The 95454-nt window shown below is 70.0% G+C and carries 93 protein-coding genes, 1 tRNA gene and 1 pseudogene (1 of these 95 only partly in view); 34 read left to right on the plus strand and 61 right to left on the minus strand.

What is annotated here, in order from left to right:
- On the minus strand, positions 1-40 hold the 5' portion of the coding sequence (locus tag ACXIZN_RS20525; protein ID WP_457956281.1) for a neutral zinc metallopeptidase. 893 nt of this gene lie to the left of the window's left edge; the window shows 40 of its 933 coding nt (coding positions 1-40); it begins with the start codon at positions 38-40; its stop codon lies beyond the left edge, outside the window.
- Between the two features lie 85 nt (positions 41-125).
- Here ACXIZN_RS20525 and ACXIZN_RS20530 point away from each other — a divergent pair, with 85 nt between their 5' ends.
- Complete coding sequence (locus ACXIZN_RS20530; protein ID WP_457956282.1) at positions 126-2132, plus strand: prolyl oligopeptidase family serine peptidase; 2007 nt, start codon at positions 126-128, stop codon at positions 2130-2132.
- A gap of 46 nt (positions 2133-2178) precedes the next feature.
- On the opposite strand, the gene ACXIZN_RS20535 is transcribed toward ACXIZN_RS20530, so the two are convergent.
- Together ACXIZN_RS20535 and ACXIZN_RS20540 are read right to left on the minus strand one after the other, a co-directional pair.
- Complete coding sequence (locus ACXIZN_RS20535; protein WP_126734905.1) at positions 2179-2493, minus strand: DMT family transporter; 315 nt, start codon at positions 2491-2493, stop codon at positions 2179-2181.
- A complete protein-coding gene (locus tag ACXIZN_RS20540) occupies positions 2493-3140 on the minus strand; it encodes an FMN-dependent NADH-azoreductase (RefSeq protein ID WP_457956284.1) in 648 nt (215 codons plus the stop codon). The genes ACXIZN_RS20535 and ACXIZN_RS20540 overlap by 1 nt, the downstream gene beginning before the upstream one ends.
- A gap of 93 nt (positions 3141-3233) precedes the next feature.
- On the opposite strand from ACXIZN_RS20540, the gene ACXIZN_RS20545 reads away from it, so the two are divergent.
- On the plus strand, positions 3234-3818 hold the full coding sequence (locus tag ACXIZN_RS20545; RefSeq protein ID WP_457956285.1) for a TetR/AcrR family transcriptional regulator: 585 nt from the start codon (positions 3234-3236) through the stop codon (positions 3816-3818).
- On the opposite strand, the gene ACXIZN_RS20550 is transcribed toward ACXIZN_RS20545, so the two are convergent.
- Positions 3819-4217: an SRPBCC family protein gene (locus ACXIZN_RS20550; protein ID WP_457956286.1), complete on the minus strand. Its 399-nt coding sequence runs from the start codon at positions 4215-4217 to the stop codon at positions 3819-3821. It lies immediately after the preceding gene.
- A 56-nt stretch (positions 4218-4273) separates the two neighbouring features.
- Here ACXIZN_RS20550 and ACXIZN_RS20555 point away from each other — a divergent pair, with 56 nt between their 5' ends.
- Positions 4274-4873, plus strand: coding sequence for a CGNR zinc finger domain-containing protein (locus ACXIZN_RS20555; RefSeq protein WP_126734909.1), 600 nt, complete (start codon positions 4274-4276; stop codon positions 4871-4873).
- A gap of 18 nt (positions 4874-4891) precedes the next feature.
- The gene (locus ACXIZN_RS20560) at positions 4892-5941 is read left to right on the plus strand and encodes a DUF2293 domain-containing protein (protein WP_457956287.1); all 1050 of its coding nucleotides are present in this window, start codon (positions 4892-4894) and stop codon (positions 5939-5941) included.
- Between the two features lie 26 nt (positions 5942-5967).
- Here the strand turns inward: ACXIZN_RS20560 and ACXIZN_RS20565 are convergent, their stop codons facing one another.
- Positions 5968-6504 (minus strand): hypothetical protein, encoded by a 537-nt coding sequence (locus tag ACXIZN_RS20565; RefSeq protein ID WP_457956289.1) that lies wholly within the window; start codon positions 6502-6504, stop codon positions 5968-5970.
- Positions 6501-7574, minus strand: coding sequence for an ImmA/IrrE family metallo-endopeptidase (locus ACXIZN_RS20570; RefSeq protein WP_457956291.1), 1074 nt, complete (start codon positions 7572-7574; stop codon positions 6501-6503). The genes ACXIZN_RS20565 and ACXIZN_RS20570 overlap by 4 nt, the downstream gene beginning before the upstream one ends.
- Positions 7575-7696: 122 nt before the next feature.
- Between ACXIZN_RS20570 and ACXIZN_RS20575 the strand changes: the two genes are divergently transcribed.
- Complete coding sequence (locus ACXIZN_RS20575; RefSeq protein ID WP_457956292.1) at positions 7697-8053, plus strand: DoxX family protein; 357 nt, start codon at positions 7697-7699, stop codon at positions 8051-8053.
- Here the strand turns inward: ACXIZN_RS20575 and ACXIZN_RS20580 are convergent.
- The 4 genes from ACXIZN_RS20580 to ACXIZN_RS20595 all read right to left on the minus strand — a co-directional run bounded on the left by ACXIZN_RS20580 (position 8041) and on the right by ACXIZN_RS20595 (position 12904).
- Positions 8041-8691 carry a hypothetical protein gene (locus ACXIZN_RS20580; protein ID WP_457956294.1) on the minus strand — a complete coding sequence of 217 codons (651 nt, stop codon included), beginning with the start codon at positions 8689-8691 and terminating at the stop codon, positions 8041-8043. The genes ACXIZN_RS20575 and ACXIZN_RS20580 overlap by 13 nt on opposite strands.
- An 80-nt stretch (positions 8692-8771) precedes the next feature.
- A complete protein-coding gene (locus ACXIZN_RS20585; protein ID WP_457956295.1) occupies positions 8772-11588 on the minus strand; it encodes a vitamin B12-dependent ribonucleotide reductase in 2817 nt (938 codons plus the stop codon).
- 34 nt (positions 11589-11622) lie between these two features.
- Positions 11623-12111, minus strand: coding sequence for a transcriptional regulator NrdR (gene nrdR, locus ACXIZN_RS20590; RefSeq protein ID WP_034311932.1), 489 nt, complete (start codon positions 12109-12111; stop codon positions 11623-11625).
- A gap of 298 nt (positions 12112-12409) precedes the next feature.
- On the minus strand, positions 12410-12904 hold the full coding sequence (locus tag ACXIZN_RS20595) for a LysM peptidoglycan-binding domain-containing protein (RefSeq protein ID WP_457956297.1): 495 nt from the start codon (positions 12902-12904) through the stop codon (positions 12410-12412).
- A 317-nt stretch (positions 12905-13221) separates the two neighbouring features.
- Between ACXIZN_RS20595 and lexA the strand changes: the two genes are divergently transcribed.
- Positions 13222-13938 (plus strand): transcriptional repressor LexA, encoded by a 717-nt coding sequence (gene lexA, locus ACXIZN_RS20600; protein ID WP_457956298.1) that lies wholly within the window; start codon positions 13222-13224, stop codon positions 13936-13938.
- A 76-nt stretch (positions 13939-14014) separates the two neighbouring features.
- Here lexA and ACXIZN_RS20605 read toward each other — a convergent pair whose 3' ends face one another.
- The 3 genes from ACXIZN_RS20605 to ACXIZN_RS20615 all read right to left on the minus strand — a co-directional run bounded on the left by ACXIZN_RS20605 (position 14015) and on the right by ACXIZN_RS20615 (position 17191).
- The gene (locus ACXIZN_RS20605) at positions 14015-15028 is read right to left on the minus strand and encodes a hypothetical protein (protein WP_457956300.1); all 1014 of its coding nucleotides are present in this window, start codon (positions 15026-15028) and stop codon (positions 14015-14017) included.
- A gap of 191 nt (positions 15029-15219) precedes the next feature.
- A complete protein-coding gene (gene hflX / locus ACXIZN_RS20610) occupies positions 15220-16650 on the minus strand; it encodes a GTPase HflX (RefSeq protein ID WP_126734917.1) in 1431 nt (476 codons plus the stop codon).
- A gap of 43 nt (positions 16651-16693) precedes the next feature.
- Positions 16694-17191 (minus strand): ArsR/SmtB family transcription factor, encoded by a 498-nt coding sequence (locus ACXIZN_RS20615; RefSeq protein WP_457956301.1) that lies wholly within the window; start codon positions 17189-17191, stop codon positions 16694-16696.
- Between the two features lie 61 nt (positions 17192-17252).
- Here ACXIZN_RS20615 and ACXIZN_RS20620 point away from each other — a divergent pair, with 61 nt between their 5' ends.
- Positions 17253-18497 (plus strand): MFS transporter, encoded by a 1245-nt coding sequence (locus ACXIZN_RS20620; protein WP_457956303.1) that lies wholly within the window; start codon positions 17253-17255, stop codon positions 18495-18497.
- Here the strand turns inward: ACXIZN_RS20620 and dapF are convergent.
- From dapF to ACXIZN_RS20635, 3 genes are read right to left on the minus strand one after another with little or no spacing between them, the layout of a single operon-like run.
- Positions 18494-19318, minus strand: a complete 825-nt coding sequence (gene dapF, locus ACXIZN_RS20625) for a diaminopimelate epimerase (protein ID WP_457956304.1) — start codon at positions 19316-19318, stop codon at positions 18494-18496. The two genes, ACXIZN_RS20620 and dapF, sit on opposite strands and share 4 nt — an antisense overlap.
- A gap of 10 nt (positions 19319-19328) precedes the next feature.
- Entirely contained in the window at positions 19329-20231 is a 903-nt protein-coding gene (gene miaA / locus ACXIZN_RS20630; protein WP_457956306.1) for a tRNA (adenosine(37)-N6)-dimethylallyltransferase MiaA, read from the minus strand.
- On the minus strand, positions 20228-20917 hold the full coding sequence (locus ACXIZN_RS20635; RefSeq protein ID WP_457956308.1) for a class III extradiol dioxygenase subunit B-like domain-containing protein: 690 nt from the start codon (positions 20915-20917) through the stop codon (positions 20228-20230). The genes miaA and ACXIZN_RS20635 overlap by 4 nt, the downstream gene beginning before the upstream one ends.
- Positions 20918-21151: 234 nt before the next feature.
- Between ACXIZN_RS20635 and ACXIZN_RS20640 the strand changes: the two genes are divergently transcribed.
- The 3 genes from ACXIZN_RS20640 to ACXIZN_RS20650 all read left to right on the plus strand — a co-directional run bounded on the left by ACXIZN_RS20640 (position 21152) and on the right by ACXIZN_RS20650 (position 23413).
- Positions 21152-22465, plus strand: a complete 1314-nt coding sequence (locus ACXIZN_RS20640) for a DUF349 domain-containing protein (RefSeq protein WP_457956309.1) — start codon at positions 21152-21154, stop codon at positions 22463-22465.
- A gap of 12 nt (positions 22466-22477) precedes the next feature.
- Positions 22478-22621: a putative Ig domain-containing protein gene (locus ACXIZN_RS20645; RefSeq protein ID WP_457956310.1), complete on the plus strand. Its 144-nt coding sequence runs from the start codon at positions 22478-22480 to the stop codon at positions 22619-22621.
- Between the two features lie 339 nt (positions 22622-22960).
- Complete coding sequence (locus ACXIZN_RS20650) at positions 22961-23413, plus strand: hypothetical protein (RefSeq protein WP_457956311.1); 453 nt, start codon at positions 22961-22963, stop codon at positions 23411-23413.
- Here ACXIZN_RS20650 and ACXIZN_RS20655 read toward each other — a convergent pair.
- Together ACXIZN_RS20655 and miaB are read right to left on the minus strand one after the other, a co-directional pair.
- Positions 23410-23871 (minus strand): Rv2732c family membrane protein, encoded by a 462-nt coding sequence (locus ACXIZN_RS20655; RefSeq protein WP_192745566.1) that lies wholly within the window; start codon positions 23869-23871, stop codon positions 23410-23412. The two genes, ACXIZN_RS20650 and ACXIZN_RS20655, sit on opposite strands and share 4 nt — an antisense overlap.
- Positions 23868-25349, minus strand: a complete 1482-nt coding sequence (miaB, locus tag ACXIZN_RS20660) for a tRNA (N6-isopentenyl adenosine(37)-C2)-methylthiotransferase MiaB (RefSeq protein ID WP_457956312.1) — start codon at positions 25347-25349, stop codon at positions 23868-23870. The genes ACXIZN_RS20655 and miaB overlap by 4 nt, the downstream gene beginning before the upstream one ends.
- A gap of 49 nt (positions 25350-25398) precedes the next feature.
- Between miaB and ACXIZN_RS20665 the strand changes: the two genes are divergently transcribed.
- Positions 25399-26310: a TAXI family TRAP transporter solute-binding subunit gene (locus tag ACXIZN_RS20665; protein ID WP_457956314.1), complete on the plus strand. Its 912-nt coding sequence runs from the start codon at positions 25399-25401 to the stop codon at positions 26308-26310.
- Here ACXIZN_RS20665 and ACXIZN_RS20670 read toward each other — a convergent pair.
- Complete coding sequence (locus tag ACXIZN_RS20670) at positions 26296-27693, minus strand: sensor histidine kinase (protein WP_457956316.1); 1398 nt, start codon at positions 27691-27693, stop codon at positions 26296-26298. The two genes, ACXIZN_RS20665 and ACXIZN_RS20670, sit on opposite strands and share 15 nt — an antisense overlap.
- Positions 27694-27697: 4 nt before the next feature.
- A complete protein-coding gene (locus tag ACXIZN_RS20675) occupies positions 27698-28387 on the minus strand; it encodes a response regulator transcription factor (protein ID WP_457960564.1) in 690 nt (229 codons plus the stop codon).
- Positions 28388-28784: 397 nt separating this feature from the next.
- Here ACXIZN_RS20675 and ACXIZN_RS20680 point away from each other — a divergent pair, with 397 nt between their 5' ends.
- From ACXIZN_RS20680 to ACXIZN_RS20700, 5 genes are all read left to right on the plus strand, one after another.
- Positions 28785-29513: an amino acid ABC transporter ATP-binding protein gene (locus ACXIZN_RS20680; protein ID WP_173426348.1), complete on the plus strand. Its 729-nt coding sequence runs from the start codon at positions 28785-28787 to the stop codon at positions 29511-29513.
- A 79-nt stretch (positions 29514-29592) separates the two neighbouring features.
- Positions 29593-30426 (plus strand): glutamate ABC transporter substrate-binding protein, encoded by an 834-nt coding sequence (locus ACXIZN_RS20685; protein WP_126734987.1) that lies wholly within the window; start codon positions 29593-29595, stop codon positions 30424-30426.
- A gap of 84 nt (positions 30427-30510) precedes the next feature.
- Positions 30511-31206, plus strand: coding sequence for an amino acid ABC transporter permease (locus ACXIZN_RS20690; protein WP_206743472.1), 696 nt, complete (start codon positions 30511-30513; stop codon positions 31204-31206).
- Positions 31203-32108: an amino acid ABC transporter permease gene (locus tag ACXIZN_RS20695; protein ID WP_457956317.1), complete on the plus strand. Its 906-nt coding sequence runs from the start codon at positions 31203-31205 to the stop codon at positions 32106-32108. The genes ACXIZN_RS20690 and ACXIZN_RS20695 overlap by 4 nt, the downstream gene beginning before the upstream one ends.
- 121 nt (positions 32109-32229) lie before the next feature.
- Positions 32230-32673 carry a class I SAM-dependent methyltransferase gene (locus ACXIZN_RS20700; RefSeq protein ID WP_457956318.1) on the plus strand — a complete coding sequence of 148 codons (444 nt, stop codon included), beginning with the start codon at positions 32230-32232 and terminating at the stop codon, positions 32671-32673.
- 148 nt (positions 32674-32821) lie between these two features.
- On the opposite strand, the gene ACXIZN_RS20705 is transcribed toward ACXIZN_RS20700, so the two are convergent.
- The 5 genes from ACXIZN_RS20705 to ACXIZN_RS20725 form a co-directional block, all read right to left on the minus strand.
- Positions 32822-32893: transfer RNA gene (locus tag ACXIZN_RS20705), tRNA-Glu, on the minus strand.
- Between the two features lie 326 nt (positions 32894-33219).
- Positions 33220-33972 carry a succinate dehydrogenase/fumarate reductase iron-sulfur subunit gene (locus tag ACXIZN_RS20710; RefSeq protein WP_005164720.1) on the minus strand — a complete coding sequence of 251 codons (753 nt, stop codon included), beginning with the start codon at positions 33970-33972 and terminating at the stop codon, positions 33220-33222.
- Complete coding sequence (locus ACXIZN_RS20715; protein WP_457956319.1) at positions 33969-35885, minus strand: fumarate reductase/succinate dehydrogenase flavoprotein subunit; 1917 nt, start codon at positions 35883-35885, stop codon at positions 33969-33971. The genes ACXIZN_RS20710 and ACXIZN_RS20715 overlap by 4 nt, the downstream gene beginning before the upstream one ends.
- 51 nt (positions 35886-35936) lie before the next feature.
- The gene (locus ACXIZN_RS20720) at positions 35937-36767 is read right to left on the minus strand and encodes a hypothetical protein (RefSeq protein ID WP_457956320.1); all 831 of its coding nucleotides are present in this window, start codon (positions 36765-36767) and stop codon (positions 35937-35939) included.
- Complete coding sequence (locus ACXIZN_RS20725) at positions 36764-37051, minus strand: hypothetical protein (protein ID WP_016332714.1); 288 nt, start codon at positions 37049-37051, stop codon at positions 36764-36766. The genes ACXIZN_RS20720 and ACXIZN_RS20725 overlap by 4 nt, the downstream gene beginning before the upstream one ends.
- Positions 37052-37315: 264 nt before the next feature.
- On the opposite strand from ACXIZN_RS20725, the gene edd reads away from it, so the two are divergent.
- Together edd and eda are read left to right on the plus strand one after the other, a co-directional pair.
- Positions 37316-39205, plus strand: a complete 1890-nt coding sequence (gene edd, locus ACXIZN_RS20730) for a phosphogluconate dehydratase (protein WP_457956322.1) — start codon at positions 37316-37318, stop codon at positions 39203-39205.
- Positions 39202-39822 (plus strand): bifunctional 4-hydroxy-2-oxoglutarate aldolase/2-dehydro-3-deoxy-phosphogluconate aldolase, encoded by a 621-nt coding sequence (gene eda, locus ACXIZN_RS20735; RefSeq protein WP_457956323.1) that lies wholly within the window; start codon positions 39202-39204, stop codon positions 39820-39822. Before edd ends, eda begins: the two co-directional genes overlap by 4 nt.
- 45 nt (positions 39823-39867) lie before the next feature.
- Here the strand turns inward: eda and ACXIZN_RS20740 are convergent, their stop codons facing one another.
- The 7 genes from ACXIZN_RS20740 to ACXIZN_RS20770 all read right to left on the minus strand — a co-directional run bounded on the left by ACXIZN_RS20740 (position 39868) and on the right by ACXIZN_RS20770 (position 45997).
- Positions 39868-40305 (minus strand): N-acetyltransferase family protein, encoded by a 438-nt coding sequence (locus tag ACXIZN_RS20740; RefSeq protein WP_457956324.1) that lies wholly within the window; start codon positions 40303-40305, stop codon positions 39868-39870.
- 88 nt (positions 40306-40393) lie between these two features.
- A complete protein-coding gene (locus ACXIZN_RS20745) occupies positions 40394-40834 on the minus strand; it encodes an iron chaperone (RefSeq protein ID WP_457956325.1) in 441 nt (146 codons plus the stop codon).
- Between the two features lie 50 nt (positions 40835-40884).
- A complete protein-coding gene (locus ACXIZN_RS20750) occupies positions 40885-41508 on the minus strand; it encodes a glyoxalase (RefSeq protein ID WP_457956326.1) in 624 nt (207 codons plus the stop codon).
- A gap of 312 nt (positions 41509-41820) precedes the next feature.
- Positions 41821-42348, minus strand: a complete 528-nt coding sequence (locus ACXIZN_RS20755; RefSeq protein WP_340688761.1) for a regulatory protein RecX — start codon at positions 42346-42348, stop codon at positions 41821-41823.
- 197 nt (positions 42349-42545) lie between these two features.
- A complete protein-coding gene (gene recA / locus ACXIZN_RS20760; RefSeq protein WP_005164741.1) occupies positions 42546-43586 on the minus strand; it encodes a recombinase RecA in 1041 nt (346 codons plus the stop codon).
- Between the two features lie 206 nt (positions 43587-43792).
- On the minus strand, positions 43793-43987 hold the full coding sequence (locus ACXIZN_RS20765) for a DUF3046 domain-containing protein (RefSeq protein ID WP_192745580.1): 195 nt from the start codon (positions 43985-43987) through the stop codon (positions 43793-43795).
- 96 nt (positions 43988-44083) lie between these two features.
- A complete protein-coding gene (locus ACXIZN_RS20770; RefSeq protein WP_457956328.1) occupies positions 44084-45997 on the minus strand; it encodes an Hsp70 family protein in 1914 nt (637 codons plus the stop codon).
- 171 nt (positions 45998-46168) lie between these two features.
- On the opposite strand from ACXIZN_RS20770, the gene ACXIZN_RS20775 reads away from it, so the two are divergent.
- Positions 46169-50791, plus strand: coding sequence for an ATP-dependent helicase (locus ACXIZN_RS20775; RefSeq protein ID WP_457960567.1), 4623 nt, complete (start codon positions 46169-46171; stop codon positions 50789-50791).
- A 37-nt stretch (positions 50792-50828) separates the two neighbouring features.
- Positions 50829-51329 (plus strand): peptide deformylase, encoded by a 501-nt coding sequence (gene def / locus ACXIZN_RS20780; RefSeq protein ID WP_037343240.1) that lies wholly within the window; start codon positions 50829-50831, stop codon positions 51327-51329.
- 64 nt (positions 51330-51393) lie between these two features.
- Here def and ACXIZN_RS20785 read toward each other — a convergent pair whose 3' ends face one another.
- From ACXIZN_RS20785 to ACXIZN_RS20800, 4 genes are all read right to left on the minus strand, one after another.
- Positions 51394-52479, minus strand: a complete 1086-nt coding sequence (locus tag ACXIZN_RS20785; RefSeq protein ID WP_257488056.1) for a GNAT family N-acetyltransferase — start codon at positions 52477-52479, stop codon at positions 51394-51396.
- Positions 52480-52573: 94 nt separating this feature from the next.
- A complete protein-coding gene (locus tag ACXIZN_RS20790; RefSeq protein WP_457956330.1) occupies positions 52574-53242 on the minus strand; it encodes a VOC family protein in 669 nt (222 codons plus the stop codon).
- Between the two features lie 102 nt (positions 53243-53344).
- Positions 53345-54109: a maleylpyruvate isomerase family mycothiol-dependent enzyme gene (locus tag ACXIZN_RS20795; protein WP_126734944.1), complete on the minus strand. Its 765-nt coding sequence runs from the start codon at positions 54107-54109 to the stop codon at positions 53345-53347.
- Between the two features lie 195 nt (positions 54110-54304).
- The gene (locus ACXIZN_RS20800) at positions 54305-54787 is read right to left on the minus strand and encodes an SAV_6107 family HEPN domain-containing protein (protein WP_126734945.1); all 483 of its coding nucleotides are present in this window, start codon (positions 54785-54787) and stop codon (positions 54305-54307) included.
- Between the two features lie 221 nt (positions 54788-55008).
- On the opposite strand from ACXIZN_RS20800, the gene ACXIZN_RS20805 reads away from it, so the two are divergent.
- Together ACXIZN_RS20805 and ACXIZN_RS20810 are read left to right on the plus strand one after the other, a co-directional pair.
- Positions 55009-55530, plus strand: coding sequence for a YbaK/EbsC family protein (locus tag ACXIZN_RS20805; RefSeq protein ID WP_457956331.1), 522 nt, complete (start codon positions 55009-55011; stop codon positions 55528-55530).
- A complete protein-coding gene (locus ACXIZN_RS20810) occupies positions 55527-56090 on the plus strand; it encodes a GNAT family N-acetyltransferase (protein WP_016332697.1) in 564 nt (187 codons plus the stop codon). Before ACXIZN_RS20805 ends, ACXIZN_RS20810 begins: the two co-directional genes overlap by 4 nt.
- A gap of 156 nt (positions 56091-56246) precedes the next feature.
- Here ACXIZN_RS20810 and ACXIZN_RS20815 read toward each other — a convergent pair whose 3' ends face one another.
- The 3 genes from ACXIZN_RS20815 to ACXIZN_RS20825 form a co-directional block, all read right to left on the minus strand.
- Complete coding sequence (locus ACXIZN_RS20815) at positions 56247-57128, minus strand: DMT family transporter (RefSeq protein WP_457956333.1); 882 nt, start codon at positions 57126-57128, stop codon at positions 56247-56249.
- A 240-nt stretch (positions 57129-57368) separates the two neighbouring features.
- Positions 57369-59054, minus strand: coding sequence for a DUF885 domain-containing protein (locus ACXIZN_RS20820; RefSeq protein WP_457956335.1), 1686 nt, complete (start codon positions 59052-59054; stop codon positions 57369-57371).
- A 42-nt stretch (positions 59055-59096) separates the two neighbouring features.
- On the minus strand, positions 59097-59981 hold the full coding sequence (locus tag ACXIZN_RS20825) for a methylenetetrahydrofolate reductase (RefSeq protein WP_457956337.1): 885 nt from the start codon (positions 59979-59981) through the stop codon (positions 59097-59099).
- Positions 59982-60117: 136 nt separating this feature from the next.
- Between ACXIZN_RS20825 and merB the strand changes: the two genes are divergently transcribed.
- Positions 60118-60795, plus strand: a complete 678-nt coding sequence (gene merB / locus ACXIZN_RS20830) for an organomercurial lyase (RefSeq protein WP_457956338.1) — start codon at positions 60118-60120, stop codon at positions 60793-60795.
- Positions 60796-60929: 134 nt separating this feature from the next.
- Here merB and ACXIZN_RS20835 read toward each other — a convergent pair whose 3' ends face one another.
- Positions 60930-61235 (minus strand): AzlD domain-containing protein, encoded by a 306-nt coding sequence (locus ACXIZN_RS20835; protein WP_457956340.1) that lies wholly within the window; start codon positions 61233-61235, stop codon positions 60930-60932.
- Complete coding sequence (locus tag ACXIZN_RS20840; RefSeq protein WP_457956342.1) at positions 61232-61909, minus strand: AzlC family ABC transporter permease; 678 nt, start codon at positions 61907-61909, stop codon at positions 61232-61234. Before ACXIZN_RS20840 ends, ACXIZN_RS20835 begins: the two co-directional genes overlap by 4 nt.
- Positions 61910-61956: 47 nt before the next feature.
- Here ACXIZN_RS20840 and ACXIZN_RS20845 point away from each other — a divergent pair, with 47 nt between their 5' ends.
- From ACXIZN_RS20845 to ACXIZN_RS20865, 5 genes are all read left to right on the plus strand, one after another.
- Entirely contained in the window at positions 61957-62505 is a 549-nt protein-coding gene (locus ACXIZN_RS20845) for a CGNR zinc finger domain-containing protein (RefSeq protein WP_457956343.1), read from the plus strand.
- Positions 62506-62627: 122 nt separating this feature from the next.
- The gene (locus tag ACXIZN_RS20850; protein WP_457956344.1) at positions 62628-63719 is read left to right on the plus strand and encodes a polyprenyl synthetase family protein; all 1092 of its coding nucleotides are present in this window, start codon (positions 62628-62630) and stop codon (positions 63717-63719) included.
- Positions 63719-65194, plus strand: coding sequence for a phytoene desaturase family protein (gene crtI, locus ACXIZN_RS20855; RefSeq protein WP_457956346.1), 1476 nt, complete (start codon positions 63719-63721; stop codon positions 65192-65194). Before ACXIZN_RS20850 ends, crtI begins: the two co-directional genes overlap by 1 nt.
- On the plus strand, positions 65191-66120 hold the full coding sequence (locus ACXIZN_RS20860; RefSeq protein WP_457956347.1) for a phytoene/squalene synthase family protein: 930 nt from the start codon (positions 65191-65193) through the stop codon (positions 66118-66120). Before crtI ends, ACXIZN_RS20860 begins: the two co-directional genes overlap by 4 nt.
- Complete coding sequence (locus tag ACXIZN_RS20865; protein ID WP_457956348.1) at positions 66117-66905, plus strand: LLM class F420-dependent oxidoreductase; 789 nt, start codon at positions 66117-66119, stop codon at positions 66903-66905. The genes ACXIZN_RS20860 and ACXIZN_RS20865 overlap by 4 nt, the downstream gene beginning before the upstream one ends.
- 264 nt (positions 66906-67169) lie before the next feature.
- Here the strand turns inward: ACXIZN_RS20865 and ACXIZN_RS20870 are convergent, their stop codons facing one another.
- The gene (locus ACXIZN_RS20870; protein ID WP_457956350.1) at positions 67170-67721 is read right to left on the minus strand and encodes a CGNR zinc finger domain-containing protein; all 552 of its coding nucleotides are present in this window, start codon (positions 67719-67721) and stop codon (positions 67170-67172) included.
- A 22-nt stretch (positions 67722-67743) separates the two neighbouring features.
- Here ACXIZN_RS20870 and ACXIZN_RS20875 point away from each other — a divergent pair, with 22 nt between their 5' ends.
- Positions 67744-68910, plus strand: coding sequence for an MFS transporter (locus ACXIZN_RS20875; protein WP_457956352.1), 1167 nt, complete (start codon positions 67744-67746; stop codon positions 68908-68910).
- Here ACXIZN_RS20875 and ACXIZN_RS20880 read toward each other — a convergent pair.
- Complete coding sequence (locus ACXIZN_RS20880) at positions 68879-69247, minus strand: Rv2175c family DNA-binding protein (protein WP_126734959.1); 369 nt, start codon at positions 69245-69247, stop codon at positions 68879-68881. The two genes, ACXIZN_RS20875 and ACXIZN_RS20880, sit on opposite strands and share 32 nt — an antisense overlap.
- 184 nt (positions 69248-69431) lie before the next feature.
- On the opposite strand from ACXIZN_RS20880, the pseudogene ACXIZN_RS20885 reads away from it, so the two are divergent.
- Together ACXIZN_RS20885 and ACXIZN_RS20890 are read left to right on the plus strand one after the other, a co-directional pair.
- Positions 69432-71629 (plus strand): annotated as a pseudogene (locus ACXIZN_RS20885) (PASTA domain-containing protein).
- Between the two features lie 124 nt (positions 71630-71753).
- Positions 71754-72524, plus strand: coding sequence for a hypothetical protein (locus ACXIZN_RS20890; protein ID WP_457956354.1), 771 nt, complete (start codon positions 71754-71756; stop codon positions 72522-72524).
- 116 nt (positions 72525-72640) lie between these two features.
- Here the strand turns inward: ACXIZN_RS20890 and ACXIZN_RS20895 are convergent, their stop codons facing one another.
- Positions 72641-73474 carry an NAD(P)H-binding protein gene (locus ACXIZN_RS20895; protein WP_457956356.1) on the minus strand — a complete coding sequence of 278 codons (834 nt, stop codon included), beginning with the start codon at positions 73472-73474 and terminating at the stop codon, positions 72641-72643.
- Between the two features lie 95 nt (positions 73475-73569).
- Here ACXIZN_RS20895 and ACXIZN_RS20900 point away from each other — a divergent pair, with 95 nt between their 5' ends.
- Entirely contained in the window at positions 73570-74319 is a 750-nt protein-coding gene (locus ACXIZN_RS20900; RefSeq protein WP_457956357.1) for a TetR/AcrR family transcriptional regulator, read from the plus strand.
- A gap of 119 nt (positions 74320-74438) precedes the next feature.
- Here ACXIZN_RS20900 and ACXIZN_RS20905 read toward each other — a convergent pair whose 3' ends face one another.
- The 17 genes from ACXIZN_RS20905 to ACXIZN_RS20985 all read right to left on the minus strand — a co-directional run bounded on the left by ACXIZN_RS20905 (position 74439) and on the right by ACXIZN_RS20985 (position 92787).
- Entirely contained in the window at positions 74439-75257 is an 819-nt protein-coding gene (locus ACXIZN_RS20905) for an FtsQ-type POTRA domain-containing protein (RefSeq protein ID WP_457956358.1), read from the minus strand.
- 2 nt (positions 75258-75259) lie between these two features.
- Complete coding sequence (gene murC, locus ACXIZN_RS20910; protein WP_457956360.1) at positions 75260-76669, minus strand: UDP-N-acetylmuramate--L-alanine ligase; 1410 nt, start codon at positions 76667-76669, stop codon at positions 75260-75262.
- 86 nt (positions 76670-76755) lie between these two features.
- Positions 76756-77883 (minus strand): undecaprenyldiphospho-muramoylpentapeptide beta-N-acetylglucosaminyltransferase, encoded by a 1128-nt coding sequence (murG, locus tag ACXIZN_RS20915; protein ID WP_192745606.1) that lies wholly within the window; start codon positions 77881-77883, stop codon positions 76756-76758.
- Positions 77880-79358, minus strand: coding sequence for a putative lipid II flippase FtsW (ftsW, locus tag ACXIZN_RS20920; protein ID WP_457956361.1), 1479 nt, complete (start codon positions 79356-79358; stop codon positions 77880-77882). Before ftsW ends, murG begins: the two co-directional genes overlap by 4 nt.
- Positions 79345-80748 carry a UDP-N-acetylmuramoyl-L-alanine--D-glutamate ligase gene (gene murD, locus ACXIZN_RS20925; protein WP_457956362.1) on the minus strand — a complete coding sequence of 468 codons (1404 nt, stop codon included), beginning with the start codon at positions 80746-80748 and terminating at the stop codon, positions 79345-79347. Before murD ends, ftsW begins: the two co-directional genes overlap by 14 nt.
- A gap of 3 nt (positions 80749-80751) precedes the next feature.
- Positions 80752-81837 (minus strand): phospho-N-acetylmuramoyl-pentapeptide-transferase, encoded by a 1086-nt coding sequence (gene mraY, locus ACXIZN_RS20930; protein ID WP_016332673.1) that lies wholly within the window; start codon positions 81835-81837, stop codon positions 80752-80754.
- On the minus strand, positions 81834-83366 hold the full coding sequence (locus tag ACXIZN_RS20935) for a UDP-N-acetylmuramoyl-tripeptide--D-alanyl-D-alanine ligase (protein WP_457956364.1): 1533 nt from the start codon (positions 83364-83366) through the stop codon (positions 81834-81836). The genes mraY and ACXIZN_RS20935 overlap by 4 nt, the downstream gene beginning before the upstream one ends.
- Positions 83363-84868, minus strand: coding sequence for a UDP-N-acetylmuramoyl-L-alanyl-D-glutamate--2,6-diaminopimelate ligase (locus ACXIZN_RS20940; RefSeq protein ID WP_457960568.1), 1506 nt, complete (start codon positions 84866-84868; stop codon positions 83363-83365). Before ACXIZN_RS20940 ends, ACXIZN_RS20935 begins: the two co-directional genes overlap by 4 nt.
- Before the next feature lie 494 nt (positions 84869-85362).
- On the minus strand, positions 85363-87291 hold the full coding sequence (locus ACXIZN_RS20945; protein WP_457956366.1) for a peptidoglycan D,D-transpeptidase FtsI family protein: 1929 nt from the start codon (positions 87289-87291) through the stop codon (positions 85363-85365).
- Entirely contained in the window at positions 87291-88001 is a 711-nt protein-coding gene (locus ACXIZN_RS20950; protein ID WP_457956368.1) for a hypothetical protein, read from the minus strand. Before ACXIZN_RS20950 ends, ACXIZN_RS20945 begins: the two co-directional genes overlap by 1 nt.
- Positions 87998-88957 carry a 16S rRNA (cytosine(1402)-N(4))-methyltransferase RsmH gene (gene rsmH, locus ACXIZN_RS20955; RefSeq protein ID WP_034312074.1) on the minus strand — a complete coding sequence of 320 codons (960 nt, stop codon included), beginning with the start codon at positions 88955-88957 and terminating at the stop codon, positions 87998-88000. The genes ACXIZN_RS20950 and rsmH overlap by 4 nt, the downstream gene beginning before the upstream one ends.
- A gap of 204 nt (positions 88958-89161) precedes the next feature.
- The gene (mraZ, locus tag ACXIZN_RS20960) at positions 89162-89593 is read right to left on the minus strand and encodes a division/cell wall cluster transcriptional repressor MraZ (RefSeq protein WP_005156436.1); all 432 of its coding nucleotides are present in this window, start codon (positions 89591-89593) and stop codon (positions 89162-89164) included.
- A 765-nt stretch (positions 89594-90358) separates the two neighbouring features.
- Positions 90359-90529 (minus strand): YbaB/EbfC family nucleoid-associated protein, encoded by a 171-nt coding sequence (locus ACXIZN_RS20965; RefSeq protein ID WP_457956369.1) that lies wholly within the window; start codon positions 90527-90529, stop codon positions 90359-90361.
- Positions 90530-90563: 34 nt separating this feature from the next.
- The gene (locus tag ACXIZN_RS20970) at positions 90564-91316 is read right to left on the minus strand and encodes an ESX secretion-associated protein EspG (RefSeq protein WP_457956371.1); all 753 of its coding nucleotides are present in this window, start codon (positions 91314-91316) and stop codon (positions 90564-90566) included.
- Positions 91313-91891 (minus strand): PPE domain-containing protein, encoded by a 579-nt coding sequence (locus ACXIZN_RS20975; protein ID WP_457956373.1) that lies wholly within the window; start codon positions 91889-91891, stop codon positions 91313-91315. Before ACXIZN_RS20975 ends, ACXIZN_RS20970 begins: the two co-directional genes overlap by 4 nt.
- A gap of 10 nt (positions 91892-91901) precedes the next feature.
- The gene (locus ACXIZN_RS20980; RefSeq protein WP_457956375.1) at positions 91902-92429 is read right to left on the minus strand and encodes a DUF3558 domain-containing protein; all 528 of its coding nucleotides are present in this window, start codon (positions 92427-92429) and stop codon (positions 91902-91904) included.
- Between the two features lie 4 nt (positions 92430-92433).
- Positions 92434-92787, minus strand: a complete 354-nt coding sequence (locus tag ACXIZN_RS20985) for a hypothetical protein (RefSeq protein ID WP_126734978.1) — start codon at positions 92785-92787, stop codon at positions 92434-92436.
- 272 nt (positions 92788-93059) lie between these two features.
- Here ACXIZN_RS20985 and ACXIZN_RS20990 point away from each other — a divergent pair, with 272 nt between their 5' ends.
- Both ACXIZN_RS20990 and ACXIZN_RS20995 read left to right on the plus strand, forming a co-directional pair.
- On the plus strand, positions 93060-94139 hold the full coding sequence (locus tag ACXIZN_RS20990) for an AAA family ATPase (protein ID WP_192745615.1): 1080 nt from the start codon (positions 93060-93062) through the stop codon (positions 94137-94139).
- 18 nt (positions 94140-94157) lie between these two features.
- A complete protein-coding gene (locus ACXIZN_RS20995) occupies positions 94158-95432 on the plus strand; it encodes a DUF58 domain-containing protein (RefSeq protein ID WP_192745616.1) in 1275 nt (424 codons plus the stop codon).
- The last annotated feature ends 22 nt before the right edge of the window (positions 95433-95454 follow it).

Consider the following 95454-nt stretch of genomic DNA (forward strand, 5'->3'; position numbering starts at 1 on the left):
AAGGCGTGAACGGTCTGGGTACCTCGTCGGTGCCGGTCATGGTGTCCCCCAAACGTGCGAGTCCACAGCATACGGAATGCCACACCTGGTGGCGCCGGGATACGGCGCCCGGCGAGACTGTGGGTATGAGCGACGAGGACCCGTACCTGTGGCTGGAAGACGTGACCGGCGAGAAGGCGCTGGACTGGGTGCGAGCCCGCAACGCGGAGGCGCTGGCGGAGCTGGCGGGTGGCGAGCGGTTCACCGGGATCCGTGACGAGGTCCGCGAGGTCCTCGACGCCGACGACCGCATCCCGTACATCCGGCGCCGCGGCGAATACCTGTACAACTTCTGGCAGGACTCGGCCAACCCCCGCGGCCTGTGGCGCCGCACCACCCTGGAGCAGTACCGGCTCGACACGCCGGAGTGGGAACTCCTCCTCGATGTCGACGCCTTGGCCGAGGCCGAGGGCGAGAACTGGGTGTGGCAGGGCGCGGCCGTCCTCCGTCCGGGTTACGACCGCGCGCTGGTCGAACTGTCGCGGGGCGGCGCCGACGCGACCGTCGTCCGTGAGTTCGATCTCGGCGAGCGCCGGTTCGTCGAAGACGGCTTCTTCGTGCCCGAGGCCAAGACCAGGATCGGCTGGATCGACCGCGACCGCGTCTACGTCGGCACCGATTTCGGCCCGGGGACGCTGACCGATTCGGGCTATCCGAGGCTGGCGAAGGAATGGCGTCGCGGCACCCCGCTCGAAGAGGCGACGGTGGTCTTCGAGGGCAAGGCGGACGACGTCTCGGTGTCCGCCCACCACGACCCGACCGAAGGCTGGGAGCGTGACTTCGTCTACCGGTCGATCGACTTCTACCGCACGGAAAGGTATGTCCGGACGGCCGCCGGGCTCGACCGCATCGAGGTCCCCGAAGACGCGCAGACGTCCTCCCATCGCGAGTGGCTGCTGATCCGGCTTCGCTCGGACTGGACCGTCGAAGGTACGACGTACCCCTCCGGCGCTCTCCTCGCCTCCGGGTTCGACGCGTTCATGGCGGGCGAGCGCACTTTCACGACCCTGTTCACGCCGGACGCGCACACGTCCCTGGAGTACTGGGTGTGGACGCACAACCACCTGCTGCTCTCGACCCTGTCCGACGTCCGGACCGAACTGCGTGTGCTCACGCCGTCCGAGGGCTGGGCCTCGCGGCCGCTCGCCGGTGCCCCGGAACTGGGCACCGCGCAGATCATCGGCACCGACCCCGACGTCAGCGACGAGTACCTGCTCGACTCCAGCGGCTACACCCAGCCGTCGACGCTGAGCTACGGGCACGTCGGGGGCGAGGTCGAGGTCCTCAAGCGCGCTCCCGCTTTCTTCGACAGCGAAGGAATGACGGTCTCGCAGTACTTCGCGACGTCCGAAGACGGCACGAAGATCCCGTACTTCGTCGTCCGCCCCTCCGGCTCCGAAGGCGGGCCGACGCTGCTGACCGGCTACGGCGGCTTCGAGGTCTCGCTGACTCCCGGCTACAGCGGCATCATCGGCCGCGGCTGGCTCTCGCGCGGTGGCACCTACGTCGTCGCGAACATCCGCGGCGGCGGCGAGTACGGGCCGGACTGGCACACCTCGGTGACGAAAGCCAAGCGGTACAAGGTCTACGAGGACTTCTCCGCTGTCGCGGCCGACCTCGTCGAGCGCGGCATCAGCGAGCCCGCGCGCCTCGGCATCCAGGGCGGCAGCAACGGCGGACTGCTGATGGGGGTCATGCTGACGCGCTATCCGCATCTGTTCGGCGCGATCGTGAGCCAGGTGCCGCTGCTGGACATGAAGCGGTATCACAAGCTCCTCGCGGGCGCGTCGTGGATGGCCGAATACGGCGACCCCGACGACCCGGCGGAATGGGACTTCATCGGGAAGTACTCGCCGTACCAGAACGTCCGCGGTGACGGCGAATACCCGCCGGTCCTGTTCGTCACCTCCACCAGGGACGACCGGGTGCATCCCGCGCACGCCCGCAAGATGGTCGCGCGGATGCTGGAGCAGGGACACGACGTGCGGTACCACGAGAATATCGAGGGCGGCCACGGCGCGGCGGCCGACAACGAGCAGCTGGCGCACAAATGGGCGCTGATGCTCGAATTCCTGTGGGAGAAGCTCGCCTGACCCACCGGGAAGGGGACTTTCCGGCGGGAAAGTCCCCTTCCCGAGGTCACTCCGCGACCTTCGCCAGCACGACCCCGCCGACGATCAGCGCCATCGCGGCGAACCGGCCGAAGCTGAGCGGATCCTTGTGGATCACGATGCCGAACACGATCGCGCCCACCGCGCCGATACCGGTGAAGACGGCGTACGCGGTACCGACCGGGAGCGAGTCCATCGCCTTCGAAAGCAGGTAGACCGCGGCGACGCCGAGCACGAAGCACAGCACGGTCGGCCAGAACCGGGTGAAGTTCTCCGTCGGCTTGATGCTCTGCGACCAGGCGACCTCGACGGCTCCCGCCAGCAGCAGGATTCCCCAGCCCATCAGACTTCCCTTCCGGCCTTTTCGGCGCCGAGGAGCGCCTGCTCCCGCGACGCGATCCGCTCGGGATCCCGCGGGCTCAGCCCCGGGTCGACCAGGGCGTTCGTCAGTTCGGAGTTCAGGAACGTGACGTCCCGGACGTCGTAGTGCCCGGCGAAGAAGTCGCGCAGGTAGCGCTCGTGGTGGTCGAACGGCTCGCGCGGCGTGCCGGGCAGGTAGGTACCGCCGCGCGCTCCCGCGACCACGAAAGCCTTGCCCGCCAAGGACATCTTCGGGAACGTGACCTGGTCGATCCACAGCTTGAGCGTCGCGGGGATCGAGAAGTTGTACATCGGCGCGCCGATCAGCACGACGTCGGCGGCGAGCAGTTCGGCCAGCAGCGGCTCGATGTCCGCCCAGGCCTCGCGCTGCTCCGGCGTCTTCACCACCGAGGCGTAGCCGGCCGGGTCGGTGATCCCGGCCTGGAGGAGGGCGTCGCAGATCTCGGTCCAGGCCTGGCCGATCGGCGGCACCGGATCGGCGGCCACGTCGCGGTAGGTGTAGCCGGCGCCCGGGTTCGCGGCACGCCAGACCTCAGCGAAACGAGCACTCAGCTCGCGGGAGAACGACGCGCTGCGGGCACTGGAGTCGAGGTGGAGAAGGTGGTTCATCGGGGCCTCCCGGACCAGGAAGTGGACACGGCGTCCACTTGCTTCGCCGGGTACAAGTGGACGCCGCGTCCGGATATTCCCTAGGCTGCGGACATGCCAGAAGATCTCCTCGCGACCGGCCAGGGACGGGAACGCTCCGACGCCGCCCGCAACCGAGCGAAGATCCTGAAGGCCGCCGAAGAGCTCTTCGCGGCGCGCCCGGCCGCGGACGTCACCATGGAGGACATCGCCAAAGCCGCCGGGGTCGGCCGGGCGACGCTGTACCGCCGCTACCCGGACCGCTCGGCGATCGCCGTCGCCCTGCTGGACGAGCACGAGCGGGAATTACAGGAGCGGCTGCTCACCGGCCCTCCCCCGCTGGGACCCGGCGCGCCGCCCGCCGAGCGGCTGGCCGCGTTCTACGCGGCGATGATCGGACTGCTCGCCCGGCACGCGCATCTCGTCCTCGGCACCGAGGTCGGGCATTCGCGGTTCACCAGCGGGCCGTACCGGCTGTGGCGCACCCACGTCCGCCATCTCGCCGAGCAGGCGGAAGCCAGGGATCCGGACGCGCTCGCCGACATCCTGCTGGCACCGCTCGCCGCGGACGTCTTTCTCCACCAAACGGGCGAACTCGGCCTGAGCGCCGAACGGATCATCGACACCCTGACCGAGCTCGCCCGGCGAACGCTCTCCTGATCAGCCGGCGAGACCGTCGACGACCAGCTTCATCACGGCCTGCCAGTGCTCACGCTGCGCGGCGCGCTCTTCCGGGCCGGCGAGCCGTTCCTGCTGGAAGACCACGACCGTCTTGCCCGGCCCGGCCGGACGGAGCCCCACCTGGACCGTGCTCTCGTGATCCCAGTCCTTCGGACGCCAGGTGAGACGGATCTTCTCCTGCTCGCGGTAGCCGCGGACCTCGCCGACGGTGCCGTCGGCCGTCTCGTACGGCGAGCCCTTCTCCGGCTCCAGCCGCACGTCACCCAGCCAGGTCGCGAGGCCCGGTCCCGAGAGGTACTCCCACACCTGTTCCAGCGGATACGCCACCGTCTTGGACACGCCGATCTCCCAGCCCGCGTCCTTCGTCTTGCCGATCATCACGCCCTCCGCTGTAACCGTCTTACCTGGTTTCTGAAACCGACTATAGTGGTTACATGACTCCGGGAACAAGACTGCTCGTCAACGCCCAGGGTGAGCGGTACCGGTTCGATCCGGGCAGCCTCAGCCTCGAACTGATGCTGACCGGCGGCCCCGGCCCGTACGAGCGTTACGAAATCGCGCATACGCCGTCCGACCTCGCCGAGTGGTTCACCGGCTCCCGGCTGGCGCTGACCGCTCCCCTGACCGACGTCCGGATCCGGCCCGCCGAACTCGCGGCGCTCAAGGAACTCCGGGGCGCCCTCTACCGCGTCGCACCCGCCCTCGCCCGCGGCGAAACGCCGTCGGAGGACGACCTCGCCCTGCTGAACGGCGGGACCGCGGAGACCCCGAGGCCGCTCGTCGACCCGAGGACACGGCAGCTCGCCTGGGCGCCGCCCGTCACCGGGAAACAACTCCTCGGCGCCGTCGCCCGCGACGCCATCGGCCTCGTGGCGGGCGAGCGGTCGGGCCGTGTCCGCGAATGTTCCGCCGACGACTGCCACCTGCTGTTCTTCGACACCTCCCGCTCGGGCAACCGCCGCTGGTGCTCGATGGAGCGCTGCGGCAACCGCGCCAAGATCCGGGCGTACCGCGCGCGGACCGAGACCGCCTGATCGCTACGATTCCCGGCGATGCAAGGTGAGGCGAAACTGGAACAGCGCGTCGTGGAGACGGCGGAAAAGCTGCTGTCCAAACGGAAATCGGTGACCGCACTCGACGTCCTGAGCGGCATCGGCTGGCTGCCGGAGAAAGTCCTCGAAAGCTGGCAGCAGGGCCGGATCCCCGACCTGTCCACCGCCTTGCCGGTGAGCGCCGAGAAACTGGACTTCGCCCTCGGCACGCTTCACCGGTGGACGCGGGAAAAGGCCCTCGAAAGCTCGGAGATCGAGCATGTCGGCGCGACCCGCGACCGGGCGGTCCTCCGGGTGACTTCGGGTGAACTGGCCGGTCTCGAACCGCTGTTCCGGACGCAGTGGCTCATGCCGGGACTGTCCGAAGCCAAGCGCGCGCAAGTCCTTGCCCGGCAACGGAAAGCGCCGGACCTCGTCGTCTCCGTGGCCTTGAAGGACTGGACGTGCGCCGACTGCGGTGACACCGGCGATCTGCTGTTCATGGAGAACGAGAAGCCGCACTGCCTCGACTGCGCCGACCTCGGTCATCTGGTCTTCCTGCCCGCCGGCGACACCGCCCTGACCCGCCGGGCGAAGAAGGCGAGCAGGCTCTCCGCCGTGGTCGTCCGCTTCAACCGGTCACGGAAACGCAGTGAGCGGCAAGGACTCCTCGTCGAGGAAGCGGCGCTGCGCGGCGCCGAGGAACAATGCCTCGCCGACGAAGACGTCCGCGAACGGCGCCGCGGCCGGGACCGCGAACGCCGCGCCCACGAGGACGTCGAGTTCACCGCCCGGTTCCACGCCGCGATCACGGAGATGTTCCCGGGCTGCCCGCCGGAGCGGGCACGCGCCATCGCCGAACACGCGGGCGTGCGCGGCAGCGGCCGGGTGGGCCGGTCGGCCGCCGGACGGGAACTGGCCGAACGAGCGGTGTTCCTCGCCGTCGTCGCGTCGATCCGGCATCTGGACACCGAGTACGACGACCTCCTCATGGCGGGCGTGGAACGGCAGGCCGCCCGCGACCGCATCCGTCCCGCCATCGACGCGGTGCTCGACCGCTGGCGTTCCTGACCGCTGTCACATTCCGGGCGCGGGCATCACAACAATCCCTGACCACGGGCCCACTCGCCGAACTCGGCGCCGGTGCAAGGTAGCCGCATGCCTGTGTCCCGAACGGAGTCGATGAGGTTCCCAGCGGCGACCTCGGTCAACTTCCCATCCTGGCAGGCCCGCGCCAGAAGCCAGATCGTTCCGTGAACGTCCGGGCCGTACCGCCTGGCCACCCGGATCGCGGCCTGGTCATCGGTTATCGCCGTACAGTCCTCCAGCTCCGCGACCGCGAAAACGCTTGCCTCTCCCCGATCCCGCTCGCCCGCGCCGATCCTTTCCGCCCACTTCACGAAACATTCGAGTTCGCGGATCGTGTCGAGCCGGTGCACCTTGATCCATTCGAGGGCCAAAGCATCCTGCAGGGCGGGATGAGCCGCCGAGCCAAGGCGCAGTTCCTCGATGACCACATAGGTAGTACGACATTCATCGGAGATCAGCAAGTCCCGAAGGACGTCCAGCCGATCGGCACGCGCGAAGTGGTTCAAGCACATCGCGTCGAGAACCAGCGGACGAGAAGCGGTCACGAGCCGCTACCGGTTTCGACCTCCGGCAGATCCTCGATCTTGACCTCGCCGTGCATGAGCTCGACAGCTCTCGCAGGCGTGACGAAGTGCTGCCGCAACGCCTCCATTACCGCGTGGGCGTAGCTGGGAGGAACCCGTACCCCCTCAAGGTCGGGCTGCGGAACCCATCCGACGGCATCCCGGAGCTCCGCCCTCGTCGGCGCGTCGGAGAACCACTGCGTCACTCGATCTCCGTCGAGCAGACCGACGTGGCCGGCCTGGCGCACGGTAAGCGACCACGAAGTGCGGAAGACCGCGGACAGCTTGATCAGCTCACCACGCAGATCGCTCTTCGGTACTTGCTCCAGCACTTCGCACGGAAGCAGGAACTCCGCCGCGAACGCGTCGATGACGCGTTCCCTGTCTTCACGAGAAGTCGATACGCCGAGATCGGTCGAGTACTCGTCCCCCAGCACCAAGTGCCCCAGCTCATGGGCGGCGGTGGTCCGCCGTCTGCCCGGATCGGCCAGCCTGCTGACCACGGAAACGCCGAAATCCCCGTCCATCAGCGACGCTCCGTCGCCGGGGAGGTCCGACACCAGGACGTACTGCCCCGCTCGCTCACATTCCGCCATCAGTGTCCGGATCGGCTCTAGCCCCAGACCATGCCTGTTCCTGAGCCACAACGCGGCCTCACGTGCCCCCTGTGAATCTGTGACGGTTCTGTCGTACACCGCCGCCTTGCCCGGCTTGAGGAGGCCGAGGGCGATGACCTGACGAAGATCATCCAGCCAAGCCATCAACTTGGCTTCCAACCGGTAGGAATCCCTGGAGAGAGGACTATCCGTGTCATCGACAAGGCTGGTCCGCCTCGACAGCACGGCCGGCTGCTCGCGAAGGAAGTGCCCCATGGGCACCTTCAGCGCGGCAGCCAGCTTCGCCAGCTCGAGTGCGTCGATCTGCCGTCCCCCGGACTCGATCTTGGCGATCTTCGTGCGCTCCAAACCGACAGCGCTCGCCAAACCGGCTTGCGACATGCCCGCGGCCAACCGGCTCTCCCGGACGCGCTCGCCCACATCAGTCCATTCCACCTGACCAGTGTGGTGCGATTTTCGCACATTCGTCAAGTCGGAGGCCTGCCACCTGCGAAACCGTCTTGAACCGATTGTCCTGACCGCTGTCACATTCCAGGCCCGGGCCTCGTCCAGGAAGCATGTTCACCGCATACCTCATCGTGGCCATCGCGACGATCGCGATCAACGCCGGGATCGCCGCCGCCGATTTCGCGCGTGTCCCGTTCGTCCTCAAGAACTCCGCCGAGGTCGACGTCCCGCAATCGTGGATCCCGCCGCTGGCCTCACTGAAGGCCGCGGGCGCGGCCGGGCTGCTGCTCGGCCTGCTCGGGGTGCCGTACATCGGGACCGCGGCGGCCGCCGGGCTCGTGCTGTTCTACCTCGGCGCCGTCATCACTCACGTGCGCGCCCGCGTCCTCTACAACATCGCCTTCCCCGGCGGATTCCTCGCGCTGGCGGTGGCGACCTTCGTGCTCGATCTCGCTCAGGCCAGGTAGGGACCGAAGTGCCCGGCTACGACGTCCGCGATCGCCTCGGCGTCTCGTGAGCCGTCGATCTCCAGCACCCGGATGCCGAGATCCTTCGCGGTACGGACGGCGTCGTCGGCGACGAGCCGGTCCCGCTCGATCCGGTTGCGCTGCGCGCGTTCGGGGTCGCTGAGCCGGTGCGCCACCGAGCCGGCCCTGGGCAGCACGCGGAGCTGGTGCTCACGGAAATCGCCGGTGGGCACCAGCACGATCATCCGCCGTGGTGAATTTAGGAGAGGCGCGACCAATTCCGGGCGCAGCCCCCAGCCTTCGGCGAGGATCGGGCGCCCGGAGGCCAGCGCGCGCAGATCGTCCAGCGCCCATTCGAACCGCAGCGGGAAACCGGCGATCGTTTCGGCGGCCATCCGTTCGGGAGTGGTGTCCACCCAGACGGTCTCCGGGTCGGGATCCGCGGCGGGCAGTCCATTACGGACGCGGTGAGCGATGCGGCGATCTTGGTGAGCGCGGGCATCGTGGAAGTCGTAGTGGTAGACGGTGATGCCGTGGCGGCGCGCCAGCAGCCGGGACACGGTGGACTTTCCCGCCCACTGGCCGCCGCAGATCCAGAGCGCCTGCCTGAGCGTGCCGAACGGGTCGAGAATGGTCACGCGATCGCCTCCAGTGTCAGGAAAGGGCCGTTCAGGACACGTATCGTCCTGAACGACCCTTTCATGACATTCGCTGTGCGCTAGCTGCAGCCGGAGGTGGCGCCGCACCCTTCACATGCGTAGCACGATCCGGCGGGCCGCATCTTGGTGCCGCATGTCATGCAGAGCGGCGCGTCGGAGGCGGTGCCGAGGTTCAGTTCGACCAGTTCCGCCGTCGAGTGCGCCACCTTGGCGGGCTCCGCGGCGGAAGAGTCCACAGTGGACCGAAGGGCGTCGAGGTCGACGTTCTCCGGTTCGGCGGCGGGCGCCGTGCCGTAGTTCGCCTCGACCTGCGCCGAACGCTCGTCGGCGGTGAAGATGCCGAGCTGCGAACGCTTTTCGTAGGGCAGGTAGTCCAGCGCCAGCCTGCGGAACAGGTAGTCCATGACGCTGGTGGCGATGCGGATGTCGGGGTCGTCGGTCATGCCGGCGGGCTCGAAGCGCAGGTTCGAGAACTTCGAAACGTAGAACTCCAGCGGGATCCCGTGCTGCAGGCCGACGGAGATCGACATCGAGAACGCGTCCATCACGCCCGAGAGGGTCGATCCCTGCTTGCCGAGCTTCACGAAGATCTCGCCGAGGCCGTCGTCCGGGTACGAACCGGCGTGCAGGTAGCCCTCGGCACCACCGACGGTGAACGACACCGTCTGGCTCGGGCGCTTCTTCGGCAGGCGCTTGCGGACCGGCCGGTACTCGACGACCTTCTCGGCCTCGGGCTCGGCCTTCTCCTTCTTTCCGGTGGACAGCGGCTGGCCGACCTTGCAGTTGTCGCGGTAGATCGCGAGTGCCTTGAGGCCGTACTTCCAGCCCTGGAAGTAGATCTCCTCGACCTCTTCGACGGTCGCCGACTCCGGCATGTTGACCGTCTTGGAGATCGCGCCGGACAGGAACGGCTGCACCGCGGCCATCATCCGGACGTGGCCCATCGGCGCGATGGACCGCTCCCCCACCGCGCAGTCGAACACCTCGTAGTGCTCCTGGCGCAGGCCGGGAGCGTCGACGACGTGGCCGTGCTGGGCGATGTACTCGACGATCGCCTCGATCTGCTCGCCCTGGTAGCCGAGCGCGGCCAGGGCGCGCGGGACGGTCTGGTTGACGATCTGCATCGAGCCGCCGCCGACCAGCTTCTTGAACTTGACCAGAGAGAAGTCCGGCTCGATACCGGTCGTGTCGCAGTCCATCATGAAGCCGATGGTGCCGGTGGGAGCGAGCACCGACGCCTGCGCGTTCCGCCAGCCGCTGGTTTCGCCCAGTTCGATGCCGCGCTTCCATTCCTGGGTGGCGAGCGCGCGGACCGCGGCGTCGTTGGAGTGGTAGGTCCGCACCAGTTCGTTGGCGGCGGCGTGCTTGCGCATGACCCGCTGGTGCGCCTCGGCGTTGCGCGCGTAGCCCTCGTACGGCCCGACGACCGCGGCGAGTTCGGCGGAACGCCGGTACGAGACGCCGGTCATCAGCGAGGTGATCGCGGCGGCGAGCGCGCGGCCGCCGTCGGAGTCGTACGCGTGCCCGAGCGCCATCAGCAGGGCGCCGAGGTTCGCGTAGCCGATGCCCAGCTGGCGGAACTTACGGGTGGTGTCGCCGATCGCCTCGGTCGGGAAGTCGGCGAAGCAGATCGAGATGTCCATCGCGGTGATGACCAGCTCGACGGCCTTCGCGAACAGCGGCGCGTCGAAACCGCCGTCCTCGGTGGCGAACTTGAGCAGGTTCAGCGAGGCGAGGTTGCAGCTGGAGTTGTCCAGGTGCATGTACTCCGAGCACGGGTTGGACGCGGTGATCCGGCCCGATTCGGGGCAGGTGTGCCAATCGTTGATCGTGTCGTCGTACTGCAGGCCGGGGTCGGCGCATTCCCAGGCGGCTTGCGCGATCGTGCGGAACAGCTTCTTGGCGTCCACCCGGTCGATGACCTCGCCTGTCGTCCGGGACCGCAGGCCGAAATCGCCCTCGGTCTCGACGGCCTGCATGAACTCGTCGGAGACGCGGACCGAGTTGTTCGCGTTCTGGTACTGGACGGAGGCGATGTCCGAGCCGGAGAGGTCCATGTCGAACCCGGCGTCGCGGAGGACCTTGATCTTCTCCTCTTCGCGGGCCTTGGTCTGCACGAACTCCTCGACGTCCGGGTGGTCGACGTCGAGCACGACCATCTTCGCCGCGCGCCGCGTGGCGCCACCGGACTTGATGGTCCCTGCGGAGGCGTCGGCACCACGCATGAACGAGACCGGACCGGACGCGGTGCCGCCGGAGGACAGCAACTCACGCGAGGAACGGATCCTGGAGAGGTTCAGGCCGGCGCCGGAGCCGCCCTTGAAGATCAGGCCCTCTTCGCGGTACCAGTTGAGGATCGACTCCATGGTGTCGTCGACCGAAAGGATGAAGCACGCCGAGACCTGCTGCTTCGACGACGTGCCGACGTTGAACCACACCGGCGAGTTGAAGCTGAACACCTGGTGCAGCAGCATCCAGGTCAGCTCGTGTTCGAAGACCTCGGCGTCGGCGGGGCTCGCGAAGTAGCCGTGTTCGCGGCCGGCGTTCACGTAGGAGTGGACGACACGGTCGATCAGCTGCTTGAGGCTCTGCTCGCGCTGCGGTGTCCCGACGGCGCCGCGGAAGTACTTGCTGGTGACGATGTTCGTCGCGTTGACCGACCAGAAGCCGGGGAACTCGACACCGCGCTGCTCGAAGTTGACCGTCCCATCGCGCCAGTTCGTCATCACGACGTCCCGGTTCTCCCAGGTGACCTGGTCGTACGGGTGGACGCCCTCGGTGGTGAAGACACGCCGCACGGTCAGCCCGCCGGCCTGCTTCTTCTTCCCGCTCGTCCGCGTTGTGGCCGGGTTGCCTGTTCCCACGGTCTCGGTCATGGGTCTTTCCCTCACTCCCACGCGGGAGGCGGCATCAGCCGTCTTTCGCGTCTTGATCGCTCTCGTCCGGTGTGGCAGCCATGGCCTCACGAAGGTCCGAGATCTCCTTCTCGAAGTCCTCGACCGAGGAGAAGGAGCGGTAGACACTGGCGAACCGGAGATAGGCGACGCCGTCGAGTTCGCGCAGGGGGCCCAGGATCGCCAGGCCGACCTCGTGACTCGGGATCTCCGCCAGCCCCGCCGACCGGATCGACTCCTCGACCCGCTGCGCGAGCTGCTGCAGCGCGTCGTCGTCGACCGGCCTGCCCTGACAGGCGCGGCGCACCCCCCGGACCACCTTGTCCCGGCTGAACTGCTCGGTGACCCCGGATCGTTTGACGACGGCGAGCACCATCGTCTCCGAAGTGGTGAAGCGCCGGCCGCAAGCGGCGCACGAGCGCCTCCGCCGGATCGCCTGACCCTCATCCACCTCTCGGGAGTCGACGACCCGAGAGTCCGCATGCCGGCAGAACGGGCACCTCATCCGCCGATCACCTTCCCCTCCGCGCCGGCCGGTCCCGAATGGACGCCCGTTCCCGCCGCCACGCAACGGCGAAAGATCGACATGTGGATCGATCTGTGGACATCCGGTGGGTGAACACCGGCCAGCTGTGGACAACTGGTACCGAGTCTACCCCAAGCTATGGACCAACTACAGCCATGTAACTACTACATATAGCGGTGGAGACTAGGGTGAGGTCCGGGCGCGCGCAAGCGCGACGGCCGGGTCCGTCAGACACGAATGAGGAGCTCACCCACGAGGGGTGAGAACGGCACGAGGATCACCTCCCGCCTTCCGCCACCTCGGCCGCGACCGGCACCGTGAGCGGCAATCCGGGGACGAGAACGGCGTCTTCCAGGGAGTTGAGCTCCTTGATCTTGGCGACGACCGCGCCGGTGTCACTTCCTGGCGCGAAACGCGCCGCCAGCTCCGTCAGGGTGTCCCCCGCGGAAACGGACACCGTCGTGGTCCGTTCGGGCACCGCGGCGCCGGGAACCCCGGCCAAGAACAGACCCAATCCGGTGACGACTCCGGCGACGAGCAGGGCCATCGTGGCGAGCGACGGCCACCTGAGCGGGAGCCGTCGCGGCGCCGGGCACGCCGGGGAGGCGGTGGCGACACCGGGACGGCGGCCCGCCACGACCCGCGCCCTGGTCGGCGGGCGCAAGGGCTCGGCACGCCCGCCCCGCATCACCCGCACGGACCGGGTCACCCCTGCCGGAACGGACCTGGGGGAACTGGGCCGCACCAGTCCTCGATCGGCCAGAATCGACATCGGAACCTCCTCGCAACTCCTGCTGCGCTCGCGCCGGGCCGGGACCCGGCGATCAAGATCGAACAGGCGTTCTATCGAACGCCCGTGCGAATGTGTACCACCTCCCACCGACAAAAATCGAGCGACACGGCGTGTCCATCGAACAGATGTTTGAAATCGTCGTCCCGGCGGGCTAACGTCGTTGACCAGGGCGTCTGCTGCGCGGACGCCGCCGGTGCCGTGGGCGTGAAGATCGTCCGCCACCGGCGAAGACACGCGAAGTCGGTCCGGGCGACCGGACGTACTGGGAGGCGACGCAGAGATGAAGGAGCGATACGGTGGCTAAGGAGAGCAAGGCGGGGAACGCGCCTAGGCGCTCGGGCAAGGTGCGCGCCTTGCCCGAGGTCTACGAGGTGGACGAGACCCTGACCGTGCGGCAGCAGCAGGTGCTCGACGTGATCAAACTGTGGGTGAGCCGGTTCGGCTACCCGCCGAGTGTGCGTGAGATCGGCGAGGCGGTCGGGCTGACCTCCACTTCGTCGGTGTCGCACCAGTTGCAGGCCCTGCAGCGCAAGGGTTATCTGCGACGCGACCCCAACCGCCCGCGTGCGGTGGGAGTGCTCGCCACGACGGACGACAACCCGATGGGCATCGACGTCGAGCAGCCCCAGTCCGCCGCGAAGGCCGCGTACGTGCCGCTCGTCGGCCGGATCGCCGCCGGTGGGCCGGTGCTGGCGGAGCAGGCGATCGAAGACGTCTTCCCGCTGCCGCGGGAGATCGTCGGCGAGGGTGAGCTCTTCCTGCTGAGCGTCACCGGTGACTCGATGGTCGACGCCGCCATCACCGATGGCGACTGGGTCGTCGTGCGCCAGCAGCCCACGGCTGATCCGGGCGAGATCGTGGCGGCGATGATCGACGGCGAGGCGACGGTCAAGACGTTCAAGCGCAAGGACGGCCACATCTGGCTGATGCCGCACAACGAGGCGTACGACCCCATCCCGGGTGACGACGCCACGATCCTCGGCAAGGTCGTCGCCGTTCTTCGCAGGCTGTAGTCCAGAGCCGGAGCACGCCGGGATCCCGGGTCATCCGACCCGGGTCAGACTCGGCAGCTTCGGCAGCCCCACTCGGTCAGGCGCGCCGCTTGCGCAGCCTGCCGACCAGCAGAAGGCCGCCGATCACGACGACCGCGGCGATCCCGGCCTGCACGTACGGGAAGCCGGACCCCTGGCCAGAGCCACCGGCCGCGGAGGTCCCGCCCGACGTGCTGCCCTCGGATTTCGCCGCGTCCACGGCGAGCGCGGCCGCGCCCTTCACCGCACGGATCTGCTCCCCGACGCCCTCCCCGCCGGACAGCAGCGTCCCGTCCGGATCGAAGGCGATCGCCTCGCCCTGCTTCTCGTTCGGCAAGGGCACGCGCACGGGTTCGCGCTGCAGCGCGCTCTTCAGGTCTCCGTCGGTGACGGCGTAGAGGTAGGCGTCGGTGTAGGTACGCAACGCGACCACCGAGCCGTCGGCCATCGAAGCCGCGCCGGTCACCGTCATCGATCCGATCGACCCGACGGGTCCGCCCGGCGTCGAGGTCTCCTTGATCTGCAACGACCCCACGCTCTCCAGCGGGGTCGGGCCGGGGCTGGCGAGCGGTCCCGTCGGCCGGTACACCTTCGCGTCGCCGAAGACGTCCTTGGTGATCAGGTACGGCGTGCCGGAGCGGTCCATGATCAGCGCTTCGACGTCGTGCTGCCCGTCGGGATAGGTGAGCCGGTGCAGCGTGGCCTTGCCCTGGGGGGTCAGCGAGATCAGCGCGACCGTGTCCCGCTTCTTGCGGTTGTCGCCGGTGTCGGAAAGCCAGAAGGTGCCGTCGGCGGTGCGGGCCAGGTCTTCGGGATCGTAAGGGTCCGTCGCGGCCGAGATGACCTTCTGGACCTTGCAGTCGCGACCGAGGACGAAGATCTGCGTCTTGGTGCCGCCGTCGTTGAGGGCGTACAGGTGATCACCGTCGGAGACCAGTCCGGACAGTTCACCGAGCCGGGATTCGCTGTTCTTGCACACCGGCTGCGGCGCCGGGACCTCCTGCGCCATGGCGGGAGCAGTCCCGCCGATGAACGCCGCCAGCACGGCCGCGGCCGCGACAATCCCCCGCACATCCACCTCCGAACCGTGGAACCCCTGAAGCCCCACACTACGGAGACGTCCGGGACGGCGCGCAGTTCGGTGCGGACGCCGAGATGGGGCGGAATGTCGTGAAGGCCACTTTCAGCGCCGAGCAGGCACTAGGTAAGTGAAGGCCCCCTTCACTGCGTCCAACGCAATGAAGGGGGCCTTCACTTACTTGCTTACAGAGCCGAGTTCGTCTGGAAGTCGCTCAGCGCCGCGGCCAGTTCGGGCCTGCCGCGGACGACCAGGCGCGTACCGGTCTCGACGTGCTCTTCCTCCAGCACCTCGCCATCGGCGTGGGCACGGGAGACGAGTTCGCCTCGCGAGTACGGGATCAGCACCTCGACCACGACCTCCGGCCTCGGCAGCCGCTCCGCGATCACCTCGGCCAGCTCCGTGATCCCGGTGCCGGTCCGCGCCGACACCTGCACCGAACCGGCCAGCTGGTGCCGCAACCGGGCCAGTGACACCTCGTCGGCGGCGTCGGCCTTGTTGATCACCAGCAGCTCCGGCGGGAGCGGCTCGGAACGGCGCTTCGTGATCTCGGCGAGCACTTCGCGCACCGCGTTGACCTGCTCTTCCGGCGTCGGGTCGGAACCGTCGACGACGTGCACGAGCAGGTCGGCGCTCGCCGCCTCCTCCAGCGTCGAGCGGAACGCGTCCACCAGCTGGTGGGGCAGGTGCCGGACGAAACCGACGGTGTCGGTCAGCGTGTAGGTGCGGCCGTCCGGGGTCTGCGCCCGCCGGGTCGTCGGGTCCAGCGTGGCGAACAGCGCGTCCTCCACCAGCACCCCGGCGCCGGTCAGCGCGTTGAGCAGGCTCGACTTGCCGGCGTTCGTGTAGCCGACGATCGCGACGCTCGGCACCTCGTTGGCCACCCGGCGACCGCGTTTGGTCTCGCGGATGGTGTCCATCGCGGCGATCTCGCGGCGCAGTTTCGACACGCGCTTGTTGATCCGCCGCCGGTCGGTTTCGAGCTTCGTCTCACCCGGACCGCGCAGACCCACACCACCGTTGGCGCCACCCGCGCGGCCACCGGCCTGCCGGGACAGTGCCGCACCCCACCCGCGGAGGCGCGGGATCAGGTACTGCAGCTGGGCCAGCTCGACCTGCGCCTTGCCCTCCTTGGAGCGGGCGTGCTGCGCGAAGATGTCGAGGATCAGGGCGGTGCGGTCGATGACCTTCACCTTGACCTTCTCCTCCAGCTGGCGCAGCTGGCCGGGCGAAAGCTCCCCGTCGCAGATCACCGTGTCGGCACCGGTGGCCGCCACGATCTGGCGAAGTTCCTTGACCTTGCCCGAGCCGATGTAGGTGGCGGGATCCGGGCGGATCCGCCGCTGCACCAGGCCTTCCAGCACCTCGGAGCCGGCCGTTTCGGCCAGCCGGGCGAGTTCGGCGAGCGAGGCTTCGGACTGGAGGGCGCTGCCCTCGGTCCACACACCGACCAGAACGACGCGCTCCAGGCGCAGCTGCCGGTATTCGACCTCGGTGACATCCGCGAGTTCGGTGGACAGGCCCGCTACCCGGCGGAGCGAGGCGCGGTCCTCGAGCTCCAGTTCGCCGGTCGATGGGTCCATGTCGTTCAGATCGTTGTGTGTCAGTTCCGTCATCGTGCCTCCATGGTCCCACGTTTCGGCGGCGGGACCGAATTCATTACCTGCTGGGATACTTCGACAGGTAGATGGCCGTGCGTTTCGCGTCCGGGTCGGCCGGCCGGGAGATGAAGTCGTCGACGAGCTCCATCAGCCGTGTTTCGAACTCGGTGATCTGCTCGTCCGGTACCTGGACGACCAGGCGCGTCTGCTGCACCTCGTCGAATCCCACGTCGGCGATCTCGGCCAGGTAGGCCTCGAAGATCGCCTGATCGATCCCCCTGTCGCGGGAATCAAGATGCCAGGACAACCCGGTCGAGCGATACGGAATTTCTTTCGCGCCGCGCGTGCCGCGTCTCGGCGGGAGCGCTTCGAGGAACCCGGTGTCGACGAGCTTGCGCACGTGGTGCAGCGTCGTCGCGGGGTCCCGATCGAGCCGTTCGGCGAGTTCCTTGTTGGTCAGCGCCTCCGAGTACGTCAACCGGATGATGCGCAGCCTTATTCCGGAGGCCATGGCGGCGATCTCGGCCTCGGTGGCGGCACGGCGTGGAGTGGGCACGGGGACAGCCTAGAGCCGAAAGTGATTGACAGTTTCCAATCACTCACGCCAAGGTGGCGTCGTGCGCAGAGATTCCCTCTTCTTCCATGCGGACTTCCGGCGGCTCTGGGCGGGCGACACGGCCAGCCAGCTGGGCGCTTTCGCCGGGCACACCGTGATTCCCCTGCTCGCGGCCACCGTGCTGGCCGCGACGCCGTTCGAGATGGGGCTGCTGACCGCCGCCGAGACGATCGCGTTCTTGATCATCGGGCTGCCGGCCGGGGTGTGGGTGGACCGCATGCGGCGGCGGGCGCTGATGCTGCGGGCCGACTTCGTCCGTGCCGCGCTGCTGCTCACCATTCCACTCGCGTGGTGGGCAGGCGTGCTTTCGCTGACGCAGCTGATCGTGGTCGCCACGCTCGTCGGGGTCGCGACGGTGTTCTTCGACGTCGCCTACCAGTCCTATCTGCCGTCGCTGGTCGGCCGGGAACACCTGCTCGAAGGCAACGCGAAACTCCAGGCCAGCCAGTCGGTCGCGTTCCTGACCGGGCCGGGGGTCGGCGGCGGGCTCGTGCAGCTGGCGGGCGCGGCCAACGCCGTGCTGATGACCGGGGTGGGCTTCCTGACCTCCGCGCTGTGCCTGCTGCGGATCCGCACCGTCGAAGAAGTTCCCGAGCAGCATGAAGACGCGAAGCTGCTCCCCCAGATCGTCGAGGGACTGCGGTTCGTCTTCACCGACGCGGCTCTCCGCTCGATCGTCGCCTGCACCGCGACCGCGAACCTGTTCAACGGTGCCTTCACCGCGGTCGAAATCCTGTTCCTGAACCGGGAACTCGGCCTGTCACCGGCGGTCGTCGGCGTCGTGCTGGCGACCGGTGGCGTGGGCGGGATCATCGGGGCGATCCTGGCCGGGCGCATCACCCGGCGGATCGGGCAGGCCCGCTCGATCTGGTTCGTCCCCTTGCTGACCTGGCCGTTCCAGCTGCTGCTCCCGCTCGCCGCGCCGGGCTGGCGGATCGTGCTGTTCCCCGCGGCGCTGGCGATCGCGGGGTTCGGGATCATCGTCTACAACGTCGCGCAGGTGTCCTACCGGCAGGCCGTCTGCCCGGACCGGCTGCTCGGCCGCATGAACGCCAGCGTGCGCTTCGTGGTGTGGGGCATGCTCCCGCTGGGCGGACTGGTCGGCGGTGTGCTGGGTGAGGCGATCGGGATCCGGGGGACGCTGTGGTTCGTCGCGGTCGGCGAGGCGGCCGCGGTGCTGTGGGTGGTCTTCTCGCCGATCCGGAAGCTTCGTGACCTGCCGCGCGAACCGATCGCGGTGGGCTAGACGAGCCCTGCCCACCAGGTTTCGTCGAGTTCCCCGCGAGCGACGATCTCCGCCGGTCCGGTCAGCGTGGACCCGCCGCGGCGGACCTCGACCACCACGCGGCCGCCGGGGATGTCGACGGTCGCCTCACCGGTGTCGGTTCCGGCGAGGTGCAGCGCGGCGGCGACCGCGGCGACCGTGCCGGTGCCGCAGGACCGCGTCTCGCCGACACCGCGTTCGTGGACGCGCATCTTGAGCGCGTCGTCGCCCAGCAGATTGATGAACTCGAGGTTCACGCCTTCCGGGAACACGTCGGAGTCGAAGTCGGGCTGGTCGCGCAGGTCCAGCACGTCGACGTCGTCCTCGACGACCGACACCAGGTGGGGATTGCCGACGTTCACCGCGACGCCGGAGAACGGCTGCCCCGCGACCATCGTGACCGAAGTACCGGTGATCGTCGCCGGCCCCATCTGCACGGTCACCGATCCGTCCGCGTGCATCCGCACCGGCCGGTCGCCGGCGCGGGTGCCGATGACGAAGCCGCGCTCGGACACGAGACCGGAATCGACCAGGTGGCGGACGAAGACCCGGACACCGTTGCCGCACATCTCCGCGATGGACCCGTCGGCGTTGCGGTAGTCCATGAACCATTCGCCGCCGGATTCGACACCCAGTGCGGCCGACCGCACGATCCGGAGCACGCCGTCGGCGCCGAGACCACGCTGGCGGTCGCACAGCGCCGCCACCCGCGCTTCGGTCAGCTCGAGGCGGCCGTCGGGGTCGGGAAGCAGCACGAAATCGTTCTGTGTGCCGTGTCCCTTAAGGAATTCGATGCCGCCCATGGGCCCAAGATTACTGGGCCGTCGCTTCGAGGACGCGCTCGGCCAGCCGCTCCGAACCGCCGTCGAACCACTGGATCCGCTTGTCCCGCCGGAACCAGGAACGTTGCCTCCGCACGAACCTCCGGGTGGCCTGCGCGGTGGCCTCGGACGCGGCCTGGAAGTCGCCGTCGCCGTCGATGGCGGCGATCACCTGCTGGTAGCCCAGCGCCCTCGATGCGGTGAGCCCGTCGCGGAGCCCTTGGCCCAGCAACGTCCGGACCTCGTCGACGAGTCCTGCTTCGAACATGAGCTCCACGCGGCGATCGACGCGGGCGTCGAGCTCGGCAGGCTCGCGGTCGATGCCGATCAGGACCGTGTCGTAGCGCGCGGGCCCCGGTTTCGGCAGGTTCGCCGAGAACGGTTCGCCGGTGATCTGGATGACCTCCAGCGCGCGCACGATCCGGCGGCTGTTGGTCGGCAGGATGGCCGTGGCGGCCACGGGGTCGAGTTCCGTGAGCCGGGCGTGCATCGCGGCGACGCCGATTTCGTCGGCCTCGGCGGTCAACCGGGCGCGCACCTCCGGATCGGTGCCCGGGAACTTGAGGTCGTCGAGCACGGCTTGGACGTAGAGGCCCGACCCGCCGGTGAGGATCGGCACGCGTCCGGCGTCGAGGAGTTCTTCGATGCGCTGACGTGCGTCGCGCTGATACGCGGCGACGGACGCCGTCTCGGTGACGTCGAGGACGTCCAGCAGGTGATGCGGCACGCCCCGCCGTTCTTCGGGGGTCGCCTTGGCCGTCCCGATGTCCATCCCGCGGTACAGCTGCAACGCGTCCGCGTTGACCACCTCGCCCCCGAGGGTGAGGGCCAGTTCGACCGCCAGCGCGGTCTTCCCGGTCGCCGTGGGCCCGACGACCGCGACCGGCCGGATCACGCGTGCTCCCAGACCGCGACGTGGTAGCCGACGCCGAACGGCGCGGCGGAGTAGAGGACCTCGGCGGTCCAGTCCCCGTCCGCCGCGAGCCCGGCGAGAACCTGCCAGGGCGCGCGGCCGCCCGCCCCGAGTTCGGCCGCCAGGGCCGGGTCGAGCGCGGACAGCGCGCCCGTGTCGGCCTTGGCCAGCGCGTCACGGATCCCGGCGTCGAAATCCCCCGCGCGCTCGTCCTCGCCGCCGGGGGAACGCGGGCCGTGCCGGCTCGAACCGTCGCCGAGGACGAGCACCGCGGCGTGCTCCCCCAGCCTGCGGGCGAACTGTTCGCACTGGTCGGAGGGGGCGGCGGGGTCGACGAGGTGGACTCGGACGGACGACGCGCCGCAATGCTCACGAAGCCAGCCGGCGACGAGCGCGGGCAACGGCAGCTCGGTCTCGGGTGCCATCACCCGGCTGAGTGAGACTCCGAGGTCGACGCCGAAACCGCGGAAAGACCCGCTAGCGTGCTCCGGCACCTCGGGCGCCCCCGCGGCCGCGCCGACGACGACCCAATCCGGCGAAACGGCCGTCAGGCGCCTCGCGGCGGTGAGGCAGGCTTCGCGCAGCTCGGCGCACTCGTCCGCGGCTCCGGCGGCGAGTTCGGGGATGAGCAGCGGGGGTTGCGGGAGCAGGGCGACACGGCGGATCACGGCCGCCGACGTTACCTTCCCCGCCAACGAGGACCCGCAACCGACCGACACCGGGGGTCCACCGGAAGTAGGATCACTGCCCTCTGGTGGTTCATCCGGTTCCACGGTGGACGCTGAGCTGCTTGAATGCCGCAAGGGGTTGAAGCCCCGAAGCAAGACGGCAACGCATTACCCGGCCCCGCCGCTAGGCGGGGCGCCCGCGCCAGCGGGCGTACAGGCGATAAGGAGCCTGCGATGGCCCAGGAGAACACGTCCACCGGTACCCCGGCACCGCACCCGGTACCGCACGCGCTCGGTGGCGGGCACCCCGCACCCCCCGTGCCGCCCGCCGAGCCCAGCCCGTCCGCTTGGGGCAGGGTCGACGAAGAAGGAACGGTCTACGTCACCACACCCGACGGCGAGCGCGCGGTCGGTGTCTGGCAGGCCGGGAGCCCGGACGAGGGCCTGCTCCATTACGCGCGCCGCTTCGACGACCTGCGCACCGAGGTCGAGCTGCTGGAGACGCGGCTGGAGTCCGGCGCGGGCGATCCGAAGCACGCACTGGCGACGGCCACGCAGCTGCGTGACGGCCTGGCCGAAGCCGCCGTCGTCGGCGACATCGCCGCGCTGAGCGGCCGCATCGAGCAGGTCATCTCCCACGCCGAGAAGGCGCTGGCCGCGGCCAAGCAGGAGCGCGAGGAGGCCCGCGCGGCCGCCGTCGTCCGCAAGCAGGCCCTCGCCGACGAGGCCGAGAAGCTCGCCGCCGAATCGACCCAGTGGAAGGCCGCCGGCGACCGGCTGCGCGCCATCCTGGACGAGTGGAAGACCGTCAAGGGGGTCGACCGCAAGACCGACGACGAGCTGTGGAAGCGGTTCTCCAAGGCCCGTGAGGCGTTCAACCGGCGGCGCGGCTCGCACTTCGCCGAGCTCGACAAGCAGCGCGCGGGCGCCAAGCAACGCAAGGAAGAGCTGATCGCCGAGGCCGAAGCGCTCTCGGAGTCCGAGGACTGGGGCGAGACGGCGGGTCGCTACAAGGACCTGATGACCGAGTGGAAGGCCGCCGGCCGCGCCCCCAAGGACAGCGACGAGGCGCTGTGGCAGCGGTTCCGCGCGGCGCAGGACAAGTTCTTCGCCCGGCGGTCCGCGGTGTTCTCCGAGCGGGACGCCGAATTCGCGACCAACGCGCAGCAGAAGGAAGAGCTGCTCGTCGAAGCCGAGAAGATCGACCCCGCCGCGAACCTCGAGGCGGCGAAGCAGCACATGCGGCGCATCCAGGACCAGTGGGATGAGATCGGCAAGGTCCCGCGCGAGCGCATCCGCGAACTGGACGGGCGGCTGAAGGCCGTGCAGGACGCGATCAAGGCGGCCGAGGACAGCAAGTGGCGCCGGACCGACCCGGAGGCGCAGGCCAGGGCGGCGCAGTTCCGCGAGCGGGTCGAGCAGTTCGAGTCGCAGGCGGCGAAGGCCCGTGCGGCGGGCGACGAGCGGCGCGCGAAGAAGGCGGACGAGCAGGCCGCGCAGTGGCGTGAGTGGCTCGAGGCGGCGGAAGCGGCCATCGCGGACCGGTAGGTCTCAAAGCGCGTGAAGGCCCCCTTCCCTCGGCTGAGCCGAGGGAAGGGGGCCNTGGTCGCGCCCTTCCAACGGGGCACGTACCCGGTGACCGTCACCGCGACGGACTCGGCGGGTAAGACCGCCACGGCGACCTACACCCTCACCGTCCAGTAAGCAAAGCGCGTGAAGGCCCCCTTCCCTCGGCTGAGCCGAGGGAAGGGGGCCTTCACGCGCTTGGCGAGAGGGTTCAGGTGATCGCGGGCGGTCGGCTTCGCACCTGCTACGGAGGTCGCGAAGGCCACTTTCGAGACGTCTGATGTCCCGAAAGTGGCTTTCGCGACCCGGGTGCCGGACTGGTCGGCGGCGTGTTGCGAACGCCACTTTCGCAACGTTGAAGGTTGCGAAAGTGGCTTTCGCAACACTGGCGCGCGGGTCACTCCACTGTGGAGGGACGCGTCGCACGTTCGCGCGTATTCGAGCGCTCTCCGCGCTCAACCGTGGTCGACTTCGATCATGAACCAGACACTGATTCCCCCAGTACGCCGGGCGTTCGCCGCCCTGGCGATCAGTTGTGCTCTGGTGGCCGGGCTCGCCCCGGCCGCGGCGGCGACCGGTTCCCCGGCACCGCTCCCGGCCTCCTCCGAAGCCGGAAAGAAGAAGGTCAAGCTCGACGCCTCGCTCAGCAAGAAGCAGGTCAAGGTCAACGAGAAGGTCACCCTCAAGGGGACCCTGCAGGCACAGGAAGGCACCGACGGCACGGACAGCCTCGAAGCGATCATCGTGCAGCAGCTTCAGGGCAGTGTCTGGGTGAACATCGCCGACACGACCTGCCGGCCCAACTCGACGTTCTCCCTGAAGCTGAGCTTCTCTTTCAGCGCGGTGGTCACGCTGAGGGCTTATCACCCGGAAACGACGCTCTACGCGAGCGCGTACACGTCCAGCAACCTCACCTTGCGGGTCGGCTAGCTTCGCGAGAACGCGGCCCGCATCCAGTAGATGGCCAGCGCGACGGTGGCGATCCAGGCGACGATCAGCCCGAAGCCCGGACCGCCACCGACCGCGCCGGTCGCGTTCGAGGACTGCTGGGACCAGATCGCGAGCATCCCGTCGACGGAGGCGAACCAGCCGCCCGCGGCGCAGACCCAGGCCAGCCACCAGCGCCGGGTCACCAGCGTGACGGCGGAGACGAACACCCCGACCCCGGTGGAGGTCGCGGCGAACAACTGCGGGATCCCGCCGCCCCTGCCGAGCAGCACCTCCCAGCCGGCGTGCTCGCCGACCCAGGGCAGCAGCTGGGCGACCAGCAGCACGAACACCAGCACGGCGATGGTGAACCCGCGCCTGCCCAGTTCGATCGTCTTGGCCGCGCGTTCGCCGACCTCGTCGATCTCGGCGGCGAGTTCGTCGATCTTCGGTTCGGTCACAGTGCACACCCGCTCACCGGTTCCGGCGTGACGGCCGGGGCACCGAAGCCCGGCAGGCCCAGCGTCACGCCGTTGGTCTTCGGCCGCAGCCCGGCCTCGGAGTTGTCGCCCGCCTTGGTGCGGCGATGCGACAGCAGGTCGCCGTCGGCGACGAGATGGTGCGGAGCGCCGTAGGTCACCACGGTCTCGACGACGTCGCCGGGCCGCACCGAACGGTCCACGAGCGGTCCGGTCGGCGTGAAGTGGACGAGCCTGCCGTCCCGGGCGCGGCCGCTCATGCGCTGGGTCTCGGTGTCCTTACGGCCTTCGCCGGAGGCCACCAGCAGCTCGACGCGCCGTCCGACGATCTTCTTGTTCTCGTCCCAGGAGATGTCGTTCTGCAGCTTCACGAGCCGTTCGTAGCGCTCCTGCACGACCTCCTTCGGCAGCTGCCCGTCCATCTCGGCGGCGGGCGTGCCCGGCCGGATCGAGTACTGGAAGGTGAACGCGCTGGAGAACCGCGCCTGCGCGACGACGTCGAGCGTCGCCTGGAAGTCTTCCTCGGTCTCGCCGGGGAAACCGACGATGATGTCGGTGGTGATCGCGGCGTCGGGCATCGACTCGCGCACGCGGTCGAGGATCTTGAGGTACCGCGCGGAACGGTAGGACCGCTTCATCTCGCGCAGCACCCGGTCCGAACCGGACTGCAGCGGCATGTGCAGCTGGTGGCACACGTTCGGCGTCTCGGCCATGGCGTCGATGACGTCCTCGGTGAACGCCGCCGGATGCGGCGAGGTGAACCGGACGCGTTCCAGCCCGTCCACCGAACCGCAGGCGCGCAGCAGCTTCCCGAACGCGAGCCGGTCGCCGAATTCGACGCCGTAGGAGTTCACGTTCTGGCCCAGGAGGGTCACTTCCAGCACGCCTTCGGCGACGAGCGCCTCGACCTCGGCGAGGATCTCGCCGGGGCGGCGGTCGCGTTCCTTGCCGCGCAGCGCCGGGACGATGCAGAAGGTGCAGGTGTTGTTGCAGCCGACCGAAATCGACACCCAGCCCGCGTACGCCGAATCGCGCTTCGCCGGGAGCGTCGAAGGGAAGGTCTCGAGCGATTCGAGGATCTCGACCTCGGCCTCGGCGTTGTGCCGCGCGCGCTCCAGCAGCGTCGGCAGCGAACCGATGTTGTGCGTGCCGAAGACGACGTCGACCCAGGGCGCGCGCTTGACGATCTCGCCGCGGTCCTTCTGGGCGAGGCAGCCGCCGACGGCGATCTGCATGTCCGGCTTCGCCGTCTTCTGCGGGCGCAGATGGCCGAGGGTGCCGTACAGCTTGTTGTCCGCGTTCTCCCGCACCGCGCAGGTGTTGAACACGATCAGGTCGGGTGTGGCCTCGCCGTCACCCGGAACGTAGCCGGCGTCCTCGAGCTGCCCGGCAAGACGTTCGGAGTCATGCACGTTCATCTGGCAGCCGAAGGTGCGGATCTGGTAAGTGCGCGCGCTCATCTCGCCTTCGAGGGTACGCGGGCGGGGTTACATGGCACGATCGACCCTCATGAGGAGACCAGGGGTGCTCGCGGTGGTGCTCGCCGTGGTCTGCGCCCTGGTCACCGGGTGCGGGCCCGATCTCTCCGGGACGAAGGTGCGGATCGCGGCGGGGCTCAACGGCGGCGTCTACGACAAACTGGCCGAGGCGCTGGCCGACGCGTGGGCCGCGCAGCTGGACACCGAGCGGCCGGTGATCCAGGAGACCCAGGGCTCGCCCGACAACGTCGGACGGGTGCGGGCGGGGAAGGCCGACGTCGCGTTCGTGGCGGCCGACGTGGCCGCCGACGACACCGCCGGGCTGGCCGCGCTGGCCCGGGTGCACGACGACTATCTGCACGTCATCGTCCGCGCCGACTCGTCGATCAGGTCGTTCGCGCAGCTGCGCGGGCACAAGGTCGCGATCGGTTCGCCGGATTCGGGTGTCGAGTTCCTGTCGAAGCAGCTGCTGAAGGCGTCGGGGCTGACCGGCGCGATCGACCGGCGCAATCTCGGCCTCCCCGAGGCGCTGCCCGCGCTGGAGAACCGGCAGATCGACGCCGTCATCTGGTCGGGTGGCCTGCCGACGCCGTCGATCACCGAGAAGGTGCACACGGTCGGCCTGCGGCTGCTCGACATCACCGATCTCGCCGACGCGCTGCGCGCCACCAGCCCGGTGTACCGGACGGCGACGATCCCGGTGACGGCCTACAACCTGCCGTCGCCGGTGACCACGCTCGTGCTGCCGAACTTCCTGGTGGTGCCGGCGTCGATGCGCGACGACGTCGCCGAGGCGCTCGTGCGCGGGCTGTTCGACGCGCGGGACCAGCTGGTCAAGGCGGCGGGCGCGGCGTTGTCGATCGACATCCACCCCGCGATCGAGACCTCTCCCCTGCCGCTGCATCCAGGCGCGTTGCGCTACTTCAGATCACTCAAGGATTAGCGGCAGGGTCACGGTCACCTGGAGGCCGCCGCCTTCGGGTGAACCGAGCCGCAGCGAACCGTCCGATCGGGCCAGGATCTCGGTGACGATCGCCAGGCCGAGGCCGGATCCGGGCACGTTCTGATGCGCGGTGCTGCGCCAGAACCGGTCCGCCGCGCGGTCCAGCTCGTCTTCGCGCAGGCCGGGGCCGTGGTCGCGGACGGCGATGTCGACCTTCCCGTCCGCGGTGGTGACGTCCACCCGCACCTCGGTGCCCGGCTCGGTGAACTTGAGCGCGTTGTCCAGCAGCGCGTCGAGGACCACTTCGAGGCCGCGGGCCGGGGTGAGCACCCGCAGCCCGCCGCCCAGCCCGGTCGCCACCAGCGTGATGTCGCGTGCCGCGCCGACCACCGTCCAGTCGGCGACCCGGGCGCCCACCACCTCGTCGAGGCCGACCGGCACCAGTTCGCCGCCGGAGGCCTCGGCGCGGGCCAGCGACAGGAGTTCGTCGAGGATCTGGTTGAGCCGTCGCGCGTCGACGACGGCGGCTTCGAGGTCGGCCGCGGCGAGGTCGTCGTCGACGTGGCCGTCGAGGTTGCCGAGCCGGATCTTCAACGCGGTCAACGGGTTCCGCAGCTGATGGGAGGCGTCGGCGACGAACGCGCGCTGCGCCGACAGTGCCTCGTCGACGCTGGCGGCCATCCGGTCGAAGGACCGTTCGAGCTGCCGCAGTTCCGGCGGCCCGCCGGTCTCCCCCACCCGTTTGACCTCGCGGCCGCTGACCACGGAGGCGACCAGTTCGCCGGTGGCGTCGTCGAGCCGCCGGACCGGCCGCAGGATCCAGCGCACCACCGGCACCGCGACCAGCAGCGCGAGCCCGAACGCCAGCACCGCGCCCGCCGCGATGAGCACCCACCACCACAGCAGTTCGGTGCGGGCCTTGCCGGTCGAGGAGACGGTGATGACCGCGCCCCGCACCTCGCCGTCGATCAGGATCGGCTCGGCCAGCACCAGCGGCTCGGTGTTCCACGGCATCAGCAGCGGTCCGGGTTCCGAGCGCCGCCCGGCCAGCGCCTGCTGCAGATGGGAGGCGATGACGGGGTCCTTGAGCTCGATCCCCACCTCGCCGGGCCCGCCGGCCACGGCCTCGCCGTCCTGGTCGACGATCGCCACCGGCACGTCGTAGACCTCGGTGTAGCGATGGAGCTCGTCCACGATCAGGTCCGGCCGGTTCTCCACCAGCGGCCGCTGGGCCAGCGACGCGAACCGGGAGGTGTCGGTGAGGCGGTCGAGGAAGAGGTCGAGCTGCACACTGGCCGCCACGCTGAGCGCGAGCGGGATGCCGAGGCCGAACACGAGCGCCGCGACCAGCGTCAGCACGATCGCCTGGAGGCGGACGCGCACCGGCTCAGCCCTCTTCGGCCGGACCGTAGGCGCCGCCGAGGCGGTACCCGACGCCACGAACGGTCTCGATCAGCGCGGGCCTGCCCAGTTTGGTCCGCAGGGTGGCGACGTGGACGTCGAGCGACCGGCTCTCCGCCGGGCCGCGGTGTCCCCAGACCTCGTTCAGCACGTGATCACGGGCGCAGACCGCGCCGCGGGCGGTGACCACCAGCGCTAGCACCTGGAATTCCTTGCGGGACAACGAAATCGGCTGTCCGTCGACCTGCACCTCATGGCGCCCGATATCGACCGAGACGTCACCCGCCCGAATGACGCCCGGCGGTTCGGGCGCGGCGGGCCGCTCCCCGCGGCGACGGCGCACGGCCTCGACGCGGGCGACCAGTTCGTCGACGTCGTAGGGCTTGACCAGGTAGTCGTCGGCGCCGGACCGCAGCCCCTGGATCCGGTCGTCGACCTCGCCCCGCGCCGAAACGACGATCACCGCGACGTCGCTGACCGCCCGGATCCGGCGGCACAGCACGATCCCGTCGATGTCGGGGAGCCCGAGGTCGAGCAGCACAACGTCGACCTCGTGCACCAGATCGAGCACCCCGGCGCCGGAGGCCAGGCGTTTGATCGTCAGGCCGCGCCGGGTCAGCGCGGGCGTCAGGGCACCCGCGACCCGGTCGTCGTCCTCCACCAGCAGTACCCGCACCCGTGTTTTCCCTTTCACGCCGTCACCGCCACCGCGACGACTTGAAGAACGACTCTATGGGGTGAGTCACGTCTCGCGCTGCCCGTACCGCTGGGCCGGATGGACCTGTGAGGGACCCACTGCACCCGGTAATGGTCACGATGCGTCACAGATCTCGTGTGACCCCGGTTACGAGACACCCCCGCTTTGTCTAGGCTGATCAGCGCCGGACGGAGGTGGACCGGGGCCGTCCGGTGGCTTGAGAACGATACGGACTTGAAACCCTAAGTATTGGTCAAGCCGTCTTTACAAGCGGTCCGACGGGAGTAGGTTTCCGCCATCGCGTGGTGCCTGACCCCGCAGTCCCCTGCAAACGAACGCTCCTGGAGGCCAGATGACCGCGGAGGTGGCGGCGCCGATGATCAAGGCGGCCGCCGTGAACAAGTACTTCGGCGACCTGCACGTGCTCAAGGAGATCAACCTCGAGGTGCCGCGCGGGCAGGTCGTGGTCGTGCTCGGGCCGTCCGGGTCTGGCAAGTCGACGCTGTGCCGGGCGATCAACCGGCTGGAACCCATCAACTCCGGTGAGATCGCGGTGGACGGCGTTCCGCTGCCCGCCGAAGGGAAGGCGCTGGCCGCGCTGCGCGCCGACGTCGGCATGGTCTTCCAGTCGTTCAACCTGTTCGCGCACAAGACGATCGTCGAGAACGTCATGCTCGCGCCGATGAAGGTCCGCAAGGTCAACTCGGCCGAGGCTCGCAAGACCGCGATGGACCTGCTCGAACGTGTCGGTATCGCCAACCAGGCCGACAAGTACCCGGCGCAGCTCTCCGGCGGGCAGCAGCAGCGTGTGGCGATCGCCCGCGCGCTGGCCATGCGCCCCAAGGTGATGCTGTTCGACGAGCCGACCTCGGCGCTGGACCCGGAGATGGTCCAGGAGGTCCTCGACGTGATGACCACGCTCGCCAAGGACGGGATGACGATGCTCGTCGTCACCCACGAGATGGGCTTCGCGCGGCGCGCGGCGAACAGGGTGGTGTTCATGTCCGACGGCGAGATCGTCGAAGACTCCACCCCGGACGAGTTCTTCACCAAGCCGAAGACGGATCGTGCCAAGGACTTCCTCGGCAAGATCCTGACCCACTGAGGTCTTCCCCGCCGGCCGGTATGGCTGGACAAGATTCGGAAGGAAACTGAGAACAATGCGGTTGAACCGAGTTCTGCGAATGAGCGCGGCCGTCGTGGCGGCCGGTCTCGCCCTCTCCGCCTGTGGTGGCGGCGGGTCTGACGCCGGCAGCGGCTCCAGCGGCGCCAAGAACGTGGTGGCGAAGGCCAAGAACGACAAGAAGCTCGTCATCGGCATCAAGTTCGACCAGCCCGGTCTCGGCCAGAAGCAGGCCGACGGCACCTACGCCGGTTTCGACGTCGACGTGGCGAAGTACATCGCCAAGGAGCTCGGCGTCGAAGAGTCGGGGATCACCTGGAAGGAAGCGCAGTCCGCGCAGCGCGAGGACCTGATCAAGAAGGGTGAGGTCGACTTCATCGTCGCCACCTACTCGATCACCGACAAGCGCAAGAACGAGGTCTCCTTCGCGGGTCCGTACTTCATCGCCCACCAGGACCTCCTGGTGCGTGCCGACTCCACCGACATCACCGGCCCGGAGTCGCTGACCGGCAACAAGAAGCTCTGCTCGGTCAAGGGTTCCACCCCGGCGCAGAACGTCAAGGAGAAGTACGCCAAGGAGGTTCAGCTCGAAGAGCGCGGTAAGTACACCGACTGCGTCACCTCGCTGCTGAACAAGACCGTCGACGCGATGACCACCGACGACGTCATCCTGGGCGGCTACGCCGCGCAGCAGCCCGGCAAGCTGAAGCTGGTCGGCAAGGGCTTCACCGACGAGAAGTACGGTGTCGGCCTGAAGAAGGACGACAACGAGAGCATCACCGCGATCAACAACGCGATCAAGAAGATGCAGCAGGACGGCGCGTGGAAGGCCGCTCTGGAGAAGAACGTCGGCCCGTCGGGCTACAAGATCCCCGAGCCCCCGGCCATCTCCTGACACCCGGCTCGCTGAGCCGCTGAACTGAAGGAATCGAACGGTGCGCCGTGTACCGCGGCGCACCGTTCCCATACCGAGGCTGGGTTGAGCACCTTGTTCGATTTCCTCGACAATCCCAATTACGACTTGCTCGGCGCCTTCTGGATGACGATCAAGCTCACCTTCTTCTCCGCGATCGGTTCCCTGATCTGGGGCACCATCCTGGTGGGGATGCGGGTGAGCCCGGTTCCGATCATGCGGGCGTTCGGCACCGCCTACGTCAACATCTTCCGGAACACCCCGCTGACGGTGATCATCGTCTTCACGTCGCTGGGATTGTCCTCCACGCTGGGGCTCAACCTGGCCTCGTCGGAATCGACGACGTCGTTGGAGGACAACGCCTTCCGGCTCGCGATCCTCGGCTTCGTCGCCTACACCGCGACGTTCGTCTGTGAATCGCTGCGGTCGGGTATCAACACCGTCCCGGTCGGCCAGGCGGAAGCGGCCCGCGCGCTGGGACTCGGCTTCGTCCAGGTGCTGACCCTGATCGTGCTGCCGCAGGCATTCCGGTCGGTGATCGCGCCGCTGGCGAACGTCATGATCGCGCTGTTGAAGAACACCACGGTCGCGTCGATCATCGGTGTCGCCGAAGCGTCGCTGCTGATGTCGGACATGATCGAGAACGAGTCCGACTCGCTGCTCCTGGTCTTCCTGGTCTTCGCCGTCGGGTTCGTCGTCCTGGTCCTCCCCCTCGGCCTGCTGCTGGGCTGGGTCGCCAAGAAGGTCGAGGTCAAGCGATGAGCGCGCAGACCGTCCTCTACGACATTCCCGGGCCGAAGGCTCGGGCGCGGAACTGGCTCTACAGCGTACTTTTCGTGCTCGTCCTGGCGCTGGTGATCTACTACATCTACGTGGGCTTCGACGAGAAGAACCAATGGGCTGGGGCGCTGTGGGACCCCTTCCTCAAGGGCTCGACCTGGAGCGAGTTCATCGTGCCCGGTCTGCTCAACACCCTGAAGGCCGCGGCACTGTCGATCGTGATCGCGTTGCCGATCGGTGCGCTGCTGGGCATCGGCCGGTTGTCGGACCACAAGTGGATCCGGGTCCCGGTCGGCGCGGTCGTCGAATTCTTCCGGGCGATCCCGGTGCTGCTGCTGATGGTCTTCGCCGCGGCGTTCTACGCGTTCTACACCGACATCGACGCGGAGATCCGCCCGCTGTTCGCGGCGGTGACGGGTCTGGTGCTCTACAACGGCTCGGTCATGGCCGAGGTGTTCCGTGCGGGCATCCTTTCGCTGCCCAAGGGCCAAGGTGAGGCCGCGTCCGCGCTGGGCATGCGCAAGACCCAGATCATGATGACCGTCCTGCTGCCGCAGGCGGTCACCCTGATGCTGCCCGCGCTGGTAAGCCAGCTGGTCGTCATCCTGAAGGACACCGCGCTGGCCGGTCAGCTGACCATCGGCTTCAACGAGCTGATCCGCAGTACCGGACCGCTCACCGGTCTCTACGGCAACACGATCCCGACGCTGATCGTCGTCGCGATCATCTTCATCGTGCTGAACCTGCTCCTGAGCTGGTTCGCGTCGTGGCTGGAGAACAAGCTGGCGCGGCGGAAGAAGGCGCCCAAGGGCGCCAAGCCGGTGCACTCCGCACCGTCCAGCGTGGTCATGCAGCGCGACGACGCGAGCGGTGGCGCACTGTAGCTCCGTAAGTACACGAAGGCCCCCTTCCTTGCCCCCAGGTACAGGAAGGGGGCCTTCGTCTACTTCGGGATAGGCCTCTTGGTCCTGTCGGGACAGCGGTCGCTCGGCTAGCGTCGGCCCTATGGCGGACCAGGCCGCGACGCTGCTCGAAGCGCTGCCGGACCTGGCGGGCAGGTCGGTCCTGGTCGTCGGGTGCGGCGATGGCCGCTATCCCCGCTTGCTCCGCGGCGAGGGCGCTCGCCGCGTGGTCGGCGTCGACGAGGACCAGACATTGATCGCGGTCGCGCAACGCGAAGAGGAACGCGACCCCGTCGGGGTTTCGTACGAGGTCCACCAGCTCGCCCGGCTGCCGGTGATGGGCAACTTCGACATCGTCCTGGCTTTCCTGGACTCTCCCGCTCATCTCGGTCGCGTCGCCGCGAGCCTGATGACGGGCGGTCTACTGGTGGCCGTCGCCACGAACGGGCTCAATCTGGAAGAAGGCCTGCGGGACAGCGGTTTCCAGGACCTCGTCCTGCGCCGCCACGAAAGCGGCGACGTGCACACTGCCCGCAAAGTGGGCTGAGTCGCGCACCCTGGTGTCGAGCCAGGCTGGCCGGGGCTATGAAACCCGGCCGGTCGCCGGACCGTGCGCGTCTGGCGGTATGGGACAACACGGACCCCACACCGCCGCACCGGTACGACGGAACAGGTTTCCCCGCCGTGCCGGGGCGTAGCGCGTGTGGGAGTCGAACCCACGTCACCGGGGTGAAAACCCGGTATCCCTTCCGCTGGACCAACGCGCCTTGGCCTGGAACACAGTCCGGCGCGCGCCGCGCACCGGACTGCTTCGTTCCAGAAATCAGGGTTCACCAAAAGAAAAGCCGCCCGGTCCGGTTTCCCGAAGGGCGGCTCCACGTGTGCGACGTCCTGCTAGGACATCGGCCGGGAGCCGTGGTTCTCTTCCATGCCAAGGAACATGGCGTAACAACGTCGCGTCATGTGTCCTCCTTGGTCGGTGTGCGGTAAGTGTGCGGCAGGCGAGTGAGTGGGGGCAACCGATTAAGAGCCGTGAAGGCCTCCTTCCCTACTCTCAGGGTAGGGAAGGAGGCCTTCACGGACTTCCTCGTGACTACTTGTCCCGCCGGAAAAGCTTGTTCCCCAGCCAGACGATGGGGTCGTACTTCCGGTCGGCGACGCGTTCCTTCATCGGGATGAGCGCGTTGTCGGTGATGTGGATGCCCTCCGGGCACACGTCCGAACAGCACTTGGTGATGTTGCAGTACCCGAGCCCGTGCTCCTCCTGCGCCTCGTCACGCCGGTCGGCGACGTCGAGGGGGTGCATTTCGAGTTCGGCGATCCGCATCAGGTACCGGGGGCCGGCGAAGGCCTCCTTGTTCTCCTCGTGGTCACGCACCACGTGGCAGGTGTTCTGGCACAGGAAGCACTCGATGCACTTGCGGAACTCCTGCGAGCGCTCGACGTCCACCTGCTGCATCCGGTACTCCCCCGGCTTCAGCTCCGGGGGCGGCGTGAACGACGGGATCTCGCGGGCCTTGGTGTAGTTGAACGACACGTCGGTCACCAGGTCGCGGATCACCGGGAACGTCCGCATCGGGGTCACCGTGATGACCTCGTCCTCGGTGAAGGTCGACATCCGAGTCATGCACAGCAGCCGCGGCTTGCCGTTGATCTCCGCCGAGCAGGATCCGCATTTGCCCGCCTTGCAGTTCCACCGCACCGCCAGATCCGAGGCCTGGGTCGCCTGCAGCCGGTGGATGATGTCGAGGACGACCTCGCCCTCGTTGACCTCGACGCTGTAGTCCTGCAGCTCACCCGAATCGGCGTCACCGCGCCAGACCCGGAAACTCGCCTTGTAGCTCATGCCGGACTCCCGGGGTGCGAGGCCAGTTCTTCGTCGGTGTAGTACTTCCCCAGCTCGGACAGTTCGAACAGCTCCAGCAGGTCCTGCCGCAGCGGGGTCTGTGCCTTGACCTCGATCCCGATCTCCGGCACCACCGGGTTGTCGCCCGGCGTGGCCGAGCAGACCAGGAGTTTGTTGCGCCACTGGGCGTCCATGCCCGGGTGGTCGTCGCGGGTGTGCCCGCCCCGGCTCTCGGTCCGCATCAGCGCGGCCCTCGCGACGCATTCGCTGACCATCAGCATGTTCCGCAGGTCGACGGCGAGATGCCAGCCGGGGTTGAACTGCCGGTGCCCTTCGACGGTGACCCGCTTGATCCGCTCGCGCAGTTCCCCGAGCTTCTCCAGCGCCCGCTCGATCTCCTCCGCCTTGCGGATGATGCCGACCAGATCGTTCATCGACTGCTGCAGCTCGGTGTGCAGGCTGTACGGGTTCTCCTCGACGCCGTCACCCGGCGGGTCGAACGGCGCGAGCGCCATCGCCGCGGCGGCGTCCACATCGGACTGACTGACCTTGGGACGATCCTTCAGCTCCGACACGTACGACGCGGCGCCGAGGCCCGCACGACGGCCGAAGACCAGCAGATCCGACAGCGAGTTGCCGCCGAGCCGGTTCGAGCCGTGCATCCCGCCCGAGCACTCGCCCGCGGCGAACAGCCCGGGCACGCTCGACGACGCGGTGTCCGGGTCGACCTCGATCCCGCCCATCACGTAATGACAGGTGGGGCCGACCTCCATCGGCTCCTTCGTGATGTCGACGTCGGCGAGTTCCTTGAACTGGTGGTACATCGACGGCAGCCGTTTGCGGATCTCCTCCGCGGGCAGCCTGCTGGCGATGTCGAGGAAGACCCCGCCGTGCGGCGATCCCCGGCCGGCCTTGACCTCGGAGTTGATCGCGCGAGCCACCTCGTCCCGCGGCAGGAGATCCGGGGTGCGCCGGTTGTTGTCGGCGTCGGTGTACCAGCGGTCGGCTTCTTCCTCGCTGTCCGCGTACTGCCCCTTGAAGACCTCGGGGACGTACTCGAACATGAACCGCTTGTCCTCGGTGTTCTTGAGGACCCCGCCGTCACCGCGGACGCCTTCGGTGACCAGGATCCCCTTCACACTCGGCGGCCACACCATGCCTGTCGGGTGGAACTGGACGAACTCCATGTTGATGAGCTTCGCCCCGGCCCGCAGCGCCAGCGCGTGGCCGTCACCGGTGTACTCCCACGAGTTCGAGGTGACCTTGAACGACTTCCCGATGCCGCCGGTGGCGAGCACCACCGCCGGCGACTCGAACAGGATGAACCGGCCGCTCTCCCGCCAGTACCCGAAAGCACCGGAGATCCGGCCGTCTTCGGTCAGCAGCTCGGTGATCGTGCATTCGGCGAAGACCTTGATCCTCGCCTCGTAGTCACCGGTCTCCTTGAAGTCCTCCTGTTGCAGCGAAACGATTTTCTGCTGCATCGTGCGGATCAGTTCGAGCCCGGTGCGGTCGCCGACGTGCGCCAGTCGCGGGTACGTGTGCCCGCCGAAGTTCCGCTGGCTGATCCGGCCGTCGGCGGTGCGGTCGAACAGCGCGCCGTAGGTCTCCAGTTCCCAGACCCGGTCCGGCGCCTCCCTGGCGTGGAGTTCGGCCATCCGCCAGTTGTTGAGGAACTTCCCGCCGCGCATGGTGTCGCGGAAGTGCACCTGCCAGTTGTCGTTCGAGTTCGCGTTGCCCATCGACGCCGCGCAGCCGCCCTCGGCCATCACCGTATGCGCCTTGCCGAAGAGCGATTTGCACACCACCGCGACGCTGAAGCCGCGTTCACGGGCTTCGATGACCGCGCGGAGACCGGCACCGCCGGCACCGATCACCACCACGTCGTAGTTGAGCCGTTCGACCTCGGTCATGAAAAGAGCCACCTCGAAGCTTGTCGCCGGGGACGGGAGATTCCCGCGCCGCTAGTTGATGAACCGCAGATCCGAAATCGCGCCGCTCGCCACGAGCATCACGTAGAGGTCGGTCAGCACGAGCGTGCCGAGCGTCGTCCACGCCAGCGCCATGTGACGGGTGTTGAGCTTCGTCACCTGGGTCCAGATCCAGTAGCGCACCGGATGTTTGGAGAAGTGCTTGAGCCTGCCGCCGGTCACGTGACGGCACGAGTGGCAGGACAACGTGTACGCCCACAACAGGATCACGTTGCCGAGCAACACGATGTTGCCGAGCCCGAAGCCGAATCCGCCGGTCTTGCCGTGGAACGCGGTGATCGCGTCGTAGGTGTTGACCAGCGAGACGACCACGGCCACGTAGAAGAAGTAGCGGTGGGCGTTCTGGATGATCAGCGGCAGCCGCGTCTCACCGGTGTACTTCGCGTGCGGTTCGGCGACCGCGCAGGCGGGCGGCGAGAACCAGACGGCCCGGTAGTAGGCCTTGCGGTAGTAGTAGCAGGTCAGCCGGAAGCCCAGCAGGAACGGCAGGACCAGGAAGCCGAGCGGGATGAACCCCGGCAGTTCGCCGAACCAGGCGCCGAAATGCCGGGAGCCTTCGACGCAGGATTCCGAGACGCAGGGCGAATAGAACGGCGTCAGGTAGTGGTACTCGGGCACCCAGTAGGCGGTGCGCACGAAGGACCTGATCGTCGCGTAGATGATGAAGGCGGAGAGGCCGAGGACGGTCAGCAGCGGGGACAGCCACCACCGGTCGGTGCGCAGCGTTTTTTCGGCGATCCGGGCCCGCGACGGTGCGCGGACCCCCGTACCCCGTCCGGCCTCGTTGCCGGCGGGGGCGCTCACCGCTGGTCGCGCTTGTAGCCGCCGACGCCTTCGTCATCGGCGCCTTGCCACAGCGCCGGGTCGTAGGGCGTATCGGGAACTTGGACCCGGTCGGCGGCCTTCGCCTGGGCGGGCACCGCGTTCGGGGTCGTGTCGAGGTCGGTCGCGTCGATGTCGAGGCGCTCGACGTCGTTCGCCAGGCGCCGTACCGCCGAGGCGTCGCCGTATCGGGACCGCAGCGCGCCGACGCACTGCCTCAACTGACCGATGGCTCGCCGAAGCTCGGCGATCTCTGTGGTGGACATCGGTACCTCCCGATGGTCGGTTCGGTTGGCCGCTTGAGCCTTCGAAGGCCAGCGATTCCTCGCCGTCTCGACTCTGCCGCGCGTTGTGCAATGTGACAAGTAGCACAGTGGAACCTAGTGACGTGACGGAGGTCACGCGAGTCGATCTTCTGTATCGATTTTGATTCGGGCTTTCCCCTGGGTTACTGTGGCCACTGTCACGACCCAGCGACGTCAGCGTTGCCGTCCCGCGGACCACCACGATCAGTGATCCGGAGCCGGACAATGAGCACCGCCCCGAACGTCCACCCCATCATCGCCGAAGTCACCGAACGCATCGCCGCCCGCAGCGCCGAAACCCGCGCCGCGCATCTCGAGCGCGTCGCCGCCGCCCACGAGGAAGGGCCGGTGCGGCGCGGTCTCGACTGCAGCAACCTCGCCCACGGTTTCGCCGCGATGGAAGGTGTCGACAAAGCGGCACTGCGCGCCGCGCGGGCACCGGGCGTCGCGATCGTCTCGTCCTACAACGACATGCTTTCGGCGCACCAGCCGATGCAGGAGTACCCCGCGATGCTGAAAAGCTCGGTCCGCCAGGCGGGCGGGGTGGCGCAGTTCGCCGGTGGAGTGCCCGCGATGTGCGACGGCGTCACCCAGGGCCGTCCGGGGATGGAGCTGTCGCTGTTCAGCCGCGAGGTGATCGCGATGTCGACCGCGATCGCGCTGTCCCACGACATGTTCGACGCGGCCCTGCTGCTCGGCGTCTGCGACAAGATCGTGCCCGGCCTGCTGATCGGCGCGCTGTCCTTCGGGCATCTCCCGGCGATCCTGGTGCCCGCCGGGCCGATGAACTCGGGCCTGCCGAACAAGGAGAAGGCGCGCGTGCGCCAGCTCTACGCCGAGGGCAAGGCGACGCGCGAAGACCTGCTGGACGCCGAAGCGGCTTCGTACCACTCGGCGGGCACGTGCACCTTCTACGGCACCGCCAACTCGAACCAGATGGTCGTCGAGGTGATGGGCCTGCACCTGCCGGGCGCCAGCTTCGTGCAGCCGAACTCGACGCTGCGGAAGGCGCTCACCGAAGAGGCCGGACGCCGCGTCGTGAAGCTTTCGCGGGGCGAGGAGTACACGCCGGTCTCGCGCGTGATCGACGAGAAGGCCGTCGTCAACGGTGTCATCGCGCTGCTCGCCACGGGCGGTTCGACCAACCACACGATGCACCTCGTCGCGATCGCCGCCGCCGCGGGTATCCAGCTGACCTGGGACGACTTCTCCGACCTGTCGTCGGTGATCCCCCTGCTGGCCCGCGTGTACCCGAACGGCAGCGCGGACATCAACCACTTCCACGCCGCCGGGGGCATCCAGTTCCTGGTCGGCACGCTGCTCGACGCGGGCCTGCTGCACGAGGACGTCCAGACCGTCGCCGGGCCGGGGCTGCACCGCTACCGGCAAGAGCCGATCCTCTCCGAAGGCGAGCTGGTCTGGCGCGACGTCCCGACGCGCAGCCTCGACGAGGACGTGCTGCGTCCCGTGTGGCGGCCGTTCGCCTCCGACGGCGGGCTGCGGATGGTCGCGGGCAACCTCGGCCGCGCGGTGATCAAGGTGTCCGCGGTGGCGCCGGAGCACCGGATCGTGCAAGCGCCGGCGCGGGTGTTCACCGACCAGAAGTCCTTCAAGGACGCTTTCGAGGCGGGCGAGCTGGACCGCGACGTCGTCGTGGTCATCCGGCAGCAGGGCCCTCAGGCCAACGGGATGCCGGAGCTGCACGGGCTCACCCCGGCGCTCGGGGTGCTGATGGACCGCGGGCACCAGGTGGCGTTGCTCACCGACGGCCGCATGTCGGGCGCGTCCGGCAAGATCCCGGCGGCGATCCAGGTGACCCCGGAAGCCGCCGTGGGAGGCCCGATCGCGCGGATCGCCGACGGCGACGTCGTCCGCCTCGACGCCAGGGCCGGGACGCTCGACGTCCTCGTGGGTGACGAAGAACTCGCCCGCCGTGAACTGGTGGACTCCCCGCCTTCGGAGGCATCCTGGACCGGCACCGGCCGGGAGCTGTTCGCGGCGCTGCGCCGCGCGGTCGGCCCCGCCGATCAGGGCGCGAGCGTGTTCGGACCGCTCACGCCGGAACACTTCGGCGCTCCGGCGCACACGTTGACCCCTGTGGAGGTAACCCAGTGACCACCGGCGCCGACCTGCTCGGCCTGTCCCCCGTGATGCCCGTCGTCGTGCTCGACGACGCCGGCGACGCCGTGCCCACCGCGCGGGCCCTGCTCGCGGGCGGGATCGGCGTGATCGAGCTGACCCTGCGCACCCCGGCGGCGCTCGCCTCGATCGAGCGGATCGCCGCGGAGGTCCCGGAGATCGTCATCGGCGCCGGGACGGTCACCGCCCCCGAGCACGCCAAGCAGGCCGCCGACGCCGGCGCGAAGTTCCTGGTGACCCCGGGCTGCACGGACGCCGTGCTGGACGCCGCGTTCGACACCGGCCTGCCGTTCCTGCCGGGCGCGAGCACGGTCTCGGAGGCGATGCGGCTGGCCGAACGCGGGCTGACCGCGCTGAAGTTCTTCCCCGCCGAGGCCAGCGGCGGCGTGGCGTACCTGAAGTCGATCGGCGGGCCGCTGCCCGGGCTGAAGTTCTGCCCGACCGGCGGGATCACCGTGAAGACCGCGCCGGACTATCTCGCACTGTCCAATGTGGGCTGTATCGGCGGATCGTGGCTGACGCCGAAGGATGCCTTGGCGGCCAAGGACTTCGGAAAGATCGAAGCCTTCGCAGCGGAGGCTTCGAAACTCTGATCCGTGTCGTGAAGGCCACCTTCGCGAAGGTGGCCTTCACTGCTTTCAGAGCGGGAGCTGGTACTGGATGAAACCGCGGTTGACCGCGACCTGGTCGTATAGGCGGCGCGCGGTGGCGTTGGATTCCTTGGTGTGCCAGTAAACCCTGCCGCAGTCGCGGGCACGCGCCCAGTCCGCGACGGCCTCGATCAGCGCCCGCGCGACACCCTTGCCCCGGGCTTCCGGCGCGGTGAACAGATCTTGCAGGTAACAGACGTCGGTGAGCGCGGATGTACTGGGATGCACCAGGAAATGCGTGATCCCGACGAGCTCGCCGCCCAGGTGGGCCCCGAGCGCGTGCATCCGCTCCCCTGTCCGGAATTCGCGCCAGGCTCGGTCGTAGACCTCCTGGGGCGCGACACGTTCGTAGAAGGCGATGTACGCGCGGAACAAGTGTTCCCAGGCTTCGCGGTCTTCGGGCTTCAATGGCTCGATGGTGATCATGTGGGCCTCCCAGTGATCACCCGAGCCTAGGGTTTCGCCGCTGTCTCGCGAGTGGCCAATCACGCGGTAAAGCAGGCTGCCACTCTCGTCAGCTGACGGCTTGCTTCACCAGGGTGGCGATGCGCTGCTCCACCTCCGGGGTGACGCCGGTCAGCGCGAAGGCCGTCGCCCACATCGCGCCGTCGTCCAGCCGAGCGGCCTCGTTGAAACCGAGCGTCGCGTACCTCGTCTTGAACTTGGCCGCCGCCTGGAAGAAGCAGACGATCTTGCCGTCCAGCGCGTAGGCGGGCTGGCCGTACCAGAGTTTCGGCGCGAGCATCGGGGCGTTCGCCTTCACGACGGTGTGGACCAGCTCGGCCAGCACCCGGTCCTCATCGGGCATCTCGGCGATCTTCGCGACCACGTCCTGCTCGGCCGCCGCCGCTTTGTCAGCGGCGGAACCGCGGCGGGCCGCCTTCTTCATGTCCTGGGCGTGCTCCTTCATCGCGGCCTTCTCTTCGGCCGTGAATCCTTCGTACGTGGTGCTCATGGCGGTTTCTCCTTGGTAAGCGGCGAGCGGGGGCATCCGGTAGTGGCACATCAGGACTGGGCGGCGAGAGCCGAGGTCTCCCAGGCGAACCCGTCGAGATCGGTGAACGGGGCGGCGCCGCAGATCGCGATGCGGTGTGAGCCGGTGCCCTCCGGGGACACGCCGGCGTCCTTGGCCAGGGCCTTGCGCTTGTACAGCGCCAGCTTCACGGGGCTCGAGCCGGATTCGAACTCGACGTACACGCGGCCGAAGCTCTTGCCCACGGTGAGGCCGTGCTCGACGTAGAACTTCTTGCTCGCGGTCACGTCGGCGACACCCAGCAGCAACACGATGGCGTCGAACTCGCGGACGGCCGGCGCGGTGTTCTTCTTCGCCGAGGTGGCGATCTTCCAGATCGCGCCGTCCGGAGCCCGCACGGTTCCGCCGTAACCCCACATCGACTTCGTGGCGGGCTTGATCACGGTCGCCCCGGCGGCGACGGCGGCGTCGATGAGCGCGTCGGCGTTGGCGGGCTGGGAAACCGTGAGGGAGAGGGTGTAGCCGCGGAAGCCGGTGGACGGCTCCTGCGAAGCCCGCAGCCGCAGCTCGGAGCCGAGCCCGAAGGCGGTGGTGTAGAAGCGTTCGGCGGCCTCGGTGTCGGCCACTTCGAGGGTGATGGCGTCGATGAAGTTCATGCCGGTAACGCTATTTCCGGGCGGGCTTCCGGCGCTTCTCGATTCCTGATCGGTCACATCGGCGCTGGTCAGCGGCTTGCCTGAGGGCGATCTGGGCCGTGCGGGGTTCCCAATGTGAGGTCGCGAAAGCCACTTTCGGGACCTCTGATGTCCCGAAAGTGGCTTTCGCGACACGAACACCGACGGAGCCGCGAGCGCGGACCGCCCACCCACCAGACACGTTTGCCTTACCTCTCAACAACTCGAAAGCCACTCACGACCNGCGCGGGCATGTGTGCCCGCGCGGCCGGTGAGCGGCTCTGGTGATGGAGCTCAGTCGAGGGTGGCGTCGTCCAGCAGCGCCGACTCGGCGCCGAACTCGCGGAGTTCGTCGCGGATCACGGTGTAGGCCAGCCCCTGGGGATAGCCCTTGCGGGCGAGGAAGCCCAGCAGGCGGCGGATCGCCGTCTGCTCGTCGACGTTGCCCAAGGAGCGCATGCGCTTCCGTACCAGCTCTCGGGCGCGCTGCTCCTCTGCCTCTCGGTCCACCTCTTCGGCGGCCTGGACGGCGATATCCCCATCGATTCCTTTGCGTTTGAGTTCGGCTACGAGGGCGTTCCGTGCCAGGCCCATGTTGGCATGGCGGGAACGCACCCACATCTCGGCGAACTCGGCGTCGTTGATGAGCCCTGCCTTGTCCAGCTTACCGAGCAGGGTCTCCGTCGTCTCCTCGTCGAAGCCCTTGCGCTTGAGGGCCTGACGCAGTTCCTCCGTGGAACGCGGGCGCGCGGCCAGGAGATCGAAGCAGATCTCCTTGGCCTTCTTCCTCCGCTCGTCCGGCGGCAGCTCCGCCGGATCCACTTTGGGCGCACGCATTCAGCTATCACTCCAGTCGAAACGATCGATCGGTGACTTCACCCCTGAAGCAATCCCACGCGGGGGTCCAGGGGGCTTGCCCCTGGCGGGGGTCTGGGGGTTCGACCCCAGGAGGTATGGCGAAGGGATCCGGCGAGCGCTCTCCGCGAGCACACCTCACCCGATCCCGTGGGCCGCGGAACTCAGAAGTCGACCGGCGCGGGGGCGGCTTCGGCGTCGACGGCGGCACCGATGCCGAGCTTCTCCTTGATGCGCTTCTCGATCTCGTTGGCGATGTCCGGGTTGTCCAGCAGGAACTTCCGGGCGTTCTCCTTGCCCTGGCCCAGCTGGTCGCCCTCGTAGGTGTACCAGGCGCCGGACTTGCGCAGGATGCCCTGGTCGACACCCATGTCGATCAACGAACCTTCGCGGGAGACACCCTTGCCGTAAAGGATGTCGAACTCGGCCTGCTTGAAGGGCGGCGCGACCTTGTTCTTGACGACCTTGACGCGGGTGCGGTTGCCGACGGGCTCGCCACCGTCCTTCAGCGTCTCGATGCGGCGGACGTCCAGGCGGACCGAGGCGTAGAACTTCAGCGCCTTACCACCGGTCGTGGTCTCCGGGGAGCCGAACATGACGCCGATCTTCTCGCGCAGCTGGTTGATGAAGATCGCGGTGGTGCCGGAGTTGTTCATCGCACCGGTCATCTTCCGCAGCGCCTGGCTCATCAGCCGGGCCTGGAGGCCGACGTGGTTGTCGCCCATCTCGCCCTCGATCTCGGCGCGCGGCACGAGCGCGGCGACCGAGTCGATGACCAGGATGTCGAGCGCGCCGGAGCGGATCAGCATGTCCGCGATCTCGAGCGCCTGCTCACCGGTGTCCGGCTGGGAGACCAGGAGCGCGTCGGTGTCGACGCCGAGCTTCTTGGCGTACTCCGGGTCCAGCGCGTGCTCCGCGTCGATGAACGCGGCGATGCCGCCGTTCTTCTGCGCGTTGGCGACCGCGTGGAGCGCGACGGTGGTCTTACCGGAGGACTCCGGACCGTAGATCTCGATGACCCGGCCGCGGGGAAGGCCACCGATCCCGAGCGCGACGTCGAGTGCGATGGCGCCGGTGGGGATCACCTCGATCGGCGCGCGGCCCTCTTCGCCGAGGCGCATGACCGAGCCCTTGCCGTACTGCTTGTCGATCTGGGCGAGGGCCAGTTCGAGCGCCTTGTCCTTGTCGGGTGCTGCTGGTGCCATGGAGTCCACCTCGTTGGTTGAGCCGGGTAGGGCTTGTTCAGTTCTGAGCTGTCGGGTCCGACGCTACGGGCGACCACCGACAATTCCAGGCCTCGCGCCCAAGCTGTGGATCGCTGACCCCGTTGTGGACAACACCCTAGACGAACGTGTGTTCGAGGCCGCGACCGACACGCCGTCTCGCTAGGGTTCTTGCCTTTTCGCCGAGGTCAGCGCCTCTCGGGTGGGATCTCGAAGGCTTCGCAGACCGCCCGCCAGACGTCCTTGGCCGAGGTTCCCGCGTCGAGGGCCTGTTCGACAGTCCGGCCCCCGAGTTCGCCGAAGACGTGATCCCTGGAGAGGGTTTCCGCACGTCCGGGACCGAATTCGTCGGCCATCAGCCGCCGGAAGACCGTGATACGCATCGGGAGAAGTCTAGCCCGGCACCCCGGCGGAAACGCGTGAAGGCCCCCTTCCCTCGGCTGAGCCGAGGGAAGGGGGCCTTCACGCGAAAACAGCGGCTATTCGCCCGGCTGGACGCTCTTTTCGAAGTAGTCGGCCAGTTCGCCCGGCGTCGGGTTCTGGCCCTCGGCCGGGACCTGATAGATGAAGCCGACCAGCGGCCGGTCGGTCACGGTGAACACCAGCACGGCGGCGTTCCGCCCGGCGGCCGAGGAGTACTGGCCCTCCAGGGCGTTGCCTGCCCACTTGGCCTCGGTGCGATCCCCACCGGCCGATTTGAGCAGTCCGTCGGTGTAGGCCTTGAGCTTGTCCGCGGAGTCGCTCTGCAGATAGGTCACCTGGGTACCGGCGCGGCCCGGGGCGGAGCAGGTCGACGTCACGCCGAGGTCCTCCGCCGGTTTCGCCGGCCCGTTGCCCATGCCGGGTTTGCAGTCGCCGGTGTCGGCGATCTTCCCCGCGAGCTGGCGCAGGCAGCCGGTGAGGCCCTTGTCGTCGGCCGCGCCGGGCACCTTGCATTCGTCGGCCGTGTAGGTCGTCACCGAAGAGGACGTCAGGAAGAACGTGAGCCCGGCGGCGAGCAGCACGACGACGGCCACGATGGCACCGATGACCAGCGGTTTCTTCTTGCTCGCAGGTGCCTTTTCACCGGCGGTCTGGCCGGCCAGCGAGTACGTCGGGAAATTCGTCGGCGCGGGCTGCTGCACCTGCTGCGGACCGCTGTTCGGGTAACCCGTCTGGGGGAAACCGCCGGATTGGCCGGGGCCGCCGCCCGAGTACCCCGGGATCGACGCGACCTGCTGCTGCGGCGGCGCGTACGGGCCCGAAGCACCCGGCCCGACCTGATGCGCGCCGGTTCCCGCGGCGACCTGCCCTTCGACGCCTTGGGTGCGCGAGCTGATGCCGTCGGAGGCGACGTGCTGGGCGCCGAGCGCGACCGCGGTCTCGGGCTGGTCCAGGCTGCCGGGGACGACGCCGAGCTTCTCCGCGATCAGGCTGCCGACCAGCGGGAGACGGCTCGAACCGCCGACGAGGTAGATGCCGGCGAGCCGGTCCGGGGTCATGCCTGCCGAGCGGACCACCCGCGACATCAGCTCGACACTGCGCAGCATCGACGGCCGCACCAGCGCTTCGAGTTCCCCACGCGTGACGAGGACGTCCTCGAACGGCTCCGGCATCGGGACCTCGGTCTGCGGGTGCCGCGAGAGGGCCTCCTTCGCCGCCTTCACGTCCTCCTGCAGCGCGCGCCGCGTACGGCGGTCCGGAGTGGACTCGGGCCGCAGGACCCGCTGCCAGCGCTGGGGATCCTTGTGCGAGACCTCGCGGCCGACGTGCACCAGGAGCGCCTGGTCGACGTCGAGACCGCCGAGGTCGGGAAGGCCGTCTTCGGCGACGACGGTGAAGCCGCCGTTCGGGGTCGCGCCGACGATCGCGACGTCGAAGGTGCCGGCGCCGAGGTCGTACACCGCGAGCGCCTGACCGGGCGCGAGCGTCTTGCCGGGGAACGACGCGAAGTGCGCGGCCGCGGCGACCGGCTCGGGGACGAGCACCAGGTTCCCGCCCATCCCGGCGAGCCGGGCGGCGGACAGCAGCACGTTGCGGCGGGTCGGGCCCCACTGCGCCGGGTGGGTGAGCCGGACCTCGTCGGGCAGATCCCCGCCGAGCTGGCGGGTGGTCTCGTCGAGGACGCGGCGCAGGATCGCGGCCAGCACCTCGCTGACCGGGATGACGTCGGTGCCCAGCAGGAGCGTCTGCTCGTCGATGCGGCGTTTGGGGTTGGGCTCGAAGCGGGTCGGGTCGAGCCGGGCGCGGCGTTCGGCGTCGCGGCCGACCATGATCGTGCCGTCCTCGGTGGCGAACACCGCGGACGGCATGTTGGCCGAACCGTCGACTTCGACCACGCGCGGAGGCCTCCCGTGCGCCGAAAGGACGGCCACGGTGTTGGACGTCCCGAGGTCCACCGACAGGATCCGCACAGCTCATACCCCTTCACAGACGAACGGCGACCGCCCCAGCACTGATCCGGCCGCGCTGGCGGTGATGCTCCCATGAGCGAGGTCACCGCACGTGCGGAACCCGCCGAACTCGTCCCCGAGCGGGTGCCTCGTCACAGCCTCGGAGCGAAACTGTCGGTGGTCCGGCGCAGTATGGAGGGCGTGGCACACGTACTCGACCTCTTCTCCCCCGCGACCAGGGACTGGTTCACCGGGGCCTTCGCCGCGCCCACCCGCGCGCAGGAGGGCGCGTGGCGTGCCGCGCACGCGAAGGAACACGCGCTGGTCGTGGCCCCCACGGGCTCCGGTAAGACGCTCTCGGCGTTCCTCTGGGCGCTGGACAGGCTGTCGGTCGAGCCGCCGCCGTCCGAGCCGAGGAAACGCTGCCGTGTCCTCTACGTCTCCCCGCTGAAGGCGCTGGCGGTCGACGTCCAGCGCAACCTGCGGGCACCGCTGGCGGGTATCTCGCAGGCGTCGCGGCGGCTCGGGCTGCCGGTGCCGGACATCGGCGTCGGCATGCGCACGGGCGACACCACCGCGGCCGAGCGGCGCTCGTTCGGCAAGACCCCGCCGGACGTGCTGGTCACCACGCCGGAGTCGCTGTTCCTGATCCTCACCTCCTCCGCCCGCGATTCGCTGCGCGGCGTGGAGACGGTGATCATCGACGAGGTGCACGCGGTCGCGGGCGGCAAACGCGGCGCGCATCTGGCCCTGTCGCTGGAGCGGCTCGACGCGCTTCTCGAAAAGCCCGCGCAGCGGATCGGGCTGTCGGCCACGGTCCGGCCGATCGACGAGGTGGCCTCCTTCCTGGCGGGCGGCAGGCCGGTGACCATCGTCCAGCCGAAGCTGGCGAAGACGATCGAGGTCCGCGTCGAGGTCCCGGTCGAGGACATGTCCGATCTCGACGGTCCGCAGGGGCCGAAGCAGAACGAAGACCTCGACGCGGGCCTCGCACGGCTCCCCGGGTCGCTGGAGGACATCGACGGCGCGCCCCGGCGGCCGTCGATCTGGCCCGCGGTGGAGGAGCGCGTCCTCGAACTGATCCAGGCGCATCGGTCGACGATCGTGTTCGCCAACTCGCGGCGGCTCACCGAGCGGATGACCGCGCGGCTCAACGAACTCGTCGCGGAGCAGGCCGAGCTGGAGCCGGATCAGCGGTTTCCGGCCGAGGCGATCGGCCAGTCCGGGCTCACCACCGGGGCGGCGCCGGTGATCGCGCGGGCGCACCACGGCTCGATGTCGCGCGAGCAGCGCACCCATGTGGAAGAGGAGCTCAAGTCCGGGCGGCTGGCGTGTGTCGTGGCGACGTCCTCCTTGGAGCTGGGCATCGACATGGGCGCCGTCGACCTCGTCGTGCAGATCGAGGCACCGCCGACGGTCGCATCGGGACTGCAGCGGGTCGGCCGGGCCGGGCACCAGGTCGGCGCGGTGTCGAGCGGGGTGATGTTCCCGAAGTTCCGGGGCGACCTCGTCTCCTGCGCGGTGGTCGCGGAGCGGATGGCGTCCGGGGCGATCGAGGCGGTGCGGTACCCGCGGAACCCGCTGGACGTGCTGGCGCAGCAGGTCGTGGCGATGGTGGCGCTGGAATCCTGGACGGTCGACGAGCTGGCCGCCCTCGCCCGCCGGGCGGCGCCGTTCGCGTCCCTTCCGGACGACGCGTTGCTGGCCGTGCTCGACATGCTCGCCGGCCGGTACCCCAGCGAGGAGTTCGGCGAGCTGCGCGCCCGGATCACCTGGGACAGGGTCACCGGTGAACTGCACGGCCGTCCGGGGTCGCAGCGGCTGGCGGTGACCTCCGGCGGCACGATCCCCGACCGCGGCCTGTTCACCGTGATGACGCCGGGTTCCGACGGCAAACCCGGGTCGCGCGTCGGCGAGCTGGACGAGGAGATGGTCTACGAGTCCCGCGTCGGGGACACGATCCTGCTCGGCACCTCCTCCTGGCGGGTCACCGACATCACCCACGACCGCGTGATCGTGGTCCCCGCGCCGGGCGAGCCCGCCCGGATGCCGTTCTGGAAGGGCGACGCCCCCGGCCGCCCCCTGGAACTGGGGCGGGCGCTGGGCGCGTTCGTCCGCGAACTGTCCACTTCGGAGCCGTCGGTGGCCAGGGAACGCGCCGCCGTCGCCGGGCTGGACGAGTACGCCTGCGACAACCTGCTGGCGTACCTGGCGGAGCAGAAGTCGGCCACGCGGCATGTGCCGAACGACAAAACCGTGCTGCTGGAACGGTTTCGCGACGAGCTGGGCGACTGGCGGGTCATCCTGCACTCGCCGTTCGGCGCGCAGGTCAACGCGCCGTGGGCGCTCGCGATCGCCGCGCGGCTGCGGGAGAACCGCGGGGTCGACGCCCAGGTCGCGCATTCCGACGACGGCATCGTGCTGCGGCTGCCCGAGGCGCTCGACATGGACGGCGCCGAGGTCACCATCGGTGTCGAGGACGTCCTGCTCGATCCGGAAGAGGTCGAGCAGCTGATCGTCGCCGAGGTCGGCGGTTCGGCGCTGTTCGCCGCACGGTTCCGGGAATGCGCGGCGCGGTCGCTGCTCCTCCCCCGCCGGGATCCGCGCCGCCGCACCCCGCTGTGGCAGCAGCGGCAGCGCGCGTCCCAGCTGCTTTCGGTCGCGGCCAAGTACGAGCGGTTCCCCGTCGTGCTGGAAGCGATGCGGGAGGTCCTGCAGGACGTGTACGACGTCGGCGGGCTGCGCGAACTGATGACCGACGTCCGGTCCCGCAAGGTCAAACTGGTCGAGGTCGAGACACCGTCGGCGTCGCCGTTCGCGCGCAGCCTGCTCTTCGGCTACGTCGGGATGTTCCTGTACGAGACCGACGCCCCGCTCGCCGAACGGCGTGCCGCGGCGCTGGCGCTGGATTCGACACTGCTGGCCGAACTGCTCGGCACCGAGGCGATCCGCGAGCTGCTGGACGCCGAAGTCGTCGCCGAAGTCGAGCGCTCCCTGCAACGCCTCGACCCGGACAGGCACGCCCGCAACGCCGAAGAGGCCGCGGATCTGTTGCGGTTCCTCGGCGATCTCTCGATCGAGGAGGCCGCCGCGCGCGGCATCCAACGGGAATGGCTGGAGGAGCTGGAGGCCGCGCGGCGGGTGATCCGGGTGCGCATCGGCGGCGGAGAACGCTTCATCGCCATCGAGGACGCCGGCCGCGTGCGTGACGCGCTGGGCACCGCGCTGCCGGTCGGTGTGCCGGAGGCGTTCACCGAGCCGGTCGAGGATCCCGTCGGCGACCTGCTGTCGCGCTATTCGCGCAGCCGTGGCCCGTTCAGCGCCCGGCAGGCGGCCGAGCGGTTCGGGCTCGGGACGGCCGTGGTCACCGGCGTCCTGGACAGGCTGACCGCGCAGGGCAGGCTGGTCCGGGGCGAGCTGAGTCCCGTCGGGCATCCGGAGACCCACGGCGTCGGGACGGAGTTCTGCGACGCTTCGGTGCTGCGCAGGCTTCGGCGGGCGTCGCTGGCCCGGCTGCGGGCCGAGGTCGAGCCGGTCGAACCGGCCGCGCTGGGGCGGTTCCTGCCCTCGTGGCACGGCATCGGGGCGCGGGTGCGGTCGGCGCCGACCGCAGACGACGTGCTGTCCGTGGTCGAGCAACTGGCCGGTGCCCCGCTCCCGGCGAGTGCGGTCGAGTCGCTGATCCTGCCGAGCAGGCTGCCCGGCTACACCCCGTCGCTGCTGGACGAACTCACCACGGCGGGCGAAGTCACCTGGTGCGGCTGCGGCTCCCTGTCCGGCGGGGACGGCTGGCTGGCGCTCGCGCCCACGGACGTCGCCGATCTGCTGTTGCCGGATCTCGACGACGATCTGCCCTCCGGCCCGCTGCACGAGGCCATTCTGTCCACTTTGGAGGGTGGGGCGCAGTTCTTCCGCCAGCTCGTGGACCGGGCGTCGCCGTTGGTCGAAACCCCGCCGAACGACGGTGAAGTCGTGGCGGCGCTGTGGGATCTCGTGTGGGCGGGCCTGGTCACCGGGGACACGCTGGGCCCGCTGCGGGCGCAGGTCTCCGGTTCCGGCGCGGCGCACAAGCCACGGCGGCAGGCTCCTCGCGGCCGGTACGCGCGGCTTCGGGCCGGGCGTCCGGCGATGCCTTCGCGCACCGGGCCGCCGACGGTGGCCGGCCGTTGGGCACTCACCCCGGGGCGGGAGGCGGATCCGACCAGGCGCGCGCTGGCGCGGACGGAGGCCTTCCTGGAACGGCACGGCGTCCTCACCCGTGGCGCACTCGACACCGAGCGCGTGACCGGCGGCTTTTCGGGGATCTACAAGGTTTTGCGTGGCATGGAGGATTCGGGGCAGGTCGTCCGGGGGTACGTGGTCGAGGGGCTCGGCGCGGCGCAGTTCGCGGCGAAGGGCGCCGTCGACAGGCTGCGCGCGCAGTCCGGGAACCAGCGCACCACCGCGGAAGGCGCCGTCGTCCTCGCCGCCGCCGACCCGGCCCAGCCCTACGGTGCCGCGTTGCCTTGGCCCGCCGCGACGGGCGACACGAAACACCGTCCGGCAAGGAAAGCGGGCGCTCTGGCAGTGCTCGTGGACGGCGTCCCGGCGATGTACGTCGAACGAGGCGGCCGGTCGCTGCTGAGCTTCACCGAGGATCAGGACAGGTTGCGCGCGGCCGCGCGGGCGCTGTCGACGGCGGTGCGGGAAGGCTGGCTGGGGCAGCTCGCGGTGCAGAAGGCCGACGGCGAGGTGGCGCTCACCTCGGAGCTTTCGGCGGTCCTCCAGGAGGCGGGTTTCCGGGCGACTCCCAAGGGGCTGCGCCTGCGGGCCTAGAATCACCGCTCAGACCTGCGGAGAAGGACGTTCGAACATGGTGATGCGCGACCTGCGCTATTTCGGGGATCCCGTGCTCAAGACCGTATGCGACCCGGTCACGACATTCGACAAGAAGATCGAGTCGCTGGTGACCGATCTGATGGACGGGGTGAAACCGGCCGGGCGCGCGGGGCTCGCGGCGCCGCAGATCGGGGTCGGGCTGCGGGTGTTCAGCTACGACGTCGGCGGGCTGAGCGGGTACGTGATCAACCCCGAGATCGTCGAGCTGTCCGAAGAGACACACGAGATCGGTGAGGGCTGCCTCTCGGTGCCGGAACTGTGGTTCCCGGTCGTCCGCGCGAAGCACGCCGTGGTGCGCGGTGTCGACCTGCGCAACGAACCGGTCGAGGTCGAGGGCGTCGACGTGCTCGCCCAGTGCCTGCAGCACGAGACCGACCACCTCGACGGCAAGCTGTACCTCGAGCGCCTCACTCCCGAACGCAAGAAGCGCGCGTTGGGCGAGGCCCGCGGCAAAGACTGGTTCTGGAACCGCTGACCCACTCCCGCATTTAGTCCTCTGAATGCGGTGGTTGGCACCACGAACTACCGCATCCAGAGGACTAAATGCGGGCGTCGGGGAGCCGGAAGCGCAGGGTGCCCGGGTCGCCGGGGGCGCGTTCGGGCCGGAGCCCCACGCGGGTGGCGGTGCGATGGAGGGAGTCGTCGCCGGGGAGGCAGACGGCGGTGAGTTCGCGTTCCCCCTTGGCCATGGCGAGAGTGGCGAGCCGGGTCAGCAGAGCGGTGCCGATGCCTTGGCGCTGCCAGGAATCCTCGACCAGCAGCGAGACTTCGGCCGCGCCGCCGTCGGCGGACGGGATCAGCTGGCCGAGACCGATCACGTCCCGGCCGCAGACCGCGAGCAGGCTGATCCCGCGCGGCGGCATCAGGAGCCGGTGCAGCCAGCGACGCGGCACGGCGCGCATTCCGGTGTGGTAGCGGTGGAAGAGCGTCGTCATCGAGCATCTCTGGTGCAGCGCGGACACCGCTTCCGCGTCACCGGGGACACCCTTGCGGAGGACGATCGCGGCGCCGTCGGCCCGGTCGAGCACGATCGGACCGGTCACGTTGTCGCGGACGGCGGCGATCAGGCCGGTCAGCGCGACGGCGCGGCTCAGTTCCAGTTCGACGAACGGCGACCACCGGCGGCGCGCGACGAACGCGGCGCCGTCCCCCGCCGGGAACACCGCGCGGTGCCCGCCTTCCGTGCGGGCCGGGTTCGCCTCGATCGACGGGACCTTGGTGACGACGTCGGCCGCGAGGACGCCGCGGAGCACTTCCGCGAGGCCGCCGGGCTCCTCGACGGCCCGCTTGGCCGCGGTGAGTGTCGCGGTGGCCGGGTCGACCAGTTCGGCCAGATCCGCGTCGATGACGGCGGAGCATTCGCATCCTTCGTCGCGGATCGCGTCGACGAGCAGCTGGCGCGGCAGGCCGGTGGCCGGACGCAGGACGATCTCGTCGAGCACGCCGCCGGGGACCGGGAGCACCGACAGCCCGAGGATGTTGCATTCGAGGTCGGCGAGCCGGATCGCGATCCTGGCCAGCGTGCCGGGGCGGTCGTCCACGCGGATCCGGACGCGCCAGGCCGACGCGGCGGCGGTCTCTTCGCGGGGATGGACCAGGGTGGGCCGGGCTCGATAGGTCTCCATGACTCCACGGTCCCGGCCGGTTGTTGCCTGCCAACGGCGCGGGTGTTTCGCTCACGTCAGCGTTCGATGTCACCGCGCAACCCCGGCGAAACACTCAGCGGGGCGAAAGCACGCTGAACTCGTTGCCCTCCGGATCCGCCATGGCATCGCCACGCTCCCCCGACGCGCCCAGCTCCCGCAGGCGCCGGATCTCGGCCGCCCGGCTCTTGCCCCGCCGTGGCGCGATCTCGAACCACAGCCTGTTCCTGTGCTGCTTCTCTTCTCGCGTGGCGAGGAACTCGATCCACGGGCCGCGGCCGTCCGGTGGCCGCAGGCCGACGATCGTCTTCTCCCGGACGCCGACCTCCCAGCCCAGGGCGGCCGCCCAGAACCGCGCGAGCCGCTCTGGATCGAGCGCGTCGGTGACCACCGAGGCGATCGCGCCGGTGCCTTCGTACTGCTCGCGTGGCTCGAGGACGCAGAACTCGTTGCCCTCGGGGTCCGCGAGCACCACCCACGGCACCCGTTTCTCCTCCGGCGGGCCCTGGCCGATGTCGATGTGCCGTGCGCCGAGGGACAGCGCACGGTCCACCAGCTCGGCCTGGTGCCCGGGCGAACGGCTCGCCAGATCCAGGTGCAGCCGGTTCTTGCCCCGTTTGGGGCCCGCCTCGGAGCGGAACGCCGGTTCGAACGGGGCGTCCCAGCTGAACAGCCCTTCCCAGAAACCCGCCAGATCTCTGGGAAGGGCCGAGTCGAAGACCAGGTTCACCAGCTGTGCCACCACACCGGTGAATCTAGACGGCACCACCGACACTTCCGGGCGTTCCGGGCACATCTTCAAGCTCCGCCGACTGGCGCTGACCGGTTTGGCTTCCCCACCGACCGGTCATCGGGTCGCGAGCCGCAGAAGGGCCCAGAGTTGTCCCGCCATGTCCTGGTCTCCGCTGACCGTCACCGCCGTCGGACCCGCCCGGCCCCAGAGCCAGCGGTAGATCTTGTCCGGCTTGCCGGTGACCAGGTCGTCCGCGCGCTGGGCCTCCTCGGCCGAGCACCGCCAGGCGACCGTTTCCGTGGGCCCCGCCCTGGCGATCCAGGTGTGGCCCGCGGTGCGCACGCCGACCGAGCCGGTCTTGGTGCCGGACAGCCCCAGCAACGGCAGCCGCTGGCCGAACCAGAGCACCAGCGCCTCGTCGATCCCGTCGAGTGCCACGTCTTCGGGGATCTCCGAGACGTCCCGGCCGGCCGCGCCCTCCGCGTCGATCCGGTGGATCGTCGTCTCGTGCGCCATCCGCCGCCGCCAGAACCCGTAGCTGCGGTCCGCCGGCCACCAGGTCGGCGCCAGTTCGTCCGGATCGTGCGCGGACAGTTCGGCGACGAGTTCGTCCCGGCCCTCGCGGAAGTACTCCGCCAGGCTCTGTCCCGGCCCCGGTTTGCGCTGCCAGTGCTCGGGACGCCGTCCGTCGGTGATCCAGCGGCGGGTGACCCGGTACACGCTGCCCACGTGCCTGAGGACCTCCCCGAGCGTCCAGCCCGGGCAGGTCGGGACCGGCGCGTCGGCGGACGCGGTATGCGCCACCTGGGCCATCAACTCGGTTTCGGCGCCGATCACCTCCAGGAACCTGCCCTGGTCGATCATGGCCTGCCCGGCCATCGGGCACCCCCTCTCCGTGGCGCGTTCTGTCTCTCGGTGAACCCGCGTCCGCGATCGCGTCGGCAGGCCGCGACCTGGTCTTTCAAGTCACGAAGGTGGTGAAGGCGGCCTGCCACCGCGATCGCGGGGCCTTCGGCCAGGCGGGTTCACGGGATGGCCACTTTCCGGACGAACCGCAGCGCCGCCGACCGGCTGCTAAGCCACATGCGCCGAATCACCCATCGGCAGCCCGTGCACCACCCGTCGCACCAGTTCCAGGAACACCGTGGCGGCCCGGGTCAGCTCGTCCGCCAGCTCGACGGTGACCTTGCCGGTGATCCCCGCCTGGGCTGCGGCCCGCGTCGCCGAATTGGCCGCGAAGAACGCCGCCCATTCCTTGAGCTCGGGCGCGACGGAATCGAGCAGCACCCAGCCGCTCGCCGGCCGGGCACGGCCCCGGTGCGGACGGCCTCGGGCCTCCAGCACCGCCGCCGCGCCGCGCAGCGCGGCGAGATACGCCCCGATGAACCGCTCCGCGGGATCGCTTTCCCGCTCTGCTTCGGCGAGCCCCCGCCTCGCCTGTGCGTACAAGGAGACCGCCGCGGGTGGTGCCGGCGGGCGCAACGACATGGGCAGGGCGGGCTGTGCGGCGCCCCCCGGCCTCTCGGCTTCGTCGGGGGACACGACCGAAACGGACATGACGACCCTCCTCCTGTACGTGAGCGCCTGCCGGTGCCCGGCGCCGAGGCGCTTCCCCCGCCCCCGCGCCGGGCACCTACCGGTGCGCGCTCACCGAATGTCGAACGTCTGTTCGAACAAGTCCAATGTAACCCCGAAGTGCCCCATTCCTCAACCCCGTACCGGGGTGATCGCCGCATGTGGTGCGGGACACGGCATCGGCCACGTGATCTCATAGGCGTATGAGCACCATCGACCATCCCTCGGTGGCCAAGGTCGCGGCCGCGCTCGCCGAGGCGGGCCAGCACGCCGCCGCCGACGGGATCCGGATCCTCCCCGCCGAAGTCCGCACGGCCGCGCAGGCCGCCGAAGCGCTCGGTGTCGAGGTCGGCGCGATCGCGAACAGCCTCGTCTTCCGCAGCCGCGCCGGCGACACGGAAACGGCCCTGCTCGCCCTGACCTCCGGCGCGCACCGCGCCGACACCGGCCTCCTCGCTTCGCTGACCGGCGCCGACGAGATCGGGAAGGCCGACGCGGATTTCGTCCGCGCGCACACCGGTCAGCCGATCGGCGGCGTCGCCCCGGTCGGTCACCCGAAGGCGTTGACCACCCTCGTCGACACCGCGTTACGCGCATACGACGTGGTCTGGGCCGCCGCCGGACATCCGAAGTCGGTGTACCCCACGACGTTCGACGACCTCGTCGCGCTGACCGGGGGCACTCCCGCGGACGTCGCGGGCGGCGGGCAGGATGGGCGCCCGTGACCGCGATGTCCTCGGAATGCACCCGTTACGTCCAGCTGTCCGCGGACGAGTTCCGCGCCCGGCTCCCCGAGGCGCTGACCATCTACGTCAACGCCATGCGCTACCCCGAAGGCACGGCGGAGCAACGCGCGCCGATGTGGCTCACGCACGCGCTGCGCGAAGGCTGGCGCTGCATGGCCGCGCTCGACGCGGACGGCGTCCTGCTCGGGCTCGCCTACGGCTACAAGGGCCGCGGCGGCCAGTGGTGGCACGAACAGGTCCGCCACGGCCTGACCCGGCGTGAGGGCCAGGCCGCCGCCGAGCACTGGATGTCCGACTACTTCGAGCTCACCGAGATCCACGTCAGCCCCGAAAGCCAGGGGAAGCGGATCGGCGAGGACCTCCTGCGACGGCTGCTCGACGGCGTGCCCAGCGCCCACGTCCTCCTCTCCACGCCGGAAGGAACCAGCCGGGCCTGGAACCTGTACCGGCGGGTCGGGTTCGTCGACGTGCTGCGGGACTACCACTTCGCCGGGGATCCGCGGCCGTTCGCGATCCTCGGCCGGACGCTGCCGCTCTAGGTCGGGTCCGGTAGGTCGGTTCGCTGGGCTTCGTGATCCAGGTGGTTCCTGACGGTGCGGGCGGATCGGCCTCGTACCGTCGTACTCGGCCGATCCGCCCGTGCCGCCAGGGAGCACCTGGGCGCGAAGACCGCGGACCGACCTACCTGACGCGGCCTAGGGCCTCGAATACGCCACGGTGAGCGCGGCGATGAGCACCACCGCGCCGGACCAGCCCACGGCGCCGAGCCGTTCCCCGAGCACGGCCATCGACAGCAGCGCGGCGGTCAACGGTTCGAGCAGGGCGGACAACGCGGCCAGTACGGGATGCGCGCTTTCGAGACCGCGGAAGTACGCGGCGTACGCCAGCGCCGTCGGCACGACGCCGAAGTAGACGACGAGCGCGAGCACGTCGGCCTGGAACGGCACGGCCATCCCGAACCACAGCGCCGCGGGAGCGAGCGCGGCGCCGCCGATCAGGCAGCCGAAAGCCGTGGTGGGCAAGGGATCGAGGCCTTCGACACGGGTCGCGGTCACCAGTGTCAGCGCGGCGAACCCGGCCGCGGCGAGCAGGGCGAACAGCACTCCGGCGACGTCGGCCTCCTGGCCGGGCGTCCACTGCAGCAGCGCGAGCCCGACGAGGGATCCGGCCACGGACACCGCCGTCCACGCTCCGGGCAGGCGGCGGGTCATGACGGCCGTCGCGACGGCGAGCAGGACGGGCGCGCTGCCGATGGTGGTCATCGTCGCGACGCTCACCGAACTCAGCGAGACCGAGGCGAAGTAGCTGGTCTGGAAGAGGGCGAACAAACCGCCGACCGCCAGGAGGCGACGGCGGACCCGGGGTGTGCGGGGGAGGCCGCGAAGGCCTCCGGTGAGCCAGAGATAGCCGGTGGCGATCACGCCGCCGATGAGCAGCCGGTACGCGGCGACGCTCAGTGGATGCAGTCCCGCGCGGGACGCGAGCAGGGATCCGGCGAGGCCGCCGGTCCCCCAGAGGACTCCGGCGAGGACGAGCGCGGCCGACGATCGGGCGCGCGTGGGTACGGCAACGGACATGGGGAAACGCTCCTGCGTCTGTGTCGGTCGGAAAGGACGTCGACGACGCGGGGTGCTTCAGTGCAGCACGGATCGGCCGGGCGGCTGGAACGCCGCGCGGCCGGAGACACCCCGCTCAGGAGGCGGGGGGTGGGGTGACGAGAAAGATCCGGTGCACGAGGCGAACGTATCAAGGCGGGCAAGTGAATAAACCTGAAGGACGCTTTCCCCGCGTGTGACGCGGGGAAAGCGCCCTTCGGCTCAGTCGAGCGCGGCCAGCATCTCCCGCAGCGTGTCCAGCCCCATCCCGCCGAGCGCCAGCGCCCGCGTGTGGAACTGCTTGATGTCGAACGCGTCGCCCTGCCGCGCGCGGGCCTCCTCGCGGGCGGCGAGCCAGAGCCGTTCGCCGAGCTTGTACGACGGCGCCTGCCCGGGCCAGCCCAGGTAACGGTCGATCTCGTCGTGCACGTGGGCCGGGTCGGTGACGGTCCGGGTGAGCATGAACTCCAGGCCCAGTTCGGGCGTCCACCGCTCGCCCTCGTGGAAGCCGGTGCCCGCCGGGATCTCCAGTTCCAGGTGCATGCCGATGTCGACGATCACGCGCGCGGCGCGGAACAGCTGCTCGGACAGCATGCCGAGCAGTTCGCCATCGTCGGCGAGGAAGCCGAGGTCCTCCATCAGCCGCTCGGAGTACAGCGCCCAGCCCTCGGCGTGCCCGGAGGTGAACGCCAGCAGCCGCTGGTACTTGTTGAGCGACTCCGACTGGTCGACCGCGGTCGCGATCTGCAGGTGGTGGCCCGGCGCGCCCTCGTGGTAGACGGTGCTGACCTCGCGCCAGGTGGTGAACTCGTCCCGGCCCTGCGGCAGCGACCACCACATGCGGCCGGGGCGGGAGAAGTCCTCGCTCGGGCCGGTGTAGTACGCGCCGACGGTGCCGCCGGGCGGGGCGATCTTGCACTCCAGCGCCATCACCCGGTCGGAGATGTCGAAGTGCTTGCCGCGCAACGACTTCAGCGCGTTGTCGGACAGATTCTGCATCCAGGCCTGGAATTCGGCCCGGCCGCGGACGGTGTACTTGGGGTCGGCGTCGAGGACGGCGGCCGCCTCGGCGAGGGTGGCGCCGGGCTTGATCCGGCCGGCGACCTCGCGCATCTCGGTTTCGATACGGGTGAATTCGGCCCAGCCCCAGGCGTAGGCCTCGTCCAGGTCCAGGGTGGCGCCGGTGAACACCCGGGACCACAGCTTGTACACCTCGGCGCCGACGGCGTCCTTGACCGGCGCCAGCGGGGCGAGTTCGGCGCGGAGGAAACCGGCGAACTCCGCGTACGCCTCCTGGGCGGCGTGAGCGGCCTGGCCGAGTTCGGCGCGGAGCTTCTCGTCGACGTTCTTCGCACCCGAGACCAGCGTCTCGAAGAAACCGGTTTCGTCCTTCAGCCCCGCCCAGGTTTCGGCCTGTTCGGCGACCTTGCCGACCTGCCGCAACGCCGACACCCGGCCCGCGTCGGCGGCCGCGAGCAGCGAGACACGGAGACCGTCGAGCGCCTCGGGCACCCTCGCCATCCGGGCGGCGATCGTCGCCCAGTCCTCCGCGGTCTCGGTGGGCATGTAATCGAAGACCATGCGCACTTCCTGCACGGGGCTTTCGATCACGTTCAGCACCGCGAGGTCGAGACCGGCTTCGTGGATCTCGAGGTTCAGCGCGATCCGCTCGGTGAACACCGCTTTGGCCGCGCGTTCGCCGTCGTCGACGGGTTCGGCCGCTTCGATGTCGGCCAGCGCGCGGGCGGCGATCGCGGCCCTCGCCGCGTGTCCGGCGGGCGAGTAGTCGGTCAGTCGGTCGTCGTATCCGGTGATGCCGAACGTCGTCGCGGCGACCGGGTCGGCCGCGGCGTACTCGTCTACGTACCGGTCACAGATCTGGTGCACACTTCGCGCGGTTGAAGCCATGACCGGCACGCTACCGGGACGGCGGGCGACTTCGGTACGGAGTTACGCGCGGGCCGGGACCAGCCCGAGCCTGCTGACCACCTCACGCGTGGCCTTGGACCGGTTGAACGTGTAGAAGTGCAGGTCGGGGACGCCTTCGGCGATGAGCCGCTCACACAGTTCGGTCACCGCGTCGATCCCTTCGGCGCGGAAGGCCTTCGGGTCGCCGGCCAGCGGTTCGAGCCGGTCCAGCAGCCGCCGCGGCGCGGGCGCGCCCGACAGCTTGATCGACGTGTGCAGGGTCCGCGGCGTGGTCAGCGGCATGATCCCGGGGATGACCAGCGCCTCGCAGCCCGTGGCCGCCACCCGGTCGCGCAGGCGGAGGAAGTCCTCCGGCTCGAAGAACAGCTGCGCGATCGCGAAATCCGCGCCGGCGCGGAGCTTGCGCACGAGGTACTCGGTGTCGGCTTCGAGGTTCGCCGAGCGCGGGTGGCCGTACGGGAAGGCCGAGACGCCGACGCAGAAGTCGCCGAGCGAACGCACCAGCTCGACCAGTTCCTCGGCGTAGTTGAGCCCCTGCGGATGCGGGACCCAGTCGCCGTAGACGTCGCCCGGCGGGTCGCCCCGCAGCGCGAGGATGTTCCGCACGCCGACGGCGGCGTACCAGCCGATGACGTTGCGCAGTTCCGCGACCGAGTGGTTCACGGCGGTGAGGTGCGCCATCGGCACCAGCGTGGTCTCGGTGGCGACGCGGGCGATGCTGCGGATCGTGCCGTCGCGGCTGGAGCCGCCGGCGCCGTAGGTGATCGACATGTACGCCGGGTCGAGCGGCTCGAGCTCCCGGATCGACTTCCACAGGACGGCCTCGTCGGCCGCGTCGCGGGGCGGGAAGAACTCGATGGAGAACACGGGTCCATCACCCTGCAACCGCTCGACCACCGAAGTCATTCCGTCATTTTAAGGGGGAATGTCCGCTGGCTGGGAGCCCCCTCTCAGGCTTTGGGCGTGCGACTTCAGCCACGTACGAGCGGTTGCCGAGCGGCGCGAGCCTGGGGAGACTCGATGGCGAGCACAGGGAGCCGCCATGAGCGCCGAAACCGACACCAGCTGGGACGAGGACGTCCGCGTCGCGGTCTACCGCGCGTTCGCCGAGCACGGGAGGCCGCCGACGGCCCCGGAACTGGCCGACGCCGCCCACGGCTCACTCGCGGTGGCGAAACAGGCGCTGCACCGGCTCGCGGAGCGGCGGCATCTCGTGCTCGACGAATGCGAGCACGTCGTGCTGGCGCATCCGTTCGCGGCGATCCCGCTGGGGTTCTCCGTGATGGGCGCGCACACGCTGTGGTGGGGCGGCTGCGCGTGGGACGCGTTCGCGATCCCCCATCTGGTCAAGGCCGAACCCGAGGTGCTGGTGTCCACGCGCTGCCGTGGCTGCGGGGAGCCGCACGCCCTGCTGGTGAACGACCGGACCCCACCGAAGGGTGAACTGGTCGCGCACTTCCTGGTGCCGGTGGCGCGGATGTGGGACGACGTCGTGCACACCTGCGCCAACCAGCGCCTGTTCTGCGGTGAGTCCTGTGTGGACGGATGGCTGACGGAAACGGGGCAGGACAAGGGTTACGTCATGGATCTGGCGACGCTGTGGCGGCTCGCGGCGGGCTGGTACGAGGGCAGGCTCGAGCACGGGTACACCCGCCGGGATCCGGCCGCCGCGGCCGCGTACTTCGCGCAGGCCGGGCTGAGCGGGCCGTTCTGGAGCTAGACCGGGGGCCGCGACGGAAGGCCGTGTCGCGAAAGCCACTTTCGGGACATCTGACGTCCCGAAAGTGGCTTTCGCGACACGGCCACGGCACGGTCAGGAGCAGATCACGACATCCCGGCACGTACGTCCGCTCGCTAGACCAGGAACCGCAGTACCGCCGTGACGACGACCCCGCAGAGGATCGCGGCGAGCGCCGGGACGCGCAGCGCGTAGGTCACCGCGATCGCGGCCAGTCCGGCGCAGAGCGTCCAGTCGAGCCCGGACCAGGCAGGACCGGTCACGTCCGTGAGCACGAGACCGGCCAGCAACGCGGGCGCGAGCAGCGCGATCACGGCCGCGGCCCGCGGCGGCAGCGTCCGGTCGCCGAGCAGGACCGGCCCCGCCGCCTTGAACCCGATGCTGACCAGTGCCACGAGGACGATGGCGAGCCAGAGTGTCATCGCCGCACCCCCAGGCCGACCAGCGCGGCGGCCGCGGCGCCGATCAGGGCGAGCCCGACCGGAACGAACAGCACCAGGATCCCGGCCAGGCAGGCGGCGAGCGCCGCGGTGAGGACCGCCTGGCGCGAACGGCGCAGCTCGTCGATGAGCAGGACCAGGAAGAAGCCGGGGAACACGACGTCGAGCCCGAACCGCGAGACGACGTCCGGTGATGGCGCCGCCAGGACGCCGAGCACCGTCCCCAGCACCCACGCGGGCAGCTGGACGAGCGTGCAGCCGATGAGCTTTTCGCGATCGAAGCGCCCTTCGCCGAGGTGGGCGGCCACCCACGAGCCGTCGACGACGGCCTGGCCCTCCCACGCGCGGCGCAGGCGCCCGCCGCGCAGATCCGAGGCGACGGCGGCGCCCATCGGCAGGAACCGGGCGTTGATCAGGGCCGCCGCGCCGACCGCGACGGCGAGATTCCCGCCGCCCGCGAGCGCGGTGGCCATCGCGAACTGGGCCGAGCCGGAGAACACGACGACCGACGCGACGATCGGGGCGGCGATCCCCCACCCCAGCGTCTGGCTGTACGCGCCGAAGGTGACACCGAGAACGAAGGTCGCGACACCCAGGCCGAGCCCGACACGGGCGCCGGCCAGGTAGCTGTGCCGGCGCATCGACACCTCTGTCATAGCTCGACCCTAACAAGCTAAACTGAGTTTGACCATTAGGAGAAGTCATGGACGCCCACTGGGACGGGTACGACAGCATCGGCGGGAGCGTGCCGTTGGACCTGGTCAACACCGTTTCCTGGCGGCGCGACCCGGCCCGGCGGGAAGACCGGCTCTCCACCCCGGAACGGCTGTCCGAGTGGGTGGTCCTGGTCGGCGCGGGCACCGAGCGGCTGGAGATCTCCGAAGCCGTCCTGGAGGCGGTGAAGGACTTCCGCGAGACGCTGTACCGCGTACTCGCGTCGGACCCGCAGGACGTCACGCCGCTGCGGAAGCCCCTGCTGGCTGCGTATCGGCACGCCGGACTCGCGCCGTCCCTGCCCTTGCGGTGGACGGTTCCGCTGACGGACGACACCGCGTTGCCGCACTTCCTCGCGCTGGAGGCCGAAGACCTGCTCAGGTCCGGCGACCTGGACCGGATCCGCGAGTGCGAGGGCCCGGGGTGCGGCTGGGTCTTCACCGACCACACGCGCAACCGCTCGCGGCGCTGGTGCAGTTCGTCCGACTGCGGGAACCGGGCACGGGCGAAACGACACTACGACAAGACCCGCGTTTAGTGCTCCGGATGCGGTCCTTGCACGGGCAACTACCGCGTTCAGAGGACGAAACGCGGCGAGTTCCGCCACATTCCACGGCACCCGACTGGGTCATGGGGACGCGCTTCCCGGAGGATGTGCTCATGGACACGTCCGCCTACGACGCCGATCTGCCCGCCCACGTCGAGCGGGCGCTGGCCGGATTCCTCGAGCGCGCCGGTGCCGAGATCCGCCGCACCGAACCGGTCGTCGGCGTCGGGATCGACGCGCTGGCCGGGTTCGTCCTGGGCGGCGGCAAACGCCTGCGCCCGACGTTCGCCTGGTGGGGCTGGCGCGGCGCGGGCGGCGATCCGGCGGGGCCGGACGTCGAAGGCGTGCTGCAGGCGGTCGCGAGCCTGGAGCTGATCCAGGCGTGCGCGCTGATCCACGACGACCTCATCGACTCCTCCGATTCGCGCCGCGGTTCCCCGACGGTGCACATCGCGGGTGCCAAACTGCACGCCGACAGCGGCTGGCTCGGCTCGCCGAGCACGTTCGGGCTCGCGACCGCCGTCCTGGTCGGCGACCTCGCGCTGGCCTGGGCCGACGACATGTTCGGCGAGGCCCCGCTCCCGCCCGCGGCCCTCGCGGCGGCGCGGCCGGCGTGGCGCGCGATGCGCACCGAAGTGCTCGCCGGCCAGTACCTCGACGTCCGCACCCAGGCCACCGGCGACGCCTCCCCCGAGGCGGCGCTGCACATCTGCAAGCTCAAGACGGCCGCGTACACCGTCCAGCGCCCGCTGCACCTCGGTGCCGCGCTCGGCGGCGCCGACGACGCCCTGATCGCGACGCTGCGCGAGTTCGGCGACGAGGTCGGCGTGGCGTTCCAGCTGCGGGACGACCTGCTCGGCGTGTTCGGCGACCCGTCGGTCACCGGCAAGCCCGCGGGCGACGACCTGCGTGAGGGCAAGCGGACGCTGCTGGTCGCGCTGGGTCTTCAGCGCGCGGCCGAGCAGGGCAAGGACGCGGCGGCGAAGGTCATCTCCGACGCCATCGGCGACGCCCACCTGTCCGAAGAGGCCGTCGAGACCGTGCGCGAGGCGCTGCAGGACGTCGGCGCCGTCGACGCGGTGGAACGCCGGATCGACGAGCTCACCGACTCCGCGATGACGGCGCTGGACCGCGCTCACCTGGCCGAGCCCGCCCCCGCCGCGCTGACCGGACTGGTCGTCAAGGCGACCCAGCGGACGTACTGATGCGCACCGTCACCGGTCCGAGTGACCACGTGGTGGTGATCGGTGGCGGGCTCGCCGGGCTGTCGGCGACGCTGCACCTGCTCGGCGCCGGCCGCCGGGTGACCCTGCTGGAGCAGGACAAGAGCCCGGGAGGCCGGGCCGGACAGGCGGATTTCGGCGGCAACACCGTCGACACCGGCGCCAGCGTGCTGACCATGCCGGAACTGCTCGACGAGGCCTTTTCCGCGGTCGGCGAATCCCTGGCGGGCAACCTCACGCTGACCCGGCTCGACCCGGCTTACCGCGCGCGGTTCGCCGACGGCAGCACGATCGCCGTGCACACCGAGGCGGCGGCTATGGAGGCCGAGATCCGCGCGGCCGCGGGCCCGGCCGAGGCCGACGGATATCGCAGGCTCCGCCGCTGGCTGACCGAGCTGTACGCGGTCCAGCAGGACCACTTCATCGGCGCGAACTTCGATTCGCCGCTCGATCTCGTGCGCCCGGAGCTGGCGAAATTGGCCGCACTGGGCGGTTTCGGCCGCCTCGGCCCGCAGATCGGCCGGTTCCTGCGTGACGATCGGGTGCGCCGCCTGTTCTCCTTCCAGGCGCTCTACGCGGGCCTCGATCCGGCGCGCGCGATCGGCGCATACGGCGTCATCTCCTACATGGACACCGTCGGCGGGGTCTACTACCCGTCGGGCGGGATGGGCGAGATCGCGCGGGCCCTGGCGAACGCGGCCGAACGCGCCGGTGCGGAACTGCGGTTCGGCACCGAAGCCGCTTGGCTGGAAAGGGTTTCCTCGCGGGTGCGCGCGGTGCGGACCCGGACCGGTGAGCGGATCCCTTGCGACACAGTGGTTCTGGCGACCGAACTCGGCACCGCGTACCGGCTGCTCGGCGCCCGCCCCCGGCGGCCGTTGCCGCTGCGGTATTCGCCGTCGGCCGTCGTACTGCACGGGCACGCGCCGAAATCCTGGCCGGATCTGGGCCACCACACCATCTTCTTCGGTCATGCCTGGGAGCGGACGTTCTCGGAGATCATCCGCGAGGGCAAGCTGATGAGCGACCCGTCGCTGCTGGTGACCCGGCCGACCGCGACCGAACCGGGCCTCTCCCCCGGTGGTGGCCAGGTGATCTCGGTGCTGGCCCCGGCGCCGAACCTGCGCCGCGGCAAGATCGACTGGCGCCGGGTCGGGCCCGCCTATCGCGCGGAACTGGTGCGCACGCTGGAAAAGCGCGGTCTCACCGGGTTCGCGGACGACTTCTCCGTCGACGAGACGATCACCCCGGAAGGCTGGGCCGAGCGCGGGCTCACCGCGGGTACGCCCTTCTCGCTCGCGCACACCTTCGCCCAGACCGGCCCGTTCCGGCCGGGGAACCTCGTGCGAGCGGCGGAAAACGTCGTACTGGCGGGCTGCGGGACCACGCCCGGCGTCGGCATCCCGCCGGTGGTGATCTCGGGCAGGCTCGCGGCGGGAAGGGTCACCGGCCGGTGAACGAGCTCGACGCCGCGGGGGTCACCGAGCCGTCGTTGCGGGCCGCGTACACCGAATGCCGCCGCATCAACGCGCACTACGGGCGCACGTTCTTCCTCGCGACCAGGCTGCTGCCGGCGCGGACGCGTCCGTTCGCGCACGCGCTGTACGGCTTCGCGCGGATGGCGGACGAAGTGGTCGACAACCCCGCGCCCGGCACCGATCCCGCGGTCGCCCTCGACGAGGTCGCCGTCATGGTCGCGCGGGTCTTCGACGGCGGCACGCCCGCCGACCCGGTGCTGGCCGCGCTCGCCGACACCGTGCGGCGCCACGACCTGGACCGCGAGCTGTTCGACGCGTTCCTGCGGTCCATGGCGATGGACCTCAAGATCACCGAGTACGCCACCTACGCCGAACTGCACGAGTACATCCACGGTTCGGCCGAGGTGATCGGCCTGCAGATGCTGCCCGTCTTCGGCACCGTCGTCCCGGTCGCCGAAGCCGTGCCGGGTGCCGCCGCGCTGGGTGAGGCTTTCCAGCTGACCAACTTCCTGCGCGATGTCGGCGAAGACCTCGACCGGGGAAGGCTGTACCTGCCGACCGAGGAACTGGCCGCGTTCGGCGTCGACCGCGAACTGCTCGAATGGTCCAGTGCCCGCGGCCTGCCCGACCGGCGGGTGCGGCGCGCGCTCGCCGTCGCGGTGGCGCGCAACCGGGCGGTCTACCGCCGCGCCGAAGCGGGTATCCCGTTGCTGCGCCCGGAATCCCGAGACTGCGTGCGGACGGCGCTCGTGCTCTACGAAGGCATTCTCGACGAAATCGCGGCCCTGGGTTACGACGTGCTGAACACGCGCGCGGTCGTGCCGCGCCGCCGTCGGCTGGGTGTCGCACTGCCGAGGTTTTTGGCGAGCGCGTGGAGCAACTCCAGGCTTAGGGTGCGAACATGACCACTGCTGAGAACAGGAAGATCCGGATCGGCGTCCAGCTGCAGCCCCAGCACGCCGAGTACAAGGCGATCCGCCGGGCGGCTTCGGAGGCCGAAGACCTCGGTGTGGACATCGTCTTCAACTGGGACCACTTCTATCCGCTCTACGGTGAGCCCGAGGGCCTGCACTACGAGTGCTGGACCATGCTGGGCGCCTGGGCGGAGTCCACGTCGCGGGTCGAGATCGGCGCGCTGGTGACATGCAACAGCTACCGCAACCCCGAACTGCTGGCCGACATGGCCCGTACCGTCGACAACATCTCCGACGGGCGGCTGATCCTCGGCATCGGCTCCGGCTGGTTCGAGAAGGACTACGACGAGTACGGCTACGAGTTCGGCACCGCCGGCGGGCGGCTCGACAACCTCGCGGAGGCGCTCCCGCGGATCGAGAGCAGGCTGGGCAAGCTGAACCCGCAGCCGGTCCGGGACATCCCGGTGCTGATCGGCGGCGGCGGCGAGAAGAAGACCCTGCGCCTGGTGGCGAAGCACGCCGACATCTGGCACGGCTTCGGCGACCCGGAGGTCGTGGAGCGCAAGGTCAAGATCCTCGACCAGCACTGCGCCGACGTCGGCCGGGACCCGAAGGAGATCGAGCGTTCGGTCGCCGTCGAGGGCGAGCCCGACGAGCTGGGCCCCAAGCTGCTGGAGCTGGGTGTCTCGCTGTTCACCGTGGCGACCGGCGGACCGGACTACAACCTCGACAAGCTGCGGTCCTGGATCGCATGGCGGGACAAGCAGCAGTCCTGACCCGCTTGGTACCGGGGTTGTGCTGGGCTTGGCCGGGCCCGGGACCGCCTGGTGATCATGTCGCGAAAGCCACTTTCGAGACGTCTGGTGTCCCGAAAGTGGCTTTCGCGACACCAGCTCCCGCCCCCAGGCCTCTGGTGTCCCGAAAGTGGCTTTCGCGACACCAGCTCCCGCCCCCAGGCCTCCACGGGCCAGGCCCGGCATCACCAGTGGCCGGAAGCCAGTAGATACCTAAGACACCTCGGCCGGAGCCGCACTTACCACTCACGAGCGTTGTCGCCGGTGCGCGGCGACCCGCTCCCGGGTGGCGCACCGCGTCGAGCAGTACCGCCGCGGGCTCCCCCCACCCAGGTGTGCGAAGGGCTTCCCGCAACCTGCGGCCGCGCAGAGCCCGCCCGGCGGCGCCTGACGGTCCGCGAGCAGCACGGCCAGCGCGAGCGCGGACGACGTCACCAGCCACGCGCCCCACGGCCCGTCGTCGTCGGCGTCCACGTGGAGATGCCAGCCGAACCCGTCGGCGTGATCGGTCAGCCGCGGCGGATGCGCGTGACGAGCCAGCAGCCGGTTGAGCACTCCGGCCGCCTCCTCGGCATCCCGCGCCGCGAACACCTCCCGCAGCTCGAAGGCCGCCTCACGCAACGAAGCCACGTCCGACGGCTTCAACTCGACAGAGGTCTCGCCGTGCGCCTCGAGTACGGCGCGAACCGACGCGACCGAGGATTCCGGCGCGAGCAGCACCGTCAGCAGATCCACCGCCCGCTGCGCCGCCGCCCTGGCCGAACGGCCCGGCAGGAAATCCCGCTGCGCTGAAGTCATATCCCACTGTAACGTCCCACCCATGAGAAGCCGTTACAGGCTCGCCGCCTATCTGACCGGCGCGACGATCGCCAGGACCGGCGACGAGCTCTCCGGGCCGGCGTTGCTGCTCCTCGGCATCGCTGTCGACGGATCGGCCGCCACCGGGTCGGCGCTGCTCGCGGGTCTGACGATCTCCGCGGCGGCGGGCGGACCGCTACTCGGCGCCCTGCTCGACCGCAGTCCCCGGCCAGGGCGGTTGCTGGCTTGGGCGCTGCTGGCCTACGCGGGCGGGCTCGGCGCGGTGCTGGCGCTGGTCGAAATCCCCGCGGCGATCGCGGTGGCCGTCGCGGCCGGACTGCTGAACCCCGCCCTGGCGGGCGGTTGGACGGCGCAGCTGCCGAACGTCCGCGGCACAACACCGCTGGCGAGGGCGAGCACGCTCGACGCGATGACGTTCACCGCCGCGAGCCTCGCCGGGCCGGGACTTGCTGGCCTCGTGGCCGCGTACGCCGGCGCCCCGGCGGCGGTGGCGCTCGCGATCACACTGGTCGTCGCCGCTTTCCCGGCCGCGTGGTCGCTGCCCGCGGTCGAGGCGAAGGCCGCGACACCGATCCGCCGCCGGCTCGCCGACGGGTTCGCGGTCCTCTTCCGCAACCGCGCCCTGCTGCGAGCCACCGCGACGTCCACGGTGTCCTTCGTCGGGATCGGGATGGCCATCGTCTGTTATCCGCTGCTCGGCGCCCAACGGCTGGGGAACCCGGGCTTCGGCGCGCTGCTGCTCACCGTGCTGGCCGCCGCGTCACTGGTCGCGAACGCCGTGCTGGCCCGCAGACCACCGCCACCGGACCGCACGGTGCTCGCCAGCACGCTTCTACTGGGCGCGAGCTTCCTGCTCGCGGCGTCCGGGCACGACCTGGCGACCCTGTCGGCCGCCGCCGTGCTCGCCGGATTCGCCGAAGGACCCCAGCTTTCGGCACTGTTCGCCATCCGGCATCGCGAAGCGCCCGCGGCGGTCCGGGCTCAGGTGTTCACGACGGCGGCGAGCGTGAAGATCACCGGGCTCGCGGCGGGCGCCGCGCTCGCGGGACCGCTGAGCGCACTCTCCGTAACCGTCGCGCTGAGCGCCGCGGCGGGCTGCCAAATCCTGGCGGCCGCGACGTATGCGCTGGTCGGAGCTAGAAGGCCATCGCCTGCGCGCGCCGCTTGACCTCGGTGCCGTGGCTGGTGCGGAGCGCGTTGACCGGGGTCGTCCCCGGCAGGGTCTCGTCCGCGGCGAAGAGCCACCGCAGCATCTCGGTCCGGCTGAAACCGGCGTCCGCGAGCACCGTGATGGTGCCCGCCAGGCCCTTGACCACGCCGTCCTTGACCAGGAACGCGACCGGGACGTACAGCTCGCCCTTGCGCCGGACGGCGATCAGGTGGCCGTCGCGCAGCATCTGGCGGACCTTGTTGGCCGAGACGTTCAGCGCCGTCGCGACCTCCGGAACCGGGAGAACAGCCACATCTGCGTCAAGAACGTCGTCGGCGACGGGAATACCACTCACAGGTGACACTGTGCCACATTCCGTCTCCCGCTCCGTTAGTACGCATGGGTGACGACCCGGACGTGACGGTGTGTGCCCGCCCGGTCACGGATACCGCCGATTCGACGAAATGGCGGGAATCGTGATCCTCGGCGTGCCAGGTCCCGTACACCAGAACATGGGTACTTCCGTACGATCCATAGCCGTGACACGCACGGACCCCACGCTGGTGGGCACTCTGCTCGAGGGCCGCTACCGGGTGGACAAGCTGCTCGCACGCGGTGGGATGTCGTCGGTGTACCGCGGCGTCGACACCCGCCTGGACCGCCAGGTCGCCATCAAGATCATGGACCCGCGGTTCGCCGACGACAGGTCGTTCGTCGAGCGGTTCGAGCGGGAGGCCCGGTCGGCGGCCCGGCTTCATCATCCCCACGTGGTGGCGGTGCACGACCAGGGTTTCGACACCCCCGGCGGCGAGGAGTCCGGCCGCGCGTTCCTGGTCATGGAGCTCGTCGACGGCGGGACCCTGCGCGAACTGCTCGCCGAACGCGGTCCGCTGGACGTCGCGCTCGCGCTGAGCATCACCGAACCCGTCCTGTCCGCGCTGGCCGCGGCGCACGCCGCCGGCCTGGTGCACCGCGACGTCAAACCGGAGAACGTCCTGATCGGCCGCGGCGGCACGGCGCTTTCGGGCGGCGTGGTCAAGGTGGGCGACTTCGGCCTGGTCCGCGCGGTCGCCAGCGCGGGCACCACGAGTTCGAGCGTCATCCTCGGCACCGTCGCCTACGTCTCGCCCGAACAGGTCGCGACCGGCGCGACCACCTCGCGCGGCGACGTCTACTCGGCCGGGATCCTGCTGTACGAAATGCTCACCGGACGCCCGCCGTACACCGGCGACACCGCGCTCTCGGTGGCGTACCGCCACGTCAACGACGACGTCCCGCGCCCGAGCGAGCTGCGGCCGGGCATCCCGCCGCAGCTGGACGAGCTGATCCTGCGCGCCACGCGCCGCGACCCCGAGCAGCGTCCGGCCGACGCCGCGGCGTTCCTCGCCGAACTGCACCATCTGCGCACCGTCCTGGGTGTCCCGGCCGTCCCGGTGCCCGTACCGCTGCCCGCGGACGCCGACCGGGAGACCGACGCCGAACGCACCACCCCCGGCATCCCCGCCGTCCCGGCGGCGAACCCGGCCATGGCGACGACGGTGCTGGCCCCGGTCGCCGAGGCGACCATGCCGGTCACGGGCCCGCGCGGAACGCAGGCACTGCACCGCGAACCGCCTATCCCCGCCGCCCAGCCGCCTCGCACGCCTCCCCCGCGGCCCCGGCCGTCCGCCGACGACGAGCAGCCGGGGTCGCGCAAGCGCCTCTACGTCATGATCGCCGCCGCGGTGCTGGTACTCGGCGGCCTNACCGCGAACCGCCTATCCCCGCCGCCCAGCCGCCTCGCACGCCTCCCCCGCGGCCCCGGCCGTCCGCCGACGACGAGCAGCCGGGGTCGCGCAAGCGCCTCTACGTCATGATCGCCGCCGCGGTGCTGGTACTCGGCGGCCTGATCGGCGCGTTCGCCTTCATCCTCAACGACACCGGGCCGAACTCGTCGTCGGTGCCGAAACTGGCGGGGATGAACCAGGCCGCCGCCGGGGACGCGCTCCGCTCGGCGAAGCTGACCCCGGCCTACACCGAGGAGTACAGCGACACCGCCGCCCAGCACACGGTGATCCGGTCCGACCCCGCGGCGGGCACGTCGCTCGCGCCGGGCGCCACGGTCAACGTCGTGCTGTCGAAGGGCCGTCCGATCGTGCCGGACATCCAGGCCGGGACGAGCCCGCAGGACGCGGAGACGGCGATCAAGGCCGCGCAGCTGACCCCGGTCCAGGGCGAGCAGGAGTACAGCGACGTCGCCAAGAACAAGGTGATCCGCGTCGACCCGAGCCCCGGTTCGCAGCTGAACATCGGCGGGCAGGTCACGATCATCCTGTCGAAGGGCCCCGAACCGCTCCCGCCGGTCCCGGACGTCACCGGGCAGAGCAAGGACGCCGCGTTCCAGATCCTGCAGCAGGCGGGCTTCCAGCCGTTCCAAGCGGGCGAGGAGTTCTCCGACCAGTTCGCCGCCGGCCAGGTGATCCGCACCGACCCGAAGGGCGGCGGCAAGGCGAGCAACCGCCGCATCGGGGTGTTCGTTTCGAACGCCGTCGAAGTACCGAACGTGACGTTCAAGCGGATGGAGGAGGCGTTCCAGATCCTGCGGCAGGCGGGGCTGGAGCCCGACCGTCAGGGACGCGGAAACGGCAACGGGCACGGCGGCGGAAACGGTGGTTTCGACTTCGTCCTGGAGCAGGATCCGAAGCCGGGCACGAAGGTGCCGAAGGGCACGAAAGTGAAGCTCAAGGGCTTCGGGTGACGCGAAAGGTGCGGTGAAACCGTTCAGTACCGGCGTGGTCATCGGATACCGTGAAGCGCATGGTGGTCGTTGACGGCGTGAGCGGCAGGTCGGACAGGTTCACCCCGCGTTCTGCCACGCCGCGATGAGCTTCTTCACGGACGGTCCGCGCAGCCGCCCCCTGTTCCCGGTGCCGGAACAGGAACTGTTCGGCTACAACGGCCGCCCCTGGGTGGAGACGCCGCACGAGTACATCGTCCCGGCGATCCTGCCCTGGTCGATGCCGCTGGGGCGCGCCGAGCGGACCATCGTGGCGCTGCGCGGTATCGAGGTGTGGCCCGAGTCCGTGTCGTTCCAGCTGTCGGTGTACTCGCGTGACCTGCTGCTGGACGAACCCGGCGAAGGCCTGATCGACCATCGCCGCGTCCCGGACTACAACGCGCTGCTGGTCGGAGTGCTCTTCCCCGACGGCAGGCGCGCCAGCTCGGAGACCATCTCCGTGCCGTCGGCCACCAAACCGGATCAGCCGGTGCTGCGCGCGCAGGGTCTGGGCGGTTCGGCGTTCCACGTCGACCACGAGATCTTCCTGTGGCCGCTGCCGCCAGACGGGCCGCTGGAGCTCGTCGTCCAGTGGCTCGACCGCGACATCGAGGAGACGCGCACCGCGCTCGACGGCACCGCGATCCGCGACGCCGCCAAGGAGGCGGGCGAGATCTGGCCCGGCCTGCCCGCGCGGGAGGCGCACGGGCTGCCGGTCCGCCGGGTCGGGGCGCAGGCGATGATCACCCCGGCGTGGCCTCGCGAATCGCAGGGGCCGCCGCCCTTGCCGCAGCCGTCCTCGCCGCGCGCCGAGGCGCCCGCTCAACCGCGACGCGGTGCTCCGCTGCCGACCCGCCTCCCACGCCGGGCCCGCTGAGGGCGGCTACTCGTATCTCGCGTGATCCTGGCCGTATCTCGCGTGATTGAAGCCGTAACTCACGAGTTACGGCTTCAAGCACGTGAGTTACGGCTTCAAGCACGCGAGTTACGAGTTCAGCGGAAAGCCTCGACGTTCGCCACCGCCCACTCCGCATAGGTGACGCCGGGCCGCCCGGTGAGCTCCTGCACGACACCTGTCGGCTTGTCGGGGTTCTCGGTGAAGTACGCGAAGCCGTCGAGGAGCCATTCGGCGATCTCCGCCGGGATCCCGGCGGCGGCCCACTGCTTGTTCGCCTCTTCCCGGGTCAGCTCCTCGAAGACCACCTCTTCGCCGAGTGCGGCCGAGATGGCCGCGACCTGCTCGCGCTGGCTGATCGCCGTCGGCCCGCTCAGCGTGTGCTTCTTGCCGACGTGTCCCTCGGTCAGGATGACGTGCGCCGCGACGGCGGCGATGTCCGCGAGGTCGATCGGCGTCATCCGCGACTCGGGGTAGGCCTCGCGGACCACGCGCTCGGCCTTGATCGTCTCGGCCCAGCCGAGGGTGTTGTTCATGAACGCGCCCGGCCGCAGGAACGTCCAGTCGAAGCCCGCCTCACGGACGGCCTTCTCGATGATCGCGTAGTCCACGCCGCTCGAGTTCTCCGCCGGGTCGTCGGCGTTGCTGCCGGACAGCGCCACCACCCGGCGCACTCCGGCCTCCTTCGCCAGCTTCACGAAATCGTCCACCTTGGCCGCGAGCGGCGCCAGGTACACGGTTTCGACGCCTTTCAGGGCTTCCGGCAGGGTCTCCGGCTTGCCCAGGTACCCCTTGGCGACCTCCACCTGCGCGGGCAACGCCGCCTTCGCCGGGTTGACGGTCAGCGCCCGCACCGGCGCCCCGGCCTCCACCAGTTCGTCGACGAGCAGCCTGCCGACGCTTCCGGTCGCACCGGTCACCAGGATCGTCACGATTCCCCACTCCTTTTCGTACGCCCTACGGGATTACCTTAACCGTACCGCATACGAGAATGTAGAATCCAGCTTCACGGCCGAGTGGAGTGTGGATGGACTTCGAGCGCAGCCTCGAACTGTTGTGGCGTGACCGCGGCGAAGCCCGGCAGCCGACCAGGGGGCGGAAGCCGAAACTGACGCTCGACCAGGTGATCGCCACCGCCGTCGCGCTCGCCGACGGCGCGGGCGAGGCGACCGTGTCGATGAGCCGGATCGCCAAGAAGCTCGGCGCCGGCACGATGACGCTCTACACCTACGTCCCCGGCAAGACGGAACTGCTCGACCTCATGGTCGACTCGGTGCTCGCCGAACGGGACCTCCCCGGTCCCGGCGATCCGCGGCCGGACGACTGGCGCGCGCAGGTGCGGCTCTACGCCGAGCGCACCCTGGCCGTGTTCCGGGCGCATCCGTGGCTGCGCTCGACGTCGATGGTGCGGCCGGTGCTCGGCCCCGGGCTGATGGCGGGCCAGGAGTACCTGATCGCGGCAGTGTCGGACATCGGGCTGGAGCCGCGTCAGGCGGCCGCGGCCGCGAACAGCATCGAGATCTACGTGCAGGCGAACGCGACGCTGTTCGCCGAGACCGCGCAGGTCGAACAGGAGACCGGGCAGTCGACCGACGCCTGGTGGGGGCAGCGGTCGGTGTTCTGGGAGAAGTACTTCGACGTGGAACGCCATCCGGCGATGACGCGGATCTGGGAAAGCGGCGGCTACGACGCGGACACCTGCGAGGCCGCCGACGAGACCTTCGTATTCGGCCTGGAACGCCTGCTGGACGGCATCGAAGCCCTCGTCACGCCCTGACCAACCCCGCGTTTCGTCCTCTGGATGCGGTAGTTGGCGATACCAACTACCGCATCCAGAGGATCCTCTGGATGCGGTAGTTGGCGATACCAACTACCGCATCCAGAGGACGAAACGCGTCAGGAGACGGTGGGCAGCTCCGGGGCCGAGACGTCGAAGACCTTGCCCTCACGGGTGAGCAGCGCGGCCAGGACCTTCGCCTTGCGTTCGGTGTCGGCCGAGGTCCCCCACCGCACGGTCTTCCCGTCGGCCAGCGCGAACTCGACGCTTCCGGGGGTCTTCGCCGTCGCGGTGGTGACCTGCTTGAGCAACTGCTGCGGGATCACCCCGAGGACGCCGGTGACCGCGCGGGTCACCGGGTCGTCGGCCGACACCGACGGCAGCTTCAGCTCGGGCAGCCCGGCGGGCCGCTCCTTGACGGTCTTGAACACCACTCCCCCGCCGTCGACGAGATGCACGCCGTCGCCGCCGGGCCCGCTGTCGAAGAACGCGATCGCGGTCCGTTCGGTCACGGTGATCTCGAGGGTGCTCGGCCAGGACCGCGAGACGTCGACGGTCGCGATACCGGGCATCTGCGCCACCCGATCGCGGATCTCGTCGGTGTCCAGGCGCAGCATCGGCTTCTGGTCCGGCACCGCCGCCGCGGCGCGGATCTGGTCCGCGGGCACGGAGCTCGCCCCGACCACGTCGACCTGCCGCACCCCCAGCATCGAGCTGAACCACAGCAGGTAGACCAGCGCGACGGCGGTCAGCACCGAAAGCAGCGCGACCCAGCGCCGCCGCATCTCCTTGTGCCTGGCCGGCCGGGCGGTGCGGCGGCGGTCGTACACCGACCGCCTGCCGCGCCGTTCCTTCAAGCGCTGAGTCCGCTCAGCGCGGTCCGTGCGCGGACGCCGACCGGGTTCGGCCGGGCGGCGGCGTTCCCCGGTCCGCGGCATGGCTACCCCGCCCGCCGGTCCAGTTCGGCCAGGATCTCCGGGCCGAGCTGCGTGACGTCGCCGGCGCCCATGGTCACCAGCAGGTCACCGGGTTTGACCAGATCCGCCGCGAGCTTCGCCGCGACGTCGAACGCGGGCTGGTAGTGCACCGGGACACCGGAGATCTGGTCGGCGATGAGCGCGCCGCTCACGCCGGGTTCCGGCTTCTCGCGCGCCCCGAAGACGTCCAGCACGACGACCTCGTCGGCCAGCGACAGCGCGGCCGCGAACTCCTTCGAGAAGGTCTTCGTGCGCGAGTACAGATGCGGCTGGAAGACCACGATGACCCGGCCCGGGCCCGCGGCGGTCCGCACCGCGCGCAGCTGCGCGTCGACCTCGGTCGGGTGGTGCGCGTAGTCGTCGTACACGCGGACGTCGCCCGAGCGGCCCTTGAACTCGAACCGCCGCCGGACACCGCCGAACGCGGCGAGCCCTTCGGCCAGTCCCTCGACCGGCGCGCCGAGCTCGATCCCGGCCAGCAGCGCGGCGATCGCGTTCAGCGCCATGTGCTCGCCCGGCACCGCGACCCGCAGGACGATTTCCTCGCCCCGCAACGAGGTCCGGACGACGCCGCCGTCCGGGGCTGGCGCGAAGTCCAGGATCTTGGCGTCGTCGGCGCCGGTGACGGAACGCCCGTAGCGGCGGACGCGGATGCCCTGTTCCGACGCCCGCGCGCCCAGCTCCGAGGCGCCCTCGTCGTCACCGCAGACGATCAGCAGCCCGCCCGGCACGATCCGGCCGAGGAAGTCGCTGAACACCGAGACGTACGCCTCGGCCGTGCCGTGGTGGTCCAGGTGGTCCGGCTCGACGTTGGTCACCACGGCGACCGACGGCGAGTACGCCAGGAACGACCCGTCGCTCTCGTCGGCCTCGGCGACGAAGATGCCGCCCTCGCCGTGGTGGGCGTTGGCGCCCGACTCGTTGAGGTCGCCGCCGATGGCGAACGACGGGTCGAGACGGCACTGCTGCAGCGCGACGGTCAGCATCGACGTCGTCGACGTCTTGCCGTGCGTCCCGGCGATGCAGGCGACGCGGTGCCCCTCCATCAGCCCGGCCAGCGCCTCGGCGCGGTGCAGCACGGTGATCCCGCGTTCCCGCGCGGCCACCAGTTCCGGGTTGTCGTCCTTGATCGCGGTCGACACGATCACCGAGGACGGGCCTTCGGGGAACGCGTCGAGGTTCTCGGCGCGCTGGCCGACGGCGATCTCGGCGCCCTGGGCCCGCAGCGAGAGGAACGCGCGCGACTCCTTGGCGTCGGATCCGGACACCTGGGCCCCGCGGGCCAGCAGGATCCGGGCGATACCGCTCATCCCGGCGCCGCCGATCCCGATCAGGTGGGCACGCGTCAGCGTGTCGGGGAGTTGGTCAGGCACCTGCGGCCTCCAGCACGATCTTGGCAAGGGTCTCGTCGGTCCGCGCGATAGCCCAGTCCGGCCGCGGCCGCGCCCCCGATCCGTTGTCAGGCACCTGCGGCCTCCAGCACGATCTTGGCAAGGGTCTCGTCGGCCTCGCGGTGGCCGAGGCCGACCGCGGCCGCGCTCATCTTCGCGACCCTGTCGGCGTCGGACACCAGCGGGATCACCAGCTCCGCGACCTTGGCGGGGGTGAGGTCGGCGTCGTCGACCATCAGCCCGGCACCGGCGTCGACCGCGGGACGGGCGTTGACCGCCTGTTCGCCGTTGCCGTAGGGCAGCGGGACGAACACGGCGGGCAGGCCGACGGCGGACACCTCGGCGACGGTCATCGCGCCGGAGCGGCACAGCACCGCGTCGGCGGCGGCGTAGGCCAGGTCCATCCGCTCCAGGTACGGCACCGGGACGTACGCGGGCCGCCCGGGGAACTCCTGGACGACCAGCGTGTTCTTCGGCCCGTGGGCGTGCAGGACACCGACGCCGGCGTCCGCGAACTCCTTGGCGGCGCCCGAAACGGCGCCGTTGATCGACACCGCGCCCTGCGAGCCGCCGAAGACCAGCAGCGTCGGGGCGTCGGGGTCGAGCCCGAAGTGCTCACGGGCTTCGGCACGCAGCGCCGCCCTGTCGAGCGAAGTGATGGAGCGGCGCAGCGGGATGCCGATGACCTCGGCCTTCGCCAGCGGCGTTCCCGGGACCGCGACGGCGACGCGGACGGCGAACCGCGCGCCGACCTTGTTCGCCAGGCCCGGCTTCTCGTTGGCCTCGTGGACCACGATCGGCGTGCGGCCGCGCGCGGCCAGATACGCCGGAAGCGCGACGTACCCGCCGAAGCCGACGACGACGTCCGCGCCGACCCGGTCCAGGACCTCACGGGTGCGCTTGACCGCGTCGCGGACCTTCAGCGGCATCTTCAGCAGTTCGGGTGTCGGCTTGCGGGGCATCGGCACCGGCGGGATCAGCTCCAGCGGGTAGCCGCGCGCCGGGACGAGCTTGTTCTCCAGCCCGCGCTCGGTCCCGAGCGCGATCACCTTCGCGTCGGGACGCAGGCGCATCACCGCGTCGGCGAGGGCGAGCGCCGGTTCGATATGCCCTGCGGTACCACCGCCGGCGACCACGACCACCGGTGCCTTGCCGGCGACCTCGCCTGCGGCGCCACCTCTGACGGGGTTGTTCACCTATGACCTCTCCGGTTTGCGGTACCCCGTTTCGCGGTACCGCGGTTCGCCGCCGTTCGCGCGGCCGTCCTCCTGCCGGGTTCCCGTACCGAACGGCGCCGCTCTTGTGCGGGCGAAGGCCTCGCCGTCCTCGGCGCGGGCCTCGCCGCCTTGGCGGCGCCTCCCCTGGCCGCGGTGCCCTTCCGCTTGGCGGGCGGGCGGTACGGCTCGGGCGCGGGAAGCCTCAGCAGGCGTCCGAATTTACCCGGCCCCTGCGAACGCAGTGCGGCCACCGCCTCCGGTTCGTGCCGGGCCGCGTTGGCGAGGATCCCCATGATGAGCATGGTGATCACCAGCGACGTCCCGCCGTAGGAGATCAACGGCAGCGTGACCCCGGTGACCGGCAGCAGGCCGACCACGTAGCCGATGTTGATCCCCGCCTGCGCGACCAGGAAGACGGTCAGCGTGCCGGACACGATACGGATCCACGGGTCGAGGTTGCGGGTGGCGATCCGCAGGCCGACGACGGCGACCCCGGCGAACAGCCCGAGCACCACCACGCAGCCGATGAAGCCGAGTTCCTCGCCGATCAGGGCGAAGATGAAGTCGTTCTGCACGTTCGGCAGGTAGCCCCAGTTGGACTGGCCCTGGCCGAGGCCCTTGCCGAACATCCCGCCGTCGGCGAGCGCGAGTTTCGCCTGGTTGGCCTGGAAGCCGTCCGCGCTGGTGTCCGGGTCGCCGGAGACGAACGACATGACCCGCGCCAGCCGGTACGGCGCGATGATCGCCAGCACCAGGACCCCGGCCAGGCCACCGGCGAGGATGACGCCGAACAGCCGTTTCGGCGCGCCCGCGAACCACAGCAGGGCCATCAGCACCACCGCGAGGGTGATCGTGCCGCCGAGGTCGGGCTGCATCATGACCAGCGCGAACATCAGCAGCGCGATCGGCACGACCGGGACGAGCAGATGGCGCCACTGGTTGATGATGTTGTACTTGATCACCAGGATGTGCGCGCCCCAGAAGGCCAGCGCGACCTTGGCCGCCTCGACCGGCTGGAAGGCGAATCCGCCGAGCCGGAACCAGCCCTGTGAGCCGTTGACCTCGGAGCCGAGCGGGGTCAGCACCAGCACGAGCAGCCCGAGGCAGATCACCGTCACCGTCGCCGACAGCCGCCGGACGCGTTCCAGCGGGACCCGTAGCCCGACCCAGAACACCACCGCGCCGATCGCGACGAACATGAGGTGCTTGCTGAACTGGGCGTACACGCCGGTGCCGGTCTTGGGGTTGTACGAGGCGACCGACGAGGCGGACAGCACCATCACGATGCCGATCACGGTCAGCACGCCGGTGAGCGCCAGGACCAGGTGGAACGAGGCGAGCGGCCGCGAAAGCCAGGCCGTCAGCGCGGTACGGAAGGCGACGAACGGGCTTTCCTTGCGCTCACGGCGCTTGCGTGGCGGGGCGTCGCGCTTTCTCTCCTCAACCGCCGTCACTGGTCTCCCCCGCACCGTCGCGCAGGACACGGACCGCGCTCGCGAACGCGTCGCCGCGTGCGCCGTAGCTCGAGTACATGTCCAACGACGCCGCGGCGGGGGCCAGCAGCACCACATCTCCAGGGCGCGCCAGGGCTCGGGCCGCCTTCACCGCCGCAGTCATGGTGTCATCGTCACCCGAAGGGAGGCTGTTCACCGGGACATCCGGCGCGTGTCGCGCGACAGCGGCGGCGATCACGGGTGAATCGACGCCGAACAGCACGACACCGCGCAGCCGCCCGGCGATCGAACCGACGAGTTCGTCCACGGAAGCGCCCTTGAGCTGGCCACCGGCGATCCAGACGACGTTCAGATGGGCGCGCAGCGAACCGCTCGCCGCGTGCGGGTTGGTCGCCTTGGAGTCGTTGATGTACCGGACGCCGTCGATCTCGCCGATCTCCTCGGCCCGGTGCGGGGCCGGCCGGTACTCGCGCAGGCCCTTGGCGACGTCCTCGCCGGTGACGCCGTACGCCCTGGCCAGCGCGGCCGCGGCGAGCGCGTTCGAGACGTTGTGCGGGCCGGCGGGACGCACGTCGGCCAGGGTGCCGAGTTCGTCCGCGCTGGTCGCCGGGTCGGCCACGAAAGCGCGGTCGACCAGCAGGTCTTCCACGATCCCGAGTTCACAGGGGCGCGGGGTGTCCATGCCGAAGGCGATACGGCGGGCGTCGGCGGGCGCGTGCTGGTCGGCGAGGCGGCCGGACCACTCCTCGTGGAGGTTGTGCACGACGTTCCGGGAGTGGGTGTGGACCCGCCCCTTCGCGGCCGCGTACTCCTCCATCGAGCCGTGCCAGTCGAGGTGGTCCTCGGCGAGGTTCAGCACCACCGAGGCGAGCGGCGCCAGCGTCGACGACCAGTGCAGCTGGAAGCTCGACAGCTCCACGGCGAGCACCTCGTGCCCGGCCCGCACCGCGTCGAGCACCGCGAACCCGACGTTCCCGCAGGCCACGGCGTCGACGCCGGCGGCGCGCAGGATCGACTCCAGCATCCCGACCGTGGTGGTCTTGCCGTTGGTGCCGGTGATCGCGAGCCACACCGGCGGCTTGTCGCGCAGTTGCCCGACGCGCCACGCCAGCTCGACGTCGCCGATCACCTCGATCCCCGCCTCGGCCGCCGCCACCAGCAACGGCGACGTCGGCTTCCAGCCGGGGCTGGTCACGACCAGCTCGACCCCTTCGGGCGGTTCGGTCAGGCCCGGCACCAGTTCGGCGCCGAGACCTTCCAGCTCCGCCAGCCGTTCGGCGTTGCCGTCGGTGACGGTGATCCGCGCGCCCAGGTCCGCCAGGACGGGGACGATGGACTTGCCGGTGACCCCGGCTCCGGCGACGAGGACGTGACGCCCGGCGAGCTCCACTTGCTAACCCCCGAGACCGAGCTGCTCGCTGTAGAACAGGCCGAGACCGAACATGCAGCAGATGGCCGAAAGCAGCCAGAACCGGATGATGACGGTGGTTTCGGCCCAGCCCGCGAGCTCGAAGTGGTGATGGAACGGCGCCATCCGGAACAGCCGGCGCCGGGTCGTGCGGAACACCGCGATCTGCGCGACCACCGAGATCATCTCGACCATGAACAGACCGCCGATGACGATGGCGAGCAGTTCGGTGCGGGTGGTCATCGACAGCCCGGCGACGAGGCCACCGAGGGCCAGCGAACCGGTGTCCCCCATGAAGATCTTCGCCGGTGCCGCGTTCCACCACAGGAATCCGACACAGGCGCCCGTCGCCGCGGCGGCCACCACGGCCAGGTCCAGCGGGTCACGGACGTCGTAGCAGGCGGCCTGCGGGGTGACCGCGCACGAGAGGCGGGTCTGCCAGAAGGCGATGACGACGTAGGTCGCCAGCACCATCGCCGCGGTGCCGCCGGCGAGACCGTCGAGGCCGTCGGTGAAGTTCACCGCGTTCGACCAGCCGGAGATCACGATGTAGCAGAAGATCACGAAGAACACCGACGGGAAGGTGATCAGCGCGAGGTCCCGCACGTAGGACAGGCTCTCCGACGCCGGGGTGAGCCCGCGTTCGTCGGCGAACTGCAGCGCCAGGATCGCGAAGGCGATCGTGACAACGAGCTGGCCGACCAGTTTCGCGGTCTTGTTCAGGCCGAGGTTGCGCTGCTTGCGGATCTTGATGAAGTCGTCGAGGAAGCCGACGAGCCCGAGGCCGACGGCCAGCAGGAGGACCAGCAGCCCCGAGGCGGACGGGCCGCCGGTGCCGTTGCCGCCGCTGAGCGCGCTGATCAGATGCGCCACGAAATACCCGACGACCATCGCGACGATGATCGCGACACCACCCATCGTCGGGGTACCGCGTTTGGATTTGTGTCCCTGCGGTCCTTCCTCCCGGATCTCCTGGCCGAAGCCCTGCCGGGAGAACACCCGGATCAGATAGGGAGTGAGGAGGATGGAGACCAGCAGGCCCGCCGCGGCCGCGATCAGGATGCTGATCACGCGTCACCACCGTTCGAGCGTTCTTGAGAGGGGGAAGGGGCTACTACAGGGGATTCAGCGTCGGTTACGGGAGCGGCGAGCACGGCGTCGGCGACTCGCCACAGGGCGGCGGCCTTGGACGCCTTCACCAGCACCACGTCTCCCGCGCGGAGCTGATCATGCAGCAGGGCGATGGCGGCCTCGACGTCGGGTACCAGTACCGACTCCTCGCCCCAGGAACCCTCCTGCTGCGCGCCCTGATGGGTCGCCGCGGCCGCCTGGCCGATGACGACGAGCTTGTCGATGTTGAGCCGGACGACGAGCCTGCCGATGCCGTCGTGCGCCTCGACCGAGTTCTCGCCGAGGTCGCCCATCACGCCGAGCACGGCCCAGGAGCGGCGGTTCGCGCTCATCGACGCGAGCGCCTTGAGAGCGGCCCGCATCGACTCGGGACTGGCGTTGAAGGAGTCGTTGAGGACCGTGACGCCGTCGGCGCGGGTGGTGACCTCCATGCGGCGTTCGGAGCGCCGTTCGAGGCTCGACAGGCGGGCCGCGACCTCCTCGACCGTCGAACCCATCTCCAGCGCCACGGCGGCCGCGCTGAGCGCGTTCGCGACGTGGTGCTCGCCGTAGAGCGGCAGCTTGACCGGCGCTTCGCCGCTCGGGGTGACCAGGCGGAACGACGCGCGCGCTTCGCCGTCGAGGGTGATGTCGGCGGCGCGGACCTGCGCGGACTCGCTCTCGCCGACGAACACGACCCGGGCCTTCGTCCGGCTCGCCATGTCCGCGACGTACGGGTCGTCGAGGTTCAGGACCGCGACACCGCCGTCCTCCGCGCTCGGCAGCGCCTCGACGAGTTCGCCCTTGCCCTTGGCGATGCCCTCGCGGGAGCCGAACTCGCCGACGTGGGCGGTGCCGACGTTGAGCACGACCCCGATCCGCGGTGGCGCGATGGCCGCCAGCTCGGCGATGTGGCCGGGTCCGCGGGCCGAGAGCTCCAGCACGAGCTGCCGGGTCGAGTCGTCGGCACGCAGCGCCGTCCAGGGGTGGCCCAGCTCGTTGTTGAACGATCCCGGCGGCGCCACCGTCGGGCCGAGCGGCTCCAGCAGCTGGGCGATGATGTCCTTGGTCGAGGTCTTGCCCGCCGAACCGGTGACCCCGACGACGGTCAGGTGGTCGCCCGCGAGCTTCCGGATCACGTGCCGGGCGATCTTGGCGAGCGCGGCCAGCACCGCGGCACCCGCCCCGTCCTTGTCCGAGACCAGGGCGAAGGCCCGCTCGTGCCCCTCGCCTGCCTCCAGCGGCGGGACGATCACGGCCGGGGCGTCGACCTCGCGGGCGGCGAGCACCGCGACGGCGCCCGCCTCGACGGCCCGCGCGGCGAAGTCGTGACCGTCGACCTTCGCCCCGGGCAGCGCGATGAACAGACCGCCGGGAGTGACCTCACGGGTGTCGAATTCGACGCTTCCGGTGACCTGGGCGGTCCCGTCGGTCCGATGCAGCCTGCCGCCGACGATGGCGGCGATCTCGGCCAGGCTGAGCACGATCACTCTGACTCCAGACGTCTGCGGATGGCGGAGGCCAGCTCTTCCCGGTCGGAGAACGGGTGCACGACACCCTGGACCTCCTGGCCGGTCTCGTGACCCTTGCCCGCGATGAACACGATGTCGCCGGGCCGGGCCAGGTCGACCGCGTGGATGATGGCTTCCCGGCGGTCGGCGATCTCGACGATCTCGCCGCCGAGGGCAGGCCCGGCGTTGCGGGCACCGGCCAGCATCGCCGCCCGGATCGCGGCCGGGTCCTCCGAACGAGGGTTGTCGTCGGTCACGATCAGGACCTCGCTGCGCCGGACCGCCGCCTCGCCCATCACCGGGCGTTTGGCGGTGTCGCGGTCCCCGCCGCAGCCGAGGACGGTGATGATCCGGCCCTCGGTGCGGGCACGCAGCGCGTCGAGCCCCTGCGCGACGGCGGCGGGCTTGTGCGCGTAGTCGACGACCGCGGTGAACGGCTGGCCGAGGTAGACCCGCTCCATCCGGCCCGGTACCTCGACCGCGGCGAGCCCGGCGACGATGGCGTCGAGCGGGACACCGGCGGTGTTCAGGATCGCGGCCGCGAGCACGGCGTTCGCCACGTTGAACTCACCCGGCAGCGGGATCTTCGCCGACGCGGTGAGGCCGTCGGGACCGTGGAGGGTGAAGGTCTGCTCCCCGGCCGGGGTGGGGGTCAGCTCGGTGGCGCGCCACAGCGCGTCCGTGCCCGGCTCGGTGGAGACGGTGACCGTGTGCGGGGTGAGGAGTGCCTGGCCCCAGGCGCTGTCGACGACGACCACCTCGGCGGTGGACCGGCCGTCGAACAGCAGCGACTTGGCGGCGAAGTACTCCTCCATGTCCTTGTGGAAGTCCAGGTGGTCCTGGGAGAGGTTCGTGAAGGCGCCGACCGCGAACCGCGTGCCGTTGACCCGGCCGAGCGACAGCGCGTGGCTGGAGACCTCCATCGGGACGTGCGTGACCCCGCGTTCCACCATCACCGCGAGGAGGGCCTGCAGATCCGGCGCCTCGGGGGTGGTGAACCCGCTGGCCAGCCGCTCGCCCGCGATCCGGGTCTCGACCGTGCCGATCAGCCCGGTGGTCAGCCCGGCCGCCTTGAGCCCGGCGTCGACCAGGTACGACGTCGTGGTCTTGCCTGACGTCCCGGTGATACCGAGGACGGACAGTTCCAGCGACGGCTCGCCGTAGATCCAGGCGGCGATCTCGCCGAGGGCGGCGCGCGGGTCCGGGTGCACCAGGATCGGCACGCCGGCGTCGCGGAGCACCGGGCGCTCGGCACCGGCCTCGTCGGTGAGCACGGCGGCCGCGCCGGCGGCGATGGCCTGGTCGCTGAAGTCCGCGCCGTGGGCGCGGGCGCCGGGAAGCGCGGCGAAGAGGTCACCGGGGAGGACGTGCTGCGCGCGCAGCGTGCTGCCCGTGACGGTCAGCTCGGCCGCGGACGGATAGTCGTCGCCGCCGACCACGAGCCGGGCGCCCGCCCTGGCGAGCAGCGTGCCCAGCGGCATCGGCTCGATCCTGGCCGGGCGAGGGGGTGCGGCGACGGCCTTGACCGGGCTGTCCGGGACCTGGGCAGCCGACGCGCCGGACCCGCTTTCGACGGCGGGACCGCTGCGGGGATCTGATGTAGGCACCGACACAGCAAAGGAGGTTACCGGCGCGGCATTCGGGTGACTGAAGCGGTGCGGTGTGTGCACGCGACGATCACGCGCGTGGTAATGGGTTTCGTGAGCTCTCCTTGGCACGCAAGGGCTTCCGACTGTCGCTTGAGGACTTCACCCCTCGCGGGCGCGCGTTCCCGCACGGTGCTCAGCGCGGAGACCCGTTCACGCACAGCGACGATCATGTTTCGTCGCTTTCGCAACGTGGGTACCGGGCCGCTCAGCCGTGGTGACCGAAGCCGTAACTCGCGTGTCCGGGGCCGTAACTCGCGTGTCTCCAGGCGCATGACCGAGTTACGCCTTCAAGCACGCGAGTTACGCCTTCGATCACGCGAGTTACGTCAGGAGAGCACCAGCGGTACCTGGGGCGACGGGCCGTCCGAAAGCGGGATCTGGAACCGCTGCGCCAGGTACGCGGCCACCGAGTGGAAAAGCGGCGCGGCCGAGAGCCCTTGCTGCAGGGTGGCGTCCGGGGCGTCGAGCCGGATGCCGATCACGAAGCGCGGGTTGTCGGCGGGCAGGATCCCGGCGAAGGTGATGTTGTAGAGATGGTCGCTGTAGGTCTTCGTCTTCGGGTCGACCTGCTGACCGGTGCCGGTCTTCCCGGAGATCTGGTAGCCCTCCAGCGCCGCCTTCGGCCCGGTGCCGCTCTGCTGCCCGCGCCCCTTCTGCGTCACGGCGCGCATCATGTCGCGGACGGTCTTCGCCGCCTGCGGGCTGATCACCTGGACGGTCTTGGGCGCCGGTTCGGGGACGACGGTCCCGTCCGGATTGACCTTCGCCTTGACCACCCGGGGTTCCACGCGCAGGCCGTCGTTCGCGATGGCCTGGTACATCCCGGCCATCTGCACGACGGTCATCGAGAGCCCCTGCCCGATCGGCAGGTTCCCGAAGGTCGTGGCCGACCACTGGTTGGGCGACGGCACGAAGCCCGGGCTCTCGCCGGGCAGGCCGAGTCCCGTGCGCTGGCCGAGCCCGAACTTCTTGAGCAGTTCCGCGTACCGGTTCTCACCGAGTTTCTGCGCCAGCAACAGGGTGCCGACGTTCGACGACTTCGCGAAGATGCCGGTGGTGGTGAACTGCTGCGTGCCGTGATGCCAGGCGTCCTTGACGATCTTGTCCGCGACCTGCAGCGAGCCCGGCACCGGCATGGAGGCCTCCGGCGTGGTGATCCCCGCGTCGATCGCACCGGCGGCGGTGACGATCTTGTTCACCGAACCGGGTTCGAACGGCGTGGTCACCGCGCGGTTGTTCAGGTTCTCCGTCTCGCTGCGCGAAGCAGGGTCGTTGAGGTTGACGGTCTTGTCGTTGGCCAGCGCGTAGACCTCGCCGGTCTTGGAGTCCAGGATGACCGCCTGGCCGCCCTTGGCCTTCGACTTGACGACGTAGTCGCTCAGCTGCCGCTGCAGTTCGTACTGCAGGTCGGTGTCGATCGTGAGCTGCAGGTCCGAACCGGGGACGGCGTTCTGGATGTCCCGCTCGGTGCCGGGGATGACGAGGTTGTCGTTGCCGTTACGGGTGTTGACGATCTTGCGGCCCGGCGTTCCGGCGAGGTCGTTGTCCCGCGAGGCTTCGAGGCCGTAGCCACCGTGCAGGTTGTGCTTGGAGACGTCCTTGTCGTCGGTGCGCCAGTTCGCGTAGCCGACGATGTTCGCGCCGATCGAGTCACCGGGGTACTCCCGCTTCGAGCGCTTCTCGACGCTGATCCACGGGTATTCCTTGACGATCGCCTCGGCGACCGAAGGTTCGATGTCGTGGACCAGGTAGGTGAACCCGTCCGGCTTGTGGAACTTGTCCAGCAGTTCCTTCTCGGTGATCACGCCGGGCAGCTTGGCCGCGATCAGCTTCGCCGCGCCCGCCACCTCGGACTCGAGGTTCTTGCCCTTGGTGGGGTTCTTCGCGGCGAAGTCGTTCATCGTCTTGTGGAGCCAGTTCAGGCTCACGGCGAGCGTGCGCACCTCGACGCTGAACGCGATCTTCGTGCCGTTGCGGTCCAGGATGGACCCGCGCTGCGCGGGACTTTCGATCACCGACGTCCGCTGCCGTTCCGCCGCTTCGGAGAGCGCGCCGGCCTCGAACCACTGCACCTGCACCAGTTTGAGACCGGCGAGCACCATCACGACGATCAGCAGGATCCGGACGCCGGTGAACCGGCTCCGGTTACCTCCGTTGCCCCGGCGGGCGGTGGCACGACGGGTCCCGGCGGCGTAGGTCCGCCGCGTGCTCCCCGCCGACCGGGCCCTGGCCTGCGCCGGGCGGCCGGGCGACATCACTGACCTCCCTGCGCCGGGGCCGCGTTCTCCTGCGGTACCGCGGGCTGGTCGCCCTCGTACGGCGTGCCCTGCTGCGTTCCCTCGGCGGGCGGCGGCGCCGTCGACTCGGGCGAGGCGACGGGCGCTTCGGCTTCGGCCTTCTTCGGCTCACCGACCACAGTGGACTTTCCGTCCGGGCCGACCACGATATGCGCGGGGTCGCCGCCGGGCACCATGCCCAGTTCCCTGGCCTTGGGCGCCAGCGAAGCGGGCGACTCGGCCTTCGCGACCTCGCGCTGCAGCCGCTCCTTCGCCTCGGCGAGCCCGGCGTTGGTCGTGCGGAGTTGTTCGAGCCGGTACGAATCGGCGATGGCCTGCGTGGTCAGCCACAGCGTGCACGCCACGCCGACGGCCAGCATGCCCATCATCATCAGCACGAACGACGCCCGCGAACGCGGCCAGCGCAGGGAAAGCTTCTTCTTCGGCTCGTCCTTGCCCGCGCCGCCTTCCGCGTCGGGACGGTTGCGCTGCTGGTCTCGCTGCAGGAGGTCGGCGCGCTGGGCGCGGCGGGCGTACGCGCGTTCGGCCGCCGAAGTGCGGCCGCGGGAGGCACGGGTGGACTTCGTGGTCTCGGTGGTTTCGGGCGTCTGCTCGACCGTGCTGGTCGCGCGGGCACGCCGTCCGGGCGCCGGTGTCCGGCGGCCGCGGGACTTCGCGGGAGCGGTCATCGTGCTCGGTCTCCGATCCGTTCGGCGGCGCGCAGCCGCACGGAGGCGGCCCGCGTGTTCAGTTCGGTCTCCGCCTCGCCGGCCTTCTCGGCCCCTCTGGTGAGCAGTTTCAGTTCCGGGCCGTGGCCCGGCAGTTCCACCGGAAGCCCTTCCGGCGTCCGGGATTTCGCCAGTTCCGCGAAGGCCTGCTTGACCAGCCTGTCTTCGAGGGACTGATAGGACTCCACGACGATGCGGCCGCCGACGGCGAGCGAGGACAGCGCCCGCGGCATCGCCCGCCGCAGCACCTCCAGCTCGCCGTTGACCTCGATCCGCAACGCCTGGAACGTGCGCTTCGCCGGATGCCCGCCGGTGCGCCTGCTCGCCGCGGGGACCGCGTCGTACAGCAGCTCCACCAGGCGCCCGCTGCGGGTGAAGGGTTCCTTCTCTCGTTCCGCCACAACGGCTTTGACGATCCGCTGGGCGAACCGTTCCTCGCCGTAGTCGCGCAGGATCCGGATCAGCTCGCCGGGCGCGTAGGTGTTGAGCACGTCGGCCGCGGTGAACCCGGTGGTCGGATCCATCCGCATATCGAGCGGGGAATCCTTGGAGTAGGCGAAACCGCGCTCGGCACGGTCGAGCTGCATCGAGGAGACCCCGAGGTCGAAGAGGATCCCGTCCACTCTGGACAGTCCGAGACCTTGCAGCGCGGACGGCATCTCGTCGTAGACGGCGTGCACGAAGTCGACCCGGTCACCGTGGCGCGCGAGCCGTTTCGCGGAGAGTTCCAGCGCGTTGGGGTCGCGGTCGAGGGCGACCAGGCGCAGCAAGGGGAACGCGGTGAGCAGCGCGTCGGAATGACCGCCGAGTCCGACGGTCGCGTCGACCAGCACGGCCTCGCGGTCGGAGAAGACCGGCGCGAACAGCTCGACGATGCGGTCCAGCAGCACCGGTACGTGCTCGTGTTCGTCTGCCATGTCTTCCCCCCTTTCCTGTAGTGCCGGGGAAGATGCCGGATGCCGTCAGGTCCCTGTCCGCCCGCCTGCTGACCTGGTACCGGGGAAGGTGTACCAGGGCCACTGAGCGGACAGAGGCCTCACGGCATCCGTGTGGACGGTTTCCGGAGTGTCCGAAGCGTGAACCCGCGCCCCCCGACGGCGTGGGTGCTTCCTCGGCCACGTCTAGAAGACGCCCGGCAGAACTTCCTCTCGAGCCTTCGCGTAGCTGTCCTCGTGTTCGTCCAGGTAGCCCTGCCACGCTTGGGCGTCCCAGATCTCAAGCCTGGTGATCGCCCCGATCACCACGCACTCCTTGTTCAGCCCGGCGTAGCGTCGGAGCTCGGACGCGATCGCGATACGTCCTTGCCCGTCCGGGCGTTGTTCGTCCGTCCCGGCGAAGAGATAACGCTGGTAGGCCCGGACCGCCTCGTTCGTGAACGGGGCGTCGGCGACCTTCCTCGCCATCTGCTCGAACTCGGCCCGGGGAAAGACGAAGAGACAGTGATCCTGTCCCTTGGTGACCATCAGCCCACCGGCGAGCGCGTCGCGGAACTTCGCGGGCAGCGTGAGCCGCCCTTTGTCGTCCAGTTTCGGGGTGTGGGTGCCGAGGAACACCGGCTCCACCTCCCTACCGATCCCGGCTGCGAACAACCGAGCTCGGCCACGGGGCTCCCTTCTGCCCCACTGCGCACCACCGTACCCCACTTTTCACCACAGTCAACGCGGCAAAAGCCGCGACCACTCCGTCGTGTCAGACGTTTTCGCTGGTCAGCCAAGTGGGGCCAGGTGGGGGCTCGGTGGGGGACGGTGGCCAAGATCCCCCTGGGCGGGTATCGAAGCAACCTCATCCATGCCTGAGACGTCCGGAAATCGGCAGCCAGAACCCTGCTGTGGGGCAGAGTGGGGGTGAAAGTGGGGAATCCAGTGGGGCGCGGTGGGGATGGCCGGGGACATTGTGGAGGGTGACGACGTCGGGTCATCCCACGACCCGTGTCGACAAAGGACAGCGGTCCCGTCCTCGTGAGTGGTAAGGACCGTTCTAACCGTCCTTACCACTCACGAGGCTCGGCACCGGTGGACGACACGAGCGCGGCCGGGGTACGCCGAGAGTCGTCCGCCTGATCACGCGTGTCGTCCGTCCAGTCACACGTGTCGTCCGTCCAGTCACACGAAACCGTCACCCGCGCACCGGCAGAACGTAGATCAGCGGCGGTGGCGCTTGCGGCGGCGTCCGTTCATGCCCGGCGTGGCCCGGCGGCGCCTTGAGCCGTTCCGGCGAGACGCCGTATCCCGGATCTCGAGAGTCCGGTCCGCGGTCCTCGTGGTCGCCTTGCGGTAGGTGCTCATGATGAGCGACGCGAGCTGGGCGGGCGGCCGCTCCTATGCCTGCGGGGACAGCGAGAGCGATGTCAGCCCACCACCGGCGTTGACCGTCACGGTGACGAGCCGATCCGGGCTGCTCAAGGTGACGACGTTGTTCTCCAGATCGGCTTCGCCTGTTCCGCCTTGGCAAGCAGGGCGGCGCTGCGCCGCTCCTGTTCGCGCAGCCACTCCTGCGGATCACACACGTGGCCACCGAATGGCGCTAGCGGTCCTCGTCCAGCAGCGAAGCCAGCCGCGCGGCCAGCCGGGCACCGTCCACAGGGGACACGTTCACCCACGCCTGCCTGCCGCGCCCCTCCGACCGCGCCGCGCAGTACGCGCCGACGTCGGTGTCGAACCAGGTCAGCCCGCCGGCCCGGTGCGCCCGGCCGTCTCGGCCACGGGTCCGCACGGTGAACTGGCCCGCGCTGTAGACGGGCCGCGCCTGGATCGCGAGCACCTCGCGCAGCTGACTGTCCGAAGCCGACGATCGCCCGCCGTCGCCGAACACCGGGTCCTCCAGGTCGTCGCCGAAGCGCGCCGCGGGGAGGCTGACCCCGTAGCCGGGGCCGGGCCGCAGTTCGGGCAGGACGTCGACGATCGCGGCGAACACCTCGCCGTCGGTGATCCCGGACAGCGCGATGGTCTGTTCCGGCTGCGTGGCCAGCACACCGTGCCGTCCGCGCGCGGCCGCGACCGCGCGGAACGGGGTCTCGGCGGTCATGTCTGCCAGCGCTTCGCATTCGACGTAGACCTCGGCGCGCGCGAGCAGGTCCAGGCGTGCTTCCAGGGCGGCGTCGAGCCGGTCCCCGTCGTAAAGGCCCCGTTCGGCGAGGTTCTCGTAGACCGCGCCGCGGATCTCGGCGCGTTCCGCTTCCGTGACGCCGACACTGCGGACGGACAGCGGCCAGGGCGGGGCCGCGTGTCCCAGATCGGACCAGAGGACGTCGAACGCCGACGCGGAAACGCGGATCAAGACCGCCCCAGCTCGGGCGGCTTCCCGAAGGAGACCTGCGGCGTCAGCGAACGCAGGGAGGCATCACGGGTGTTCATGACGTCGACGGCCTTGCGCCGCGCCTCCTCGGCCTCCGCGTGCTTGGCCTCCATCTCGTCGGCGAGCGCGGCGAGGAGCGCGAGGTTCCCGCCGGCGGCGGCGCCGCGGATCATCGCGCCGGGGTCGTAGTCCACCGGCGGAGGCATGTCGGCACGGGCCCGCGCCGCCGCTTCGGCCTGCCCGGAGACGGCCTTCCCGAGCGCGGACGAGATGTCCGCGGACCAGGTCAGCCAGCCGGAAGCGGTGGCCAGCACGCCGCGGAGCGCGTCGCCTGCTTCGCCGCGCCAGTTCTCTTCACTGCTGCCGATCAGCCCGGCCAGTTCGGACGTCGCGTCGTGCATGCGCCGCGCGAGCGCGTCCCAGGCGGCGCCGATCCCGCCGGCCGCTTCGGGATCGTTGCCCGCTTCGACCTCGGCGGCCAGCGCTTCGTGGCTGTAGGCCTCGTACCGCGTGGCCGCGACCGGGACCTCGCGGCCCGGCGTCTCTCCTTCAGGCACGGCAGTTCTCCTAAGGCAGTTTGGGTTCGGCCAGTCCCGCCACCGTCATCGCGCGCTCGCAGGCGAGCGGGGTGCCGGTGAAGTTCGTGTTGCTCACGTCGATCTGGACGCTCGCCTTCTCCCCCATGCCGAACAGGACCGCGCAGGTCCCGTCGGCGGCCTTCTTGTCGGCGACCTTGAGCGCGTCCCGGCCGCCGACCTTGGTCTTGGTGGCGGTCTTGCGCGCGACCTCGAGATCCTTCAGGCCGTTGCGCTCGTCCACGGTGATGGTGACGCCGAAGGTCGCGGGCACCGTCCAGTCGCAGGCGCGGGCGCCGTTGATCTCCTTCGCGACGCCGAGCACGTTCAACCCCGCCGTCGACCGGTCCTGCGGGCCGAGCAGCGCGCACGGATCCAGACCGCGATCCGGCGCGGGCACCGAAGACGAAGGAGCAGGCCCCGCGGCGGCCGGAATCTGCGTCTGCCCCGCAGCCCCTTGCCCGCAGGCGGACACGGTCAGCAGGACGAGGACGCCGAGTGCGGCGAGGCGGGAGTTCATGGGGTCAGCCGCCGACACAGTCCACATCCGCCGCCGCTTGTTCATCCTGTCGGGTGTACTTCGCCAGGGCCTTCTCGATCCGGTTCTTGAGCGCCTCGAGTTCCTTGCCGAACGCCGTGAGCGCCTCGACCGCGGAGCCCTCGGCGCCGATCCCGTACTGCGCCATGAACCTGCCGACCTCGTCCGCGTATCCCCCGCCGAGGGGAACCGTGCGGCCGAGCACCTTGGCCTCGCGGACCATCTGGCCGACCACGTCCTGCAGGGCGGAGATCTTCGCGTGGGCGTCGGCGGCAAGCTCCGGCGCGACCGCGAACCCGCTCAGATCGAACCGGGGCTTGGCGGTACTCACCTCGCTCATAAGCGATTACGCCTCTCCGTAGTCGAGCGACCTCGCACCGGAGCATACGACAAAACAAGGCGTCAGCGGGAGCACCTGAAAACGCGCTCACCTCACCCGATCGAGGTAAGGTCTCCGGTTGCACAGAGTCATCGACTGGGGTTGGCGGGGTTCCCCCCACGAGTTCGCCCGAGTTTGACACACTTCGTGGGAGGCTGACCGCTGCCCGGGGGACTGAAACGGTCCGGCAGAGGACCCAGCGGAAATCCAGCCACGCGGCATCAGGAGGTCGAGTGACGTCGAGAATCCAGTCTGCGACGCCCGGCGAACACCAGGGCGAGCAGGCAACCGGGCAAGCCCCGTACCCCACGGGCGCCGCCTCGGTCAGCGGCCGGCAGAACGGCCGTGAAGCCCCAGCGTCGCTGGACGAACTGCACGAGACCGCGCGGCGGATCGCCGCCAACGTGGAGCGGGTGCTCGTCGGCAAACCCGACGTCATCCGGATCGCGCTCGTGACCCTGCTCGCCGAAGGCCACCTCCTGGTCGAAGACGTCCCCGGGGTCGGCAAGACCTCGCTGGCGAAGGCGCTGGCCCGCTCGATCGACTGCACCGTCAGCCGGATCCAGTTCACCCCCGACCTGCTGCCCAGCGACGTCACCGGGGTGTCCATCTACAACCGGCAGAGCGGCGAGTTCGAGTTCCGTCCCGGTCCGGTGTTCGCGAACATCGTGGTCGGCGACGAGATCAACCGCGCCTCGCCGAAGACGCAGTCGGCCCTGCTCGAATGCATGGAAGAGCACCAGGTCACCGTCGACACCTCGACGTACCACCTCGAAGAGCCGTTCATGGTGATCGCCACCCAGAACCCGATCGAGATGGAGGGCACCTACGCGCTGCCCGAGGCCCAGCGGGACCGGTTCACCGCGCGGGTGTCCATCGGCTACCCCGACCAGCAGGCCGAGCTGGCCATGGTCGACGAGCACGCCGGGCACAACCCGCTGGCCGACCTCGAGCCCGTCTCCGACCGCCAGTCGGTGCAGCGGCTGATCGAGACGGTGCGGTCGGTGCACATGTCGCCGGAGATCCGCCGGTACGCCGTCGACCTGGTGGCCGCGACCCGTCAGGTGCCGGAGATCCGGCTCGGCGCCTCGCCGCGGGCTACCCTGCAGCTGGTCCGCGCGGCCCGCGCGCAGGCCGCGCTCTCGGGCCGTGAGTTCGTCGTCCCGGACGACCTGCACACGGTCGCGGTCCCGGTGCTGGCCCACCGCATGGTGCTCACCACGGAGGCGCACGCCGCCCGCCGGTCGGCCACCGACGTGGTCCGCGCGATCCTGCACCGCGTCCCGGTCCCGCAGGGCTCGAACCACCGCTGAGTAAAGGAATACGGGGCCATGCTGCGTGCTCTGTCCGGCCTGACCACACGCGGCCGCTGCCTCCTCGCCGCCGGCGTGGCCGCGGCGGTGTGCTCGTTCGTGCTCAACGAACGGGATCTGCTGCGCGTCGCGGTGTTCGTCATCGCCCTGCCGCTGCTGGTCGCCTTCTTCATCTCGGCGACCCGGCTGCGGCTGGGCGCGGCCCGCTCGCTGCGCCCGGAGCGGGTCGCGGTCGGTTCGCCGGGCGAGGTCCAGCTCGAACTCTGGCGTGACGGCAGGCTCCCGGCGGGTGAGGTGCTGCTCGAAGACGGCGTGCCCTACGCGCTGGGTTCGCGGCCGCGCTTCGTCGTCGAACGTCTCCCCCACGACCGCCGGGTCGCGCTGCGCTACCCGCTGCAGCCGGTGCTGCGCGGGGTCCAGCAGGTCGGCCCGCTGCGGGCGACGATCACCGACCCGTTCGGGCTGTGCGAGTTCGAACGTGAGCTGATCGGGCACTCCCGGTTGGTCGTCGTGCCGAAGGTGGTCGGCCTGTGGGGGCTGCCCAGCGGCGCCGGGATCGGTGCCGGCGACGACGGCAGTATCCGCCTGCACGCCGGGCAGGGCGAATCGGACGTGATCGTCCGGCAGTACCGGCAGGGCGACGACCTGCGGAAGGTCCACTGGCGCTCGACCGCCCGCCGCGACGAGATCATGGTCCGCGTCGAGGAACGGCCGTGGCGCGGCGGCACCACGGTGCTGCTGGACCACCGCGCGGCGGCGCACCACGGCACCGGCCCCGCGGCGAGCCTCGAATGGGCCGTCTCGTTCGCCGCCTCGGTGTCCCTGCACCTGCGCCGCTCCGGTCACCGGGTCCGGCTGATCACCGAACACGGCCAGACCCTGGCCGACACCCCCGGCGAGGGTGGCGAGCACTACGACAACGTCGTGCTCGACGTCCTCGCCGCCCTCCAGCCCGCGCACCAGCGCGACATCACCCTCGGCCACGACCCGGCCGAGGGACAGGAACTCATCGCGGTGCTCGGCACGGTCAGCAACGAATCCGTGCACGAGCTGTCCCGGTACCGCCCGCGCGGGATCCGGAGCCTCGCCGTGCTGCTCGACACCCCCGGCTGGTCGTCCGGCGTCAACCGGCCCGAGAACCGGGCCGCCGCCACCGAGGAATCGGTGGCGCTGCTGCGAGCCGCGGGCTGGGGCGTCGTCGTCGCCGGTCCCGGATCGCCCATGCCGCAGGTCTGGGCCGAGCTCTGCCAGACGGCCACCCGCCGGGGCACGCTGATCGGAGGCGGCCTGTGACCGCGACCGCGCCACCCCGGTG

The sequence above is a fragment of the Amycolatopsis sp. TRM77291 genome, assembly GCF_054166285.1.

Bases quoted from the DNA above. Each gene is read 5' to 3' on its own strand.
- hflX (WP_126734917.1), bottom strand. From the start codon at position 16,650: ATGACGGAACTGACACACAACGATCTGAACGACATGGACCCATCGACC.
- ACXIZN_RS20865 (WP_457956348.1), top strand. From the start codon at position 66,117: ATGACCACTGCTGAGAACAGGAAGATCCGGATCGGCGTCCAGCTGCAG.
- ACXIZN_RS20795 (WP_126734944.1), bottom strand. From the start codon at position 54,109: ATGGCCGGGCAGGCCATGATCGACCAGGGCAGGTTCCTGGAGGTGATC.
- ACXIZN_RS20750 (WP_457956326.1), bottom strand. From the start codon at position 41,508: ATGAACTTCATCGACGCCATCACCCTCGAAGTGGCCGACACCGAGGCC.
- ACXIZN_RS20685 (WP_126734987.1), top strand. From the start codon at position 29,593: ATGAGCGCGGCCGTCGTGGCGGCCGGTCTCGCCCTCTCCGCCTGTGGT.
- ACXIZN_RS20905 (WP_457956358.1), bottom strand. From the start codon at position 75,257: ATGCCGCGGACCGGGGAACGCCGCCGCCCGGCCGAACCCGGTCGGCGT.
- ACXIZN_RS20725 (WP_016332714.1), bottom strand. From the start codon at position 37,051: ATGTCCACCACAGAGATCGCCGAGCTTCGGCGAGCCATCGGTCAGTTG.
- ACXIZN_RS20740 (WP_457956324.1), bottom strand. From the start codon at position 40,305: ATGATCACCATCGAGCCATTGAAGCCCGAAGACCGCGAAGCCTGGGAA.
- ACXIZN_RS20820 (WP_457956335.1), bottom strand. From the start codon at position 59,054: ATGGCTTCAACCGCGCGAAGTGTGCACCAGATCTGTGACCGGTACGTA.
- merB (WP_457956338.1), top strand. From the start codon at position 60,118: ATGAGCGCCGAAACCGACACCAGCTGGGACGAGGACGTCCGCGTCGCG.
- ACXIZN_RS20560 (WP_457956287.1), top strand. From the start codon at position 4,892: ATGCAAGGTGAGGCGAAACTGGAACAGCGCGTCGTGGAGACGGCGGAA.
- edd (WP_457956322.1), top strand. From the start codon at position 37,316: ATGAGCACCGCCCCGAACGTCCACCCCATCATCGCCGAAGTCACCGAA.
- miaB (WP_457956312.1), bottom strand. From the start codon at position 25,349: ATGAGCGCGCGCACTTACCAGATCCGCACCTTCGGCTGCCAGATGAAC.
- ACXIZN_RS20785 (WP_257488056.1), bottom strand. From the start codon at position 52,479: ATGGAGACCTATCGAGCCCGGCCCACCCTGGTCCATCCCCGCGAAGAG.
- ACXIZN_RS20995 (WP_192745616.1), top strand. From the start codon at position 94,158: ATGCTGCGTGCTCTGTCCGGCCTGACCACACGCGGCCGCTGCCTCCTC.
- ACXIZN_RS20950 (WP_457956368.1), bottom strand. From the start codon at position 88,001: ATGACCGCTCCCGCGAAGTCCCGCGGCCGCCGGACACCGGCGCCCGGA.
- ACXIZN_RS20775 (WP_457960567.1), top strand. From the start codon at position 46,169: ATGGAGGGCGTGGCACACGTACTCGACCTCTTCTCCCCCGCGACCAGG.
- ACXIZN_RS20875 (WP_457956352.1), top strand. From the start codon at position 67,744: ATGAGAAGCCGTTACAGGCTCGCCGCCTATCTGACCGGCGCGACGATC.
- ACXIZN_RS20715 (WP_457956319.1), bottom strand. From the start codon at position 35,885: ATGACCGAGGTCGAACGGCTCAACTACGACGTGGTGGTGATCGGTGCC.
- ACXIZN_RS20840 (WP_457956342.1), bottom strand. From the start codon at position 61,909: ATGACAGAGGTGTCGATGCGCCGGCACAGCTACCTGGCCGGCGCCCGT.
- ACXIZN_RS20805 (WP_457956331.1), top strand. From the start codon at position 55,009: ATGAGCACCATCGACCATCCCTCGGTGGCCAAGGTCGCGGCCGCGCTC.
- ACXIZN_RS20815 (WP_457956333.1), bottom strand. From the start codon at position 57,128: ATGTCCGTTGCCGTACCCACGCGCGCCCGATCGTCGGCCGCGCTCGTC.
- dapF (WP_457956304.1), bottom strand. From the start codon at position 19,318: ATGGGCGGCATCGAATTCCTTAAGGGACACGGCACACAGAACGATTTC.
- ACXIZN_RS20845 (WP_457956343.1), top strand. From the start codon at position 61,957: ATGGACGCCCACTGGGACGGGTACGACAGCATCGGCGGGAGCGTGCCG.
- ACXIZN_RS20945 (WP_457956366.1), bottom strand. From the start codon at position 87,291: ATGTCGCCCGGCCGCCCGGCGCAGGCCAGGGCCCGGTCGGCGGGGAGC.
- ACXIZN_RS20640 (WP_457956309.1), top strand. From the start codon at position 21,152: ATGGCCCAGGAGAACACGTCCACCGGTACCCCGGCACCGCACCCGGTA.
- ACXIZN_RS20700 (WP_457956318.1), top strand. From the start codon at position 32,230: ATGGCGGACCAGGCCGCGACGCTGCTCGAAGCGCTGCCGGACCTGGCG.
- ACXIZN_RS20800 (WP_126734945.1), bottom strand. From the start codon at position 54,787: ATGTCCGTTTCGGTCGTGTCCCCCGACGAAGCCGAGAGGCCGGGGGGC.
- ACXIZN_RS20585 (WP_457956295.1), bottom strand. From the start codon at position 11,588: ATGACCGAGACCGTGGGAACAGGCAACCCGGCCACAACGCGGACGAGC.
- ACXIZN_RS20695 (WP_457956317.1), top strand. From the start codon at position 31,203: ATGAGCGCGCAGACCGTCCTCTACGACATTCCCGGGCCGAAGGCTCGG.
- nrdR (WP_034311932.1), bottom strand. From the start codon at position 12,111: ATGAGGTGCCCGTTCTGCCGGCATGCGGACTCTCGGGTCGTCGACTCC.
- ACXIZN_RS20535 (WP_126734905.1), bottom strand. From the start codon at position 2,493: ATGGGCTGGGGAATCCTGCTGCTGGCGGGAGCCGTCGAGGTCGCCTGG.
- ACXIZN_RS20765 (WP_192745580.1), bottom strand. From the start codon at position 43,987: ATGCGTATCACGGTCTTCCGGCGGCTGATGGCCGACGAATTCGGTCCC.
- ACXIZN_RS20825 (WP_457956337.1), bottom strand. From the start codon at position 59,981: ATGACTTCGGTGGTCGAGCGGTTGCAGGGTGATGGACCCGTGTTCTCC.
- ACXIZN_RS20595 (WP_457956297.1), bottom strand. From the start codon at position 12,904: ATGTCGATTCTGGCCGATCGAGGACTGGTGCGGCCCAGTTCCCCCAGG.
- ACXIZN_RS20870 (WP_457956350.1), bottom strand. From the start codon at position 67,721: ATGACTTCAGCGCAGCGGGATTTCCTGCCGGGCCGTTCGGCCAGGGCG.
- ACXIZN_RS20710 (WP_005164720.1), bottom strand. From the start codon at position 33,972: ATGAGCTACAAGGCGAGTTTCCGGGTCTGGCGCGGTGACGCCGATTCG.
- def (WP_037343240.1), top strand. From the start codon at position 50,829: ATGGTGATGCGCGACCTGCGCTATTTCGGGGATCCCGTGCTCAAGACC.
- ACXIZN_RS20940 (WP_457960568.1), bottom strand. From the start codon at position 84,868: ATGCCGCTGGGCACGCTGCTCGCCAGGGCGGGCGCCCGGCTCGTGGTC.
- ACXIZN_RS20890 (WP_457956354.1), top strand. From the start codon at position 71,754: ATGAGCTTCTTCACGGACGGTCCGCGCAGCCGCCCCCTGTTCCCGGTG.
- ACXIZN_RS20555 (WP_126734909.1), top strand. From the start codon at position 4,274: ATGACTCCGGGAACAAGACTGCTCGTCAACGCCCAGGGTGAGCGGTAC.
- ACXIZN_RS20545 (WP_457956285.1), top strand. From the start codon at position 3,234: ATGCCAGAAGATCTCCTCGCGACCGGCCAGGGACGGGAACGCTCCGAC.
- recA (WP_005164741.1), bottom strand. From the start codon at position 43,586: ATGGCACCAGCAGCACCCGACAAGGACAAGGCGCTCGAACTGGCCCTC.
- ACXIZN_RS20745 (WP_457956325.1), bottom strand. From the start codon at position 40,834: ATGAGCACCACGTACGAAGGATTCACGGCCGAAGAGAAGGCCGCGATG.
- ACXIZN_RS20540 (WP_457956284.1), bottom strand. From the start codon at position 3,140: ATGAACCACCTTCTCCACCTCGACTCCAGTGCCCGCAGCGCGTCGTTC.
- ACXIZN_RS20680 (WP_173426348.1), top strand. From the start codon at position 28,785: ATGATCAAGGCGGCCGCCGTGAACAAGTACTTCGGCGACCTGCACGTG.
- ACXIZN_RS20665 (WP_457956314.1), top strand. From the start codon at position 25,399: ATGAGGAGACCAGGGGTGCTCGCGGTGGTGCTCGCCGTGGTCTGCGCC.
- ACXIZN_RS20900 (WP_457956357.1), top strand. From the start codon at position 73,570: ATGGACTTCGAGCGCAGCCTCGAACTGTTGTGGCGTGACCGCGGCGAA.
- ACXIZN_RS20835 (WP_457956340.1), bottom strand. From the start codon at position 61,235: ATGACACTCTGGCTCGCCATCGTCCTCGTGGCACTGGTCAGCATCGGG.
- ACXIZN_RS20550 (WP_457956286.1), bottom strand. From the start codon at position 4,217: ATGATCGGCAAGACGAAGGACGCGGGCTGGGAGATCGGCGTGTCCAAG.
- ACXIZN_RS20650 (WP_457956311.1), top strand. From the start codon at position 22,961: ATGAACCAGACACTGATTCCCCCAGTACGCCGGGCGTTCGCCGCCCTG.
- ACXIZN_RS20980 (WP_457956375.1), bottom strand. From the start codon at position 92,429: ATGAACTCCCGCCTCGCCGCACTCGGCGTCCTCGTCCTGCTGACCGTG.
- ACXIZN_RS20985 (WP_126734978.1), bottom strand. From the start codon at position 92,787: ATGAGCGAGGTGAGTACCGCCAAGCCCCGGTTCGATCTGAGCGGGTTC.
- ACXIZN_RS20575 (WP_457956292.1), top strand. From the start codon at position 7,697: ATGTTCACCGCATACCTCATCGTGGCCATCGCGACGATCGCGATCAAC.
- crtI (WP_457956346.1), top strand. From the start codon at position 63,719: ATGCGCACCGTCACCGGTCCGAGTGACCACGTGGTGGTGATCGGTGGC.
- ACXIZN_RS20530 (WP_457956282.1), top strand. From the start codon at position 126: ATGAGCGACGAGGACCCGTACCTGTGGCTGGAAGACGTGACCGGCGAG.
- ACXIZN_RS20850 (WP_457956344.1), top strand. From the start codon at position 62,628: ATGGACACGTCCGCCTACGACGCCGATCTGCCCGCCCACGTCGAGCGG.
- rsmH (WP_034312074.1), bottom strand. From the start codon at position 88,957: ATGGCAGACGAACACGAGCACGTACCGGTGCTGCTGGACCGCATCGTC.